This is a genomic window from Mesorhizobium sp. CNPSo 4689, assembly GCF_057784325.1.
Window position 1 is genome coordinate 1 of record NZ_JBWLUZ010000006.1, and the last position, 109,324, is coordinate 109,324.

The 109,324-nt window shown below is 62.8% G+C and carries 119 protein-coding genes, 1 tRNA gene and 1 pseudogene (1 of these 121 cut by a window edge); 47 read left to right on the forward strand and 74 right to left on the reverse strand.

The window, feature by feature from the left end; genetic code table 11:
• Window positions 1-213 precede the first annotated feature (213 nt).
• From AC04SI_RS11755 to AC04SI_RS11780, 6 genes are all read right to left on the reverse strand, one after another.
• Window positions 214-726: an HK97 family phage prohead protease gene (locus tag AC04SI_RS11755; protein ID WP_488474248.1), complete on the reverse strand. Its 513-nt coding sequence runs from the start codon at window positions 724-726 to the stop codon at window positions 214-216.
• Window positions 719-904, reverse strand: a complete 186-nt coding sequence (locus tag AC04SI_RS11760; protein ID WP_488474249.1) for a hypothetical protein — start codon at window positions 902-904, stop codon at window positions 719-721. The genes AC04SI_RS11755 and AC04SI_RS11760 overlap by 8 nt, the downstream gene beginning before the upstream one ends.
• A complete protein-coding gene (locus tag AC04SI_RS11765; protein WP_488474250.1) occupies window positions 897-1,526 on the reverse strand; it encodes a hypothetical protein in 630 nt (209 codons plus the stop codon). Before AC04SI_RS11765 ends, AC04SI_RS11760 begins: the two co-directional genes overlap by 8 nt.
• Window positions 1,527-2,063 carry a hypothetical protein gene (locus tag AC04SI_RS11770; RefSeq protein ID WP_488474251.1) on the reverse strand — a complete coding sequence of 179 codons (537 nt, stop codon included), beginning with the start codon at window positions 2,061-2,063 and terminating at the stop codon, window positions 1,527-1,529. It lies immediately after the preceding gene.
• A gap of 469 nt (window positions 2,064-2,532) precedes the next feature.
• Window positions 2,533-3,003, reverse strand: coding sequence for a cupin domain-containing protein (locus AC04SI_RS11775; protein ID WP_120017534.1), 471 nt, complete (start codon window positions 3,001-3,003; stop codon window positions 2,533-2,535).
• Window positions 3,004-3,211: 208 nt separating this feature from the next.
• On the reverse strand, window positions 3,212-4,426 hold the full coding sequence (locus AC04SI_RS11780; RefSeq protein WP_488474252.1) for a hypothetical protein: 1,215 nt from the start codon (window positions 4,424-4,426) through the stop codon (window positions 3,212-3,214).
• A gap of 489 nt (window positions 4,427-4,915) precedes the next feature.
• Between AC04SI_RS11780 and AC04SI_RS11785 the strand changes: the two genes are divergently transcribed.
• Window positions 4,916-5,368 carry a phasin gene (locus AC04SI_RS11785; RefSeq protein WP_488474253.1) on the forward strand — a complete coding sequence of 151 codons (453 nt, stop codon included), beginning with the start codon at window positions 4,916-4,918 and terminating at the stop codon, window positions 5,366-5,368.
• Between the two features lie 371 nt (window positions 5,369-5,739).
• On the opposite strand, the gene AC04SI_RS11790 is transcribed toward AC04SI_RS11785, so the two are convergent.
• Both AC04SI_RS11790 and AC04SI_RS11795 read right to left on the reverse strand, forming a co-directional pair.
• Window positions 5,740-7,215: an AAA family ATPase gene (locus AC04SI_RS11790; protein WP_488474254.1), complete on the reverse strand. Its 1,476-nt coding sequence runs from the start codon at window positions 7,213-7,215 to the stop codon at window positions 5,740-5,742.
• Window positions 7,196-7,516, reverse strand: coding sequence for a hypothetical protein (locus AC04SI_RS11795; RefSeq protein WP_488474255.1), 321 nt, complete (start codon window positions 7,514-7,516; stop codon window positions 7,196-7,198). Before AC04SI_RS11795 ends, AC04SI_RS11790 begins: the two co-directional genes overlap by 20 nt.
• A 283-nt stretch (window positions 7,517-7,799) precedes the next feature.
• Here AC04SI_RS11795 and AC04SI_RS11800 point away from each other — a divergent pair, with 283 nt between their 5' ends.
• On the forward strand, window positions 7,800-8,372 hold the full coding sequence (locus AC04SI_RS11800; protein WP_404277932.1) for a polysaccharide biosynthesis C-terminal domain-containing protein: 573 nt from the start codon (window positions 7,800-7,802) through the stop codon (window positions 8,370-8,372).
• Window positions 8,373-8,558: 186 nt separating this feature from the next.
• On the opposite strand, the gene AC04SI_RS11805 is transcribed toward AC04SI_RS11800, so the two are convergent.
• Window positions 8,559-8,837, reverse strand: a complete 279-nt coding sequence (locus AC04SI_RS11805; protein WP_404277930.1) for an exopolysaccharide production repressor protein — start codon at window positions 8,835-8,837, stop codon at window positions 8,559-8,561.
• A gap of 311 nt (window positions 8,838-9,148) precedes the next feature.
• Here AC04SI_RS11805 and AC04SI_RS11810 point away from each other — a divergent pair, with 311 nt between their 5' ends.
• Window positions 9,149-9,295, forward strand: coding sequence for a hypothetical protein (locus AC04SI_RS11810; RefSeq protein WP_404277928.1), 147 nt, complete (start codon window positions 9,149-9,151; stop codon window positions 9,293-9,295).
• Between the two features lie 23 nt (window positions 9,296-9,318).
• Here the strand turns inward: AC04SI_RS11810 and rbsK are convergent, their stop codons facing one another.
• Genes rbsK through AC04SI_RS11825 form a run of 3 tightly spaced genes read right to left on the reverse strand, consistent with a single transcriptional unit; the run spans window position 9,319 to window position 11,809 of the window.
• A complete protein-coding gene (rbsK, locus tag AC04SI_RS11815) occupies window positions 9,319-10,263 on the reverse strand; it encodes a ribokinase (RefSeq protein WP_404277926.1) in 945 nt (314 codons plus the stop codon).
• 4 nt (window positions 10,264-10,267) lie between these two features.
• On the reverse strand, window positions 10,268-10,720 hold the full coding sequence (locus AC04SI_RS11820; RefSeq protein WP_006204445.1) for an RbsD/FucU family protein: 453 nt from the start codon (window positions 10,718-10,720) through the stop codon (window positions 10,268-10,270).
• Between the two features lie 30 nt (window positions 10,721-10,750).
• Window positions 10,751-11,809, reverse strand: coding sequence for an ABC transporter ATP-binding protein (locus AC04SI_RS11825; protein ID WP_404277923.1), 1,059 nt, complete (start codon window positions 11,807-11,809; stop codon window positions 10,751-10,753).
• A 316-nt stretch (window positions 11,810-12,125) separates the two neighbouring features.
• Between AC04SI_RS11825 and AC04SI_RS11830 the strand changes: the two genes are divergently transcribed.
• From AC04SI_RS11830 to AC04SI_RS11845, 4 genes are all read left to right on the forward strand, one after another.
• On the forward strand, window positions 12,126-13,802 hold the full coding sequence (locus AC04SI_RS11830; RefSeq protein WP_404277921.1) for an ABC transporter substrate-binding protein: 1,677 nt from the start codon (window positions 12,126-12,128) through the stop codon (window positions 13,800-13,802).
• Window positions 13,803-13,899: 97 nt separating this feature from the next.
• Window positions 13,900-15,021: a carbohydrate ABC transporter permease gene (locus AC04SI_RS11835; protein ID WP_404277919.1), complete on the forward strand. Its 1,122-nt coding sequence runs from the start codon at window positions 13,900-13,902 to the stop codon at window positions 15,019-15,021.
• Between the two features lie 13 nt (window positions 15,022-15,034).
• Window positions 15,035-15,952, forward strand: coding sequence for a carbohydrate ABC transporter permease (locus tag AC04SI_RS11840; protein WP_404277917.1), 918 nt, complete (start codon window positions 15,035-15,037; stop codon window positions 15,950-15,952).
• Between the two features lie 3 nt (window positions 15,953-15,955).
• Complete coding sequence (locus AC04SI_RS11845) at window positions 15,956-16,273, forward strand: hypothetical protein (protein WP_404277915.1); 318 nt, start codon at window positions 15,956-15,958, stop codon at window positions 16,271-16,273.
• A 7-nt stretch (window positions 16,274-16,280) separates the two neighbouring features.
• Here the strand turns inward: AC04SI_RS11845 and AC04SI_RS11850 are convergent, their stop codons facing one another.
• The 3 genes from AC04SI_RS11850 to hxlB form a co-directional block, all read right to left on the reverse strand.
• Window positions 16,281-16,646: a hypothetical protein gene (locus tag AC04SI_RS11850; RefSeq protein ID WP_404277913.1), complete on the reverse strand. Its 366-nt coding sequence runs from the start codon at window positions 16,644-16,646 to the stop codon at window positions 16,281-16,283.
• Between the two features lie 89 nt (window positions 16,647-16,735).
• A complete protein-coding gene (locus AC04SI_RS11855; RefSeq protein ID WP_404277911.1) occupies window positions 16,736-17,479 on the reverse strand; it encodes a creatininase family protein in 744 nt (247 codons plus the stop codon).
• 4 nt (window positions 17,480-17,483) lie between these two features.
• Window positions 17,484-18,050: a 6-phospho-3-hexuloisomerase gene (hxlB, locus tag AC04SI_RS11860; protein WP_404277909.1), complete on the reverse strand. Its 567-nt coding sequence runs from the start codon at window positions 18,048-18,050 to the stop codon at window positions 17,484-17,486.
• Window positions 18,051-18,238: 188 nt separating this feature from the next.
• Between hxlB and AC04SI_RS11865 the strand changes: the two genes are divergently transcribed.
• A complete protein-coding gene (locus tag AC04SI_RS11865; RefSeq protein ID WP_404277962.1) occupies window positions 18,239-19,261 on the forward strand; it encodes an aldo/keto reductase in 1,023 nt (340 codons plus the stop codon).
• A gap of 89 nt (window positions 19,262-19,350) precedes the next feature.
• Here the strand turns inward: AC04SI_RS11865 and AC04SI_RS11870 are convergent, their stop codons facing one another.
• Window positions 19,351-19,623, reverse strand: a complete 273-nt coding sequence (locus tag AC04SI_RS11870; protein WP_015318196.1) for an HU family DNA-binding protein — start codon at window positions 19,621-19,623, stop codon at window positions 19,351-19,353.
• On the opposite strand from AC04SI_RS11870, the gene AC04SI_RS11875 reads away from it, so the two are divergent.
• A complete protein-coding gene (locus tag AC04SI_RS11875; protein ID WP_404277906.1) occupies window positions 19,616-19,816 on the forward strand; it encodes a hypothetical protein in 201 nt (66 codons plus the stop codon). The two genes, AC04SI_RS11870 and AC04SI_RS11875, sit on opposite strands and share 8 nt — an antisense overlap.
• A 6-nt stretch (window positions 19,817-19,822) precedes the next feature.
• Here the strand turns inward: AC04SI_RS11875 and lon are convergent, their stop codons facing one another.
• The 4 genes from lon to clpP form a co-directional block, all read right to left on the reverse strand.
• Window positions 19,823-22,234: an endopeptidase La gene (lon, locus tag AC04SI_RS11880; RefSeq protein WP_404277903.1), complete on the reverse strand. Its 2,412-nt coding sequence runs from the start codon at window positions 22,232-22,234 to the stop codon at window positions 19,823-19,825.
• Window positions 22,235-22,539: 305 nt separating this feature from the next.
• The gene (locus AC04SI_RS11885) at window positions 22,540-23,334 is read right to left on the reverse strand and encodes a hypothetical protein (RefSeq protein WP_404277901.1); all 795 of its coding nucleotides are present in this window, start codon (window positions 23,332-23,334) and stop codon (window positions 22,540-22,542) included.
• A gap of 167 nt (window positions 23,335-23,501) precedes the next feature.
• Window positions 23,502-24,776 (reverse strand): ATP-dependent Clp protease ATP-binding subunit ClpX, encoded by a 1,275-nt coding sequence (clpX, locus tag AC04SI_RS11890; RefSeq protein WP_120015555.1) that lies wholly within the window; start codon window positions 24,774-24,776, stop codon window positions 23,502-23,504.
• 297 nt (window positions 24,777-25,073) lie between these two features.
• A complete protein-coding gene (gene clpP, locus AC04SI_RS11895; RefSeq protein ID WP_192179015.1) occupies window positions 25,074-25,703 on the reverse strand; it encodes an ATP-dependent Clp endopeptidase proteolytic subunit ClpP in 630 nt (209 codons plus the stop codon).
• 297 nt (window positions 25,704-26,000) lie between these two features.
• Here clpP and AC04SI_RS11900 point away from each other — a divergent pair, with 297 nt between their 5' ends.
• Together AC04SI_RS11900 and AC04SI_RS11905 are read left to right on the forward strand one after the other, a co-directional pair.
• Window positions 26,001-26,594 (forward strand): hypothetical protein, encoded by a 594-nt coding sequence (locus tag AC04SI_RS11900; protein ID WP_488474256.1) that lies wholly within the window; start codon window positions 26,001-26,003, stop codon window positions 26,592-26,594.
• Between the two features lie 75 nt (window positions 26,595-26,669).
• Window positions 26,670-28,076 (forward strand): pyridoxal phosphate-dependent decarboxylase family protein, encoded by a 1,407-nt coding sequence (locus AC04SI_RS11905; RefSeq protein WP_488474257.1) that lies wholly within the window; start codon window positions 26,670-26,672, stop codon window positions 28,074-28,076.
• 29 nt (window positions 28,077-28,105) lie between these two features.
• Here AC04SI_RS11905 and AC04SI_RS11910 read toward each other — a convergent pair whose 3' ends face one another.
• On the reverse strand, window positions 28,106-29,209 hold the full coding sequence (locus AC04SI_RS11910) for an NAD(P)/FAD-dependent oxidoreductase (RefSeq protein ID WP_404277892.1): 1,104 nt from the start codon (window positions 29,207-29,209) through the stop codon (window positions 28,106-28,108).
• 105 nt (window positions 29,210-29,314) lie between these two features.
• Here AC04SI_RS11910 and AC04SI_RS11915 point away from each other — a divergent pair, with 105 nt between their 5' ends.
• Window positions 29,315-30,562, forward strand: coding sequence for a cytochrome P450 (locus AC04SI_RS11915; RefSeq protein WP_404277890.1), 1,248 nt, complete (start codon window positions 29,315-29,317; stop codon window positions 30,560-30,562).
• Window positions 30,563-30,590: 28 nt separating this feature from the next.
• Window positions 30,591-31,298: a transporter substrate-binding domain-containing protein gene (locus tag AC04SI_RS11920; protein ID WP_488474258.1), complete on the forward strand. Its 708-nt coding sequence runs from the start codon at window positions 30,591-30,593 to the stop codon at window positions 31,296-31,298.
• Between the two features lie 15 nt (window positions 31,299-31,313).
• Here the strand turns inward: AC04SI_RS11920 and AC04SI_RS11925 are convergent, their stop codons facing one another.
• From AC04SI_RS11925 to AC04SI_RS11955, 7 genes are all read right to left on the reverse strand, one after another.
• Window positions 31,314-31,664 carry a cupin domain-containing protein gene (locus AC04SI_RS11925; protein ID WP_404277886.1) on the reverse strand — a complete coding sequence of 117 codons (351 nt, stop codon included), beginning with the start codon at window positions 31,662-31,664 and terminating at the stop codon, window positions 31,314-31,316.
• Window positions 31,665-31,668: 4 nt separating this feature from the next.
• A complete protein-coding gene (locus AC04SI_RS11930; protein WP_404277884.1) occupies window positions 31,669-32,949 on the reverse strand; it encodes an O-acetylhomoserine aminocarboxypropyltransferase in 1,281 nt (426 codons plus the stop codon).
• A gap of 141 nt (window positions 32,950-33,090) precedes the next feature.
• On the reverse strand, window positions 33,091-33,612 hold the full coding sequence (locus tag AC04SI_RS11935) for a CoA-binding protein (RefSeq protein WP_404277882.1): 522 nt from the start codon (window positions 33,610-33,612) through the stop codon (window positions 33,091-33,093).
• Window positions 33,609-34,385 (reverse strand): AAA family ATPase, encoded by a 777-nt coding sequence (locus AC04SI_RS11940; RefSeq protein WP_404277880.1) that lies wholly within the window; start codon window positions 34,383-34,385, stop codon window positions 33,609-33,611. The genes AC04SI_RS11935 and AC04SI_RS11940 overlap by 4 nt, the downstream gene beginning before the upstream one ends.
• A gap of 10 nt (window positions 34,386-34,395) precedes the next feature.
• Entirely contained in the window at window positions 34,396-34,818 is a 423-nt protein-coding gene (locus AC04SI_RS11945; RefSeq protein WP_404277878.1) for a VOC family protein, read from the reverse strand.
• Window positions 34,819-35,052 carry a hypothetical protein gene (locus AC04SI_RS11950; RefSeq protein ID WP_404277876.1) on the reverse strand — a complete coding sequence of 78 codons (234 nt, stop codon included), beginning with the start codon at window positions 35,050-35,052 and terminating at the stop codon, window positions 34,819-34,821.
• A gap of 1 nt (window position 35,053) precedes the next feature.
• Window positions 35,054-35,875, reverse strand: a complete 822-nt coding sequence (locus tag AC04SI_RS11955; protein ID WP_404277874.1) for an enoyl-CoA hydratase — start codon at window positions 35,873-35,875, stop codon at window positions 35,054-35,056.
• Window positions 35,876-36,049: 174 nt separating this feature from the next.
• Here AC04SI_RS11955 and AC04SI_RS11960 point away from each other — a divergent pair, with 174 nt between their 5' ends.
• The 5 genes from AC04SI_RS11960 to rpsI all read left to right on the forward strand — a co-directional run bounded on the left by AC04SI_RS11960 (window position 36,050) and on the right by rpsI (window position 38,360).
• Window positions 36,050-36,505 carry a PaaI family thioesterase gene (locus AC04SI_RS11960; RefSeq protein ID WP_488474259.1) on the forward strand — a complete coding sequence of 152 codons (456 nt, stop codon included), beginning with the start codon at window positions 36,050-36,052 and terminating at the stop codon, window positions 36,503-36,505.
• 50 nt (window positions 36,506-36,555) lie between these two features.
• Window positions 36,556-36,741: a type II toxin-antitoxin system HicA family toxin gene (locus tag AC04SI_RS11965; RefSeq protein WP_192179067.1), complete on the forward strand. Its 186-nt coding sequence runs from the start codon at window positions 36,556-36,558 to the stop codon at window positions 36,739-36,741.
• 19 nt (window positions 36,742-36,760) lie between these two features.
• Entirely contained in the window at window positions 36,761-37,159 is a 399-nt protein-coding gene (locus AC04SI_RS11970) for a type II toxin-antitoxin system HicB family antitoxin (RefSeq protein ID WP_192179027.1), read from the forward strand.
• 252 nt (window positions 37,160-37,411) lie between these two features.
• Complete coding sequence (gene rplM / locus AC04SI_RS11975) at window positions 37,412-37,876, forward strand: 50S ribosomal protein L13 (RefSeq protein WP_006201860.1); 465 nt, start codon at window positions 37,412-37,414, stop codon at window positions 37,874-37,876.
• Window position 37,877: 1 nt separating this feature from the next.
• The gene (rpsI, locus tag AC04SI_RS11980; protein ID WP_404277867.1) at window positions 37,878-38,360 is read left to right on the forward strand and encodes a 30S ribosomal protein S9; all 483 of its coding nucleotides are present in this window, start codon (window positions 37,878-37,880) and stop codon (window positions 38,358-38,360) included.
• A gap of 61 nt (window positions 38,361-38,421) precedes the next feature.
• On the opposite strand, the gene AC04SI_RS11985 is transcribed toward rpsI, so the two are convergent.
• Window positions 38,422-39,324, reverse strand: coding sequence for a LysR family transcriptional regulator (locus AC04SI_RS11985; RefSeq protein ID WP_404277865.1), 903 nt, complete (start codon window positions 39,322-39,324; stop codon window positions 38,422-38,424).
• A gap of 94 nt (window positions 39,325-39,418) precedes the next feature.
• On the opposite strand from AC04SI_RS11985, the gene AC04SI_RS11990 reads away from it, so the two are divergent.
• On the forward strand, window positions 39,419-40,291 hold the full coding sequence (locus AC04SI_RS11990; RefSeq protein ID WP_404277863.1) for an aldo/keto reductase family oxidoreductase: 873 nt from the start codon (window positions 39,419-39,421) through the stop codon (window positions 40,289-40,291).
• Window positions 40,292-40,509: 218 nt separating this feature from the next.
• Here AC04SI_RS11990 and AC04SI_RS11995 read toward each other — a convergent pair whose 3' ends face one another.
• Entirely contained in the window at window positions 40,510-41,568 is a 1,059-nt protein-coding gene (locus tag AC04SI_RS11995; protein WP_404277861.1) for a glycerophosphodiester phosphodiesterase family protein, read from the reverse strand.
• A 95-nt stretch (window positions 41,569-41,663) separates the two neighbouring features.
• A complete protein-coding gene (locus AC04SI_RS12000) occupies window positions 41,664-42,878 on the reverse strand; it encodes an acyltransferase family protein (protein ID WP_404277859.1) in 1,215 nt (404 codons plus the stop codon).
• A 122-nt stretch (window positions 42,879-43,000) separates the two neighbouring features.
• Between AC04SI_RS12000 and speB the strand changes: the two genes are divergently transcribed.
• The 4 genes from speB (at window position 43,001) to AC04SI_RS12020 (ending at window position 46,200) form a co-directional block, all read left to right on the forward strand.
• The gene (gene speB, locus AC04SI_RS12005; protein ID WP_488474260.1) at window positions 43,001-44,002 is read left to right on the forward strand and encodes an agmatinase; all 1,002 of its coding nucleotides are present in this window, start codon (window positions 43,001-43,003) and stop codon (window positions 44,000-44,002) included.
• Window positions 44,003-44,033: 31 nt separating this feature from the next.
• Window positions 44,034-44,966: an N-acetyl-gamma-glutamyl-phosphate reductase gene (gene argC, locus AC04SI_RS12010; RefSeq protein WP_404277855.1), complete on the forward strand. Its 933-nt coding sequence runs from the start codon at window positions 44,034-44,036 to the stop codon at window positions 44,964-44,966.
• Entirely contained in the window at window positions 44,967-45,806 is an 840-nt protein-coding gene (locus tag AC04SI_RS12015) for an aminoglycoside phosphotransferase family protein (RefSeq protein ID WP_404277853.1), read from the forward strand.
• 82 nt (window positions 45,807-45,888) lie between these two features.
• Window positions 45,889-46,200, forward strand: coding sequence for a hypothetical protein (locus tag AC04SI_RS12020; RefSeq protein ID WP_404277851.1), 312 nt, complete (start codon window positions 45,889-45,891; stop codon window positions 46,198-46,200).
• 24 nt (window positions 46,201-46,224) lie between these two features.
• Here AC04SI_RS12020 and AC04SI_RS12025 read toward each other — a convergent pair whose 3' ends face one another.
• Window positions 46,225-47,316, reverse strand: coding sequence for a COX15/CtaA family protein (locus tag AC04SI_RS12025; RefSeq protein ID WP_404277849.1), 1,092 nt, complete (start codon window positions 47,314-47,316; stop codon window positions 46,225-46,227).
• Window positions 47,317-47,464: 148 nt separating this feature from the next.
• Between AC04SI_RS12025 and AC04SI_RS12030 the strand changes: the two genes are divergently transcribed.
• Window positions 47,465-47,680, forward strand: a complete 216-nt coding sequence (locus AC04SI_RS12030) for a DUF2842 domain-containing protein (protein WP_006201870.1) — start codon at window positions 47,465-47,467, stop codon at window positions 47,678-47,680.
• 72 nt (window positions 47,681-47,752) lie between these two features.
• Here AC04SI_RS12030 and AC04SI_RS12035 read toward each other — a convergent pair whose 3' ends face one another.
• Window positions 47,753-48,811, reverse strand: coding sequence for a polysaccharide deacetylase family protein (locus AC04SI_RS12035; RefSeq protein ID WP_404277846.1), 1,059 nt, complete (start codon window positions 48,809-48,811; stop codon window positions 47,753-47,755).
• Window positions 48,812-48,901: 90 nt separating this feature from the next.
• On the opposite strand from AC04SI_RS12035, the gene AC04SI_RS12040 reads away from it, so the two are divergent.
• A complete protein-coding gene (locus AC04SI_RS12040; protein WP_488474261.1) occupies window positions 48,902-50,134 on the forward strand; it encodes a GNAT family N-acetyltransferase in 1,233 nt (410 codons plus the stop codon).
• Between the two features lie 82 nt (window positions 50,135-50,216).
• On the opposite strand, the gene AC04SI_RS12045 is transcribed toward AC04SI_RS12040, so the two are convergent.
• Window positions 50,217-52,391 carry a GumC family protein gene (locus AC04SI_RS12045; RefSeq protein WP_404277842.1) on the reverse strand — a complete coding sequence of 725 codons (2,175 nt, stop codon included), beginning with the start codon at window positions 52,389-52,391 and terminating at the stop codon, window positions 50,217-50,219.
• Between the two features lie 271 nt (window positions 52,392-52,662).
• Between AC04SI_RS12045 and AC04SI_RS12050 the strand changes: the two genes are divergently transcribed.
• The 5 genes from AC04SI_RS12050 to AC04SI_RS12070 all read left to right on the forward strand — a co-directional run bounded on the left by AC04SI_RS12050 (window position 52,663) and on the right by AC04SI_RS12070 (window position 57,408).
• A complete protein-coding gene (locus AC04SI_RS12050) occupies window positions 52,663-53,226 on the forward strand; it encodes a polysaccharide biosynthesis/export family protein (protein WP_006201875.1) in 564 nt (187 codons plus the stop codon).
• A gap of 8 nt (window positions 53,227-53,234) precedes the next feature.
• The gene (locus tag AC04SI_RS12055) at window positions 53,235-54,365 is read left to right on the forward strand and encodes a glycosyltransferase (protein ID WP_404277839.1); all 1,131 of its coding nucleotides are present in this window, start codon (window positions 53,235-53,237) and stop codon (window positions 54,363-54,365) included.
• Between the two features lie 108 nt (window positions 54,366-54,473).
• A complete protein-coding gene (locus AC04SI_RS12060; protein WP_404277837.1) occupies window positions 54,474-56,009 on the forward strand; it encodes an undecaprenyl-phosphate glucose phosphotransferase in 1,536 nt (511 codons plus the stop codon).
• Window positions 56,006-57,277: an O-antigen ligase family protein gene (locus AC04SI_RS12065; protein ID WP_488474262.1), complete on the forward strand. Its 1,272-nt coding sequence runs from the start codon at window positions 56,006-56,008 to the stop codon at window positions 57,275-57,277. Before AC04SI_RS12060 ends, AC04SI_RS12065 begins: the two co-directional genes overlap by 4 nt.
• Window positions 57,278-57,331: 54 nt before the next feature.
• Window positions 57,332-57,408, forward strand: a tRNA-Pro gene (locus AC04SI_RS12070).
• Between the two features lie 728 nt (window positions 57,409-58,136).
• Here the strand turns inward: AC04SI_RS12070 and AC04SI_RS12075 are convergent.
• Window positions 58,137-58,400 carry a helix-turn-helix domain-containing protein gene (locus AC04SI_RS12075; protein WP_404277732.1) on the reverse strand — a complete coding sequence of 88 codons (264 nt, stop codon included), beginning with the start codon at window positions 58,398-58,400 and terminating at the stop codon, window positions 58,137-58,139.
• 308 nt (window positions 58,401-58,708) lie between these two features.
• Here AC04SI_RS12075 and AC04SI_RS12080 point away from each other — a divergent pair, with 308 nt between their 5' ends.
• The 3 genes from AC04SI_RS12080 (at window position 58,709) to AC04SI_RS12090 (ending at window position 60,484) form a co-directional block, all read left to right on the forward strand.
• A complete protein-coding gene (locus tag AC04SI_RS12080) occupies window positions 58,709-59,317 on the forward strand; it encodes a hypothetical protein (protein WP_404277956.1) in 609 nt (202 codons plus the stop codon).
• A gap of 172 nt (window positions 59,318-59,489) precedes the next feature.
• Window positions 59,490-59,681, forward strand: a complete 192-nt coding sequence (locus AC04SI_RS12085) for a hypothetical protein (RefSeq protein WP_488474263.1) — start codon at window positions 59,490-59,492, stop codon at window positions 59,679-59,681.
• A gap of 527 nt (window positions 59,682-60,208) precedes the next feature.
• Window positions 60,209-60,484, forward strand: coding sequence for a hypothetical protein (locus AC04SI_RS12090; RefSeq protein ID WP_006201888.1), 276 nt, complete (start codon window positions 60,209-60,211; stop codon window positions 60,482-60,484).
• A gap of 72 nt (window positions 60,485-60,556) precedes the next feature.
• On the opposite strand, the gene AC04SI_RS12095 is transcribed toward AC04SI_RS12090, so the two are convergent.
• The 7 genes from AC04SI_RS12095 to AC04SI_RS12125 all read right to left on the reverse strand — a co-directional run bounded on the left by AC04SI_RS12095 (window position 60,557) and on the right by AC04SI_RS12125 (window position 65,580).
• Window positions 60,557-60,859, reverse strand: a complete 303-nt coding sequence (locus AC04SI_RS12095; RefSeq protein ID WP_120015908.1) for a hypothetical protein — start codon at window positions 60,857-60,859, stop codon at window positions 60,557-60,559.
• Between the two features lie 200 nt (window positions 60,860-61,059).
• Window positions 61,060-61,602, reverse strand: coding sequence for a MerR family transcriptional regulator (locus AC04SI_RS12100; RefSeq protein WP_120015907.1), 543 nt, complete (start codon window positions 61,600-61,602; stop codon window positions 61,060-61,062).
• A gap of 265 nt (window positions 61,603-61,867) precedes the next feature.
• Window positions 61,868-62,191 carry an integration host factor subunit alpha gene (locus AC04SI_RS12105; RefSeq protein ID WP_006201891.1) on the reverse strand — a complete coding sequence of 108 codons (324 nt, stop codon included), beginning with the start codon at window positions 62,189-62,191 and terminating at the stop codon, window positions 61,868-61,870.
• A gap of 102 nt (window positions 62,192-62,293) precedes the next feature.
• Window positions 62,294-63,265 carry a beta-ketoacyl-ACP synthase III gene (locus AC04SI_RS12110; protein WP_404277728.1) on the reverse strand — a complete coding sequence of 324 codons (972 nt, stop codon included), beginning with the start codon at window positions 63,263-63,265 and terminating at the stop codon, window positions 62,294-62,296.
• 9 nt (window positions 63,266-63,274) lie between these two features.
• On the reverse strand, window positions 63,275-64,345 hold the full coding sequence (gene plsX / locus AC04SI_RS12115; protein WP_404277726.1) for a phosphate acyltransferase PlsX: 1,071 nt from the start codon (window positions 64,343-64,345) through the stop codon (window positions 63,275-63,277).
• Window positions 64,346-64,477: 132 nt separating this feature from the next.
• On the reverse strand, window positions 64,478-65,026 hold the full coding sequence (locus tag AC04SI_RS12120; RefSeq protein WP_404277723.1) for a YceD family protein: 549 nt from the start codon (window positions 65,024-65,026) through the stop codon (window positions 64,478-64,480).
• A gap of 11 nt (window positions 65,027-65,037) precedes the next feature.
• Window positions 65,038-65,580 carry a ubiquinol-cytochrome C chaperone family protein gene (locus AC04SI_RS12125; RefSeq protein WP_488474264.1) on the reverse strand — a complete coding sequence of 181 codons (543 nt, stop codon included), beginning with the start codon at window positions 65,578-65,580 and terminating at the stop codon, window positions 65,038-65,040.
• 115 nt (window positions 65,581-65,695) lie between these two features.
• Between AC04SI_RS12125 and AC04SI_RS12130 the strand changes: the two genes are divergently transcribed.
• Window positions 65,696-66,211 carry an outer membrane protein assembly factor BamE gene (locus AC04SI_RS12130; protein ID WP_404277719.1) on the forward strand — a complete coding sequence of 172 codons (516 nt, stop codon included), beginning with the start codon at window positions 65,696-65,698 and terminating at the stop codon, window positions 66,209-66,211.
• Window positions 66,212-66,383: 172 nt separating this feature from the next.
• Here AC04SI_RS12130 and AC04SI_RS12135 read toward each other — a convergent pair whose 3' ends face one another.
• From AC04SI_RS12135 to AC04SI_RS12235, 21 genes are all read right to left on the reverse strand, one after another.
• Entirely contained in the window at window positions 66,384-68,525 is a 2,142-nt protein-coding gene (locus tag AC04SI_RS12135; protein WP_404277717.1) for a sodium-translocating pyrophosphatase, read from the reverse strand.
• Between the two features lie 275 nt (window positions 68,526-68,800).
• Window positions 68,801-69,550, reverse strand: coding sequence for an ABC transporter permease (locus AC04SI_RS12140; RefSeq protein WP_488474265.1), 750 nt, complete (start codon window positions 69,548-69,550; stop codon window positions 68,801-68,803).
• The gene (locus tag AC04SI_RS12145) at window positions 69,547-70,485 is read right to left on the reverse strand and encodes an ABC transporter ATP-binding protein (RefSeq protein WP_404277713.1); all 939 of its coding nucleotides are present in this window, start codon (window positions 70,483-70,485) and stop codon (window positions 69,547-69,549) included. The genes AC04SI_RS12140 and AC04SI_RS12145 overlap by 4 nt, the downstream gene beginning before the upstream one ends.
• Window positions 70,482-71,657 (reverse strand): ABC transporter permease, encoded by a 1,176-nt coding sequence (locus tag AC04SI_RS12150; RefSeq protein WP_404277711.1) that lies wholly within the window; start codon window positions 71,655-71,657, stop codon window positions 70,482-70,484. The genes AC04SI_RS12145 and AC04SI_RS12150 overlap by 4 nt, the downstream gene beginning before the upstream one ends.
• A 43-nt stretch (window positions 71,658-71,700) precedes the next feature.
• Window positions 71,701-72,612: a glycine betaine ABC transporter substrate-binding protein OsmF gene (osmF, locus tag AC04SI_RS12155; RefSeq protein ID WP_404277709.1), complete on the reverse strand. Its 912-nt coding sequence runs from the start codon at window positions 72,610-72,612 to the stop codon at window positions 71,701-71,703.
• A gap of 157 nt (window positions 72,613-72,769) precedes the next feature.
• Window positions 72,770-73,990, reverse strand: coding sequence for an MFS transporter (locus AC04SI_RS12160; protein ID WP_404277707.1), 1,221 nt, complete (start codon window positions 73,988-73,990; stop codon window positions 72,770-72,772).
• On the reverse strand, window positions 73,987-74,487 hold the full coding sequence (nusB, locus tag AC04SI_RS12165; RefSeq protein WP_404277706.1) for a transcription antitermination factor NusB: 501 nt from the start codon (window positions 74,485-74,487) through the stop codon (window positions 73,987-73,989). Before nusB ends, AC04SI_RS12160 begins: the two co-directional genes overlap by 4 nt.
• Window positions 74,484-74,978, reverse strand: coding sequence for a 6,7-dimethyl-8-ribityllumazine synthase (ribH, locus tag AC04SI_RS12170; protein WP_006201904.1), 495 nt, complete (start codon window positions 74,976-74,978; stop codon window positions 74,484-74,486). Before ribH ends, nusB begins: the two co-directional genes overlap by 4 nt.
• Window positions 74,979-75,073: 95 nt before the next feature.
• Window positions 75,074-75,691, reverse strand: coding sequence for a riboflavin synthase (locus tag AC04SI_RS12175; RefSeq protein WP_404277703.1), 618 nt, complete (start codon window positions 75,689-75,691; stop codon window positions 75,074-75,076).
• Complete coding sequence (gene ribD, locus AC04SI_RS12180) at window positions 75,691-76,821, reverse strand: bifunctional diaminohydroxyphosphoribosylaminopyrimidine deaminase/5-amino-6-(5-phosphoribosylamino)uracil reductase RibD (RefSeq protein ID WP_404277701.1); 1,131 nt, start codon at window positions 76,819-76,821, stop codon at window positions 75,691-75,693. Before ribD ends, AC04SI_RS12175 begins: the two co-directional genes overlap by 1 nt.
• Window positions 76,822-76,823: 2 nt before the next feature.
• Window positions 76,824-77,303 (reverse strand): transcriptional regulator NrdR, encoded by a 480-nt coding sequence (nrdR, locus tag AC04SI_RS12185; RefSeq protein ID WP_006201907.1) that lies wholly within the window; start codon window positions 77,301-77,303, stop codon window positions 76,824-76,826.
• Between the two features lie 86 nt (window positions 77,304-77,389).
• On the reverse strand, window positions 77,390-77,719 hold the full coding sequence (locus tag AC04SI_RS12190) for a GlpM family protein (protein WP_404277699.1): 330 nt from the start codon (window positions 77,717-77,719) through the stop codon (window positions 77,390-77,392).
• A 27-nt stretch (window positions 77,720-77,746) separates the two neighbouring features.
• Window positions 77,747-78,355: an invasion associated locus B family protein gene (locus AC04SI_RS12195; RefSeq protein WP_488474282.1), complete on the reverse strand. Its 609-nt coding sequence runs from the start codon at window positions 78,353-78,355 to the stop codon at window positions 77,747-77,749.
• Window positions 78,356-78,439: 84 nt separating this feature from the next.
• Window positions 78,440-79,753 (reverse strand): serine hydroxymethyltransferase, encoded by a 1,314-nt coding sequence (gene glyA, locus AC04SI_RS12200; protein WP_006201910.1) that lies wholly within the window; start codon window positions 79,751-79,753, stop codon window positions 78,440-78,442.
• Window positions 79,754-79,928: 175 nt separating this feature from the next.
• On the reverse strand, window positions 79,929-81,569 hold the full coding sequence (locus AC04SI_RS12205; RefSeq protein ID WP_404277697.1) for a Na+/H+ antiporter: 1,641 nt from the start codon (window positions 81,567-81,569) through the stop codon (window positions 79,929-79,931).
• A 140-nt stretch (window positions 81,570-81,709) separates the two neighbouring features.
• Window positions 81,710-82,963: a L,D-transpeptidase family protein gene (locus tag AC04SI_RS12210; RefSeq protein ID WP_404277693.1), complete on the reverse strand. Its 1,254-nt coding sequence runs from the start codon at window positions 82,961-82,963 to the stop codon at window positions 81,710-81,712.
• A gap of 383 nt (window positions 82,964-83,346) precedes the next feature.
• Window positions 83,347-83,733, reverse strand: a complete 387-nt coding sequence (locus AC04SI_RS12215; RefSeq protein ID WP_404277691.1) for a hypothetical protein — start codon at window positions 83,731-83,733, stop codon at window positions 83,347-83,349.
• 199 nt (window positions 83,734-83,932) lie between these two features.
• Window positions 83,933-84,448, reverse strand: a complete 516-nt coding sequence (gene ldtR, locus AC04SI_RS12220) for a transcriptional regulator LdtR (RefSeq protein WP_006201915.1) — start codon at window positions 84,446-84,448, stop codon at window positions 83,933-83,935.
• A 237-nt stretch (window positions 84,449-84,685) separates the two neighbouring features.
• Window positions 84,686-85,108: a DUF6163 family protein gene (locus AC04SI_RS12225; protein WP_404277689.1), complete on the reverse strand. Its 423-nt coding sequence runs from the start codon at window positions 85,106-85,108 to the stop codon at window positions 84,686-84,688.
• Window positions 85,105-86,148, reverse strand: a complete 1,044-nt coding sequence (locus AC04SI_RS12230) for an enoyl-CoA hydratase/isomerase family protein (protein ID WP_404277687.1) — start codon at window positions 86,146-86,148, stop codon at window positions 85,105-85,107. The genes AC04SI_RS12225 and AC04SI_RS12230 overlap by 4 nt, the downstream gene beginning before the upstream one ends.
• Before the next feature lie 131 nt (window positions 86,149-86,279).
• Window positions 86,280-86,837, reverse strand: coding sequence for a methyltransferase family protein (locus AC04SI_RS12235; RefSeq protein ID WP_404277686.1), 558 nt, complete (start codon window positions 86,835-86,837; stop codon window positions 86,280-86,282).
• A gap of 184 nt (window positions 86,838-87,021) precedes the next feature.
• Here AC04SI_RS12235 and AC04SI_RS12240 point away from each other — a divergent pair, with 184 nt between their 5' ends.
• The 3 genes from AC04SI_RS12240 (at window position 87,022) to AC04SI_RS12250 (ending at window position 89,785) form a co-directional block, all read left to right on the forward strand.
• Window positions 87,022-87,846 carry a DUF2066 domain-containing protein gene (locus AC04SI_RS12240; protein WP_404277684.1) on the forward strand — a complete coding sequence of 275 codons (825 nt, stop codon included), beginning with the start codon at window positions 87,022-87,024 and terminating at the stop codon, window positions 87,844-87,846.
• A 76-nt stretch (window positions 87,847-87,922) separates the two neighbouring features.
• Complete coding sequence (gene hemB, locus AC04SI_RS12245; RefSeq protein WP_404277682.1) at window positions 87,923-88,954, forward strand: porphobilinogen synthase; 1,032 nt, start codon at window positions 87,923-87,925, stop codon at window positions 88,952-88,954.
• Between the two features lie 186 nt (window positions 88,955-89,140).
• Window positions 89,141-89,785: a dihydrofolate reductase family protein gene (locus AC04SI_RS12250; RefSeq protein ID WP_404277680.1), complete on the forward strand. Its 645-nt coding sequence runs from the start codon at window positions 89,141-89,143 to the stop codon at window positions 89,783-89,785.
• A gap of 213 nt (window positions 89,786-89,998) precedes the next feature.
• Here AC04SI_RS12250 and AC04SI_RS12255 read toward each other — a convergent pair.
• Window positions 89,999-90,361: pseudogene (locus AC04SI_RS12255) on the reverse strand (polyphosphate kinase 2 family protein); the annotation flags it as partial.
• Window positions 90,362-90,439: 78 nt separating this feature from the next.
• Window positions 90,440-91,411 (reverse strand): glycosyl transferase family 90, encoded by a 972-nt coding sequence (locus AC04SI_RS12260; protein WP_404277674.1) that lies wholly within the window; start codon window positions 91,409-91,411, stop codon window positions 90,440-90,442.
• A gap of 202 nt (window positions 91,412-91,613) precedes the next feature.
• Between AC04SI_RS12260 and AC04SI_RS12265 the strand changes: the two genes are divergently transcribed.
• Window positions 91,614-91,772 carry a hypothetical protein gene (locus AC04SI_RS12265; RefSeq protein WP_006201924.1) on the forward strand — a complete coding sequence of 53 codons (159 nt, stop codon included), beginning with the start codon at window positions 91,614-91,616 and terminating at the stop codon, window positions 91,770-91,772.
• 42 nt (window positions 91,773-91,814) lie between these two features.
• On the opposite strand, the gene AC04SI_RS12270 is transcribed toward AC04SI_RS12265, so the two are convergent.
• On the reverse strand, window positions 91,815-92,075 hold the full coding sequence (locus AC04SI_RS12270) for a DUF982 domain-containing protein (RefSeq protein ID WP_404277672.1): 261 nt from the start codon (window positions 92,073-92,075) through the stop codon (window positions 91,815-91,817).
• Window positions 92,076-92,145: 70 nt separating this feature from the next.
• Window positions 92,146-92,811 carry a GntR family transcriptional regulator gene (locus tag AC04SI_RS12275; protein WP_404277670.1) on the reverse strand — a complete coding sequence of 222 codons (666 nt, stop codon included), beginning with the start codon at window positions 92,809-92,811 and terminating at the stop codon, window positions 92,146-92,148.
• Between the two features lie 116 nt (window positions 92,812-92,927).
• On the opposite strand from AC04SI_RS12275, the gene AC04SI_RS12280 reads away from it, so the two are divergent.
• The 3 genes from AC04SI_RS12280 to AC04SI_RS12290 all read left to right on the forward strand — a co-directional run bounded on the left by AC04SI_RS12280 (window position 92,928) and on the right by AC04SI_RS12290 (window position 95,058).
• Entirely contained in the window at window positions 92,928-94,175 is a 1,248-nt protein-coding gene (locus AC04SI_RS12280; RefSeq protein WP_404277668.1) for an MFS transporter, read from the forward strand.
• A 60-nt stretch (window positions 94,176-94,235) separates the two neighbouring features.
• Window positions 94,236-94,616 (forward strand): YkvA family protein, encoded by a 381-nt coding sequence (locus tag AC04SI_RS12285; RefSeq protein ID WP_404277666.1) that lies wholly within the window; start codon window positions 94,236-94,238, stop codon window positions 94,614-94,616.
• Window positions 94,617-94,686: 70 nt separating this feature from the next.
• The gene (locus AC04SI_RS12290; RefSeq protein ID WP_488474266.1) at window positions 94,687-95,058 is read left to right on the forward strand and encodes a DUF423 domain-containing protein; all 372 of its coding nucleotides are present in this window, start codon (window positions 94,687-94,689) and stop codon (window positions 95,056-95,058) included.
• Window positions 95,059-95,080: 22 nt separating this feature from the next.
• Here AC04SI_RS12290 and AC04SI_RS12295 read toward each other — a convergent pair whose 3' ends face one another.
• Together AC04SI_RS12295 and AC04SI_RS12300 are read right to left on the reverse strand one after the other, a co-directional pair.
• Window positions 95,081-95,230 (reverse strand): hypothetical protein, encoded by a 150-nt coding sequence (locus tag AC04SI_RS12295; RefSeq protein WP_006201930.1) that lies wholly within the window; start codon window positions 95,228-95,230, stop codon window positions 95,081-95,083.
• 62 nt (window positions 95,231-95,292) lie between these two features.
• A complete protein-coding gene (locus AC04SI_RS12300; protein WP_404277662.1) occupies window positions 95,293-95,436 on the reverse strand; it encodes a hypothetical protein in 144 nt (47 codons plus the stop codon).
• Window positions 95,437-95,567: 131 nt separating this feature from the next.
• On the opposite strand from AC04SI_RS12300, the gene AC04SI_RS12305 reads away from it, so the two are divergent.
• Complete coding sequence (locus AC04SI_RS12305; RefSeq protein ID WP_488474267.1) at window positions 95,568-96,650, forward strand: LacI family DNA-binding transcriptional regulator; 1,083 nt, start codon at window positions 95,568-95,570, stop codon at window positions 96,648-96,650.
• Window positions 96,651-96,665: 15 nt separating this feature from the next.
• Here the strand turns inward: AC04SI_RS12305 and AC04SI_RS12310 are convergent, their stop codons facing one another.
• Window positions 96,666-97,862, reverse strand: a complete 1,197-nt coding sequence (locus AC04SI_RS12310; protein WP_404277659.1) for an OpgC family protein — start codon at window positions 97,860-97,862, stop codon at window positions 96,666-96,668.
• Between the two features lie 218 nt (window positions 97,863-98,080).
• Between AC04SI_RS12310 and AC04SI_RS12315 the strand changes: the two genes are divergently transcribed.
• Complete coding sequence (locus AC04SI_RS12315) at window positions 98,081-98,752, forward strand: alpha/beta hydrolase (RefSeq protein ID WP_404277657.1); 672 nt, start codon at window positions 98,081-98,083, stop codon at window positions 98,750-98,752.
• 11 nt (window positions 98,753-98,763) lie between these two features.
• Here AC04SI_RS12315 and sthA read toward each other — a convergent pair whose 3' ends face one another.
• A complete protein-coding gene (sthA, locus tag AC04SI_RS12320; RefSeq protein WP_488474268.1) occupies window positions 98,764-100,152 on the reverse strand; it encodes a Si-specific NAD(P)(+) transhydrogenase in 1,389 nt (462 codons plus the stop codon).
• 200 nt (window positions 100,153-100,352) lie between these two features.
• Here sthA and AC04SI_RS12325 point away from each other — a divergent pair, with 200 nt between their 5' ends.
• The 3 genes from AC04SI_RS12325 (at window position 100,353) to AC04SI_RS12335 (ending at window position 102,751) form a co-directional block, all read left to right on the forward strand.
• Window positions 100,353-100,823 (forward strand): RDD family protein, encoded by a 471-nt coding sequence (locus AC04SI_RS12325; RefSeq protein WP_192182643.1) that lies wholly within the window; start codon window positions 100,353-100,355, stop codon window positions 100,821-100,823.
• Window positions 100,824-100,962: 139 nt separating this feature from the next.
• Entirely contained in the window at window positions 100,963-101,727 is a 765-nt protein-coding gene (locus AC04SI_RS12330; RefSeq protein WP_404277652.1) for an arginyltransferase, read from the forward strand.
• A 127-nt stretch (window positions 101,728-101,854) separates the two neighbouring features.
• Window positions 101,855-102,751: a DMT family transporter gene (locus AC04SI_RS12335; protein WP_404277650.1), complete on the forward strand. Its 897-nt coding sequence runs from the start codon at window positions 101,855-101,857 to the stop codon at window positions 102,749-102,751.
• On the opposite strand, the gene AC04SI_RS12340 is transcribed toward AC04SI_RS12335, so the two are convergent.
• Both AC04SI_RS12340 and parC read right to left on the reverse strand, forming a co-directional pair.
• The gene (locus tag AC04SI_RS12340; RefSeq protein WP_404277648.1) at window positions 102,739-103,959 is read right to left on the reverse strand and encodes an AI-2E family transporter; all 1,221 of its coding nucleotides are present in this window, start codon (window positions 103,957-103,959) and stop codon (window positions 102,739-102,741) included. The genes AC04SI_RS12335 and AC04SI_RS12340 overlap by 13 nt on opposite strands.
• A gap of 268 nt (window positions 103,960-104,227) precedes the next feature.
• Window positions 104,228-106,480 (reverse strand): DNA topoisomerase IV subunit A, encoded by a 2,253-nt coding sequence (gene parC, locus AC04SI_RS12345; protein ID WP_404277646.1) that lies wholly within the window; start codon window positions 106,478-106,480, stop codon window positions 104,228-104,230.
• A gap of 435 nt (window positions 106,481-106,915) precedes the next feature.
• Here parC and AC04SI_RS12350 point away from each other — a divergent pair, with 435 nt between their 5' ends.
• Window positions 106,916-108,103 (forward strand): hypothetical protein, encoded by a 1,188-nt coding sequence (locus tag AC04SI_RS12350; RefSeq protein ID WP_404277644.1) that lies wholly within the window; start codon window positions 106,916-106,918, stop codon window positions 108,101-108,103.
• 116 nt (window positions 108,104-108,219) lie between these two features.
• Here AC04SI_RS12350 and aspS read toward each other — a convergent pair whose 3' ends face one another.
• Window positions 108,220-109,324, reverse strand: partial view of an aspartate--tRNA ligase gene (gene aspS / locus AC04SI_RS12355; protein WP_404277952.1) — the 3' portion only. The gene runs 686 nt beyond the window's last position; the window shows 1,105 of its 1,791 coding nt (coding positions 687-1,791); its start codon lies beyond the right edge, outside the window — the gene reads right to left on this strand; it ends in the stop codon at window positions 108,220-108,222.

The following is a 109,324-nucleotide window of genomic DNA, read 5'->3' on the forward strand; positions in this document are numbered from 1 at the left end:
CCCAAGGGGCTGGGTCAGCCTTTCCGCGAACCACCCCGCTGACCGCTCGCAACCGGTTTGTACGCAGCGCCGCGATTGAAATGTTGACCCACAGGCAGCCAGCGGTAGGGGCGGGTCATATCTCTAAGCAAGATACCCAGACTGACCGGCTGCATCAAACAGCGTTAGCCTTAATACAGATTTTCCTCGCGCGTGCGCGCAAGCGCGCGAGGGCTATCGAATACCGCGCAGCCGCTGTGCCGCTTCAGCCTTTCGGCGAAGTGCTGCAGCGGCGTTCTCGGAAGCGCGGGTTGACAGCGAGGCGGACGTGGTGTCGCCATATGCACCCCACAGCACAAGGCTTATCTCGTACAGCCTGGCTTCTGTGATCAGCCGACGCGGCAGGTCGGCAGTGTCGTCCCACTCCTCGATCCATGGACTGAATGAGACGCTGACTTGGCCAACTAAGGCGCTGCCGACTGTAGCCAAAGCCTCTTGCCCATTGGGCGATTCAGCGTTCGGCTCGATAGAGTACCAAAGCCCAGCCGGTGTAGACTTCAAGGTTAGCGTGCCGTTGCTGACACGGGCCAATGGCCTGCTTGGGTCATGAGCCCAAAGCGCCGCAACGTCAGGATACTCGCGCAAAGACTTATCGAAGGCGCCGCGAGCGAACCGCTCTTCAAAGGCGCTCGCGATAACTGCAGGCTGATTCCATTGAATAGCAAAGCCGGTAATCAGATCAGCCATCAATCACCTTCCGCATACGACGCTCGCGCTTGTCGAGATCGAGCTTGCGGGCGATGTACACGGCGGATTCCGATCGCTCGACGTATCCCTTTTCTCCCGGCAACTTGACCATGCGGCGACCAGGCTTACGCCGACCTTTCTCATCTGCCGAGGCATGTTCCACTCGTTCGTTATGCATGATAGCCAGCCTCCTTCGCCTCCTTCAGGTAATTCGCAATGCGGCCCGATCCGTCCCTGGCATCACCCAGAAAGTAGGGCTTCACCTGGCCGAGCTGTCCGTAGCGAATGTCTTCGGCCTCTAGGTCGCGACATAGTTCATCAAACGACAGATGTGCCACGTCGAGCGCCTTCATGGCTTCCACCATCGCGCCCACGCGCTTTGCGAACTCTGGTCTGACCGCAGCGCAAGCGGCGCGGCTGGCCTCGGTGTGGGCGTCTGTAAGGCGCTGGTCGACAATGCGCAGCGCCACCGCAATGTCGGCCTCGCGCTGCTTCAGTTCGGCAACGCGACGTCGTGACAGAGCCTTGCCAGATGGCGCATCTCCAAGCAGCTCAGAAATAGCGGTGGGCACCTCGCGGCTAGTGTCTGCGGCAATGGCTTTTTCCAGTGCGCGTCGCTCAATGGCAATTGCCGAGACCTCAGTGTTGAGGTCGGTTTTCTTGGTTTTCAGGGCCGCGTAAACGTCGCTGGACTCCTCGAGCGTTGGAACTCGGTAAGCGCCAGCCTCTTTGACGATAATGTCAATGCGCGGCGGGCGCGGGTCATTGACTGGCTGCGGCTTTGGTCGGTTGATGATCATCTAGTTGGCTCCGAAAAGGCTGCGAAGGGTATCAACAAGCGCCGAGACATTGACCGTGGTCGAGCGACGGTGGCCAGCCGTCTGCCAATGCGAGGCGTCCGCGCCGGGCGCTACGAAACGGGTCGATCGACCTGTCGTGCCATTGTGAAATTCAATTTCGGGCCATGTCGATACGAGCGAAACCATGTCGCCGCGCAGCAAGTCAGCGGCAGCACCGCGAATGGCTACTTCCGCCATGATATCCAGCGCGCGTCCTGCAGTGTCGATGCTGTCGGGCGCGCCAGTTAGGTCAACGCCGCCAGGCGTGAGTGAGCGATAGCGTTCGACTGCGTCTGGCGCCTCATGCAGAGCCGTGTCGGCGGCCAGCGCGACGACCAGCGAGACGACGTCATCCGGCTCGAGTTCGGGTGCGATGCCGGGGCCACCAAGCGGCAATACCCCGGCCTCTTGAAGGCGGCGCGCGACTTGTCTCGCGCGAGATTTCGGAAAGCCGATGTGCCGCTCAATCGCGGACATGGCTGCATTCAGAGTGGGCACGTAGCCACCTCCCTTAGTTGGTTGTTGGAAATGTGATGAGCAAATAAAAAGCCGCGCTCCCGAAGGAGACGCGGCTGGATTGGTCCCGCCTCTGGTACTTCCAGAAAGACGGGATTGCCGGCGCGCTGGCGACGCCACCGGCTACGTCGGTGATGAACTCCGCAGAACCTCTACCGACGTTAAAGAAAAAGCCCCCGTTGTCGGCGGGCCTAGTGCCGGCCAGCGTTCAACTGCTACCAACGGCCGGCTGCGCTAGCGGCGGGGTTAGCGACCGCAAGCGAAACTGTTAGGATTACTACCCCTTCAATAAGATACGGCGCGGCGGGCCGTTTTAGTGGATACTGGTGGTGAAAATCCAACGCTTGGTACCCACGGCCTGAGTCCCGCTTTGGGTACCCACTTCAACCTGCCTCGGCAATGGCACCCCGCCGCCGAGCACGGCGGGGCAGTTCGATTTAAGCCGTCGTAGCTATTGCGTCTTTCGAGGATCGTCCGCCGGATTGATGTACTTGATGCTCCACGGGCCTTTGTTGGTGAGTTGGAGCACCGTCTCCTCGTCGAAGTAAGCAAAATGCGCCATGCCGGGCGGCAAAGCGAAGAAGCCGCCCGCAGGAATTGCTTTGGCGGCGCTCCGATCGGCGGTCTCGCCCATGCCAAGATTAATGGTCCCCGATATTACTGTGTCAACCTCAAGCCCTGGATGCGTGTGCGGCGGGATCGCATATCCAGCCGGCAATTTGAGCCGAAGGGCAAACGGACCTTCCTTGGTCGGATCGCCGAACAAGACAGCCGCCTCTGCTCCGGCAGGCAGCGTTTTTGGGCCCGGGCCCCACTTAACCTCGTTGGGAGTGATCACAGTGTGCGCATCCTCTGCCGAAGCAAAGGAGGCGATTCCGCAGGATACGATCCAGCCGATTGCAAGTAGCGATGCCACTTTCATGGTAACCTCCCGTCTAGCCGGCTACCCATTCCGACCGCGTGCCGGGGTGGGCTCGCCAAACATTCAGATTAGGTCCGCGAGCCACGTCTAGGCAAGCGAATTGTCGGCTCAATATCGCCGCTGCCTTTGGCGAAAGCGCATGCGCCAGACTCGCATGCTCTTTCGCCAAAGGAATCCTGAGCCGGACTCTTGTGTTAGGCCGATACCACTAGGCGGCAATTTTTTTGATGTTTTCTTCGTTATTGTTGTCGGCCTGCGGTTTTTTCGCTAGCGTCGGCTCGACTTCCATTAGTTTCTTTATTGCGCCGTCAACCAATGCTGCGCCGTATTTCTTAGCACTGCTTGACGCGTAGCCGGCCACGAAGCCGATATCCTCGGCAGTCGAGTCCGTCACGGCCATGTCGAGAACACCTGCATGTTCTCCCAGCAATTTACGCAAGCTGGCGATGTCAGCGGACCGCGCCAGTCCAGATTCGGTCTGACTCTGGCCACGGTCCGGCGCTTTGGTGAATCCATCGCCACCTGTCCCCTTGACTGCCGTAATGCCGCCTTTCCACTGCGGGCCAGGTACGGTGTAATCCGGGCACATGGTCGCCGAAAATGGCAGTTCGGCAAACCTCACACTGCCGTCGACGCCAAGCGCAACCAGTTCTGCGCGGGCATTCTCTACGCCGTAGCGCCCGGCCTCATTCGCTGAAGGTTCTTCGCGTTTGAGCGGATCATACATTCCCGCACCGCGCTCGCCGTGCATGGTGCGCGCGTACGGTTGAGCCGTCATCGGGCTTGGTATCGCCGCAGGCATCTTCAGGTAGGCAGCAACGGCCGCCTCCGTGCGCTTCGGGCTCGGCGCGCCCTTCGGTGCCCGCGTCCGATCAATCGGCTTCAGCGGCTTGCCTTTGGCCGTTGTGCCCCATTCGGTCATCAGGCCCGGTTGACGGCGCCGTGCTGGATCGAAGTTGAAGACGAGTTCGCCCAGCAGCACTATGTGCTTATATTCGCCGCGGCCGAATTCCATGTCTGCATTTCCAGCCGCAGTAAACACGGCCGGTATGGACGGTCGGATTTCTCGGCGCAAATCCTCGGCAAGCGGATCCGCCTCGTCGTCGTCGCCGGTCACAGTGTTCTGCGGCTCAGTCATATCGCGCCACCAGAGCAGCGCGCGAACCTTCTCCGGGTCATTGATGTGGACCAGCCGCTCAATCGTCGGCCAGGCAAGGACCATTTTAGTTTTGCGGATCGACGCCACAAAGGCGCGTCGGGCGGCCATATCGGGCTTGCCGTCCGGAGTTGTAAAATCCCAAGCATGGACGTGGTTGTCGTTCGCCGCAATGCGGCGTTCCGCCTGGCCGGCGGCAACTTTCCCATTCTTCAAGTGCGGAGTTCCTTTGGACTGCGGTCGCCAGACCGCGTTGATGCCGGTCATTGCCGGCGCGTCTCCCATTCGGGTCGACGTATGAAATTACTGTTTCACACTATATGGGCGGATTTATGTCTCGCCGCACTAAATATGGTGGTTAGGCGCTGCCCGCGCGGTTCCGGCGAGGCCGGTCGTCATCATCGCCAACGCGGCGAAGGTCGTTCTTGTCTACATATATTCGCGCCTCTATTTCTGCCGGTCGTTCGCATTATCTAGCGTCGAACCCGCCTGCAAACACTAAACATAGTGTTGGGCGGTGATTTTCTCCAGCCCGAGATGCAGTTCCGTGATCCATAAGAGGCGGCTGGTTTGCGTGCGTCAAGGATTCAGTTCGGCGGAAAATGTGTCCACCGTCGTATGTGTGTCACGTCGTTCAGTAACATTCCTTGGTGCAGCGCAACAATTATGTTGCATTGCACACAAACTTCCGTTAGGTAATGCTAATACAAATGCGAAGGCTTCCTAAAAGCTGCCCCCGAACCAAGGATGGAAACGATGTCCAAGACCACCGAAAAGACCGCTGAATTTATCGACCCCGCTTTTGATGCATCCAAGGCTATTGAGCAGGTCAGTGCTTTCACGGAAAAGAGCGTCGAACAGTCAAAAGAAGTTCTTGCCAAATTCAAGGCGGGCTCTGAAGACACCCAGAAGGCTCTCGAGTCGAGCTTCCAAACCGCCAAGTCCGTTTCCAGTGACCTGTCGCTTAAGACCATCGCCGCTATGCGCGCCAATGCCGACTCCGCCTTCTCGCACTTTGAAGCCCTGCTTGCCGTCAAGTCGCCCTCCGAATTCGTTGAACTGCAGACCGCCTTCGTCCGCAAGCAGGTTGAAAGTGCCGCCGCTCAGGCGAAGGACTTCCAGGCCGCCACGACCAAGGCTTTCGAAGATGTCTCAAAGCCGATCAAGACCGCTTTCGAGAAGAGCCTGAAGGACATCAGGGTCGCCTAGCTTTTTCTTGGGGTAGAGCCATGGTCGCTAGCCGCACGGGGCGTCGCGGCCATGGCAACCCTATTATCATTCGCCGGACGCAGGTCTGGCCGCAGCGCGTAGAACTCCGCCCAACTGAGGCGCCTGCCGCGGTACGGCCTGGCACTTTCTGAGGTTGCGGTGATGCTGGTAGAGCGTTGCGTGATGTTCATGGGCGCTATCCTCCATTCGTGGTGTCCTTGTTCCTTGCGCCAACGCCTGCGCCGATAGGCCAATTGCGCCAACACTATTTTTTACCTCACTCATGCGCGCGACGACCAATCCACAAGGGATACGGTCGTCGGCGCACCGTGATTTGCGACGATGCGCCGACGGTTTTGCGCCAACACATTTTACGTTGGCGCACTTGCCGGTTTTATAAAGTTTCGGGGCTTTCGGGCGCTTGCGTCGTACCGCTCTACAACCTCCAATTCGCCCATCTCAACCCATGCGTCGAGCATCATCTTGGCCTCTTTCCGGTCGGTAGCTCCGGTTAGTTCCATGACGACGTCGCCTGCCCATGGCCGACCCTTCGGGTCGGCTTTGTAGTTGCCGTTCTCAAGGCGGACTTTCAGGCCGGCAAGCGTTTCGGTCGGCACGTCGGCCACGACAGCCTTTTTGGCTTCGGCTTGCCGCTCCGCCAACACATCCGATGAAGGCCAGCGCCACGGCTCAACCACGCCGATCTCGTCGCCCAAGCCGAAGACGCCGCCGTTGCCGAGTGGCACCGAGATGAACCGTCGCCATTGGCTGCGGCCAGACGCCACCATGTTGACCTTGCCGAAGTCGAGACGGAAATATGAGCGCGGGTCGTCAACGCCGGTCTTTTCGGCTTCCTGTTGGGTCATCGCGTTGAACACGCGCATAGAGCGGACCTTGTCTTTGAAGGCGCCGCCGCCTCGAGCGCTGTCGGCCGTAACTTCGCCCTGGTTCTTCGCAACGTGGTGGACCAGTTCAACACCGCAATTCGCTTCGTCGGCGACGCGTACCCAAGCCGCTGTGACGCGCTGCATGGCGGAGTTATCGTTTTCCGGCGCCTCGTGGGTCGAGACAAACGGGTCCACGATGACGACGTCGATCGCCAGCCTTTTGATTTCCGCCACCATCTCAGCAACGAAAGGCTCGACAATCTTCAGATCTCGCCCTTCGGTGCGAGCAATGACAAACTCCTGGTCACGGCCGGAGTCGGTGAACAGGCGGTCGCCTATCTGTTCCGCGGTCACCTTGAAGTGCTTTACGGCAGCATGAAAGCGACGATCGATCTCATCTTGCGGGTCTTCGCAGTTCACCCACCAGACCCGAAGCGGCTTCGTGAGAGGACCGTCCGGCTCCAGCAAAGGACGTCCCGTCACCATCGCCAGAGTCTCGCTTATAGAGTGCGCGGTCTTGCCACCACCGCCAGGGCCAACAGACGCTGTGGCGTATTTGCGAATGTAATGGCGCCCGAACAGCCAGTCGCGCTCCGGCAAACTGGCGGGGTCGCGCAGTTCGAACGCTGTGGCGTGGATTGGTTTCATAGGTTTCGTCTTAGCGGGTGCCTTTGGGGCTGCCGCAACCGCTTGTGCAGCCTCGGCTTCGGCCTCCGCGGCGTATCGCTCGCGACGCTCCAGAACCTTCTCAGAAATTTGAGGCTTCGCAGCCCACCGCTTTGCTGCGACATCGAGTTCGACGTCGATAAGCGGTAGGCGTTTCGTAAGGGCTTTGAACCTCTGCGCGGCGGGTGTGTCAGGCCATGTCACTTCTGCGGCGCGACTACCGGCCGCAGTGATGCGCTTCAAATTCTGCCAGGAAAAGTCGTAGGGATCTGCTTCAGGCTGCGCTGTGGTCACGAGGATTCTCTCCCAATGCGTCGCTAGCAGCGCGCACGATCTGTTCGGCAATTTCAACGGTAAAGGTGGCAGCGGGGCCGCCGAAGGCGTTTGGCGCAAAAACACGCCGCGAGCCGTCTGGCTTTTCCGCGAGCTTCAAATTGTATATGCGCACGCCGTCGACCAGTTGAAGATCGAATCGCGCAAGGGTTCGTCCGCCCGCTTCCGGCCGGATAGCAATAATTTGCACTGTCGGGATTCCCTGTTCTATGAGTTTCTTGGGTACAAAAGTAGTGCCAGTTTGCCCGGTCTTTTTCTGCAAGGCCGGTTTCAACTTCTGCCGTTTTTGCCGCTCGTTAATGCAGCCGGAAAGTTGAAACTTTTAACGGCAAAATAGAGCAATCCCCCGGCCTGTCACGCCGGAGGTCGCGGGTTCGAGCCCCGTCACTCGCGCCATTTCTTCCCAACGTATCGGTTTCGCACCTGGCACGAGTTCAACCGGACTCGTTCGCAGGCGCGGCATCGTCTGTGCCGTATTTACAAAACCCGTGCCGGCTGTGAGAAGCTGAACCGAACCCATGTTGTTCGGGTCAGGAGGACTTGCGATGAGCGACCACGGGGATAGCGGGACGTGTCCGAACATTCTTGAGACCACCCTCGCCGCTGCCTTGCAGGACCAGCGAACGGTGGACGAGCAGCGTCAAAGCATTGCGCCTCTGCTCGACGGCATGTCCTTCTACGACAGCATTCGACACAATGACGACCGCGGCAGCGTCACCGAGATCTACGACCCTCGCTGGGGCTGGCATCCCGACCCGCTGGTCTTCTCCTATGTTTTCACAGTTCGGCCCGGCATGGTGAAGGGTTGGGGGCTGCACAAGCTGCACGAGGACCGCTATTTCGTGGTCAGCGGCGAACTGGAGCTGGTTGTTTACGATCCAAGGCCGGACTCCAGCACATACGGCAAGATTTCCAAGGTCTACCTTTCCGGCAGCCGTCCCCGGCTCGTCAATATCCCGAAATTCGTCTGGCACGCCGACCACAACATCGGCATGTCCGATGCGGTCGTCATCAACTTTCCGACCATCCAGTACGATCACTCGAATCCCGACAAGTATCGCCTGCCGATCGACAGCGATCTCATTCCCTACGATTTCGGAAGCGCGAAGGGATGGTGAGCAAACCGCGCTTTTCCATCCTGATGCCGACCCACTCGCGCGTCGACGTCATCGGCCTGGCCATTCAAATCCGTCCTGGATCAGACCGTGGACGATTTTGAATTGCTGGTCGTGGGCGACGGCTGCGCGCCCGGCACGGAGCCGCGTTTCGCCATGGTGTCTCTGCCCGGCGCACCTTCGAACCAATTACCGCGGACGCGCTCGATTCCATCGCTGCAGAATTTTACCCAGCTCCCCACGGAGCGCGGGCATGGAATTTGCCGATGAGAGGTCTGCCTCGGCGCCCTTCGACCCCCGTCCATAGGTCAGGCCGAGGACCAGACCGATGTATCCGACCTGAAGAATGATCAGAGCAACAACAGCCCAGCCGAACGCCTTCCAGATGGAGCCGGTTTCCAACACTGCCCAGATCGCCACGATGAACGACGTTGCGAACATGCCAACCAGAAACTGCGGAAAATACATAACACCCAGCTCCCATTTTTTGGCGGTTCAGCGCCTTTCAGCCGCTAAAGACCCGCCGCTCCATTAGCGGAGCGGCGGGGCCCCCAATTGCCCCCCGATTGCCGGGCTGATGAGTGACCCCGGCATTGCTGACAATGCAATTACGGCGCCAAACTCAGTGGCCCATTACGGGACACCTATGCCAATGGCGCAAGACCGGATTGGCGATTAACATTACCTGTGGCTAATATGCCACCCTGGTCGGAAGGGACCAAGGTGGCAAGGGTTTATGGCAGGCTTGTTGGCCGCGATGCTGTAGCGTCGGCAGGCAGATGCTGGTCCATCATGCCAAGCGCGACAGAGAACAAAGCACCTGGATTCTTTCAGAGATGGCATTTGACGCCAAACGGCGGCTCGGCATTCCGCGCCAATTCGGCCGCCTTGGTGCATACTGGCTCGACGGCAATCCGGACTGGTGAGCCCGCCTGGGACGCTGTCGAACTCAACCTCTCGCCAGCAGCGTCTCGACCTCCTGCAGCGTCGGCATCGACGGCGCCGTGCCCGGCCGCGTCACCGAAATACCGGCAACGGCGCAGGCGAAACGCACCGCTTGCAGCGGCTCGACGCCTTTGGCAAGCGCCGCAGCCAGGCCGCCATTGAAGGCGTCGCCGGCGCCTGTGGTTTCGACCACCGGGCCGGCATTGACCGCGCCGACATGGTCGGAACCGCTGGCCGTGTGCAGCAGCGCGCCCTTCTCGCCAAGCGTGATGATCACCGCACCGACTCCCTTTTTGAGCAAGCTGTCGGCGGCGCGGCGGGCATCGTCGACCGACGCGACCTTGATGCCGGTCAGTTCCTCGGCCTCGGTCTCGTTGGGCGTGACATAATCGCAGAGCGTGTAGATGCGGTCGGGCAGGCTTGCCGCCGGCGCCGGGTTGAGGATCGTGATCACCCCTGCCCCGCGCGCGATCTCGAGCGCCTTGAGCGCCGCCTCGATCGGCTGTTCGAGCTGGGTGACGAAAACGCCGGCCGAGCGGATCAGATCGGTATGAGCCTCGATGTCATCGGGCGAGATCAGCATCGCAGCACCTGGGCTGACGATGATGGCGTTGTTGCCGGTCGTTTCCTCGACGAAGATATAGGCCGCACCGGTGTAGCTGTCTGGTGTGTCGATCACTGCAGCCTTCACACCGGCCTCTTGCCAGGTGTGCTTGGCCATGTCGGCGAAGGCATCGACGCCGAGGCGCGTCAGGAAGGTGATGTCGGCGCCGAGCTTGCCGGCCGCGACCGCCTGGTTCGAGCCCTTGCCGCCGGGGCCGAGCTTGAACGAGTTGCCGAGGATCGTCTCGCCCATGCGCGGCTGGCGATCGGCGCGATAGGCGGTGTCGGCGACAAAGACACCCAAGATGACAACGGGCTTCATGACGACAGGCTTGCCGGCCGCCATGATGCTACTCCGCATCCGGCGGAACGACGCCCTTGCGGAAGGCAAAGCAGCCATAGAAGCGGCGCTCGCCGGTCTGGATGACGCAATAGGCTTTCTTGGCGCGTTCGTAGAAGGCATAGCGCTCGACCGAAATCATCGGCCACGCCTTGCCCTCGGCGGCATCGATTTCTTTCTGGACTTCCTTCTGCACAGGCGGAATTTCGTCCGGCTTGCCGACGATCTCCATGCGCGCGGCCGCGTCGTCGACGAATGTGTCCAACGGATAAAGCGACAGCACCGCCCTGGCCACATCGGCCGCCGGCGCGTCGATACGCAACAGCTTACCGAGCACGGTCTGGCGGGCCACGGAATCGGCCGGAAAATTGGTGTCGCAGACAATCAGGTCGTCGCCGTGGCCCATCGCCCGCAGCGCCTGGAGCACATCGGCATTGAGCAGCGGATTGATCCCTTTGAGCATGGCATTCCTCGTGGAAAAGTCGGTTGGAAATCAGAGCCGCTTGCCGGTCTCTGCGTCGAAGAGGTGGACCTGGTCGAGCCGCGGCTTGAGGTGCAGCGTGTCGCCCGGCTTGAAGTCATGGCGCTCGCGAAACAGCGCCACCATCTCGCCCTCGCCGAAGCGCAGGAATACCAGCGTTTCGGAACCTGTCGGCTCGACCACGGAAATCCTTGCTGCAACGCCGTCGGGGTGGATTTCCAGATGCTCGGGCCGCACGCCGTAGACGACGGCCTGGCCGTCCTGCGCGGCGCTGTTCGCGGCGATCGGGAACGGCGTGCCCGAAATGTCGACGACCGGCTTGTCGCCCTTCTTCACGATGCCCTTCAGAAGGTTCATCGAGGGCGAGCCGATGAAGCCGGCAACGAACAGATTGGCCGGCCGGTCGAACAGTTCCAGCGGCGCGCCGACCTGCTCGATGCGGCCATCGCGCATCACCACGATCTTGTCGGCCATAGTCATGGCTTCGATCTGGTCGTGGGTGACGTAGATGGTGGTGGTCTTCAGCCGCTGGTGCAGTTCCTTGATCTCGGTGCGCATCTGGACGCGCAGCTTGGCGTCGAGGTTGGAGAGCGGTTCATCGAACAGGAACACCTGCGGGTTGCGCACGATGGCGCGCCCCATCGCCACGCGCTGGCGCTGGCCGCCGGAGAGCTGTCGCGGATAGCGCTTGAGATAGGGGGCGAGGTCGAGAATATCGGCCGCCCGCTTGACCCTTTCGGCAACCACGGCCGGATCGGTCTTGCGCAGCTTGAGCGCAAAGGCCATGTTCTGCTCCACCGTCTTGTGCGGGTAGAGCGCGTAGTTCTGGAACACCATGGCGATGTCGCGCTTGGCCGGCGGCAAATGGTTGACGACGCGGTCACCGATGGCGATCGTGCCGCCGGAAACGGTCTCCAATCCCGCCACCATCCTGAGCAGCGTGGACTTGCCGCAACCCGAGGGCCCGACCAGCACAACGAATTGGCCGTCGGGGATATCGACGCTGACGTCGTGCAGGACCTTGACGGTTCCGAACGCCTTGGCCACATTGCTGATCGCGACTTGAGCCATCATCCCCCCTGGGGTTTTGGACCTGCGGGTCCTTCGTTTGCCGTGAAGCTAACCAACGCTGATGGCAAGGGCAAGTCAGTCTCTTATAGATAAAAAACCTATTGTCGTTGACACGGCATTCGGTTGTGCGAATAGTGAAGGTGTCAGGGTTCTTGGCCCTCTTCCGCGCGCGTCGGCACGCTTGTCCGGACATCGGAAGTCGACGCGTTGCGGGAGGAAGCTGGGGCCGTAATTTTCCGGGAGTCGCGTCGTTGGGGAACACCGTTAGCGCTCCACTATCCGAAACTGTCACCATTGATCTTCTGGGAGGAACGAGATGAGAGTCAGCCTTTTCAACCAACTCATGCGCGCGGGTGCTACTCGCCGCGATGTCCTGAAGGGAGCGGCCAGCATGGCCGCGCTCTCGGCGGCATCCGGCGCGGGTCTTGGCGCATTGACGCGCCCAGCGTCCGCTGCCGATGATCTGCGCGCGCAGATTCTGCAGATCCCCGGCGTCGGCAAGGGTCAGCCGACCGACGCCGACTTCCAGAAGGTCGGCGAGCTTTGCCTCGAAGCGACCAAGGCCAACGTCAAGGAAGGCGAATTCGCCGGCGTCGAGCTCTCCTTCATGGGCCTCAACAACCAGAACCTGCACAATGTGCTGTTCCGCGGCTTCCTGAAGCCGTGGGAGGCCTATACCGGCGCCAAGATCAGCTGGATCGATCTGGCGCAAGCCGACTACAATCCGCGCCTGCAGCAGGCGATCGCCACCGGCACCGTCGATTTCGACATCATCGAAATGGGTGCGCCCTTCGAAGGCGACGTCTGCGGCAAGGGCCTCACCTCTGAAATGCCGGACTGGGTCAAGGACCAGATCGACATGAAGGACGTTGTGGCCTATCTGCAGCCGCCGGTCGGCACCTGGGATGGGAAGCAGTACCGCATCACCGTCGACGGCGACGCGCACAACTTCAACTACCGCACCGACGTGTTCTCCGACTCTGATCTGGCAGCAGCCTGGAAAGCCGATAGCGGCGACAAGGCAGGCCTGACGGAATGGGGCGTGCCGAAGACCTGGCAACAGGTGCAGGCCGTGACCAAGTTCCTCAAGGGCAAGCAGATGAAGGGCCAAGACGTCTTCGGTTATCTCGACGCGCCCAAGGCCTGGGGCGGTTTCGGCTTCTACTTCCTTGGCAGCCGTGCCAGTGCTTATGCCAAGCACCCTGATGACAAGGCGTGGCTGTTCGATCCGGATACGATGAAACCGCGCATAAACAACCCGGCTTGGGTGCGCGCAATCCAGGACGTGATCGACGCGCTGCCTTTCGAACCGCAAGATCAAATCAATGCCGACCCGAACCAGACCTGTTTCTCCCAATTCCTGGGCGGCACTGGTTCGATGCTGGCTTGGTGGGGAGACGCGGGCTCGAATGCGAAGACTAACGACTCGTCGGTCGTCGGCGATGTCACAGGATTCTCGATCCTGCCAGGCTCCGACGATGTCTACAATTCCAAGACCGGCGCCTGGGACAAACTGGCCAGCGGCCCGAATTATGCTCCGAACTGCGCCTATCTCGGCTGGGGTGTCTATGTCATGGCCCGCGTCGACAGCGACGAAAAGAAGAAGAAGGCGGCCTGGTCTGCCGCTGCTCATCTCGGCGGCAAGGACCTGTCGCTCTGGTGCGCGGCGTATCCGTCGGGCTTCCAGCCCTACCGCAACAGCCATTTCAACATTCCGGAATGGGTGGCGGCGGGTTACGACGAGGCCTTCATCACCTCGTATCTCAAGTCGGAAGCCGACAGTTACAACCATCCGAACGCGGCGATCGAGCCACGCATCCCCGGCATCTTCCAATACTACAGCGCCGCCGAGGATATTCTGGCCAACACCTTCGCCGGCAAGATGAAGGCGCAGGAAGGCGCCGACGCCATCGCCGCCGCCTGGGAGAAGCTGACCGACCAGATCGGCCGCGAAAACCAGATCAAGCTCTACAAGGCCTCGCTTGGCGTGTAGGCTGATCGTATAGTGAACAAGGGTCCGGCGGTGAAAAGCCGCCGGACCTGACCGGCCAGGCCGGTCGTAGGGGCCTTCTTATGAATGGACGAGACGCGTGGCTGACCAGACCTTGCCTACCAATGCATGGCCGGCAAACGGCGTTCCAGCCGATCTGATCGCACCGGGCCGCAAGCGGCTCGGTTTCGCCTTGATGACCGTGGCGACGCTCGGCCTGCTCGCTGTCATCGCACTGCAGATCCTCTACAAGACGGAAGTTACCACGCTCGGCTTCGACACCTGGCGGCCGGTCATCTATGCCTATGTGCTGTGGGGCGTGGCGCTCGGCGCCGGCCAGGTGCTGACGCGTGGCGAGGACGGCCAGCGCGCGCTGTTTCTTCTCCCCGCGCTCCTGTTCACCATCGCCATGGTGGTCTTCCCTACGCTGTTCGGCTTCTACATCGCGCTGACCGACTGGAACCTCAGTTCCTTCTCCGGCCGGAAATTCAATGGGCTCGACAATTTCTGGCAGATGCTGGCCGACCCCTATTACCGCAACGCGCTGTTCAACATGGTGCTCTACGTGCTCGCCGTGCTGGTCGAATATGCCATCGCGTTCGGGCTGGCGCTGCTGCTCAACGCGCAGATCCGCGCCAGAAAATTCTTCCGCGTTGTCTTCCTCCTGCCCTTGATGCTGTCGCCGGTGGCGGTGTCGTGGATGATCGGCAAATCGCTGATGGAGTACCGCTTCGGGCCGGCGGCAACACTGGCGCGCACTCTCGGCTGGGAAAACCCGGCCTTCTTCTCGGATCCAATCATCGCCCGCATCTCGATCATGGTGCTCGATGCATGGACCTTCATTCCGTTCATGATGATCATGCTGCTCGCCGGCCTGCAGGCGATGTCGCGCGAGGTGCTCGAGGCGGCGCGCGTCGACGGCGCCACCCCCTGGCAGACCTTCTGGCAAGTCACCTTCCCGCTGATGCTGCCGGTGTCGGTGACGGCGGTGATCCTGCGCATCATCTTCAAGCTGAAGCTGGCCGACATCATCATCACCGTGACCTCGGGCGGGCCCGGCGGCGCCACCGATTCAGTGTCGAGCTTCATTTACCGCGAATACCGCGACCGCTCGAATGTCGGCTACGGCACGATGCTGGCGATGGCCTACCTCGTTATCATTGTCGTGTTCGTGACGTGGCTGTTGAAATTCGCCAACCGCTTCGTGCGCAATGTAAACTGAGCCGGCAGATATCATGAGCGTCCAGACCACCGACTATACCGCCTCAGAAATCCGCTCGCCGGCGAGCTTTCTCGCCAATCGCGTCTTCATCTACGGCGCGCTGGTGTTCTGGGCCTTCATCTGCCTGTTCCCGATCTATTGGACGATAACCACCTCGTTCAAGACCGCGGTCGACGTCACCCAGGGCCATCTCATCCCCTTCGTCGACTTCCAGCCGGACTGGAAAGGCTGGCGCTCGCTCGGCCTGTCGCCGGACTCGATCTTCCAGACCTCGACAGTGCGCGAGGAATTCCTCAAGCGCTTCATGAACTCGGCCATCACCTCGGTCGGCGCGTCGAGCCTGGCCATCGTCATCGGCAGCCTCGCCGCCTACGGCCTGACCCGCTATCGCTATCACTTCGCCTGGTTCAAGAACGAGGACATCTCCTTCTTCTTCCTGTCGCAACTGATCCTGCCGCCGGTGGTGTTGGCGCTCCCCTTCCTCGTGCTCTACCGCGAAGTCGGCCTGCTCGACACGCGCATCGGGCTGATCCTGCTCTACACGCTGATGGTGCTGCCGATCGTCATCTGGATCATGCGTGACCAGTTCAACTCGATCCCGGTCGAACTGGAGGAAGCTGCACTCGTCGACGGCCTGTCGATCTGGGGCGCCTTCTTCCGCATCGTCATGCCGATCGCGCTGCCGGGCATGGTCGCCGCCTTCATCCTGGCGATGGTGCTGTGCTGGAACGAATATTTCTTTGCCGCGCTTCTGACCTCGACCGACGCCAAGACCATCCCTGTCATGGTGGCGAGCCAGACAGGCTCACAAGGCATCAACTGGTGGTCGATGGCAGCACTCGCCACCGCAGCCATCGCACCGCTTGCCGTCATCGGCATCGCGCTGGAACGCTACCTGATCATGGGCATGACGGCGGGAGCCGTGAAGTAGGCGATGGCCACCCAATACTGGTTTGCGCGCAATTTCCGCGTTGGCTACAACGGGTACCACCGCTACCGCAAAGGCGTGATGCCGATCAGCTGGCAAGGTCGCGCGGTGATTGCCGGCTTTGTCGTGGCGATGGTGGCTGGCGGCCTGTCGATGCTACTGATCGTGCTCTACGCCAAGACGTTTGCGCTCGGTGTCACGCTCTTTGCCATCCTTGCTGTTGCCGGCGGCGGTACCTTCATCTGGGCTGTGGCGACCAAGAGCGATCCGGACAAATCGACCGCCCAATACAGAGCCGAGAGGCGTGGCATCCGCACCCCCTAGTTTGCGCCTACATCGCCTCTGCCGGAGCAAAGAAGCAGTTTTCGTGCTCCTCGTTCGGATGCAGGCAGATGTGAAAGTTGCCGTCGCCGGAAGGACTGACACTGGCGTAGGGGACGAAATAGCGGTTCTTGTGAGTGACTTTGCGATGATCTCCCGGCCGCAAGATGATCACATAGCCATCGGGCTGCGGTGTTACGGTCACGCTGGGAATGCTGCCACATTCGCCTGTCGACGGATCGCCGTCACAGCAGGCTGGCGGATAAGTCCAGCCGCTATTGGCGCTGTGCGCAAAAACAGAGACATCCTCAAGCGCCGCAGCCGTGGCGATCACGCCTGCCAAGCTCGCCATGCGTCGTTTTTCGACCGCGCCCACCGAACGGCTCCAAGCGCCCAACGGCGTAATTTGGAGCCATTGTACTTTATTCGCGTATGCTAATATAGCGAGAGGAGAGCGTCGCTGGTCTAGCGCGAAAGCTTCGTGCGCAGGTGATCGAGGATCATGGCTACGCCCTTCTGCCCCATCTCCGCCGAGGCGTCGGGCGCGGTTGCCGTGTACCAGCCCGTGTTGTCGATGAAATGGCTGGCGTCCACCGCTTCCGGGCACAGCGCCAGCATCAGCGATGTCTCGCCGATGCCAGCATGGTCGAACGGATAGTGGCCGTTCATTGCCGCCGGCATCAGCGGATGCACCTGCACCCAGTTGAAGAAATTGCCGCCCTCGGCGTGCTCGGCATAGTAGCCGGCCATTGCCTGCGAGCCCCACCAACCCTCGCCACGTTCCTTTTCGAGGAAGCGGAAGATCGCCTGCCGGCCGGCGGCCTTGAAGGCGAGATCGGTCGGCATGCCGGCAGCGAAATTCTCGGTCTGATGGTGGATGATGGCGTGGATGTTGCGAAAGCCGATGCGCAGCAGGCTGTGGAACAGCTCTTCCGCGAATGGCGCCAGCGCGTTGCCGCCGACCTGCACCGAACCGCTGCCTTCCGGCGGCACTACGGCATAGCTGGCCGCGCCGTAGTAAAAGGGCGGCAGGATGACGATGTCGGCTTCCTTCTCGAACAGCTCCAGCGTCTTGACGACGGCCAGCGTGTCCATGCCGACCGCCATGTGCTCGCCATGGTATTCGAGCACGCCGAGCGGCAGCACTACCGGCCAGTTCTCCGCGATCGCTCTGCGGATCTGGTGCGGCAGCATCAATTCATAGCGCATGCCCCTACTCCAAATTGGTGTGGCGAGCACGCATCGCTTCGGGCGAGAAGCCGGTGAGATCCTTGAGCTTCAGCACCATCACTTCGAAGAGCAGGAACAGCGCGCCTTCGAACAGCGAACCCATCGGAAGCACCGAGGTCTTCGCCGGTCCTTGGTCGCTGGCCATGGTCTGCGCCGGGATGAGCAAGGTGAAGTCGGCGCGCCTGGCTGCGCTGCTTTCGGCCTCGGCGGTGAGCAGCAACACCTTGGCACCTGCATCGCGGGCAACCTGCATCAGGGTCAGCACGGTGGTGGTCTCGCCCGGCCCGGAGCTGACCAGGAAGACATCGCCCTCGCCCAGCGGCGGCGTGGTCATGTCGCCGACCACCGACACCGGCAGACCGAGATGGTAGAGCCGCATGGCAAAGCCCTTAACCTGCAGCGCCTCGCGGCCGCAGCCATAGACGGCGATTTTGCCGGCGCCGGCCAGCATGGCGCAGGCGGCGTCGGTCCGGCTCTCGTCGACCCGGGCAAGCACCGTGCCGAGTTCACCCAGCGCGGTGTCGAACAGGCTCGTGCCGATGCCGGTCATACGCGTTCCACCCGCTTGCGGGACCCGAAAAACGATCGCGATCTTTTCTTCACGCTTCCCCCGAACAGCTTGTTTTTGTTCATGCTATCACCGCGAAAATGCGTGTCCAACGGCGCTCTGTGCTTTTGCTGTGCCACCGGCATGATAGTGTCATGTCAGACAAATCAATCCCGGGAAAATGGCAGGACATGAAGACACGGCATTTCGACCGCATCGGCAATGGCGGCATAGACTTCACCGAGCTCGGCTTCGGCACGGCGCCGCTCGGCAATCTCTACCGCGCCGTCTCCGACGAGGATGCCAGCGCCACGCTGGAAGCGGCATGGCGGACCGGCTGCCGCTACTTCGACACCGCCCCGCTCTATGGGCTCGGCCTGTCGGAAACCCGGCTCAATCCTTTCCTGCGCGGCAAGAAGCGGGACGACTATGTGCTGTCGAGCAAGGTCGGGCGCATCATGCGTGCCTGTCCGCCCGAACAGCGCACCGGCATCGGCAAGTTCTTCGACACGCCGTCGCGCCGCGAAGTCTACGACTACAGCTATGACGGCGTCATGCGCTCCTTCGAGGCTTCGCTGGAGCGGCTCGGCGTCGACCGCATCGACATCCTCTTTGTGCACGATGTCGACATATTCACCCATGGCAGCAAGGCAGCTGCGGACCAGCGCATCGAGGAGTTCATGACCTCCGGCTATTACGGGCTGCTGTCGCTGCGCGACCAGGGCGCGATCAAAGCATTCGGCGGCGGCATCAACGAATGGCAGGTCTGCCAGACGTTGGCCGAGCGCGGCGACTTCGATCTTTTCCTGCTGGCCGGGCGCTACACGCTGCTGGAACAGGAGGCGCTGGCCTCCTTCCTGCCGCTTTGCCAGGAACGCGGCATCGGCATCGTTCTCGGCGGCCCCTACAATTCCGGCATACTGGCAACGGGCCCGAAGCCCGGCGCCTACTACAACTACTCAGAGGCGCCGCAGGATATCCTGGACCGCGTCGCCCGCATCGAAACCGTGTGCACGCGCCACGGCGTGCGCCTGATCGAAGCGGCGCTGCAATTCCCTCTGCTGCATCCCTGCGTCGTCTCGGTGATCCCGGGCGGCCAACGGCCGAGCGAGGTAGAAAGCAACCGCTCGCTGCTCGATGCCACGCTACCGCCAGCGCTGTGGGCCGACCTCAAGCAGGAAGGCCTGATGCGCGATGATGCGCCAACCGCATAAGGCGGCCTTCCTCTCGGCCGGCGACCCCAATCGGAGGCAAAAGAAAAGCCGGGCAAGCCCGGCTTTTCTGATCTCTAAAGAAAAAGGTCTTAGTTGACCGCGTCCTTGAGGCCCTTGCCGGCCGAAAACTTCGGCACGGTGCGCGCCGGAATCTTCACTTCAGCGCCGGTCTGCGGGTTGCGGCCGGTCGATGCAGCGCGTTTTGACACGGTGAAATTTCCGAAGCCGACAAGCCGGACATCGCCGCCCTTCTTCAGTTCGCCACTGATCACGGAAAACACCGCATCGACGGCAGACTGTGCGTCACCCTTCGAAATGCTCGCAGCGTCGGCGACAGCGGACACCAGTTCGTTCTTGTTCATCAAAATTTCCTTCCATGAGAAAACCGGAAGAACACTCGACTCATCCGGCAGGAAAGGGACTTTAGAAAGAAGCGTTCCTGCAACCAAGTCGAAAAAGCAGCAAGCGGTCGAAAAAAGCCCGGAATTCCGGGGTTTTTCACATGAAAAAGCCGGGCGCGAGGCCCGGCTTTCGTTTTGTGCGCTGCAACTTTAGCTAAAACTAATGTGCAAGCGACTTTCCGGCATCGTCCGTCGTATCGGCGGCGGCCGGCGGGTTGACCGGTTCGACCCACTCGATCGGCTCCGGCATGCGCACCAGCGCATGACGCAGCACCTCGCCGACGCGTGAGACCGGAATGATTTCCATGCCGTTCTTCACATTGTCCGGAATCTCCGCCAGGTCCTTGGCGTTGTCTTCCGGGATCAGCACCTTCTTGATGCCGCCGCGCAGCGCGGCCAGCAGCTTCTCCTTCAGACCACCGATCGGCAGCACCCTGCCGCGCAGCGTGATCTCGCCGGTCATCGCGACATCGGCCTTGATCGGAATGCCGGTCAGGACAGATATGATCGCGGTCGCCATCGCCACGCCGGCCGACGGCCCGTCCTTCGGGGTTGCGCCCTCCGGCACGTGGACGTGGATGTCGCGCTTGTCGAACAGCGGCGGCTCAATGCCGAAATCGATGGCCCGCGAGCGGACATAGGAGGCCGCCGCCGAGATCGATTCCTTCATCACGTCGCGTAAATTGCCGGTCACCGTCATGCGGCCCTTGCCGGGCATCATGACGCCTTCGACAGTCAGCAGCTCGCCGCCGACTTCCGTCCAGGCAAGACCGGTGACGACACCAACCTGATCGTCGGCCTCAACCTGGCCGAAGCGGAAGCGGGGAACACCGAGATAGTCGGCGAGATTGTCCGCCGTGATCTTCACCGTCTTCTTCTTCGTCTTCAGGATCTCGGTCACCGCCTTGCGTCCGAGCTTCATCAGCTCGCGCTCCAGGCTCCTGACGCCCGCTTCGCGGGTGTAGGTCTGGATGATGCCGCGGATCGCGTCCTCGCCGACGGAGAATTCCTTCGGCTGCAGCGCGTGATCGCGGATCACCTTCGGCATCAGGTGCCGCTTGGCGATCTCGATCTTCTCGTCCTCGGTATAGCCGGCGATACGGATGATCTCCATGCGGTCCATCAAGGGCGCAGGGATGTTCAGCGTATTCGCCGTCGTCACGAACATCACGCTCGACAGGTCGTATTCGACCTCGAGGTAATGGTCCATGAACGTCGAGTTCTGCTCGGGATCGAGCACTTCGAGCAAGGCCGACGACGGATCGCCGCGGAAATCCTGGCCCATCTTGTCGATCTCATCGAGCAGGAAGAGCGGGTTGGACTTCTTGGCCTTCTTCATCGACTGGATGACCTTGCCGGGCATCGAGCCGATATAGGTGCGCCGGTGACCACGGATCTCGGCCTCGTCGCGCACGCCGCCCAGCGCCATGCGGATGAACTCGCGGCCGGTCGCCTTGGCGATCGACTTGCCGAGCGAGGTCTTGCCGACGCCGGGAGGGCCGACGAGGCATAGGATCGGCCCCTTCAGCTTCTTCTGGCGGCTCTGCACGGCGAGATACTCGACGATGCGGTCCTTGACCTTGTCGAGGCCGAAATGGTCGGTGTCGAGCACGTTCTGCGCGAAAGCCAGGTCATGCCTGACCTTGGAGTTCTTGCCCCACGGGATCGACAGGATCCAGTCGAGATAGTTGCGCACGACGGTCGATTCAGCCGACATCGGCGACATCGTCCTCAGCTTCTTCAGTTCAGCTTCCGCCTTCTCGCGGGCCTCCTTGGAGAGCTTGGTCTTCTTGATGCGCGCCTCGATCTCGGCGGCCTCGTCGCGGCCGTCCTCGCCTTCGCCGAGCTCCTTCTGGATCGCCTTCATCTGCTCGTTGAGGTAGTACTCGCGCTGGGTCTTCTCCATCTGGCGCTTGACGCGCGAGCGGATGCGCTTCTCCACCTGCAGGACGGAGATCTCGGCTTCCATGAAGCCCATCGCCTTTTCCAGCCGCTCCTTGACGGAAAGCGTGGCCAGCATCTCCTGCTTCTCGGGGATCTTGATGGCGAGATGCGAGGCGACCGTGTCGGCGAGCTTGGAATAATCGTCGATCTGGCTGGCGGCGCCAACCACTTCGGGCGAGATCTTCTTGTTCAGCTTGACGTAATTCTCGAAGTCGGTGACGACCGAACGCGCCAGCGCCTCGATCTCGACCTCTTCCTCTTCCGGCTCGACCAGCGCCGAAGCACGGGCCTCATGGAAGTCGGGACGGTCTGTGAACGACACGATCTTTGCGCGCGAAGCGCCCTCGACCAGCACCTTCACGGTACCATCGGGAAGTTTCAGCAGTTGCAGCACGTTGGCGAGCGTGCCGATATCGAAGATGGCATCGGGCTCGGGATCGTCGTCTGCGGCATTCATCTGGGTCGCCAGCAGGATCTGCTTTTCCTGACCCATCACCTCTTCCAGCGCCTTGATCGACTTTTCGCGCCCGACGAAGAGCGGAACGATCATGTGCGGGAACACCACGATGTCGCGCAGCGGGAGGACTGCGAAGACGCCGTCGCTGGGAGCCTTTGATAATTTGGCCATTGTCCAACCTTTCATGTCGCGGCCACCAAACGGCCAACCGCGAATCTCATATTAGCGACCGGCGGTCGTTCCGCCTACCACCGTTTGTGACGGGAGTTTTACAGCACAGAATTTGGCACCGCGGCCTTCTGTTGTTAGTTGGATGCACAAGGGACAAAGATCAAGGGTTAACACCGCCGGTTCCTCCGTATTGCGATCCGTTCGTTCGTTGCAAGGCGGCCCATCCGCAACAAAAAGGGCGCAACATCAAGGCGGCGTTGCGGCGCGGTCAGAAAAATCCAGTCCAGACGGGCAACCTCGCGTCATCAATCAACCACTGGTACCTGCACGGGCCCCGGAAAGAGCGGATTGCGCAGGAGATTGGACTCGATCTTTCCCCAGCCCTTGCGCGCTGCCCAATCGAATGCCGCAAGACCCTTTTGCGTGCGTTCTTCCGCATCCGTAAAATCCCGGAATACCAGCGCCTTGCCAACCCGGAAATAAGAGAACCATACCCAGGGACGGCGGCAGAACCATCTCGCCAATTCCCAATGAAATTCATCGACTGCAGCCTGAACCATTGGCCCCACGACAACGACCTGCTCCCACCTGAAATAGTCTTCAAAGAGGCGGCGCTTGTCTTCATCATTCGGCTCGCGACCCAGGTTCTGCGCATCGGCGATTGCATGCCGGAGCGGCTCCGGCATGCGATCGACCAGATGCGGATGGTCTCGATCAAGCCGCAACAAATGCAACGCAACCCAGGTCTCTATGAACACTACGCGATTGATTTCACGAAACTTGTCGACGAACCTGTCGTAGGAGGCGACACGTTCCGCATGGGACAAAATCGAGGTGACATCAATCACCGCAAGGACTCTCGCCGCGACATCGGCCAGCTTGAGATACCAGTACGCCCATAAGGCTCCATGCGAAGCGATTATCGCAAAGGGGAAGCTGCGACCGGCGCTTCTGTAGAGTTCGTAATAGGATGCCGCGCGCAGGGCCATATCATCGGGCGAGCCACCCCGCGCTTCAGCCTGGGCCCTGACCTGCGCTGCGGTCGTCGACGACGCGTCGTCGTCCGTAACCGGCCTAACGTCAAGGATTCCCGACACCATCCGCAAGCCCCCCTGCCGCCGAGAGCTTAGCGACGCCGGGATAATATCTCGCAAATTTCCGGCTTCAAATGCGACCCAACGTTGCACGCGCCAGCCCTTGCAATTTTCAATAAGAAACGGCGCCCACAGGCGCCGTCCAAATCAAAAACAGTTGGTCGTCGAAGAGGCTACGCGCTGACGTTGCCCTTCTTTTCCTTCTGCTCGGAATAGATGTAGAGCGGCCGGGCGTTGCCGGACACCACCTCTTCCGAAATAACCACTTCGCGCACGCCTTCCAGAGCCGGCAGCTCGAACATGGTGTCGAGCAGGATCGCTTCCATGATCGAGCGCAGGCCGCGCGCGCCGGTCTTGCGCTCGATGGCGCGCTTGGCGATCGCCGACAGCGCGTTCTCGTGGAAGGTCAGGTCGACATTCTCCATCTCGAACAGGCGCTGATACTGCTTGACCAGCGCATTCTTCGGCTCGGTCAGGATCTGGATCAGTGCCGGCTCGTCGAGGTCTTCCAGCGTCGCCAGGACCGGCAGACGGCCGACAAACTCGGGAATGAGACCGAACTTCAGCAGATCCTCGGGCTCGACCAGGCGGAAAACGTCGCCGGTGCGGCGATCCTCGGGCGAAGCGACGATGGCGCCGAAGCCGATCGAGGTTTTTCTGCCGCGATCCGAAATGATCTTGTCCAGCCCGGCGAAGGCGCCGCCGCAGATGAACAGGATGTTGGCGGTGTCGACCTGCAGGAATTCCTGCTGCGGATGCTTCCGGCCGCCCTGCGGCGGCACCGAAGCGACGGTGCCTTCCATGATCTTCAGCAGCGCCTGCTGCACGCCCTCGCCCGACACGTCGCGGGTGATCGAGGGGTTGTCGGACTTGCGCGAGATCTTGTCGATCTCGTCGATGTAGACGATGCCGCGCTGGGCGCGCTCGACATTGTAGTCGGCCGACTGCAGCAGCTTCAGGATGATGTTCTCGACGTCCTCACCGACGTAACCGGCCTCGGTCAGCGTCGTGGCGTCGGCCATGGTGAAGGGAACGTCGATAATGCGGGCGAGCGTCTGCGCCAGCAGCGTCTTGCCGCAACCGGTCGGGCCGATCAAAAGGATGTTGGACTTGGCCAGCTCGACGTCGTTGTTCTTGCCGGCATGCGCGAGGCGCTTGTAATGGTTGTGGACGGCCACCGACAGCACGCGCTTGGCGTAGGGCTGGCCGATGACGTAGTCGTCGAGGACCTTGAGTATCTCCTGCGGTGTCGGCACGCCTTCGCGCGACTTCACCATCGAGGTCTTGTTCTCCTCGCGGATGATGTCCATGCAGAGTTCGACGCACTCGTCGCAGATGAAGACCGTCGGACCGGCGATCAGCTTGCGCACTTCGTGCTGGCTTTTGCCGCAAAACGAGCAATAGAGCGTGTTCTTGGAATCGCCGCCGTTGCTGCCGACCTTGCTCATTTTCCAGTCCTTTCATGGCCGCCCGCCGATGGTCTGGCTGAAAGGGCGCATAATTCAATCTATCGCGGGAATTCGCCGCCGCCAGTGTCCCAACTCACACAACGTATTCCGAACGAAACACAAATCAGAAAACGTCGCAATGATTCGCACAAACCCCACGCAAAGCTAAGCCGTCGAAAATCAACATAGCCTTAACGTAGGCAATCCCAACCGTCGAGGGAACAGCCAATTGTGGCCGAAATGCCGCAAAGCGTACCAAAAGCGCGTTATCCCCGCCATCCAGCTGCCATTGCGGGCTTATGCGGCAACACCTTCGACCGGTTCGCGCGTCGAAATCACCTTGTCGATGAGGCCGAAATCCTTGGCCTCGTCGGCGGTCATGAAATGGTCGCGGTCGAGCGTCTTTTCGATCTCATCGTAGCTCTTGCCGGTGTGCTTGACATAGACCTCGTTGAGACGGCGCTTCAGCTTGATGATGTCCTGGGCATGGCGCTCGATGTCGGACGCCTGGCCCTGGAAGCCGCCGGAAGGCTGGTGAACCATGATGCGGGCGTTCGGCGTGGCAAAGCGCATGTCCTTTTGGCCGGCGCAAAGCAGCAGCGAGCCCATCGAGGCGGCCTGACCGATGCACAGCGTCGACACCGCCGGCTTGATGAATTGCATGGTGTCGTAGATCGCCATGCCCGAGGTGACGACACCGCCCGGCGAATTGATGTAGAGGTTGATTTCCTTCTTCGGGTTCTCGGCCTCGAGGAACAAAAGCTGTGCACAAACCAGCGTCGCCATGCCGTCCTCCACCGGACCGGTGATGAAGATGATGCGCTCTTTCAGCAGGCGCGAGAAAATGTCGTAGGCCCGCTCGCCGCGATTGGTCTGTTCGACCACCATCGGAACGAGGTTCATGTAGGTTTCGACGGGGTTCTTCATGACTATCCCTTTTTGGAGATGGGATTCCGGCGCCGGGAGATGAGCAAGTCGGGCAGAATCGGTTCTTGACGGTTACGTTGTAAATAGGATGCCGGCTCACCCTAGCGCAAGGCCGCCCCTCCTAGCCATCTGGTTAAGTCGAATCAAGCGTTGAGCGCAAGGAATTGCGGCCGGCCGCCGGTAGCAATTCCTTAACCGCGCCGCTTAACGAAACGCGGCAAAAACACTTCCTCGCGATGCGCCTTGCGCTACACTTCTGCGTTGAACTGTACCAAGAGTTCGCGAAGGGGGAGTGTCATGATCCGGAAAAGTCTTGCATCGCTCGCCGTTGCCAGCCTTGCAATCCTTGCCACCGCGTCCGAAACCGCGGCCGGCGGCCGCGCGCTTGAATGTTATGAACCAGAGCACAGGCCGGCCCTCTACGACACCGTCTATGAGGACGTGATGGTGAGCCCTGGCGGGCAGCTGGTCGACTACGATCCGCCAATCTACGGCACGCGCGAGAGTGTGGAGCTGATCGCGCCGCCTCGCGTCACCTATGAAGTCGTGCCGGCCCTCACGCGTACCATCTACCACACGGTCAAGGTCGACGATGGCGGCTATGCCTGGGAGTGGCGCGTCATCCACGGCCGCAAGGTGCTGTGCAAGGTCTGGCGCAAGGCGCGATATGCGCGCGTTGCCGAAACGGTGGTCGTCGAGCCCGAGCGCACGCGGCGCGTGGTCCTTCCGGCTGAATATGAAAGTGTCGCCCGAGAAGTACTGGTGCGACCGGAACGACGCCGCATCACCGAGGTTGCACCTTCATACCAGAAGGTAGCGCGCCGGGTGCTGGTGCGAGAAGGCTCCACCAAGTGGCGGCGCGTGCATATTGCAAAGCACTGCCTGGATTAGATTGTGACCTCGCATGCATCACGGTAGGCATTCGAGAATCCGGATTGCTGGACTTCAACCAGGAGGATAGCCTGCATGGCAGCGGAACTTCGGTTGAGCTGCATGCGCGAACTGGAAATTTCCAATCAAGAACTATCAGACTTGGCGGAAGAAGCGCTGGGGCTTGCCAAAAGCTATTGGAGTTCCCTTGAGGGACTCCCGGCATATCCATCAACCAGCGGAAAACAAACCGCCGAACTCTTCTCGCAGTCATGGCCGGAGGAAGGGCGGGGCCGCGACGTCCTGCGGGATTTCAAGATGATCGCCTCGCATGCGCGACCTTCCACTGGCAGGTTCTTCGGCTACGTGGTCGGGTCAGGCGAACCTGTTGGGGCGCTGGGAGAATTGTTCGCTGCGGTACTCAATCAGAATGTCACGTCATGGCGGTCAGCGCCGGCTGCGACATCGATAGAGCGCGCCGTCATCGGATGGTTGGCACAAGCGGTCGGCTGCGACGGATTCGCAGGCAGCCTGTGCGGCGGCGGGTCGGCGGCCAACCTCATGGCACTGGCGATGGCGCGTGAAGCCAAGCTTCCAGCCAACGAAACGGGTATGCGGCCCTGCGTGATCTATGCGTCCGCGCAAGTGCACATGTCCATTCCGAAGGCTGTCGCGCTGCTGGGCATCGGCAGAAAGAACCTTCGGCTGATTCCTGTCGACGGCGAACTCAGGATGCGGATGGACGCGCTCGAGGCCGCCATTGCCGACGACCGGAAGTCGGGAAACACCCCCATCGCCATCGTGGCCACTGTCGGTGCGGTCGCCACCGGCGCGATCGATCCGCTCAGCGAAATTGCGGACATCGCCCACAAGGAAGACCTGTGGCTACATGTCGATGGCGCCTATGGAGGACTGGCAGCCTTGGCGGTGCCGGAAAAATTCCAGGGATTGTCCTTGGCGGATTCGCTGTCGCTCGATGCGCATAAATGGCTGTATCAGCCACTCGATTGCGGCTGTCTCCTCTATCGAGATCGGAACATTGCGCGCGAAGCCTTTTCGCACAGTGGGGACTATGTGAAGATTTTCAGCCAAGCTCCTGAGGAGGCATTTGCTTTTTTCGAGGAGTCGATCGAGCTTTCGCGACGGTTCCGCGCATTGAAGCTCTGGATGTCGCTGCAGTATCACGGGCGCCGTGCTTTCCGCGAAGCCATCGCGCGCGATCTCCATCATGCTCAGATGCTTGCGCAGACAATCGCGTCGCATCCGGAGCTGGAATTGCTTGCGCCCGTGCCACTCAGCGCGGTCTGTTTCCGTCACCTTTCGAAAGATAACGAAGCGATCTTGCGACGTGTCAACGCACGCGGCCGGGTGTATCTGTCGAATGCGACGATCAATGGCCATTTCGCGCTGCGGGCGTGTTTCGTCAATCACCGGACGAAATCAGAAGACGTGCGGGCGATTGTGTCCGAAGTCGTTGCCGCCGCCGACGAACTCAATCGCTGAGCCGCTATGCGTTTTCGACCTGGTGCGGTTCAAGCCACCTCAGCCCGCAGCCAATTCTTCAGGCCGGCAATGTCGCCGTCGCCGACTGCCGCCGCCACGCGCCGGCCGACCGCCGCACCGAATTTGTAGCCATGGCCGGAGCAGGCCGAGACGATCAGGCATTTGCCCTTCTCATGCGCCAGAAACTTCTCGTCGGCGGTGAAGGTGTAAGCGCAGGTGACGACCTCGGTCACCTTGTACTCTTCGATGCGGGCGATGGGCGGCGAGAACAGGTTGCGGATCGCCTCCCCCTCGCCCGGCACCGGCTCGCGGTTCCAGTCGGCGTCGCTGGTCGGCACCCTATGCAGGCCGGAGCCGAATTTCATGCCGGCGCCACGCGAGATCGGGATAATATAGCCGTCGGTGGTGCCGCCAACGTCGAGGACGACGGGGGCCGCCTCCCAGGTCGCTTTCAGATCCGCCGGCGGTTCGACATAGGCGAGCGCGGTGCGAAAAGTCTTCAGTTCGCCGCCGAGTTCCGGAAACAGTTTCAACACCCAGGCGCCGGCCGCGACAACGATGCGGTCGGCCTGCATGGTCTCGCCAGAGGCCAGCACGATGCGGCCGGCCTCGGCGTCGACCTCCGTCACCTTGCTGTGTTCATAGATGTTGGCGCCGTTGGCGCGCAGCCATGCCGCGAGACCCGAGGCGATCCTGCGGCAATGCAGGGCGCCGCCTTCCGTCGAGAAATAGGCGTAGCGGAACGATTTGGGCTCGAGGAACGGCCAGCGCTCGACCGCAGCGTCAGGCTCGAACAATGCGAACGGAAAACTCCCCTCCTCCAGACCTTCGCGGTATTCCGCGGCCTCGTCGCCCGGCTCGCGCGAGATGCAGAGGAAACCCCTGGGATCGAGATGGATTTCGCCGAGATCGGCCCACATCTCGTCCCAGGCCTCATAGGCTTCGGTGATCAATCGGCCATAGCCGGTTCCGGCACGGTAGGCGCGACGTATGACGCGGTGATGGTCGCCTGACGCGGCGAGCGGATTGGGGATCGGCCCCTGCTCGACGATCGAGACGCTGTGGCCGGCCTTGACCAGCGACCATGCCGTCGAAAGCCCGGCAATGCCCGCACCGACCACAATCACGTTCATCGAAACCATCCTTCCGCAGCCGCTTCTTCTGGCGCAATACATTGGGTTGCCAGGCGCCAACATACGGTCTGGCAGCGGGCAGGCAAGGCGCGCTAATCATCTGGCATGACCGAATTGATGCCTTCCTATCTCGCGTTTGATCCAGCCAGCCGCCGCCTGCAGCTCGATCCGCATGAACCGGCGTTCTTCCAGAACCCATACGAGACCTATGCCTTCCTGCATGGCGCATCGAGTGCCTTCTTCTGGGAGGATTACGGCTTCTGGTGCTTTGGCGGCTTCGACGACGTCAACCGCCTGCTGCGCGACCGCCTCTTCGGCCGCCAGAACCCGGCCGGCATTCCCGACAGCCGCGGCGTCGGTGCTGACCGCTCGCATCTCCGCGCCTTCGACGGCATCGAGGCGAATTCGATGCTGGAGCTCGAGCCGCCGGTGCACACCAGGCTCAGGACGCTGGTCAACCGCGCCTTCGTCTCGCGCCAGGTCGAGCGGCTCCGGCCGCGCGTCGAGGCTTTAGCCAACGAGTTGATCGACCGGTTCGAGCCTGATGGAGTCGACCTGCTGCCGTCCTTCGCTTCGCCCCTGCCGATCACCATCATTGCCGAAATGCTCGGCGTGCCGGTCGAGATGGGGCCGCAGCTGCTCGACTGGTCGCACCAGATGGTTGCCATGTACATGCATGGCCGCACGCGTGAGACCGAGGAGACAGCCAATCGCGCCGCGCGCGACTTTTCCGACTTTTTGCGCGGCTATGTCGCCGAGCGACGTAAGCAGCCGGGCGACGACCTGTTGTCGCTGCTGATCGCGGCGCAGGAGGACGGCCAAAAACTGTCGGAGGACGAACTGGTGTCCTCGGCCATCCTGCTGCTCAATGCCGGCCATGAGGCGACCGTGCACCAGACCGGCAATGCCGTGCGTTCGATCCTGGCGCAAGGCGGTGACCCCAGCCGCTTCTTCACCACGCCGGACGCGACTGCGGCAACGGTGGAGGAATGCCTGCGCTTCGACGCGCCGCTGCATATGTTCCTGCGCTATGCCTATGAGGAGATCGAGGCCGGGCCCGGGATCTTGCTCAAGCCTGGCGACAAGATCGCGCTGCTGCTCGGCATGGCCAATCACGATCCCCTGGCCTTTGCCGAACCTGGCGCTTTCCGGCCCGGACGCGGGGACCAGAAGAACGTCTCGTTCGGCGCCGGCATCCATTTCTGCATCGGCGCGCCTCTGGCGAGGCTGGAATTGCAGGTGTCGCTGAAGACCTTGTTCGAACGACAGCCCCGGCTCCACCTTGCGGATGAGCCGCGCTTCCGCGACACCTTTCATTTCCATGGGCTGGAAAGGCTCGCGGTGGCTTTCTGACCAGCGACAGGACCAGATGATTGAGACAATGAGATTCGCGTTCCTGCAGGAGCCGCCCTTCTGCTTCACCGACGCATCGGCGGTTCTGGGGGGCTGCGACGCCATGCTCGCCGACAAGGTTTGCCAGCTGTTGGAACTGGAGAGCTTTTCACCTATCGAGACAGAGTTCGCCGAGCTGCTTCCCGGGCTCGCCTCGGGCCGGTGGGACATGACCACGGGACTGTTCATTTCGGACGAACGCAAAAAACTCGTCGATTTCTCGCGGCCGATCTGGGTCCTGCAGGACGGGCTGCTGGTGGCGAAAAGCAATCCGCACGCGTTCGACGGTTACAGGTCTGTCGCCCGGGACCCGTCGGCCCTGATTGGCGTCATCTCAGGCCAGGTCCAGCATCAGACAGCCCTGCAAAACAATGTTCCGTCCGAGCGCATCAGGATCTTCGCCACGCAGGCCGAAGCGGCTGACGCCGTTGCGGCCGGTGCGGTGCATGCCTATGCCAGCGTCGCCATGGCGCATCGCGGCTATCTGGGCAGGCACCCCGAGGCAGATCTCGCGGTCATCAACGTTCCGGCAGAGGAAAAGCAACCGGCGGCCGGCGCTTTCGCGCTGGCCAAGGGCAATGCGGCGCGGCTTCAACGCATCGATTCCTGTCTTGGCCACCTGCTGGGAAGCACATGGCATCGGGAGATGATGGGCGAATACGGATTTTCCGGCAGCGATATCGACCGCCTGCTCTGATCCGCCGACAGGCCGTCAAAGCTTGATCACATACTCCTTGCGGGTGGTTTCGAGCACTTCCCAGCTACCCTTGAAACCGGGCCGGAGCACGAAGCTGTCGCCGGCCCTGACAGTGCGCTCTTCGCCACCCTCCTCGGCGATGACGGAAATGCCCGACAGGATGTGGCAGAACTCCCACTCGTCATAGACGATGCGCCATTTGCCCGGCGTCGATTCCCAGATGCCGGCATAGAGATCGCCGTCGCGCTCCTCGACGTTCCAGGTGCGGAATTTCGGATCGCCCGAGATCAGACGATCCGGCGCCGGCGCACCGGCTTCCGGCTCGACGCTGTCGATATCGACGGACAGAAAGTTCGGCGTGGTCATGATCTCAGACCTTGTCCAGCGCCTGTTCCAAATCGGCGACGATGTCGTTGACATCCTCGATGCCGATAGAAAGCCTGACCGTGTCGGGCCCGGCGCCCGCCTTGACCTTCTGCTCGTCGGAAAGCTGGCGATGCGTGGTCGAGGCCGGGTGGATGACCAGCGATTTGGTGTCGCCGACGTTGGCAAGGTGCGAGAACAGTTCGAGCGCCTCGACGAATTTGACGCCCGCCGCATAGCCGCCCTTGAGACCGAAGGTGAAGACGGCACCGGCGCCGAGCGGCGAGTACTTCTTCTGCAGGGCGTTGTTCTTGTCGCTGGGCAGGCCAGGATAGTTCACCCAGGCGACCTTGGGGTGGTTGGAGAGCCAGCCGGCAACCGTCACGGCGTTGTCGCAGTGGCGCTGCATGCGCAGCGGCAGGGTTTCCAGCCCGGTCAGGATCAGGAAGGCGTTGAAAGGCGAGATCGCCGGACCGATGTCGCGCAGGCCGAGCACGCGCGCGGCGATGGCGAAGGCGAAATTGCCGAAGGTCTCGTGCAGGATGATGCCGCCATATTCGGGGCGTGGCTCCGACAGCATCGGATATTTGCCCGACTTCGACCAGTCGAAGGTGCCGCCGTCGACGATGGCGCCGCCGATCGAATTGCCGTGGCCGCCGATGAACTTGGTCAGCGAATGGACGATGATGTCGGCGCCATGCTCGATCGGCCGCACCAGATAGGGCGACGCCAGCGTGTTGTCGACGATCAGCGGCAGGCCGTGCTTGCGGGCGATGTCGCCGATCTTCTCGATGTCGACGAAGACGCCGCCCGGATTGGCCAGGCTCTCGATGAAGATCGCCTTGGTCCTGTCGTCGATCTGGCTCTCGAAGGTCGAGACGTCGTCCGTGTCGGCCCAACGCACCTGCCAGCCGTAATTCTTGAAAGCATGACCGAACTGGTTGATCGAGCCGCCGTAAAGCCTTGTCGCGGCGACGAAATTGTCGCCCGGCTGCATGAGGTTGTGAAACACCAGGATCTGCGCGGCATGACCCGATGCGACCGCAAGCCCCGCTGTGCCGCCCTCGAGTGCTGCGACGCGTTCCTCGAGCACCGCCTGCGTCGGGTTCATGATGCGGGTGTAGATATTGCCGAACGCCTTCAGCCCGAACAGCGAGGCGGCATGATCGGCATCGTCGAAGACATAGGAGGTGGTCTGGTAGATCGGGGTCGCCCGTGCCCCCGTCGCCGGATCAGGCTTGGCGCCGGCATGAACGGCGAGCGTGTTGAAACCGGGCGTACGGGTCATCTAAAACCTCCCTTTGAAATCTCTCAAAATCGCCGGGCATTCTTGGCGAAGCGCGCTTGCGAATGCAAAGAAGAAAATGCCTTTCGGCGAGCGATCGGCGCCCGGTGAGCGAGAAAATGTGCCTACGGAATAATTTTGCTTCTACTTCTGGCGAACGCCAAAACTCTGGAATCCCTGGCGCATCAGCGGCTTCTTCGACGACAGCACGCCCGAGTTGACGCCGGTCCAGCCGATCTCGCCGGACAGCTTGCCGTATTCGATCTTGGGGCAGCGGTTCATCACCACTTTCATGCCGGCGGCCTCGGCGCGCGCGGCGGCCTCGTCATGGCGCACGCCAAGCTGCATCCAGAGGACTTTCGGCAAGGGGTCGAGCCGCAACACCTCTTCGATAACGCCAGGCACGGCCGCTGAACCGCGAAAGATGTCGACCATGTCGATGGGTTCAGGGAGATCGGCGAGCCTTGCATAGACCGTCCGGCCGAGGATCTCCTTGCCGGCATGTCCCGGATTGATCGGGAACACCGAGAACCCCTTGGCTAAAAGGTATTTCAGCACGAAAAAGCTTGGCCGCACGTCGTTGGGCGACGCGCCGACCATGGCGATGGTCTTCACCGAATTGAGGATGCCGCCGATGTAGGCATTGTCGTAGCTGTCGTGGTTCATGCCTCGTCCTCATACAACGCCTCGGTGAGAAAACCATCCGGATCGTTGCAGAAATTGCGCATCATGCGGAAATGGTCGGTATCCTGAAAATCGACCGGATCGAGCCCGAAGCGGCTAATGCGGAAGAGACGCGCGCCGGGACAGGCCATCAGCAGCGGCGAATGCGTCGCCATGAGCACCTGCGCCGTGCCTGATCGGTCCATCCGCCTGAGCAGCTTGAGCAGTTCGATCTGCCGCGTCGGCGAAAGCGCGCTTTCGGGCTCGTCGAGGATGTAGATGCCTTGCCGGCGGCAGCGCTCCTCGAAGAAGCGGATAAAGCCCTCGCCATGCGACCACGACAGGAAATCCGGTGGCGCCCCACCAGAGTCCAGCGCCGCCTGGTCGAGGTAGCGGGCCACGGAGTAAAAGGATTCGGCGCGAAAGAACCAGCCGGCGGTGACCTTGGGCAGCCAGTGGCCGCGTAGCGTGTCGGCAAGCGCCGCGCCACTCTTGTCGATAGCGGCGGTATGATCGACCGGCCTGTAGCCCTTGCCGCCGCCGGCCTCGTCGTAACCGGCCAGCGCGCCGATTGCCTCCAGCAGCGTCGATTTGCCAGTGCCGTTCTCGCCGACGATGATGGTGATCGGCGTGGTGAATTCGAGCTGGAATTCGCGCTCACGGAAGATCGGTAGGTTCCACGGGTATTTTTCCCAGTCCGCTACCCGTGCCGGTTCGAGCACGGTGCGCTTGAGGTAGGGCGCCTTCAGCCGCGTCAGTTGCTTGCGAGGCGCCATGCGGATGCGGTCAGGCCGGCAGGGAAATCGAGCCGTCTTCCGCGATCGGAAAGGCCGGATTGTGTGCCACTTCCCAGACATGCCCGTCGGCATCGGCGAAATAGCCGTACCAGCCGCCCCAGAAGGCGCGGCCTGCCGGCTTGACGATACGGCCGCCGGCCTTCTCGACCATGGCAAGCACCTCGTCGACCTCGGCGTCGGAGCGGGTGTTGTAGGCAAGGTAGACCGCCGACGGTGCCCCGGCGAAGGTGACGCCCGAATCCTCCTCGGCGCTGGCGCGTGGGAACAGGCCGAGAATGGCGCCGCCCATCTGGAAGAAGGCGACGCCATCGGTGATTCCGGCATGGCGCTTGAGCCCCATCGCCTCGTAAAAGCGTGCGGCGCGGTCGAGATCGTCGGTGGCGATGGTGATGATGGAGATGCGCGGTTCCATTTATTTGAAGCCAAAGTGACTTTTGAGGATTGAGAAAAGCTGTGCCGCAGAGTCCTGATCAAGCTGCATGGATTGGCTCACTTTGTCGGGAATCTCTCGATCTTTCCGGCCTGACGTATTTATTTGCAGCAGCCGGCGACCGTCCATTTCGTACGCAAAATAAGTTGCGTCGATCGGATCGTGGAGGCTCATGCGCTTAAGCGTCCCGGGAACAAAAATACCAATCCGAGCCATCCTAGTCCTCTTTCCATTCCGGTTTGCGCTTACCGATGAAGGCGCCGATGCCTTCCTCGGCGTCGCGCGCCAGCATGTTCTCCACCATGACGCGGCCGGTATGGGCATAGGCGTCCGCCAATCCCATCTCGGCCTGTGCGTAGAAGGCTTCCTTACCGGTCTTGACCACCAAAGATGATTTGGAAGCAATGGTTTGCGCGTATTTGGTGACAATCTGATACAGATATTCGCGCGGCACGATGCGGTTGACGAGGCCGAACTCCTTGGCCGTCGCCGCATCGATTGTCTCGCCGGTCAGAAGCATTTCCATGGCATGCTTGCGCGAGACGTTGCGCGACAGCGCCACCATCGGCGTCGAGCAGAACAGGCCGATGTTGACGCCGGGCGTGCAGAAGGTCGCCTCATGCGAGGCGATGGCGAGGTCGCAGCTGGCGACCAGCTGCAGGCCGGCAGCGGTGGCCAGGCCGTCTACCTCGGCGATGACGGGCCTCGGGTGGCGCACGATCGTCTGCATCAGCGCCGCGCAAGCGGTGAAGGTCTGTTCGAAGAACGCCTTGCCCTTGTCGGCATCGGCGCGATGCAAGGTCAGTTCCTTGAGATCGTGCCCGGCGCAGAATACCTTTCCGGCCGCGGCCAGGATGATGACGCGGACGGATTTGTCGGCCTTTGCGCGATCGAGTTCGGCCGCCAAAGCCGCCATAACCGCAAGCGACAAGGCATTGGCCGGCGGGCTGGCGAGCGTCAGCCGCAGCACGCCCTTGTCCTGTTGTGAGACAACCGGACCTTCGGCGACGACCGGCTTGATGGCGACGATTTCGGCCATGGGTCCAATCCTCTCTGTGTGCCCGCTCTGTTTGTCCGCTCTGTGGATTCGCGAGCCATGGAACAAAAGAACTAGCACGCTGCCGATTGAAGAAAAGCTGCGAGGCGTGTTTTCTCGACCCCGACTATTGGACCAGTTGCTGAGCCCATACCGGCTCCATGTAGGAAACCGCCAATGCCCGCCCAAGACAATCTCAAACCGGTGCTGACGGCGGCGGAAGTCAACGCGCTGATGGGAACCGTCTACCCGCAACTCAACGACCAGTTTGCCTTCTACCAGGCGCTCGAGGTGTTTCCCGGCGGCTGCACGGTGCGCCTCAATGCCGACGCGCGGCATCTGCGCCCCGGCGGCACCGTGTCGGGCCCGTCGCTGTTCACGCTGGCCGACATTGGCGGCTATGTCTGCGTGCTCTCGCATGCGGGGCCGGATGCCCTTTCGGTGACCACCAACCTCAACATCAATTTTTTCCGCAAGGCCGAGGCCGGGCCGATCGACGGCCACTGCCGCATCCTGAAGCTCGGCAAAAGCCTGATGGTGTTCGACATCGATATCGTCGCCGGACCAGACGGACAGACGGTGGCACATGCCACGGGCACCTATTCGATCCCGCCGAAGCGGGCGTCGTCCTGACAATTGAATTTTTATTTGATGTGTATATATATACGCATAGGTGACCTTTGCTGGAACGTGACAGCCGTAAGATCGTGAAGCGTCTCAAGGATGAAGGTTTCGAGCTGATTTCCGTGCGCGGCTCGCATCACAAATTCCGCAAGGGCGCGATCGTGCTGATTGTCCCCCATCCCGAGAAGGATCTGCCAACTGGCACCGCTCGCGCGATCGCCAAGCAGGCAGGCTGGCTAAGATGAAGCGCTCCGGAGACCCATTATGAAAAACTATTTCGCATTGGTCGATAAAGACCCCGACAGCGCATTCGGCATCCGCTTTCCCGACATTCCTGGCTGCTTTTCGGCTGCGGACGAAGCAGAAGATATCGTTCCGAATGCCGTTGAGGCCCTGCAATTATGGGCGGAAGATATGCCCGTTCCCGAGCCGTCGAGCCACGAAGCGGTCCTTGCACTTCCAGATATCCGCAGTGCGCTCGCTGAAGGCGGCTATCTGGTCTCGGTGCCGCTGATCGACAATGACAGCGCCGTGGTCAGGGCAAACGTCACTTTCGAGCGGGGCGTTCTGCGAGCGATCGATGCCGCGGCGCGCGAACGGGGCATAACCCGATCTGCATTTCTGTCCAGCGCGGCCCGCAAGGAAATTGAGGCAAAGCATTAGCAGGATCGTTTCGATGTGGTAAAATAATACCTTTTTACCAACCGATTGTTTTTGCTACATTTTGCGCGTCGACGCGCTTTTCATGCGCCTTGACGTGCACAGGACCCTCCCCTATAAGCCCACACGAAGCAGCGGCCCGCAAAGGCCGCCGTTTTGTTATTGGCGGCAGGCGAGTGCCTGTCACCAATCCAAGCAACAAGAAACGCCTTTCCTTGTCATTTGGGGAAGGTCAAAACCGAAAGCGATAAATCCATGCCAACCTTTTCGCAGAAGCCTGCGGATGTGGTGAAGAAGTGGGTGCTGATCGACGCCGAAGGTCTCGTCGTCGGCCGCCTCGCCACTGTCATCGCCAACCATCTGCGCGGCAAGCACAAGCCCACCTTCACCCCGCATGTCGACGACGGCGACAACGTCATCGTCATCAATGCCGACAAGGTGGTGTTCACCGGCAAGAAGTTCACCGACAAGGTCTATTACTGGCACACCGGCCACCCCGGCGGCATCAAGGAGCGCACCGCGCGCCAGCTGCTCGAGGGCCGTTTCCCCGAGCGTGTCGTCGAGAAGGCCGTCGAACGCATGATCCCGCGTGGCCCGCTCGGCCGTCGCCAGATGAAGAATCTCCGCGTCTATGCAGGCACGGAACATCCGCATGTCGCCCAGCAGCCCGTCACCCTCGACGTCGGCGCGCTGAACGCCAAGAACAAGAAGGCTTCGTAAGATGGCTGAGCTTTCCTCGCTCGCAGAACTCGGAACGGCTACCGGCAATCTCAATACGCAGCCGGCTGCACCCGTCCATGTCCAGAAGCTCGACAAGTCGGGCCGCGCCTATGCCACCGGCAAGCGCAAGAACGCCATCGCGCGTGTCTGGGTGAAGCCGGGTTCGGGCAAGATCGTCGTCAACGACAAGGAATTCGCGACCTATTTCGCGCGTCCGGTCCTGCAGATGATCCTCAACCAGCCGATCATCGCGGCCAACCGCGCCGGCCAGTACGACATCGTCGCCACCGTTGTCGGCGGCGGTCTGTCCGGCCAGGCCGGCGCCGTGCGCCACGGCATCTCCAAGGCGCTGACCTACTACGAGCCGACGCTGCGCTCCGTGCTCAAGAAGGGCGGCTTCCTGACCCGCGACAGCCGCGTCGTCGAGCGCAAGAAGTACGGCAAGGCGAAAGCCCGCCGCTCGTTCCAGTTCTCGAAGCGCTAAGCGCTACGAAGTCTGGACGATCCAAAGGCCGCCTCCGGGCGGCCTTTTCTTTTGGCGTGCCTTAGGCCCCGCCGTCCTTGACGAAGTCTATGAACGCCCGCAACGGCGCCGGGACAAGGCGCCGGCCGGGATAGTAGAGGAACGGTCCCGAAAAACTCTGCCACCAGGGTTCGAGGACCGGTTCGAGCACGCCGCTGTCGAAGTAAGGGCGAAGCCAGTCCTCGAAGAGGCAGACAATGCCGGTGCCGGCGATGGCTGCATCGACGGCGAGATCGGCAGCCCCGCCCAGGGTCACGAGAAGCGGCCCGGTTGGATCGACCCGCACCATCTCGCCGTCGCGCTCGAACTCCCAAGGCGGCATCGCGCCGCTGGCGAAACGACCGCGCAGGCAAGCATGGCCGAGCAGGTCGCCTGGATGTTCTGGTCTCCCATGGCGGTCGAGATAGGAACGGCTGGCGGCTGCAGCGAAGCGCTGCACGCGCGGTCCGATCGGCACCGCGATCATGTCCTGCTCCAGCCGCTCGTCATAGCGGATGCCGGCGTCGCAGCCGGCGGCCAGCACGTCGACAAAGCCCTCTTCGGCGATCACCTCCAGCCGGATGCCGGGATAGGCGGCGAGAAATTGCGGGACGATTGCGGGCAGCACTAGGCGCGCCGCGCTGACCGGTACGTTGAGGCGCAACGTGCCGGCCGGCCGATCGCGAAATCCGTTCACCACATCGAGTGCCGCCTCGACCTCGTTCAGGGCTGGGCCGAGCCGCGCCAGCAAACCGGCACCGGCGTCGGTCAAGGCGACGCTGCGCGTCGTGCGATTGAACAATCTGACGCCGAGTTGCGCCTCCAGGCGGCGGACCGCCTCGCTCAGGCCCGATGCGCTGCCGCCGCTGGCACGCGCACCCTCGCGAAAACCACCGGCATGCGCGACCGCCAGGAAGGCATGGAGATCACCCAGGTCGACATTCACTGTTCGCATTCCTGCACAAGCCGTGCGGATTGTACCGGATTATCGTGGCACGGACCAACGCCTATCTCTGCTTTGCTTGAAAAGGAGATAGATCATGTCCCGCATCGACCAGTCCGGTAGATTTGCTCTCGGCGACCACTCCGTGAAACGGCTTGGCTATGGCGCCATGCAACTCGCCGGCCCCGGCGTCTTCGGCCCGCCCAGGGATCGCGACGCGGCACTGGCCGTGCTGCGCGAAGCCGTCGCATCCGGCGTCGACCACATCGACACCAGCGACTTCTACGGTCCGCACGTCACCAACCTGCTGATCCGCGAAGCGCTGGCGCCCTACCCCGACGACCTCGTCATCGTCACCAAGATAGGAGCCCGCCGCGGCGCTGACGGATCATGGCTGCCGGCGTTCTCGCCGGAAGCTCTGACCCAGGCGGTGCACGACAATCTCAACAATCTCGGGCTCGACGTGCTGGACGTGGTCAACCTCAGGGTCATGTTCGACAACCACGGCCCCGCCGAAGGTTCGATCGAGGCGCCGCTAACCGTGCTGGCCGAGTTGCAGCGGCAGGGCCTGGTGAGGCACATCGGACTGAGCAACGTGACGTCGGCGCAGATCGCGCAAGGACGCCGGATCGCCGAGATCGTCTGCGTGCAGAACCAGTACAATCTGGCGCATCGCGGCGACGACGCCCTGATCGACAACCTTGGCCGCGAAGGCATCGCCTATGTGCCGTTCTTCCCGCTCGGAGGCTTCAACCCGCTGCAGTCGTCGACCTTGTCGGACGTCGCGGCGCGCCTCGGTGCCACGCCGATGCAGGTTGCGCTCGCCTGGCTGCTGCGCCGCGCACCCAACATCTTGCTGATCCCCGGCACATCGTCCGTCGCGCATTTGCGGGAGAACCTCGCTGCAGCCGAACTCGCACTGCCGGCGGATGCGCTCAGAGAATTGGACGGCGTGGCGATGGCCGCCTGAAAGCAACCTTCGAGGGCTGGGCCGTCACCCCACCCGCGCCTGCGGCGCGACCTCCCATCAAGGGGAGGTAGGAAGTCGCGGCAGTTTCCCCGCCGCTGCATGGCCTTACCAGGCGAGTGGTGATGGAACGATGGGCCGAATGTAAGGTGCGGCGCCCTACCTCCCCTCGAGGGGGAGGTCGGCGCAGCGCCGGGTGGGGTGGCGCCAGCGTCTAGTTTCTAGTTGATGCTCGCCGTGTTGGCGGGCTCAGCCGGCCTTGCGTCATCGGCATAGGGCACGCGAAAACCATTCGCCGCCAGCCAACCGATCGCCGCCTTTGGCTCGTCGGTCTGGATGATGGTGGCGCCGCGCTCGGCCCAGAAGCCGTAGGTCTCGGCTGGCAGGCTGGCCTGCACCGCCAGCTCGTCGCCACGGCCACCGGAGAGAAAACCGCCCGGCTTGTTGACGATGGCGTAGGTGTTGGCCCAGATGTGCCAGCCACCCCGCACCGACACGGCGCGCATGCGGGTGCTGAACAACGGACCGCCAGTCTCGGTCAGAGTCTCGGCCCCTGCCCGCCAGTTGATGAGCTCGATCGCACCGGGCGAAAAAGCCTTGCCGACCTGTTCGGCGAAGGCTGCGTCATGCACGGCGTCGTCGGCGATGATCGGCATGAACTGGAAGCCGCCGCCGGTCCGAGCCAGGGCCGTCTTGACGCTGTCTATCCGTTGCTGGTTCCAAAGGTTCTCCTTGACGATGACCTGATCGGCCATGCCGAGATCGCGGGCGACCGCGATCATGCCCGGCAGAGCCTGAACATCGAGCTTGTTGTCGAGGTTGATCAGGATCTTGTCCCTGGTCACCGTCAGCATTTCGCGCAATGTCGAGACCGTCTCATTGGTGACCGCGCCAGTGCCTTCGATGACGAGCCTGCAGCGCTTGAGTTCCGCGACGGTGTAGTTGGCCGCCTCGCCCTTACAATTCGTCGTGCGGTCGAGCCAGCTGTCATGCATGACGACGAATTCGCCGTCCTTCGAACGCCTTATGTCGACCTCGACGATCTCGGCGCCCATGGCGATCGAGCCTTCCACGGCGGCGATCGAATTTTCCGGGTAAAGCGTCTTGCCGGCCTGCATGCTGCCGGCCCGGTGCGCCGCCACCAGCACATGGTCGCGCCACTGGTTGGCGTGCTCGAAGCGGTCGAGGATCTGCCTGGCGCGGGTTTCGCTGGCCGAGGCGTGGCCAATAGAGGCGGCAAGTCCTGCGGCAAACAGAAGGCTCTGCCAGATCGTTCGCATCGAGAATCGCTCCGTTCCGGATCGGACCCCGGATAGGCGATGCCCATGACAGGCCGGTGAACGAAGCCGGCTAGCGGATCGGCCGCGGCAGCGCCTCAGATACGCTTTGCGAGCCGGCGGAACCAGGCCAGAGCCGGCATTTCCACGAAACGCCATGAAACCCAAGAGGCAACGACGACCGCAACGAGCATCGCCAGGATTGCCGCGAAACCAAACCATGGCGAGGCGGCGCCGAAGCCGGTCGCGGCCTCGCCTCGTACGGTGATATCACCGACCAGCCCAAGACCAAGCTTGCGCTCGACCAGTCCGGCGACATTGATCATGCGCGCCTGCACGAAGATGTGGACCATGTAGATGGAGTAGGAGAACGCGCCCAGCACCAGCATCGGCCGGCTGCGTAGCAAGGCGCTGACCAGCCCACCTTCATGGGCAAAGAGAAAGAGCGCCAGCGCAAACACGAAGGGCGCCGCGATCCCAGCGTCATTGCTTCCCGCCAGCGAGACGAAGAGGCCGATCACCGCAATCATTATGATCTCGGCCAATGTCCAGGCCATCCGGGCACGGCCGCCGGCCAGCGACTGTCGCGCCTCTGCAATGGAATCGTGCTGAAACCATGCCAGCAGCGCGCCAAGCGAAAAGCCGTAAAGGCAGCGGATGAAGCCGAAATCGAAGGATACGTCTATATGCCTGTTGGAGAAGGCAAGCAGGAACAAAGGCGCGGTGAGCGCGGCGGCGACGAACCAGATCCAGGCACGCCGGCCTGCGACGAAGACAACGCCGGCAAACATGAGATAGGTGAAGAACTCGGCCGAGATGCTCCAGCTCGGCGCGTTCCAGGAGAGATGATCCTCGAGGCCCATGCCTTGCAGCAGGAAGAGATTCGTCACCAGGCTTTTGATGTCGAAGCCGCCGGTGAAAGGTGCGGCGCCCGTGCCGCGCAATTGCGGCAGCAGCAGCCGCAGCATCTCGAAAGCGGCGAAGCCCAGGAGCATCACAAGATGCAGCGGATAGAGGCGGCCGAAACGCACCAGCGCAAAGCGCGCGACCTCGTCCGGCTCGTTCAGCCGGTCGGCGTAGGAGCTGGCGATGACGAAGCCCGACAGCACAAAGAAGAAATCGACGAAAAGATAGGAGCCGCCGACGAAGGCGCTTTGCGAAATCATCGAGCTGGTCGGGAAATGGAACAGCGCCACCAGCAGCGCGCAGATGCCGCGCCAGGAATCGAGCACCAGGAAGCGCTCGCCCGCTTTCGTGCCGGCCCGGGTCGCTGCCGGAGCGGGTGCAAGGTTGAGCAAAGCGGCCTGCGTCATGATGATACAAATCCTGTGCTGCCATGGCACTCAGCGAGCGCCATTCCGTCTCCCCAGACTGTGACTGGCATGTTGCGTGCCGGTTCTGTAGTTGTGGCAGCCCGACAAACCGAGGATCCGTAATGGCGAACCAGAACATCGACCACGCCTTCACTGCCCGCTCCAAGACGGGCGCATCCTTCGAGCCGACCTATGCCGGCGCGCTGTCGTTCATGCGACGCAGATACACGAAGGACGTGAAAGGCGCGGACGCGGTGGTGTGGGGCATTCCATTCGACGCCGCCGTCACCAACAGGCCTGGCGCACGCTTCGGGCCGCAGGCGATCCGCCGCGCGTCGGCCATCCTCGACAACGACCCGCAATATCCGTTCTCGCGCGACCTGTTCGAGCACCTGGCGGTGGTCGACTATGGCGATTGCCTGCTCGACAGCGGCAACCACCAGAAGACGCCCGGCACGATCGAGCGCGAAGCGGCGAAGATCCTGAAATCAGGCGCCTTCCTGTTGTCGCTGGGCGGCGACCATTTCGTCACCTGGCCATTGCTCAAGGCGCATGCCGCCATCCACGGCCCACTGGCGCTGGTGCAGTTCGACGCCCATCAGGATACCTGGCCTGATGACGGCAAGCGCATCGACCACGGTTCGTTCGTCGGCCGCGCCGTCAAGGAAGGCATCATCGACCCTGACCGTTCGATCCAGATCGGCATCCGCACGCATGCGCCGGATACATTCGGCATCAAGATCCTCTACGGCCACGAGATCGAGGAAATGCGGGCGTCAGACATCGCCTATGCCATCGTCGATCGCACCGGCGGCAGGAAGACCTACCTCACCTTCGACATAGACTGCCTCGACCCGGCCTTCGCGCCTGGCACCGGAACCCCGGTCGCCGGCGGACCATCCTCGGCCAAAATCCTGTCGACGCTGCGCCAGCTCGGCCAGGTCGATATAGTCGGCGCCGATGTCGTCGAGGTTGCGCCAGCCTACGATCACGCCGATATAACCGCAATCGCCGGTTCGATGGTCGCCATGCACTATCTCGGCCTGGTGGCCGAACGGAAGGCTCGTCAGGAAGAGCTGAACAACGGCAATCATGGCGCAGCGAATCACGGTCACGGCATATAGTTTTGAAATGTCAGGGGAATTTGATCAGGCTATGAAACCGAAAATCTTCATCGATGGTGAGCACGGCACGACCGGACTGCAGATCAGGGCGCTGCTTGCCGAGCGCGGCGATCTCGAGATCATTTCGATCCCCACCGAGCGCCGCAAGGAAACGGCAGCCCGCGCCGAATTCCTCAATGCCGCCGATGTCGCGATCCTGTGCCTGCCGGATGCCGCCGCCAAGGAGAGCGTTTCGCTGATCGAGAACGACACCACAAGGGTGATCGACGCCTCTACCGCGTTTCGCGTCGCCGAGGGCTGGCAATACGGCTTTGCCGAGATGGACAAGGATCAGGCGAAGAAGATCGCTTCGGCGAAGCGCGTCGCCAATCCGGGCTGCTGGCCGCAAGGGCCGATCGCGACGCTGCGGCCACTGGTGTCGGCAGGCCTGCTGCCGCCGGATTTCCCGGTCACCGTCAACGGCATTTCGGGCTATTCGGGCGGCGGCCGGCCCATGATCGAGGACTACGTCGCCAAGGGCGAGGATGCCTCGGAATTCCTGCCCTATGGGCTCACCCTCCAGCACAAGCATGTGCCGGAACTCAGGACCTATGCGAAGCTGTCGCATGACCCGATCATGCAGCCGGCGGTCGGCAATTTCGCGCAAGGCATGATCACGGTGGTGCCGCTGCAACTCGGCGGCCTCGACCGCGTGCCGACAGGTGCGGAGCTTCACGCCGCGATCGCCGACCATTACGCGGCAATCGAGGGCGGCGTAGTTGAAGTCGCACCCTATACGCATCTTGAGCGCATCCCCGAGGTCGATCCGGAAGTCTACAACGGCACGAACCGGATGAAGGTCTACGTGTTCGCCAATGACGAACGGGCGCAGGCGCTGCTGCTCGCCGTCTACGACAATCTCGGCAAGGGCGCCTCGGGTGCGGCCGTGCAGAACATGGACCTGATGCTCGGCATCAAGCGCTGAGTGCAGAAGTCGGAGTTTCCGCAGCGCTGGAAGGTCAGCGCGCCTGAACTCATTGCCGAAACCTTTTCCAGCCGCATCTGGAAGGTTTTGCGCGAGGACGGCCAGCCGGCGATCATCAAGGATCTGAAACCCTTTGACGATGTCGCTGACGAATTGCGCGGCGAGCATTTTCTAGCCTGGCGGCGCGGCGAAGGCGCGGTGCGGCTGCTCGGCCGCGACGGTCACCGCATGCTGCTCGAATATGCCGGCGACACCTTGCTGTCGCAGGCGCTGGACGAGCAGGGCGACAATGCCGCCACCGCGATCGCCGCCGAGGTGATGGCAAGACTGTTCTCGCCGTCAAAGCACCCTGCCCCACCGGACCTTCAGCCGCTGCGGACGCGATACTTCAGCCTGTTCAGGAAGGCCAAGGCAGATCGCGCGGCCGGGCATGCCAGTCTCTATGTCGAGGCGGCCGCCATCGCCGAGCGGCTGCTTGCCGACCCGCATGACATCAGGCCGCTGCATGGCGACCTGCACCATGACAACATCATGTTCGGGCCGCGCGGCTGGCTCGCCTTCGACCCGAAAGGCGTGCTCGGCGACCCCGGCTTCGATGCAGCCAACATGTTCTACAATCCGCTCGAGCGCGACGATCTCTGCCTCGATCCGCACCGTATCGCGCATATGGCCGAAATCTTTGCCAGGACGCTTGGCCAGACCCCGTCCGCCATCCTCGATCATGCCATTGCCTATGGCTGCCTGTCGGCTGCGTGGCACCACGAGAACGACAACGCGGCCGCGGAGAATCGAGAGTTGTCGATTGCCGGGGCGATCCAGACAGTGCGGCGCGATTTCTGACCGGCTGCCCCGCAACACGCTAACTCCCCATTCACGATGATCGCCTACAGACAGATTCGGCAACCACAAAGGGATCCGGGGCATGGTCAGCGCGGTTTCAAGCTCTTCTCAAGCGACGCAGATTTCTTCATCCAGCGCATCCAGCAACGCATCGCAGGAGGCCGCGCTCGAAAAGCAGATCCAGGCCAAGGAAGAAGAGGCCAAGACGGTCGAGGACCAGGTTCAGGCCGCCAAGCTGCAGCAGGAGATCGCCGCCCTGAAGGCCAAGCTCGCCGCGCTCAAGGCCGCCGACAAGGCCGCCCAGCAGGAGCAGTCGGCACCGTCCGACGCTGTCGCCCGTCAGGCCGAATTCGATGGCGATACGAAGACCACATCGAACGAATTCTGGATGTGACCTTCGGGGCCAGAATAACTGGCGTCAGGTTCTGACGGCTACCTGGTGGGGTAGCGGATAGGCGCCCTTGGTGCCGCGCCAGTGCGCGGCGGCAAAACCGAGCAGGACAAGCGCAAATCCCTGATGCGTCAGCGCCATGTGCAGCGGCACCTGCATCAACAGCGTGCCGATGCCGATCGAGGCCTGCACCAGGACAACCAGGAACAGCAGCGTCGCGCGGCGGGCATGCGTCGTGCCGGGCAGGCGGATGCGCGTGGCGATCATGTGCCAGAGCGCGACCGCGAAGATCGTGTAGGCGCCGAGCCGATGGACGAACTGCACTGTCTTCGGGTTCTCGAAGAAATTGCGCCAGGCCGGCTCGAGCAGCAAGAGATCACCGGGGATCACCTTGCCATCCATCAGCGGCCAGGTGTTGTAGCTGAGGCCGGCGTCGAGACCCGCGACCAGCCCACCGAGATAGATCTGCACCAGTGCCAGCAGCACGATGAAACCGGCCAGTCGCTGTGTCGAGCGGTCGGCAGCCGGCTCGGAATGCGGAGCAAGCCCACGCGCGACCACCATAGTTGCCGAGAAGATCAGTGCCGCCAGTGTCAGGTGTGTCGCCAGCCGGTACTGGCTGACCGAGACGCGGTCGACCAGACCGGACGCCACCATCCACCAGCCGATCGCGCCCTGCACGCCGCCAAGCAGCAGAATGCCGACGAGCTTCGGCCCCAGGCCGCTCTCGATGCGGCGCGTCACCCAGAAGAACAGCAGCGGCAAGGCAAAGACCACACCGATGCTGCGCGCCAGGATGCGATGCACCCATTCCCACCAGAAGATCGACTTGAACGCCTCAATGCTCATGCCCTTGTTGAGCTCGGTGTACTGAGGGATCTGCTGGTAGCGCTGGAACTCTTCCTGCCATTCGGCGTCGTTGAGCGGTGGGATGACACCGTGGATCGGCTGCCATTCGGTGATCGACAGGCCGGATTCGGTGAGCCTAGTGGCGCCGCCGACCAGCACCAGCGCGACCAGCACCAGAAGCACGACATAGAGCCAGCCGCGCACCAGCGCCCGGTTGTGCAGGTCACGGTCGCGGGCGGCGTTAGGTGCCGCGGCGGTTATGGCAGCCATGGGCTCGTCCCGGTTGAAGTCGCGGATTGGTGAACCATAGCATGCTCGCTGGCAAGACAGGGCGGCGCGGCACGCCGTCGCGCCATGTCTGCAAGGTTGCGCGCATTCCTCAATCAGCCTAAGCGATACCGATCAAAGAGAGCGCGAAATGCCTATTCGCCTGAAAAAACTGATCGGAACCTTCCTGCTGGTGGCGCTGGTCATCATCTATGCGCTGGTGGCGTCGATCGTGGCGGTCGCCCAATTATCCGAGTCGGGCCCTCTCGTGCATTTCCTGTTCTTCCTGTTCAGCGGCCTGCTCTGGGTGCTGCCGGCGATGGGCATCATCAAATGGCTGATCCTGGAGCCGCGGCCGAAGGGCTGACGCGCGGCGACGCCACCACCATTCGCGTAAACACGAATGTCTTGGGGCTAACGGTCCCGAAGTGCTGACACCTCAGATGGTGACGACCATCTTGCCGGCATTGGCCAGCGGCGTCGTCACGCCCGAGAGCATGGTGCGGATATGGGCGAGGCTCTGGTAGCGGCCGTTGACCGAAATGCGCGGCAGCGCGAGCAGGAAGCCGGAATGCTCGGCACGCAGCACGCCATGGCGCGTCGTCACCGCCGAGACATAGCCGGCATCGCGAGCAAAGCCGACTTCGCGGCAGCCGACGGCGCTGGCATAGCCATAGGGATAAGCGAGATGGCGAGGCTCCTCGCCTAGTCGCGCCTGCAGGATGCGCCTGACGTCGCCGATCTCGCGGCGCGCATCGGCCTCCGAAAGCCGCTTCAGATTGACGTGGTTGACGGTATGGGCGCCGATGGTCACTAGCGGATGAGCGGCCATGGTGCGGATCTCGTCCCAGTTCATCAGCGTGCTCGGTTGCTGGCCGTCCAGCCTGATGCCGTTCATGCGCGCGAATTCGTGCAGCGCCGCGCGCAGGTCCTCCTCGCGGACCTCCAGCGTCAGCCAGCTATGCAGGCGGTTGTTGGCCTGCAGCTTCTTTCCTCGCGTCGAACAGTCGATCGTAACCGGGCCATCCGGCGTCACCAGCGTCAGCCGATCACGCGCATTTACGATATCCTCGACCACGTCCCACCACAGATCGGCGGCGCCGTCGATCAGCCCCGGCGCGACATAGATGGTGATCGGCGCGCCGTGCTTTTCCAGCACCGGCAGCGCCTCGGTCATGTTGTCGCGATAGGCATCGTCGGCGGTGATGGTCGCGAACTGGCCGCCCTTGCCGCCGGCCTTGATGCGCTCGATCGCCTCGTCGAGCGAGACGAAGGCGTAACCGTCGGCCTTCATGTCGGCGATGACGGCGTCGAGGAAGCCGGGGGCGATGTTGAGATGCCGATTGACGCCTTGAGGCTTCTCCGGCGTCGCGGTGACACGGTGCAGCATCAGGATGGCACCGATGCCGCCGACAAACGGCTTCGCCAGCGGTGCCAGGCCGGTGTAGCGGGCGACGTTGAGCGCCAGTTTCCGGATTGCCTCGCCCCCGTCGATCATTCCTTCACCTTTTGCGCCTAGGCTCGTCCAAGCACGGAATGCGCCTACGCGTGCCCCCAATCGGGATGAATACGCCTTAAGGATTGAGGTATGGTTGACGCCACCGCGTCATTTGACGGCAATCGGCTCGCTGCGAGCAAGGCATCGCCGCGCGCACTGCCAGACAATCAGGCCGGCCTGTCGGTCGCGGTGGCCGACGGCAAGGAACTTGCCTCCTATGCGGAATTCTGCGGTTCAGCGCTGTTTGCGCCGGCGCAAAGCGCCACTTGGATCCGCAACTGGGCGAACGAGGTTCGCACCGACATTGTCGTGGCGACGCTGAGCTTCGAAGGCGCGCCGGTGCTTGCGCTGGCCCTCGAAATCGCCCCCCCTGGACCATTTCGTGTTGCCCGCTTCATTGGCGGCCGCCATGCCAACGGCAATTTCGCCGCCGCGGCACCACGCTGGCTGCAAAAGGCCGATGCTTCGGCCATCCGCACGCTGGTGACGGCGATCGCCAAGGCGCGGCCCGACATCGACCTCATTGCGCTCGAGCGGCTGCTGCCAGACCTCGACGGCGTCGCCAACCCGTTCGCGGCGCTGCCCGGTTTTCAGAGTCCGAACCTGTCGCTCGCCGTCGATCTCGACGGTGGCTTCGATGCACTCCTGTCGCGCGCGAGCGGCAAGCGCAAGCGCAAGAAACACCGTTCGCAAACGCGCAAATTCGAGGTCGTCGGCAGCCACCGCCGCATCGAGGCGAAGACGGCAGACGAGGTGAACCGGCTGCTCGACGCCTTCTTCGAAATGAAGGAATTCCGCTTCCGCAAGAGGGGCATCGCCAATGTTTTCGGCGAGCCGGAGGTTCGCGCTTTCTTCCGCGCGTTGTTCAGCGAAGCCCTGGCGGAGGAAAAGCCATCCTTTATGCTGCATGGTCTCGAGGTCGCCGGCAAGCTGCGCGCGGTCACCGGATCGAGCCGGTCGGGCAAGCGGCTGATCTGCGAGTTCGGGGCGATCGCCGAGGACAACCTCGCCCACACCAGCCCCGGCGACTTTCTGTTTTTCGACAACATTCAGGAAGCCTGCGAGACCGGCTTCGGCCTCTATGATTTCTCGGTCGGCGACGAGCCCTACAAAAGGCTGTGGTGCGATATCGAAACCCAGCATTTCGAGGTTCTTCTGCCGCTGACGCTGAACGGCCGCGCGCTGGCGATCGCGATGCGGCAGGGCGCGCGGGCGAAGGCCTTCATCAAGAACAGCCCGCTCATCTGGAAGCTGACCAAAATGGTCCGCCGCAAGGCAGCGGGCCAGGCGGCGCCGGCCGCCAACGGCGACGACGACAGCTGACGAACTGCCCTCACCCAATCTCTGCTTGGCATATTCTGTAGCGGCGAAAATCCTGCACCGTTGCGCGGACTGGTTCCGCCACTCAAGCCGCCGAGCGCCGTCCTGGCAGTGGCGTTCCCGGCGTCTCGTGGCCGATCGGTGTCACCAGTGTCAGTTCGGGATAGCCGTTTTCGATCAGCTTGACCGCCGCCTGTGTCACCTCGTCGTCGGCCTCGAGCATCGAGAGGAAGACCTCGGTGGCCTCGCCAACCAGCCTGCCAATGCCTTGCGCGTCGGCCGGGCCGCATTCGACCACGACGAGGTCGTAGGCGGTGGTCAGCGACTGCATGATGATCGGCAACCGGTCGGCGGCGCGCATGGCGCGGGCCGGATCGGCTGTGCCGACGGGAATGACATGGCAGTCGGAGTAGAGGTCGGCGTGGATGACGTCGCTGAACTGCGCTTCGGAGGCGAGCAGGTCGGTGATGCCCGGGAAAAGCCCGCTGTCCAGCATCGGCCGCGAGGCAGCACCCGAAGCGGTGAGATCGAGCAGCAGCACCCGCAGGCCGGCGTCGGAAACCTCGCGCGCCACCAGCACCGCCGAGGCGGCAGCCTCGTCGCCTTCGGGAGACACGAATATGGCACGCGCCGCACCCGACGCGATCAGTTTCTCCGCGGCCTTGTCGACGTCGACCTCGCCGAGCGTCGAGCGGGCCGGTTCGGCCTCTTGCGCCGGCGCATCCGCTGCCGTCACGACGTCCAATTCCGCCTGCGGTGGTTCGGCCGGAGGCACCTCAGGCGCAATCGCCACGGCAACCACAGGCTCCTGCCGGGCGACCGGCATCGACACCTGTTCGATTCGCCCGAATTGGGCGCCGGTGGCCGGGCGCATGGCGCGGCCCGAAAACAGTTCGCCCAGCAGCGTGGCGATCGCCATCAGCAGCAGCGAGCCGGCGAAGGCAGCGCCGACGATCGGCACGACCTTCGGGAAATAGGGTTCCGACGGCACCACGGCGCGGGAAAAGACACGCGCGTCGACGGGCAGGTAGTTGCGGTCGTTGCGCGAGGAGGCCTCGCGGTAACGAGTCATATAGGATTCAAGCAGTTGGCGCTGGGCGTTCGCGTCGCGCTGCAGCGCGTCCAGTTCGACCTGCTGCTCGCCGGCACGGGCCGATGCGGCCTTCATCGTGTTGACGTCAGCGACGAGCTGGTTTTCGCGCGCCTGCGCCGTCTGCGCCTGCGTCATCAGCCCCTTCATGATCTTTTCCGCTTCGTTGCGGATCTGCCCGTCCATATCCGCAAGCTGTGACTTCAGCGCCCGGATGCGCGGATGGTTGCCGAGCAAGGTGGTGGAGAGGTCGGCGATGTTGGTCCTGAGCTCGACCTGCCGCTCGCGCAGGCGCTGGATCAGATCCGACGACAGCACTTCCGGCACTGCATCGAGCGAGCCGCCATTCTGCAGCGCCTTGCGCACGCCGTCGGCGGTCGCCTCGGCGGCAGCGCGGTTGGCGCGCACTTTCGACAGTTCACTCGACAGTTCGGAAAGCTGCTGGGTGGGCAGGACCGAATTGTTGCCGCCCATCAAAAGGTCGGACTGGGCACGGAAGTCGGCAACCTTGGCCTCAGCATCCTTGACGCGCTTCGACAGGTCGGCGATTTCGGGCGCCAGCCAGTCGGTCGCGGCCGCGTTCGATTCCTGCTTGGCGTTGCCCTGGACGGAGATGTAGGTGTCGGCGATAGCGTTCGGGATATCGGCGGCGAGCCTGGGATCCTCCGACGAGAACTCGATGACGATAACACGTGATTTTTCAACGCTGTAGACGTTGAGCTTCTCGCGCATCTTCTTCAGCACGCGCTCTTCCGGCGGTATCTCGTTGGGATCGCTTTTCAGGCCGACGATGACGAGCAGCCGGCCGAGTGCCGACATGTTGGCCGCTTCGTCGAACTCGGGCAGCCGTGACAGGTTCAGCTTGGAGGCCAGCTGCTTGAGGATGTCGGTCGAGGAAATGACCTCGACCTGGCTGGCGACGCCCTCCTCGTCCAGAATCGGCTTGTCGTTGTCGGCGGTGCCGTCAGGCCTGGTGAAGACCGATTCGCGCGTTTCGATCAGCAGCTTCGTCTGCGCCTTATAGTGCGGCGTGGCGAGCGAGGCGAATGCGAACGCCAAGCCGGTGACGGCAAGGGCTACGACAAGGATGCGCAACCAGTGCTTCGCCAGGCTGGCGAAGAGCTGCCTGAGATCGACATCGACATCTGCGGCCGCGGACTGGACGGACATGCATTTCTGCTCCGGTACTTGAGTCCGCTGCACCGTAAACAACTATGGTAACTCAGCCGTTAAGATCGCAGTAAGCATCCGTTAGGGTTTACTGCGCGGCCGCAAACAGAGGCTGTAAAACCATATAAATGAGTATGGGTTTTGCCATTTGCCGCCGCTTTGGGTTGTAGCCCTTTACCGGCCATTAACCCTAACAGGATGATAACGGGTCCGTTCCCTGAGGTTTGCCGCAGCACCTGGCGGCCAGAGCGATGAAGGTTCGTATCCGGTCATGAAAAGCACTGCTTCCCTCTTTCGTGCTCTGCTTGCCGTATCGATGCTTGCCGGCTGCTCCAGCTACCGGCCAACGCCGGCAGCCTTCCATGAAGTGCTCGACCAGCCCTACCGACTCGGCGCCGGCGACCGCGTCCGCGTCACCGTGTTCGAGCAGGACGGATTGACCAACACCTACAGCGTCGACCAGTCCGGCTACCTCTCCTTCCCGCTGGTCGGCTCGGTACCGGCGCGCGGCCATACAGCCCAGCAGTTGGAGAAGGAAATCGCCGACAAACTGCGGCAAGGTTACCTGCGCGACCCCGACGTATCGGTCGAGATCGACCGCTACCGGCCGATCTTCGTCATGGGCGAAGTGGGCGCCGCCGGCCAATATTCCTATGTGCCGGGCCTCACCGTGCAGAAGGCCATCGCCATTGCCGGCGGCTTCACGCCGCGCGCCAACCAGGAGAGCGTCGACATCACCCGCGACATCAACGGCAAGGTGATGACCGGTCGGGTGGTCACCTCGGACCCGCTGCTGCCCGGCGACACCGTCTACGTCCGCGAACGCCTGTTCTGACAATCAACGTGGCGGACCGACTCAGGATCGTCCACTGCTTTCGCTCACCCGTCGGAGGGATATTCCGGCATGTGCGCGACCTGACCGAGGCACAGCTCGCTGCCGGTCATTCCGTCGGTATTGTTTGCGATTCGACCACCGGCGGCGAATTCGAGGAACGCCTGTTCGGGCAGATGAAGGACTGCCTGGCGCTCGGCATCCATCGCACACCGATGCAGCGCCATGTCGGACCGGGCGATCTCGCCTCGGCCTGGCGCACCTACAGGATCATCAAGGAATTGCGGCCGGACGTGCTGCACGGGCACGGCGCCAAGGGAGGCACCTATGCCCGTCTGTTCGGCTCATTGTTGCGGGTTTCAAGGTCTCGCGTAGCCCGCCTTTATTCGCCGCATGGCGGCTCCCTCCACTATGACGAAACGACGGCCACCGGGAAGCTGTTCTTCGCCCTCGAACGTTTCATGGGCCGCTTCACCGACTGCCTGCTGTTCGTTTCGGACTATGAGAGGAAGACCTACCGCAGGAAAGTCGGCGAACCGCCGATCCCGAACACGCTGGTCTATAACGGCCTGCGCGCCGCCGAGTTCGAGATGGTGCCGACCGTACCGGGAGCGGCCGACCTGCTCTACATCGGCATGATGCGCGACCTCAAGGGTCCCGACATCTTCATCGATGCGCTGGCGCTGGCTGGCGCCAGGCTTGGCCGTCGCTTGAGCGCCGTGATGGTTGGCGACGGCGACGACCTGCCGCGCTACCATGCGCAGGTGAAGCGGCTTGGGCTCGACGGCCATGTCCGCTTCCTGCCGCCCATGCCGGCCAGGGATGCCTTTGCGCTGGCGGACCTGATCGTCGTGCCCTCGCGTGCCGAGGCGATGCCCTACATCGTCCTGGAGACGCTGGCCGCCGGCAAGCCGATGATCGCCACCGCCGTCGGCGGCATACCTGAAATCTTCGGCGAAACCTCGCCTGCCCTGATCCGCCCCGACCCGAACCAGCTCGGCGACAAGGTGAGCGAGGCGCTGGCCGACCCAGGCGCCTACAGAAGCCTGATGCCAGGGACCGCCGATCTGAAGGCGCGCTTCGGCGCCGACGTCATGGCCGCCGAGATCGAGAAGGCCTATTTCGCCGCGCTGCGGCGGTAGAGCCTGTTGCACCAGGTCAAACCGCAGACCGCTTCAAAGCCACCCGTTGTTTCAAGGGTTTCTTAGCTCTCTTTTGCTATTCACCTGAGGGAAGCTGCGGACAATCCCATGAACGAAATTGATCCCGCGCGCCGCTTTTCCCTGGATGCGGTGCGCAATTTCGACGGTCTGGCCGCGAGCGGGGCGGCTGGCGGCATGAATGAGGTCGCGCGCCAGGTCGCCTCGCAGTACCGGCGCGATACGATGTCGCCGATCATGGTCAGTGGCGTGCTGCGCATGGTCGAATTCGCGCTGCTGTTCCTGTCGGGCCTCTGCCTCTATTTCCACCATGTCGGCTTGTTCAACTATCTCCCCTGGCAGTACCCGCTGGCGATCGCCTCTGCCTCGTTCCTCGCGGTGGTGCTGCTCGACGTCTCAGACAGCTACCAGATATCGGCACTGATGCGGCCGATCGCCAATTTCGGCCGCATATTGTTGGTCTGGGCCGGCGCCTTCGCGCTGATGGCGCTGACCGCCTTCGCCATGAAGATGTCGGAGGATTATTCGCGCCTGCTGTTCGGCAACTGGTTCGTCGTCGGCTTCCTGCTGCTGTTCGGCCTGAGGCTGGTGATGTCGAAGCTGATCCGGCGCTGGGCGCGCAACGGACGCATGGAACGCCGCGCCGTCATCGTCGGTGGCGGCAAGGCAGCCGAGGTGCTGATCCGCTCGGTCGAGAAGCAGCCCTACAACGACATCCGCATCTGCGGCATCTTCGACGACCGCGGCGACAAGCGTTCGCCGCCCATCGTTGCCGGCTACCCCAAGCTCGGCACGATTTCCGAGTTGATCGAGTTCGCCCGAATCGCCCGCATCGACATGCTGATCGTGTCGCTGCCGCTGACTGCCGAATCGCGCGTGCTGCAGCTGTTGAAGAAGCTGTGGGTGCTGCCGGTGGACATCCGGCTGTCAGCGCATTCGAACGCGCTGCAGTTTCGCCCACGCGCCTATTCCTACATCGGCTCGGTGCCGATGCTCGACATCTTCGACAAACCGATCAACGACTGGGATTCGGTCGCCAAGCGCGCCTTCGACATCATCTTCTCGTTCATCGGCATCATCGTCTTCTCGCCGGTGATGCTGGTGACGGCGGTCGCCATCAAGCTCGATAGCAAGGGGCCGGTGCTGTTCAAGCAGAAACGGCACGGCTTCAACAACGAGACCATCGAGGTCTACAAGTTCCGTTCGATGTACACCGATCGGTCGGATCCGACGGCCAAGCAGACGGTGACCAAGAACGATCCGCGCGTCACCCGCGTCGGTCGCTTCATCCGCAAGACATCGATCGACGAACTGCCGCAGTTCTTCAACTCGCTGTTTGGCTCGCTGTCGCTGATCGGGCCGCGTCCGCATGCGATTGCCGCCCAGTCGCACAACCTCCTCTACAATGAGGTGGTCGACGGCTATTTCGCCCGCCACAAGGTCAAGCCCGGCGTAACCGGCTGGGCGCAGATCAACGGCTGGCGCGGCGAGATGGACACCAACGAGAAGATCCGCATGCGCACGGAATACGACCTCTATTACATCGAGAACTGGTCGCTGCTGTTCGACTTGCGGATCCTGTTCCTGACGCCGGTGCGCCTGCTCAACACGGAAAACGCCTATTGAGCGCCGTTGCCCATGAGCTGCCGCCGGGCGCGGTCAACGCCAAGCTGATCGCGCTGATTACGTCCAGCGCGGTCTTCTTCGGCATTTTCCTGTCCGGTTTCGTCATCGACGAGCCGGCGCCCTACGATCTCTTCATGGTCGGGCTGATCGCGGTGTGGGCACTGTTCGGCCTGCGCATCTCGCGCGCGGCGACGCCGCTGCTGGTGCTTCTGGTGACGATGAACATCGGCGGCATGATTGCGATGACGCAGATGTCGGACCTGGCAAGCACGCCGCTCTATCTCGCCGTCTCGATGTTCCTCGCCTTCACCGCGGTGTTCTTCGCCTCGGTGACCGCAGTCCAGCCCAGCCTCTACAGGCTGATCTTCATCGCCTATGTCGTGTCGGCGGTGATCACCTCGCTGCTCGGGATCGCCGGCTATTTTCACGCCTTCCCCGGGGCGGAGATCTTCACCAAGTACGACCGCGCCGCCGGCGCCTTCCAGGATCCGAATGTGTTCGGCCCGTTCCTGGTGCTGCCCGGCATCTACCTGCTCTATCTCCTGCTGACGGGATCGATCGCGCGCATGCCGCTGCTGGCCGTTCCGCTGCTGATCATCACCGCCGGCATCTTCTTCTCCTTCTCGCGCGGCGCCTGGGGCATGTTCGCCGTCTCGGCGGTGCTGCTCACCGGCTCACTGTTCCTGCAAAGCGCCAGCGGCATGTTCCGGCTGCGGGTCGTGGTCATGACCATCGCGGCAATCGCGCTGCTGGTCATCGCGATGATCGTCATCCTGCAACTGCCGGGCGTGGCGGAGACGTTCTCCAGCCGCGCTCAGCTGGAACAGAGCTACGATACAGCCCGCCTCGGCCGATTCGCCCGCTATGCAATCGGCTTCCAGATGGCGCTGGAGCATCCGTTCGGCATCGGCCCGCTGGTCTTCGGCACGATCTTCGGCGAGGACACGCACGACATCTGGCTGAAGATGCTGATGGACTATGGCTGGCTGGGCTTCGTCTCGTTCCTGGCGCTGACCTTGTGGACCATCGCCGCCGGCTTCCGTATCCTACTGCGCGACCGTCCCTGGCAGCCCTATCTGCTTTGCGCCTATGTCGCCTTCATCGGCAATATCGGGCTCGGCACCTTCATCGACATCGACCACTGGCGCCACGTCTATCTGCTGCTCGGCCTGATCTGGGGTGCCATCGCGCTGGAATACCGGCATCAGAAGGAGTTGCGGCTGGCGCCGGCACCTGCCGCGGCAGTGCCGTTTTCATCGATACGATAGCCGCCGAATTCGGTTGACCCGCACCGGGTTATCACGATACATCGCGACCCGGTCCGGAGTGTAGCGCAGCCCGGTAGCGCACTTGACTGGGGGTCAAGGGGTCGTCGGTTCGAATCCGGCCACTCCGACCATTTTTCCTTGAAATCCCCGGCTTTTATCGAAGGCGCCCTGCGGCGCCTTTATTGTTTTCGGAACGAAGGCGCTCAATTCGCTGTAATCACAGATGCTGCGAACTGGTGATGTTGGGACGAGACGCGGGCCGATGGAACCAGGCCAACCGCGTTCGCGCCTTGATTTTCCACTTCGGCACAAGGCGCCAGTGGGTCCTGCTCAGGGGCGAATAGGGATCCCGCGAGCCTCCTCTCCTGTCGAAATGCACCGCGAGTGCTTGGTCTAGGGCGCACAAAACGGCGTATCGTTCAATCTGTTCGTCGGATAGCTCGCAGTCGGGAACTTTGTCTCGCACCGACTGAACGGCCGAATAGGTCGAAATGATACGTCCTGGACCAGCGCAGTCGATATATCGCTGCACAGCATCAATGACGTCGTCGGGAACAGGAAAGTTGAATTGGCGCAAACTGGTTGTGGTGGGAGTTACGATCCGCTTTAGCATTTCGCCCTCTGAAAGCCCCGGGCGACGCTGCGCCGGGATGGATGCATCAGCAAGCGCTAATGTTAGGCGCAAGGGCGTAATGCACCGAAATCTGATGCCGGGCGCGCTCTTCGGCGAATCTTGTTCGGGATAAGCGCGTGGGGCGGCCGCTATTCGCAAGCGCCAGCACCCCGCCCCGCCTGCCTGGGATTAAGAAAGCCCGCCAGGGCAAACCATGGCGGGCTCGCTGGGTGGACCCAAGGTCGACTATTGCATGGGCTGATTTTCGGCCGCCGGCATGTCGATCAAAACGCTTTCTGGCACCTGAAGCGCCAAGGCTATTCGTCTGAGCTTCGACGGATCGACATCCTTGCCGTTCTCAATGTCGGCAATCTCATGGACCGAGAGGCCGCATGTCAGGGACAGCTCTTCGACGCTGTATCCCCTGGTTTCGCGGACGGCCTTGAGGGCGCTGTAGCCGGACGTGGCAATCAATTCGGGCGGAACTTCGCGTGTTGCAGTAGCGGGCATTGGCAACTCCGTGGGCTGAAAGGTCTGATCAAATGATGGGTTGCCTGAGACGAGCGGGAGAATGCCCGCTCGCGGGCGATTTGCCAAGCGCGAAAACAAGCGTCACGGCAACGTGAATTGCCGCGAGGGAATGGCTTGCCGGAGCGGAAACCGGGCAAATGCGCCATCTCTCCCGTCATGACTTCCAATCAAGTTCTTTTGAAGAATCGAACGCCGAGTTGATCGACGTTTTCGCGCCCGCGTTCGTTACGCAGATGTCGCCGGCACCGACAGGTCGGGCCGGCCATTTTCCAGAAGGATCGAATCCCATGAACTTAAAGATATTCGCGATCGTGCTCGGCACGATTCCAGGCCTTGCCGCTGCGGCAGAGGCTCAGGCGGCAGACACGATGCGCGTGCGCGGCACGGTCGTCGGCCTTGCCGGATCGACGCTGACAGTGAAGGACCAGGCGGGCAAGACAGATGCGATAGCGTTGGCGCAGGGGTGGAAAATCTCCGGCGTCGCCAAGGCATCGGCCGCCGACATCAAGCAGGGTGATTTCCTCGGCATTGCATCCGTCTCCAAGGCCGATGGTGGCAGCGGCGCGCTGGAAGTCGTGATCTTCCCGGCCGCATTGAAAGGCACGGGAGAAGGCGACCGGCCATGGGACCTGCAACCCAACAGCCGGATGACCAACGGCACAGTCGCCGACGTGACCGATATCGATGGCCGGACGGTGACGCTGACCTATGACAATGGCCAGAAGAAGCAGATCGCGATTCCGCAGTCGACGCCGATCGTGACCTTCGCGACCGCCACGCAGGCGGACCTCACGCCCGGTGCGGCGGTATTCGTCACTGCCGAGCGCAGCAGCGACGGCACACTCACGTCGCGACGGGTCGTCGTCGGCAACCATGGCGTCGTTCCGCCGATGTGAGGCGGCGCCTGCACGGGACGACCAGGGCTTCAGACACAATCCGGAAACAAAATTCTACAGTCGGGAAAAATTGTCGAAAAAATCCAGGACGATAGTCCCGATCGCGGCGCTCGAGTCATCGATATGGTCCGGTGATCTCCAGATTGCGGCCCGCACAAAAGGAAACAATGTCATGAAGAAGTCCCTCCTCTCCGCCCTTGGGCTGGCTTTTGCCCTGGCTGTCTCGATGCCGCTCCTCGGCGCGACCAGCGCTGATGCTGCCCCGGTGCATCACAAGCATCACCGCCATCATCACGGCAAGCATCATCACCACCGTCACCATCACCACCACCACCACAAGAAGGTGGAAGCGAAGAAGGCCTAAGCATACCGGCTTACCCCGACAGGAAGGCCGGTTTTGGTTTTGGCCAAGAGCGGTTTTCCTGACGGGGCCCTGCACCTCGCGGGATGAAGGACGAACCCAAATTCCCGGCCTTCTCGCCCGCCTCGCCACGCGGCTCGGCTATCTGCCCAAAAACGTCGACCACGATCCATTCTTTGCGCCGCCGACCGACAAGCTCGCGGCCAAAGCCTGCCAGTTCCCGAAACGCAGTGGGCCGGGCGCGTCCTGCCGAGATCCCGGCCTGACTGCTCGCTGCCGACGTTGTGGTGCCAACGCGGTGGACGCCAGATAGGTCGTCGACGCTGGCAATCGCTGACCGGCGTCAGCCGTCCCGATACCCTCGAACCGGATCGACGATCGCTGGCGCGGCGCGGCAAAAAAACCGAACCGAGGCATGAACCTTTCCTCTCTGGGCCGCACTAAACCGGCATGGACGCCAAGAAGGCGATCCCCAAACCAGAAGGACGCCATGACGGCGATCCTCAAATCAACGAGAAGGAAATGCTCAAATGACCAACTTCACCAACTTCAAGCGCATCTCGCTCGCCGCTGTCATCGCCGTCTCGGCGTTTGGCTCGGTTTCGGTTCCGAGCTCGGCTTTCGCAGGCACGCACCCCACCGGCGACGGCGGCGCGGTCTGCAAGGGTTCGGGATCCTGTCTGGTGCTGCAGCTCGACTGCAAGGGCACCTACACCGATGCCACCGACAAGAACGGCACCGTTTACGGCAAGTGCAGCCAGGTCATGAAGATCGACCCGAAGACCCGGCTCAAGCTCGCCAACTGATCGCCTGTCGTCGAAGAAAATGGCGGCCGTCCGCGCGACGGCCGCCATTTTCTTGTCTGTTAGCTTTGAGATTCAGCGTCTGCTGAGGACGAGGCTGGCGATGAGCCCAACGACAACCAGCCCCACCGCAGCCGCGGTCGCCGGATGGTCGCGTGCCGTCCTTTCGATCGCCCTGCCCTTGTTCCTGATCGCGGGCAGCGCATCCGTGAGGCGCCCGGCCAGTTCGGAATAGTAGTCGGAAGCAGCGTCGCGACCGTCCTCGTAGTAAGCGCCACCTCGTTTGGCTACGGCTTTCCGCAAGGCCGCGAGCTCCCTGGAAAGGGTCGCGACCTGCTTTTCGAGGTCAAGATCGGAGAGGGTCGAAAGCGATGCCATGATTGTCTGTCCTTCCTTTTTCAGAGAAGGCCAAACGCATGGCCGCAGAAGCGGTTCCGGTTTTGCCGGCGGGATGTCCCGTGGCGGCGGGTCGAGGGTTCAGAACAGCTCAGCAATTGATAGAATTGCTGAGCTGCTCTGTCTCTTTGCCTTTGCGCAATTCCGGACGGAAAACCGTTCACACTTTTCCTGGAATTGCGCTAGCGCACCTGGTCGAGCAGGCGCTTGCATTCCAGAAGGTCGAACAGCGCCTCCTGCAGCAAGGCGCGATTGTCGCGCGACAGTTTCGACGAGCCCGGCTGCACCGGTCCCTCGTCGTCGCTCTTGCCCATGCCGAAAAAGCGGCGGCTCGGCTTCACCTTGGGCTGGCCGACCAGCATCTCGTCATCCGCGCCACGCGGCTGGGCTGCCGGCGTCAGCGGCACCTGATCGGCCTGACGGCGCTGTGCGATCGCCTCGACGGCGGCCATGTCGCCATTGCCGATGGCGACCAGGAAATGATTGCCGTTCTCGCGCAGCAGCTTCTGCACGCCCTTGATCGTATAGCCCTGGTCATAGAGCATGTGGCGGATGCCCTTGATCAGCTCGACATCCTGCGGCCGGTAGTAGCGGCGGCCGCCGCCACGCTTCATCGGCTTGATCTGGTTGAAGCGCGTTTCCCAGAAGCGCAGCACATGCTGCGGCAGATCGAGATCCTCCGCGACCTCGCTGATGGTACGGAATGCATCGGGGCTCTTGTCCATGGGCGAAATCCTCCACGCTGGACGGCGATTGGGCCTGTTGTGCCGAATCGGGTATCATTTCAGCGGTTTATGAAACAACATTCAAGCCCGGCGTCAAAATCGACCGCCGTTTTCAACCGAAGCTTTCTATATATCCTTGTTTTTACGCAATTCTGGAAATCCGAACGGAAAACCGCTTCCCACTTTTCCTGGAATTGCGTCCTTGTTTTTACGCAATTCCGGACGGAAAACCGCGTCACACTTTTCCTGGAATTGCTGTAGCCGGCTATTTGCCGCCCTTGGCCTTGCTGTTCTGATGCGAGCGCAGGATACGGCTCTTCAGCACATTCGACGACTTGAAGGTCATCACCCGGCGCGGCAGGATCGGCACTTCCTCGCCGGTCTTGGGATTGCGGCCGATGCGCTCGTTCTTGGAACGAACATGGAAAGTGGCGAAGGACGACAGCTTCACCGTCTCACCGCGAACGATGGCCTCGCAGATCTCGTCCAGGACCGCTTCGACGAGTTCGGCCGATTCAGTTCTCGACAAGCCAACCTTGCGGTAAACAGCTTCGGCAAGGTCGGCGCGCGTCAGTGTCTTTCCCCCCATGCGACCGTCCCATCAGCTCAAAAACATAAATCGATACAAGCAGCGGCAGAGCCTAAGTAATTGATCCGTCAAGGTCAAGGACCGAACCCATACGTTCGGCACTTACCAGCGAACCAAAACCGCGCCCCAGGTGAAGCCCCCACCCATCGCCTCGAGCAGCACCAGGTCACCCTTCTTGATGCGGCCGTCGGCGACGGCCACCGAGAGCGCCAGCGGCACGGAGGCAGCCGAGGTGTTACCGTGCAAATCGACCGTAACCACCACCTTTTGCTCGGCAATCCCAAGCTTCTTGGCGGAAGCGTCAATAATCCGTTTATTGGCCTGATGCGGCACGAACCAGTCGAGGTCGTCGGCGGTGATGCCGGCCTGCGCGAAGGTCGCCTCGATGACATCGGTGATCATGCCGACGGCGTGCTTGAACACTTCGCGGCCTTCCATCCTGAGATGGCCGACCGTGCCGGTGGTCGAGGGTCCGCCATCGACGAAAAGCTTGTCCTTGTGGACGCCGTCGGAACGCAGGCTGGCCGCAAGCACACCGCGGTCGGCGACGCCGCCAACCCCCTCGCCCACTTCGAGGACCAGCGCGCCGGCGCCGTCACCGAACAGGACGCAGGTCGAGCGGTCGCTCCAGTCGAGGATGCGCGAGAAGGTCTCCGAACCGATCACCAGGACGCGCTTTGCCAGGCCGCCGCGGATGTAGAGGTCGGCGGTCGCCACCGCATAGACGAAGCCGGAGCACACCGCCTGCATGTCGAAGGCAAAGCCGTGATGCATGCCGAGCCGGTTCTGGATCTCGACTGCGGTCGCCGGAAAGGTGTTGTTGGGCGTCGAGGTGGCCAGCACGATGAGGTCGATGTCGGCGGGCGTCAGCCCGGCGCTGTCGAGGGCTGCGCGTGCCGCCGCCTCGCCCAGCGAGGCCGTCGTCTCGTCGTCGGCCGCGACATGGCGCTGCCGGATGCCGGTGCGCTGGACGATCCACTCGTCGGAGGTCTCGACCATGCCTTCGAAATCGGCATTCTTCATGATGCGGCGGGGCAGCGCGGCGCCCGAGCCGCGCACGACTGATCTGATCAAAGCTCTTTCCTATTCCTTTGCGTCGACGGCGACGTCGGATTTCCTGTTTGCCTGGGCATGCGGATTGCGCGCATGGAACAAATCGAGATCGGCCTCGATGCGGTCAAGCAGATTGTTGCGCACCATGTCGTAGCCGAGCTCGATCGCCGCCGCAAAGCCGTCCGAATCGGCGCCGCCATGGCTTTTCACCACGATGCCGTTGAGGCCCAGGAAGACGCCGCCATTGGAGCGGCCGACATCCATCTTCTCACGCAGCCGGTCAAAGGCGCCCTTGGCGAAGACATAGCCGATCCTGGCCATCAGCGTGCGGCTCATGGCGGCACGCAGATAGCCGCCGATCTGCCTTGCGGTGCCTTCCGCCGTCTTCAGGGCGATGTTGCCGGCAAAGCCCTCGGTGACGACCACGTCGACCGTGCCCTTGCCGATGTCGTCGCCCTCGACGAAGCCGCGATAGTTCATCGAGGCCATGTTGGCCTCGCGCAGCATGCGGCCAGCCTCCTTGACCTCTTCCTGGCCCTTGATCTCCTCGACGCCGACATTGAGCAGGCCGACGGTAGGCCGTTCGATGCCGAAAACCGAGCGCGCCATGCCGGTGCCCAGAATGGCGAAATCGATGAGCTGGTGCGCATCGGCGCCGATTGTGGCGCCGACGTCCAGCACCACGCTTTCGCCGCGCGTATTCGGCCAAAGGGCCGCGATCGCCGGGCGATCGATGGTCGCCATGGTGCGCAGGCAGAATTTCGACATCGCCATCAGCGCGCCGGTGTTGCCGGCCGAGATGCAGGCCTGCGCGGTGCCCGATTTGACCGCCTCGACCGCCTTCCACATAGACGACTTCCAGCGGCCGTGGCGCAGCGCCTGGCTCGGCTTGTCGTCCATCCTGACCGCGATCTCGCAATGGACGAAATCGCTGATCTCGGCCAGCTTGGGGAACTTGGCAAGCTCGGGGCGAACCGCTTCCTCACGTCCATAAATGATGAAGCGGATGTCGGGGCGGCGGATGGCGACGGTCATGAGCGCCGGGATGACCACGCTCGGTCCGTGATCGCCGCCCATGGCATCGATGGAAATCCTGATCACGCGGTATTCATCTCACGGTTTGCCTGGCCTGCGACTGAGGGCTTGCCAAGGTACGGGGGGCTCGCGAAGGTTCGGCGAAAATAGCGGTTTTGGGCTGCCGCACAACCAGCTTTTCTAATATCTCGTCCGCTTTCAGGATTTTCCAAGCAGGGACCGCAGCTTTTGCTGGAATTCGCTTTCGGCGGGCTCGGTATCGCCGGCGGCCTCCACCGATGCCCCCGCCTTGCGCGGATAAGGATCGATCGCCAGGCCGAAAAACTGCTCGGCAAGCGCTCCGACGTCGATCGTATCGCCGGAAAAAGTCTCCGGGCTGTCGGGCCCGTCGGCATCCAGCACGATCTCGCCACCGCCTTCGAAACCCTGCCGCCCGAGCTTGGACTGCTCCGGCAGGAACAGCGCCTCGACCAGCTCGTCGATATGTGCCGCCACCGGATCGAGAGTGACGATGCAGGCCTGGGTGATGTCGGCTTCGACACGGCCGCTGACCTTGACGCCGTGCCGCTTCCACGGTGCCACCAGAAGCTCGGCGCGGTAGCGTTCGACCGAAAGCAGTTCGTGCTCGGTGGCGAGTGCGGCGCGCTGCCGGTCGTCGGCATCGATCACTACAGGCAGCCCCTTGTGCGGCAAGCGGGCGACGTTGGCCACAAAGGACACAGGGCTTTGGGCATCGGCATGTTTCATCTTCCCCTCCTTCAAGCTGGCTTGGCCAAGGGAAACACCACCGTGCCGGAAACGATCGATTCGGCCGGCTGCGCCGCGAGCTGTCTGGAAGCGTCGGCGACATAGGCTGCCAGCAGCGGCGCCTGCGGCCAGGCGCCGGCATCGGGCCGGACATTGCGGGCAAGCGCGGCAGCGAGCGCCTCGCGGTCGTCACGCTCCAGCGCATCGTCATAGGCGGCCGTGCGGCCGTAGAACATTTTTGCCAGCTTCTTCATGCGCTTGGGTACACCGACATCGCCTATGCCCAGTTCCCTCAGCGAATGCTCGACATCGAGGAAGAACTCGTCGATCAGCACCTGCGCAAGCTCGGTCGCAGCACCGCTCTCGCCGCGCAGCCGGTGCTGGAACAGGAACATGTGCAGCGACAGCATCTCGAAACGGCCGAGCGGCGTGTCCGGCACATTCCAGTCGGAATAAAATATGGTTTGCCGCGCCGCTGCCACGATTTGTGCGTAGAGCGCCTCGGTGATGGCGCGGTTGGCGTGGCGTTCGCGGCCAAAAAGGCGCTGGAACATTGAGGGTGGTCTCCCGGGGACCGTTTGTTTGAATTGGCCTTGTTGCATCGGCAGGCAAGCTGGTTTACCGGTTTTGCCGCCCAGCGCAAGTTGCGGCCAGCTAATGGAGTTGTTGTTGCGCGCGCTGAAATTCAAGTCGTCTTTTTTGCCCAGGCCCGCCGGCATGGTCTCGCTGCTGGTGGTGGCTGCAGCGCTTTCCGCCTGCAATACGTCCAAGATGGTCGGTGACCTCAATCCCAGCGAGACGCTGACGCAAGGTTATGTGATCGACCAGCAGGCGATCGATTCGGTGCCGGTCGGCTCCAGCCGCGAACAGGTGCTGCTGGCGCTTGGCACACCGTCTACGACGGCCACCTTCGACAACGAGGCCTTCTACTACATCTCGCAGACACGTAAGCGTTACGTCGCCTTCGACAAGCCGCGTCTGGTCGACCAGAAAGTGCTGGCTGTCTATTTCGGCGCCGACGGGCGCGTCACCCAGATCGCCAATTACGGCCTGAAGGACGGCAGGATGTTCGACTTCATCTCGCGCACCACGCCGACAGGCGGCAAGGACCAGAACTTCCTCAGCCAGATCATCAACGGGGCCAGCAAGCTGGCGCCCGGTATTCCCGGCGGCGGCACGCCCTGATCTGTCCTTCATTCCCTTTCTTGCTTCTTCCCTGAAGCAGCAAACATCTCAGGCAGCCAAGAGCCCGCGGGAGCAATCCTGCGGGCTTTTGTTTTGACGAGGCATTGATCGTCGCAAGAAAAACCCGCGGGGTCGCTCCCGCGGGTTTTGTTTTCGAGCGATGGCTCCGTGCTCAGCCGTGCGCGAGCACGGCCAAGAGCAGCAAGGCGACAATGTTGGTGATCTTGATCGCCGGGTTGACCGCCGGGCCGGCGGTGTCCTTGTAGGGATCGCCGACCGTGTCGCCGGTGACCGAGGCCTTGTGCGCCTCGGAGCCCTTCAGGTGCTTGACGCCGTCCTTGTCGACAAAACCGTCCTCGAACGATTTTTTCGCATTGTCCCAGGCGCCACCGCCCGAGGTCATCGAGATGGCAACGAACAGGCCGTTGACGATGACGCCGAGCAGCGAGGCGCCGAGCGCTGCAAAGGCCGACGCCTTCGAACCCGAAATCAGCAGCACGCCGAAATAGACGACGAGCGGCGCCAGCACCGGCAGCAACGAGGGGATGATCATCTCGCGGATCGCCGCCTTGGTCAGCAGGTCGACCGCGCGCGCGTAGTTCGGCTTCGAGGTTCCGGCCATGATGCCCGGATCCTCGCGGAACTGCTTGCGCACCTCCTCGACAATGGCGCCCGCCGCGCGGCCGACGGCCGTCATGGCGATGCCACCGAACAGATACGGGATCAGGCCGCCGAAGATCAGGCCGGCGACGACGTAAGGGTTGGAGAGGTCGAAGGAGATTTCGCCCATACCCTGGAAGTAAGGATATTTGTCGCCATTGGCGGCAAAGAACTTCAGGTCGTTCGAGTAGGCCGCAAACAGCACCAGCGCGCCGAGACCGGCCGAACCGATGGCGTAGCCCTTGGTCACCGCCTTGGTGGTGTTGCCGACCGCGTCGAGCGCATCGGTGGAGTGGCGCACTTCCTTAGGCAGGCCGGCCATTTCGGCGATGCCGCCGGCATTGTCGGTGACCGGGCCGAAGGCGTCGAGCGCGACGATCATGCCGGCAAGGCCGAGCATGGTGGTGACCGCGATCGCCGTGCCGAACAGGCCGGCGAGCTGGTAGGTGGAGATGATGCCGCCGACGATGACGATCGCCGGAAGTGCGGTCGATTCCAGCGATACCGCAAGGCCCTGGATGACGTTGGTGCCGTGGCCGGTCACCGAAGCCTGGGCGATCGAGTTGACCGGGCGCTTGTTGGTGCCGGTGTAGTATTCGGTGATCACCACGATAAGGCCGGTCACCAGAAGGCCGATCAGGCCGCAGATGAACAGGTTCTTGCCGGTAATGGCCATGCCGGCAACCGTGCCGATCTCGCCCCAGCCGAGGGTTGCCGAGGTGGCGACGCCGAGCCCGACGATGGACAGCAGGCCGGTGACGATCAGGCCTTTGTAGAGCGCGCCCATGATCGAGCCGTTGGAACCGAGCTTGACGAAGAAGGTGCCGACGATCGAGGTCAGGATGCAGGCGCCGCAGATGGCCAGCGGATAGAGCATGGCGGCGCCGAGAACGGGAGTGCCGCCGAAGAAGATGGCGGCGAGAACCATGGTGGCAACGACGGTCACCGCATAGGTCTCGAACAGGTCGGCGGCCATGCCGGCGCAGTCGCCGACATTGTCGCCGACATTGTCGGCGATGGTGGCCGGGTTGCGCGGATCGTCTTCGGGAATGCCGGCTTCGACCTTGCCGACGAGATCGCCGCCGACGTCGGCGCCCTTGGTGAAGATACCGCCGCCGAGACGGGCGAAGATCGAGATCAGCGAGGCGCCGAAGCCGAGCGAAACCAGCGAGTCGATGACGATGCGGTCATTGGGCTGAAGGCCCATGAAATGGGTCAGGATGAGGTAGTAGATCGAGACGCCGAGCAGCGCCAGACCCGCCACCAGCATGCCGGTGATGGCGCCCGACTTGAAGGCGATGTCGAGGCCGGCAGCCAAGCTGTTCGACGCCGCCTGCGCGGTGCGCACATTGGCGCGCACCGAGACGTGCATGCCGATGAAGCCGGCGGCGCCCGAAAGCACGGCACCGATCAGGAAGCCGATCGCGGCGGTGATCGACAGCAGCCACCATGCAAGCAGCAGGACGACGACGCCGACGACGGCGATGGTGGTGTACTGGCGCGCCAGATAGGCCTGCGCGCCTTCGCGGATGGCCGCGGAGATTTCCTGCATGCGTGCATTGCCCTGATCGGACGCGAGGACCGATCGGGTCGCCCAGATTGCGTAAAGGACTGAAAGCAGGCCGCAGGCGATGACGGCGGAAATGATGGTCATTGCCGAATTTTCCTCGATTGATGGCCCAAAAGAACCCCTCCCTGGGCCGTTGAGACGGGGAGCGGCATTCCGCCAGGCGGATTCCGTCCCTTCGCAGCGGTGTATGCGAAACAGGGCTCGGAACGTCAAGATATTGTTCGGTTTTTGCCCGGCTTTCGGCCAAAAGGTCTATGTGCCAGCCTAACGGTTGAAGCCCTCGTCGAATTAGATCGATTGAAAAGACGTTACGGAATCAGTCCCGGCTGAGATCGCCGTCGGTCTCATCTCAGGCGGCGCTACGCCGTCTGCTGCCCCATGCGACGCGCGGTGTAACGCTCGATGGCCGAAAGGCCGTCATAGATCAGTACCGCAAGGGCCGCGACGATCAGGCCGCCCTGCAGGACTAAGGCGAGGTTGTTCGACAGCAGGCCGGCAATGATCACCTCGCCCAGCGTCTTTGCCGCCACGGTCGAGCCGATGGTGGCGGTGGCGAGGCTGATGACCACCGACAGCCTTATGCCGCCGAGGATGATCGGGGCGCTCAGCGGCAGCTCGACCTTGGTGAGCCGTTGCCAGCCGGTCATGCCGGCGCCGCGCGCCGCCTCCATGACATTGGCGGGCAGCGTCGTCAGACCAGTCAGCGCGTTCTCGAAGATCGGCAAGAGGCCATAGAGAAACAGCGCAATAAGCGTCGGCTTTTCGCCGAAGCCGACTGCCGGCACGGCCAGCGCCAGCACCGCCACCGGCGGAAAGGTCTGGCCGATATTGACCAGGCTGCGCGACAGCGGCAGGAACTCGGCGCCGGCCGGCCGGGTGACGAGGATGGCGAGCGCCACTGCGACCAGGGTGGCAGCCACCGTGGCAATCAGTACGGTCCTCAGATGCAGCAAGGTCAGCGTCAGCAGGCTGCCCTGATTGTAGATCGCCGGCGCGCCGTTCTCGGTCAGCGGCTTCAAGAGTGGCTCGAACCAGCCGGGATTGGTGACGAAGGCGACGAGCAGCACCACCAGCAAAAGCCTGAGCAGCGAGGGCAGCCAGGCCTTCATGCCGGCCTCGCCGCGCGCTTAACCAGGCCATCAACCGTGACGCGACCGAGCGGCTTGCCGTCTTCGCCCTTGACCGGCAGCGCCGGGCGGCCGGACCAGAGCAGCTCGGCCAGCGCGTCGCGCTGACTGGCGTCGCCAGGGATCGCCTCGCCTTCGGCGGACCCCTTCTCCACGGCGTCGCGCACGCGGCCGAGCGACAGCAGCCTGAACGGTTTTTCGCTGGCGCCGACAAGAGTCTCGACGAAGGCGCTGGCCGGCTTCGCCAGAATCTCGGCCGGCTTGGCATACTGAACAAGCTTGCCGGCATCCATGACGGCGATCTTGTCGCCCATATGCACGGCCTCTTCCATGTCATGGGTGACGAGGATGATGGTGGTGCCGAAGCGTTTTTGGATCGCCAGCAGATCCTCCTGCGCCTTGGTGCGGATGATCGGGTCGAGCGCGCCGAACGGCTCGTCCATCAACAACACGTTGGGCTCGGCGGCGAGCGCGCGGGCGACGCCGACGCGCTGCTGCTGGCCACCGGAGAGTTCGTGCGGATAGCGCGGCCCGTAGGCCTCGGGATCAAGCTGGTAGAGCATCATCAGTTCGTCGACGCGCGCCTTGATACGCGCCTTGTCCCAGCCGAGCAGCACCGGCACGGTGGCAATGTTTTGCGCCACGGTGCGGTGCGGAAACAGGCCGTGGCCCTGAATGGCATAGCCGATGCTACGGCGCAGCTCATAGCCCGGCAACGAGCGGTTGTCGGCGCCATCGAGCCTGATCACGCCCGCGGTCGGCTCAACCAGCCGGTTGATCATGCGCAACAGCGTCGTCTTGCCGGATCCGGAGGTGCCGACGATGACGCAAAGCGTGCGCGGCTCGATCACCATCGAAACGTCGTCGACGACGGTCGTTTCGTCATAGCGCTTGGTAATGCCTTCGATCTCGATCATGCCGTTTCAACCCTGCGCTTGGTGGCGGTCATTTCGATCACTGCGTCGAGGATGATGGCCGCGGCAAAGGCCAGCGCCACGGTCGGCACGGCGCCCAGCAGCACCAGATCCATCGCCGTCTGGCCTACGCCCTGGAAGACGAACACGCCAAAACCGCCGCCGCCGATCAGCGCCGCGATGGTGGCGAGGCCGATATTTTGCACCAGCACGATGCGGATGCCGGTCAGGATGACCGGAAAGGCCAGTGGAAACTCGACACCGAACAGGCGCTGGCGGTCGGTCATGCCCATGCCGCGCGCGGCGTCGTTGGCGGCGCGCGGCACGCCGGCGAGGCCGACCACCGTGTTGGCGACCACCGGCAGCAGCGAATAGAGGAACAGCGCGACGAAGGCGGGGGCTGTGCCGATGCCGCGAATGCCGACCGCGGCAGCACCCGGCACATGGGCGGCGACCCAGCCGAGCGGCGCGATCAAGAGGCCGAACAACGCGATCGAGGGGATGGTCTGGATGATGTTCAGCACGTTGAGCACCCCTGCCCGCAATTTTTCGATGCGGTGGCAGAGAATGCCGAGCGGCAGGCCGACAATCACTGCGGCGGCCAGCGAACCCAGCGCCAGCGTGACGTGCTTGGAGCCTTCGGCCCAGAAACTGTCGGCACGGTTGGCATATTCCTTGAGGATCGACAGGCTGTTCCATTGCCCCGATATCAACAGCAGGCCGATGGCCAGAGCCGCAACGACCAGCACGCCGACGCGCGCCCAGGGTGATAGGTTCAGACGCGTCAGCACGTCGGCCAGCAGAAGTGTGAAGGCGAAGATGAGCAGCCAGAAGCCGGAGGCCGGCGAAATGCGAGCGAAGGTGTTGCCCGCCGGCGTGAGAAAGCTGCCGGCGATGCCGATCAGGATGGCGAGCGCCGCGAGCGCGACTACGCTGGCGGCAAGGCGCAGGACGAGCGGCGTTTTCAGCAAGGCAATGAGCGCGCCGACGATCACGATCGCCAGCAGCAGCGGCCCGACCGCCGTCGGCAACGCCTCGAGGATGGAGCGCGCCTCGCCGGGCACGATGCGGTTGGCGCGGAAGGTGGCGAACGGCGCAACGAGCGCCGCATAGGTTGCGATCGCGGCGATGACCACGCCGAGCTTGTCGAACCGAATGCGCACGCCCTCTCCCATCAGTCGATACGGCGCTCCCCCGATAGGGCGCGCCGCAATCGCCTCACTTGAGGAAGCCGTTCTTCTTCAAAAAGTCCTCCGCCACCCCCTTGACCGGCTCGCCGCCGACCTGGACGCGGCCGTTCAGTTCCTGCAGCGTCACGAGGTCGAGCTTGGTAAAGACCGGCTTCAACAACGTCTCGATCTCGGGATGCTCCTTCAGCACCGCCTCGCGGATGATCGGCGCCGGCTGGTAGACGGGTTGCACGCCCTTGTCGTCGTCGAGCACGACAAGACCGGAGGGCGCGATGCCACCGTCGGTGCCGTAGACCATGGCGGCATTGGCGCCATTGGTCTGGTTGGCCGCCGCCGCAATGGTCGCGGCGGTGTCGCCACCGGAGAGCGTGATCAACTGGTCGGGTTTCAGCGTGAAGCCGTAAGTGGTCTGGAAGGCCGGCAGTGCAGCCGCCGAATTGACGAACTCTGCCGAAGCCGCGAGCACCACCTTGCCGCCGCCGGCGACGTAATTGCCGAAGTCGGAGAGCGACGCCAGCTTGTTCTCGTCGGCGACTTCCTTGCGCAGCGCGATCGCCCAGGTGTTGTTGGCTGGCGACGGCGACAGCCAGACGATCTTGTTGGCGTCATAGTCAAGCTTCTTGGCGGTCTCGTAAGCCTTGGCGGCGTCCTTCCACACCGGATCGTCGGCCTTCTCGAAGAAGAAGGCGGCGTTGCCGGTGTATTCGGGATAGATGTCGATCTCGCCGGCGCTGATCGCCTTGCGCACCACCGGCGTGCCGCCGAGCTGGATGCGGTCGGTGGTCTTGATGTTGTTGGCGTTCAGCACAAGCTGGATGATGTTGCCGAGCACGCCGCCCTCGGTGTCGATCTTCGACGACACGACCACCTGGGCATTTGCCGAGGCCGCGGAAATACCGAGCGCAAGCGCGGCGCCGGCCAGAAGCTTGATTGAAAACATTATGGGAATCCCTTGCTGTGAACCGGATTACGGTCGCCGCATATGAGCATGGCTTCAACGCTCCGTCGGGGCACACGGTTTCATAACAAGAGGGATGCACGCAATAATTTTGTGCGGGCTGGCCCAATCCGACGCCGCCCATCCAGACAAGGTGGTGTCAGGTGGCCGGGCGCAAGCTCGTCATCTTCAGCGCACCCAGCGCCACGAAGCAGAGCGCGGTAACCGGGAAGACGATCCAGTTCAGCATCTCCCAGCCCCAGGCGTTGTAGACCGCGCCCGACATCAGCGAGGCGAAGGCGACGGAGCCGAACAGGACGAAGTCGTGAAAGCCCTGCACCTTGCCCTTTTCCGATGGCCGGTAGCTGTCGGCGACCATGGCTGTGGCGCCGATGAAGCCAAAATTCCAGCCAAGGCCGAGCAGGATCAGCGCCGTCCAGAACTGCCATAGCGCCAGACCCGACAGAGCTACCACGGCGCAAGCAACGAGCAGGATCAGGCCGGCGGCGACGATGCGTTCGGCGCCGAAGCGGTGGATCAGCGAACCGGTGAAGAAGCTCGGCGCGAACATGGCCATGACATGCCAGGAAATGCCGAGCATCGCATCGTCGGTCGACAGGCCGCAGCCGACCATGGCGAGTGGCGCGCCGGTCATGACGAAACTCATCAGCGCGTAGCTGCCGACAGCGCAGAAGAGCGCCGCGACGAAACGCGGCCGGGTGACAATCTCGGAGAGCGGCCGCGCGTCGTTGTCGGCGATCTCCGCCTTGCCGGGAGCCCGGGACGGAATGCGCAGGAACGAGAGGATGATGGCGCCGACAGCCGCCAGCACGAGGATGGACGCGAACGAGCCGGCGAACATCACCGGCGCGAACAATTCGCGGGTGAAGATGACGATCTGCGGCCCGAGTATGGCGGTGACGATGCCGCCGGCCAGCACGAAGGAAATGGCACGCGCCTTGAATTCCGAAGGTGCATTGTCGGCGGCGGCGAAGCGAAACTGCTGGACGAAAGCGCCGCCGATCCCAAGCACCGCCAGGCCGAAGGCGAACAGCCAGAAGTTCGGATGGAAGAGCGCCAGCGTAGCGACCAGCCCGCCGAGCGCGGTGATGATGGTGCCGGTCATGAAACCGCCGCGCTGGCCGAGGCTGCGAATGATTGCGGCAGCCGGCAGTGCGCCGAGCGCCACACCGACATTGAAGCCGGTGATCGGCGCCGTCGCCAGCGACTTGTCGGCGGCGAGCAGGTATTGGCCGGCCAGCCCGCCCACGGAAATGGCGATAGGTGCGGCCGAACCGATGATCGCCTGCGCGGCGGCAAGGATGAATGCCGTGCGGCGTGCTTCCCTGCTTGCCTCGGCGACGACAGCCGCGGCCGTCACGAAGCGTCCTTGCCGCGGCCCTCGCCGCGCACCCGGCGTGACACGCGATCGAGCACGGCGTTGGTAAGCTTCGGCTCATCTTCCTCGTAGAAGGCCTTGGCGATATCGACATATTCCGAAACGATGACGGCGACCGGCACGTCGTCGCGCTTCATCAATTCATAGACGCCGGCGCGCAGGATGGCGCGCAGCGTCGAATCCAGCCTCGACAGCGGCCAGTCGTCGGTCAGCGCCTGGCGGATGACCGGATCGATGGTCTTCTGGTTTTCGACGACGCCGGTGAGGATGGCGCGAAACCACTGCGCGTCGGCCTCGCGATAGAGCGCGCCGTCGACCTCCTTGCCGAGCCTGAAGGCCTCATACTCCGCCGTGATCTCGAAGATGCCGCTGCCGGCCACGTCCATCTGGTAGAGCGCCTGCACGGCGGCGAGACGGGCGGCGCCGCGCTTGTTGGCGTGGCGTATCGCGGGCTGGCCGGGCGCAGCGGGTTCGCTCACGATCGCGCTCCCAACTGCTCTTTGAGAGCGATCATGGTCAGCGCCGCACGCGCGGCAAAGCCGCCCTTGTCGCCTTCCGAACGCTTGGCGCGCGTCCAGGCCTGCGCATCGTTCTCGGTGGTCAGGATGCCGTTGCCGATGCAGACCGAATCCTGGACCGAAATGTCCATCAGCGCACGGCTGGATTCATTGGCGACGATGTCGAAATGATAGGTATCGCCGCGGATGATGGTGCCAAGCGCAACAAAACCGTCATAGCCGGTGCCACCGTCGGCAGCACCATCGAGGGCGAACGTGATCACGGCTGGAATCTCCAGCGAGCCTGGAACGGTGACGACATCATAGGTCGCGCCGGCTTCGTCCAGCGCGCTCGTCGCGCCTTCGAGCAGCGCGTCGGCAAGGTCGTCATGGAACCGCGCCTCGATGACGAGAAGGTGGGCCTTCTTCTTCGGGCGGATAAACGCTTTGCCGTGTTGGGATGTGCCAGCCATAGATGTCTCCGGGGATCGCCGGTGACTTAGGCCGAAGCGGCCGCATTCGCAAGCTTTGTCGGACGTTCAGGCCCGGTCTAATTTCCCATAGTGGCTCAAAGCCCCTCTTTCGCCGCTTCCACCAGGCGCGCCGCGTAGCGGGCCATGGTGTCGATCTCGAGGTTCACGCGGTCGCCTACCTGACGCTCGCCCCAGGTGGTCACGGTCAGCGAATGGTGGATCAGCAGCACATCGAAGCGGGTGCCTTCGACCTTGTTGACAGTGAGCGAGGTCCCGTCGAGGGCGACGGAGCCCTTTGGCGCGATGAACCTGGCCAGCTCGCGCGGCGCTTCGAGCGTAAAGCGTACGGCATCGCCCTCGTCCTTGCGCGCCACGATCTCGGCCGTGCCGTCGACATGGCCGGAGACGATGTGGCCGCCGAGCTCGTCGCCGATCTTCAGCGCCCGTTCGAGATTGATGCGCGTGCCCAATTTCCATCCGGCGGCTGTCGTCAACCGCAATGCTTCTTCCCAGGCCTCGACCTCGAACCAGCGCGCGTTCGAACCACCGTCTGGCAGCGCCGTTACCGTCAGGCAGACACCTCCGCAGGAGATCGACGCACCGATGGCAATGGTCTCGGGATCGTAGGCGGTGTCGATGCGCAGGCCCACCCCTTCCCTGAGCGGCCTGACGGCAGCGACGCTACCGACATCGGTGACAATTCCGGTGAACATCAGATGTCCCTCACCCACTCCAGATAGCTGTCTTCGCCGAACTGCATGTCGCGCAGCTTGCGAAAGCCCGCCGGGATATGGTTGGCGTCGATGGGCGATGCAATGCCGCCCTCGCCGATCGCCTCAGGTCCGTGGAACAGCACGATGCGGTCGACCAGTCCGTCGGCGAGGAACGCCTTGGCCACCTTGGCGCCGCCCTCGACCAGCACGCTGGCCATGCCGAGCGCCGCCAGATCTTCCAGCAGCTCGGGCAAGGCAACGCCACCCTCATGAGTCTCGGTGCCGATGAAGCGGACGCCGGCGCGCTCGAGCGCGGCGCGCCGGTGCGGGTCAGCCTCCAGGCAAGCGGCGACATAGAGCGGGACGCGGTCGACACCGGAGACCAGTTTCGCGGCTTCCGGCAAGCGTATCTGACGGTCGAGCACGATGCGCGCCGGGGAACGGTTCTCCAATCCGGGCAATCGCACGGTGAGCGCCGGATTGTCTTCCAGCGCGGTGCCGATGCCGACCAGGATGCCGTCGGCCTCGGCCCGCATCAGATAGACTTCGCGCCGCGCGATCTCGCCGGTGATCGCAACCTGCCCCTCGCCTTCCACACCGATCTTGCCGTCGCTGGAAAGCGCAAGTTTCAAAATCACTTCCGGGCGTTTCTTGAGCGACCGAATCAGATAGCCGGCCATCTGCTCCGAAGCCTCCGCCGCCAGCACTTTTTCGACCACCTCGATGCCTGCGGCACGCAGGATCGCGTAACCCTGGCCGGAAACGCGCGGATCGGGATCGCTCGCCGCACCAACCACGCGCGCGACGCCTGCGTTAACCAGCGCATTGGCGCAAGGCGGCGTGCGACCGTGATGGGCGCAAGGCTCCAGAGTCACATAGGCGGTGGCGCCGCGAGCCAGTTCACCGGCCTCGGCCAAGGCCTCGGTCTCGGCATGCGGACGCCCGCCGACCGCGGTGACCCCGGTGCCGACGATCATCGGCCCGGTACCGTCATCGAGCACGATCAGCGTGCCGACGGAAGGGTTGGTCGAGGTCCGGCCGGCATTCTTGCGCGATAGCCTGAGTGCTGCCGCCATGAAGCGGCGATCGAGGGCCTGCTGTTCGGCCGGGCTGAGCGTCGGGCTTGCCATGCTCAACCGGCGTCCTCTTCGCTCTTCAGCTCGTCGCCCTTGAGCTCGCCCAGCACCTCATGAAAATCCTTGGCCTCGCGGAAATTGCGGTACACCGAGGCGAAGCGCACATAGGCGACGTCGTCGAGCGACTTCAGCGCCTCCATGACGAGACGGCCGACCTCGCCCGAAGCCACTTCCGTCTCGCCCGAACTTTCGAGCTGGCGCACGATGCCGGTGACGGCGCGGTCGATGCGTTCGGGGTCGACATTGCGCTTGCGCACCGCGATCTCGACCGAGCGCAGCAGCTTGTCGCGGTCGAACGGCACCTTGCGGCCGGATTTCTTGACCACGACGAGATCACGCAGTTGCACGCGCTCGAACGTGGTGAAACGACCGCCGCAATCGGGGCAGACGCGCCGCCTGCGGATCGCCGCGCCATCCTCGGCGGGGCGCGAATCCTTCACCTGCGTATCTTCGGACTGGCAGTAGGGACAGCGCATGGACAGCCTTCGGTTCGCGATTCTCGTGAGACGGAAGGCTTAGAGGGTTTTGCCGCAATGGCAAAGCACGGACGGCCTTCCGTGCCTCAGAGATAGCGAGGCGCGAGGAAGATTGCCAGCGCCGCGACCAGCCACACCGCGATGCCGCCGAGAACGGCGAGCCGGTAGTCGATGCGGTCGATGAACAGCCAGCAGGCGCCGAGGAAGGCGAGATAGGCAGGGATCGTCTTGAAACCGGCAAGGCAGGCTTCGCGAAAACCGGTCGGGTTGCCCTTGGCGCCGACGGCGAGCAGCGCGATCACCGCGAAGGTCGGTGCCAAAGGCAGGATGCCGGGCAAGACATTGCCGCGCTTCGAGGCCCAGACAATCAGCGCGGTGACCAGGCCGCCGACCACACCTTTCCAGAGGATGTCCATGGCGCGGCTCCTTGCCGGCGCGCCGCGTCAGGGCGCGACGTCGGTGGTCGGGAAGCCGCAGGATGCGCCGAGGCTGCGATAGGCCTTGGTGAAGCCGTCCATCGAGATGGTCGCGACCGGCGCGTTGGCGAAAGCGACGTCGAGCGCGCCGGCGCGGCGCATGGCGCGCAGGACTGCCAGCGTCGTCTCGGCCTTGTTGTTCATCATCCATTGGTCGCCAATATCGGCGCTGACCGTCGCCTTGACCTTGCCCTTGTCGTCGCCGAACACCGCGGGAATGTTCTCGCCGGTCGGCAACTCCTTGTTCCTCAAGGCAATGATGAGGCTCGGATAACCGTTGGGCGGCAGCACGTCGCCGTTGGAGATGGCGAGCGTCAGCGTGCCGCTGGTGCCGTTCGCGTCAAGGAAGGCGGTCGAAGCGGCGCAGGTCTTGCGCACATCCTCGCCGGTGTTGACCTCGTCGACGATCGTCGACCATTTGCCGAAGGTTTCCGTCTTGGGTGTGGTGGCTTCCGGTGCCGCGGGCTGGGGTGCCGTGGCCTGGGGCGCAGGCTGGGTGGTCGTCTGCGCCGAGGCGACGCCGGCCAATTGCAGCATGGCCAGTACGCCAAGGCCGGCAAGTCGAAGAAATCGCATCATCAAGGCTCCTGTCCGCAACGCCGCTCCAGCAGGAGCGGCGCTTCTCGTCATCGCCAATAAGGGATGAGGCGGGGCGTCAGGTCAACCGAGATAGGGATAGAGCGGGAAGCGATCGGTCAAAGCCACGACCTTGGCCTTCACCGCCGCCTCGACAGCCGCATTGCCTTCGTCGGAATTCGCCACTTTCAGCCCGTCCAGCACCTCGGCGATCAGCTTGCCGATCTCGCGGAACTCGGCCTGGCCGAAGCCACGCGTGGTGCCGGCTGGCGTGCCGAGGCGCACGCCCGAGGTGACGAAGGGCTTTTCCGGATCGAAGGGGATGCCGTTCTTGTTGCAGGTGATGTTGGCGCGGCCGAGCGCCGCCTCGGCGCGCTTGCCAGTGGCGTTCTTTGGGCGCAGATCGACCAGCATCAGATGGTTGTCGGTGCCGCCGGAGACGATGTCGAGGCCGGTTTCCTTGAGGCTGGAAGCCAGCGCCTTGGCATTGGCCGCGACGCTCTCGGCATAGACCTTGAAGCTCGGCTTCAGCGCCTCGCCGAAGGCCACCGCCTTGGCGGCGATGACATGCATCAGCGGGCCGCCCTGCAGGCCCGGGAAGACGGCCGAGTTCATCTTCTTGGCGATGTCCTCGTCATTGCACAGGATCATGCCGCCGCGCGGGCCGCGCAGCGACTTGTGCGTCGTCGTCGTGACGACATGGGCATGCGGCAGCGGCGACGGATGGACGCCGCCGGCAACGAGGCCGGCGATGTGGGCCATGTCGACCATCAGATAGGCGCCGACCGCATCGGCGATCTCGCGAAAGCGCTTCCAGTCCCAGACGCGCGAATAGGCGGTGCCACCGGCCAGGATCAGCTTCGGCTTGGTCTCATGCGCGGTCTTCTCGATCGCGTCCATGTCGAGCAGATGGTCTTCCTTGCGCACACCGTAGGAGACGACCTTGAACCATTTGCCGCTCATGTTGACCGGCGAGCCGTGGGTCAAATGGCCGCCGGAATTGAGGTCGAGGCCCATGAAGGTGTCGCCGGGCTGCAGCAGTGCCAGGAACACGGCCTGGTTCATCTGGCTGCCGGAGTTCGGCTGGACATTGGCGAAGTTGCAGCCGAACAGTTTTTTGGCGCGCTCGATGGCCAATTCCTCGGCCACGTCGACGAACTGGCAGCCGCCATAGTAGCGCTTGCCCGGGTAGCCCTCGGCATATTTGTTGGTCATGATCGAGCCTTGCGCCTCGAGCACGGCGCGCGAGACGATGTTTTCCGACGCGATCAGCTCGATCTCGTGGCGCTGGCGGCCGAGTTCGTTGCGGATGGCGCCGAAAATCTCCGGATCGGCATCTTCCAGCGTGGTTTCGAAGAAGGATTCGAATTTGTTCGACACTGCCGCTGCTGTAGCCATGGACTGAAATCCTCGGGGTTCGGGGGCAATTTGTTTATGCATATCGTGGCCCCAAAACCGCTGCACACTTTTGGGCGACATGCATTGCCGCGCCATTAACACAGTTGTTTTCGCCTCGCCACGTTTGCGGCGCGAAATTTGCTGGCCGAATTGCGCCAGGAAGGCTGCGCGGCCTCTATTTCCGCTCCTGCCGGCCTTTCAGCAGGGCCTCGGTCAGCGTGATCTCGGCAAACAGCGCCTGCGCCGTATGGTCGTTGATTTTGCTGCTGCGCAACATGGCGCGCACGGCCGTGCGCTCGGCCTCGATGGCGGCGAAGCGGAGTTCCAACTCCAGCCGCCCGGCTTCGCGAGCCTCGGCGCGGGCTTCATCGGCCTCGTCGGAGGCGGCGATGCGGCGACGGTAGCCGGCGACGATGCTGTCGGCGACGGCCAAGCGGGCATCGGCCGCCTCCCCTTCGCTTGCGTCATTGGCGATAATCTCGATGCGGGCGATGGCCGCATTGGCCGCGCCGACGCGTGCCCGGCGCTCCTCGGCGGCACCCGGATCCTCGCCCGGCTCGACCAGCCCGCGCGCGATCTTCGGCAAGGCGAGGCTGGCGATGGAGAGCGAGCAGATGATGACGCCGGCGGCTAGGAAAATGACGATGTCGCGCGCCGGAAAGGGCGAGCCGTCAGGCATGGCCAAAGGCAGCGACAGGATGCCGGCCAAAGTGATCGCGCCGCGTACGCCGGCCACCGAGCCGGCAAGCCGCACGCGCAAACCGAACGGTTCGGCCTTGCGCTTGCCAAACCGCGCGGCAAGGCGCTGCGCAATGTCGCCGACCCAGATCCACAGGAAGCGCAAGCCGATCAGGCACAGGGTGAGGATCAGCACCGTGGCGACCGGCTCGATCAGCCAGTGCCGGCTCGAAAGCTCGGGCGGCACCTTGCGGATGATATCGGGAAGCTGCAGGCCGAGCAGGATGAACAGCGCGCCGTTGAAGACGAAGGACAGCGTCGTCCATAGCGACATGGTCTGCATGCGCGCCGAAACGCCGAGATGGCGGAATATGCCGGAGCCGCTGGTGAGCACACCGGCAGTGACCGCCGCCAGGATGCCGGAAGCGCCGGCATGTTCGGCGCCGAGATAGGCGATGAAGGGGATCAGGATCATCACCAGCACCTGCGCCTCGGCCGGCACGCCACCGATGCGGTTGAGGAGCTGCAGTGTCTTTGCGGCGACGATCAACGCCACCACGCCGGCCAGGATGCCCGCCGCCACGGCGTAGAGGAAGCCGAGCGACGCGGCGCCCAGGGAAAAGCTGCCGGTCAGCGCTGCTGCCACGGCGAAGCGGAACATGACCAGGCCCGATGCGTCGTTGAGCAGCGACTCGCCTTCGAGGATATGCATCAGCCGCGCCGGCACCACATTGCGGTCGACGATCGAGGACACGGCCACCGCGTCGGTCGGCGACAGCACCGCGGCCAGCGCGAAGGCGACGACCAGCGGGATGCTCGGCACCAACCAGTGCAAGGCGTAGCCGAAGCCGACGATGGTGAAGAAGACGAGACCGATGGCAAGGTCGAGAATCGGGCCGCGCAGTGCCAGCAATTCACGCTTCGGCGCGGTGGCGGCGTCGCTGAACAGCAGCGGCGGGATGAACACCAGGAGGAACAGTTCGGGGTCGATCTCGACATGCAGGCCGCTCGCCGGCCAGGCAAGCGCGGCACCGATTGCAATCTGCAGCATGGGCAGCGGCACCCGCACCAGCCGCACCAACGCGCCGGAAAGCGCGACGAAGGCGAGCACGACCAGGATGAAGATGGCGACATGCATGGTGCGATTCCGAGTGTTGGCGGACCATGCGCAATGGAAACCGCGCCGTCCAGCCAGGTCTCTGGCGAAGGCCGTCAGCCTGTGGCGGAAAGCAAAAAGGCCGCCCAGTCGGCGGCCTTTTCGAAAAAGATATCAGCTATTTACAACGAAGACGTGATCTGCAGCTCGTCGTTGCCGTCGAGGCCATAGATGTCGTCGCGGAACTGTACAACGCCAGGCCCCGTCGACCAGGCCGACAGATAGAGGAAGTGGACCGGCACCGGGTTGACGACCTGAACCGGGGTGTTCTCGCCGGTCTTGATCGTGCCCTCGAAATGCTGGCGGTCCCAGCCGGGCGTGTCGCGCAAGATCCAGGTGACGAGGTCGCGCACGTTCTGGACGCGCACGCAGCCCGAGGAATCGAAACGCATCAGCTTGCCGAACAAGCTCTGCTGCGGCGTGTCGTGCATATAGACGCCGTCCGGGCTCGGGAAATTGATCTTCACCGAGGCCATGGCATTGCCGGCGCCCGGATCCTGGCGGAAACGGTATTTTTCCGCATCGTCGGTCGACCAGTCGACTGTCATCGGATCGACCTCGCTGCCATCCGGCGCGAACAGGCGAATATGGCTGTCCTTGAGATAGTTCGGGTCCTTGCGCATCAGCGGAATGATGTCCTTGCGCACGATCGAGACCGGAGCGTTCCAGTAGGGATTGACGATGATCTCGTTGATCTTGGAATTGACGATCGGCGTCTGGCGATCGATCTTGCCGACGACTGCGGTGTGGCGAAGCACGACGCGGTCGTTCTCGACCGCCTCGACCTGGGCAGCCGGGATGTCGACCAGCACGTAACGGTTGCCGAGCGTGCCGGCCTTTTCACGCAGACGCTGCAGGTTGGTCTGCAACTGACCGAGCCGGATCTGTGCCGAGACGTTCATCGCCGTATAGGTGTATTTGCCCATCGCACCGTCGGCGGGTAGGCCGTGGCGCGCCTGGAAACGCTTGACCGCGGCATCGACATAGGAATCGAAGGCGGTCGAGATGCCGGCGCTCTGCGCCAGATCGCCAGACATCATCAGGCGCTTGCGCAGCGGCACCACATCCGGGTCGTCGACGCCGAGCTGCAGCTTCTTGGTCGCGGGAACCTCGCCCCAGCCGCCTTGGGCGACGATGTTCTGATATTGCGCCACCGCCTGCTCGGTGAAGGCGACGGTCTGCAGGCTGAAGATCGGCAGCGTCGAAGCCACCTTGCCGCCCTCGCTGGCACGGGCGTCGAACTGGTCGTCCCAATTGCCGCGGCCCGAGGACTTCAGGATATCCCCGATGACGTCCTGAGCGCTGGCGCTGTTCGCCACAAGAGCGGCGGCGAGCGCGGAGGCTCCGGAAAGGAAGAAACGGCGGCTGGTTCTCATGGACGTTCCAGACATTTTAGCGGTGTTCGATCTCGCTCAGTTCGCTCTAACGGGCGATTACGCCCGCACTCTAGGGCTGGCAATGTTAACAATTAGCCAACCATGACCTGCATCACTTGGGCGTGAAACGCGCTGTCGCGATGCCGGATCGAGTGAGCGCAAGCGCTGGCCCGCAGCATCACCCGCATCCTCGCTTCCACTGGGATTATGGCGGCAACGTGGCCTTGGCCCGCGATTTGCATCGGGCGGCGCCGCGAAAAGAAAGGACCGGTGCTTTTCGGCACCGGTGACAGAAGCGGGTCTTAGACCTGCCCCCCACAGTCGCGCGCCGACGATCGCCGCGCGTAGTTGCAGGCTATCTCATGCCCCCTCAGCGCGAAGTTTCAACCTTTGGGGACCGGACTTGGCTGCGCCTTCAATTCCGAGCATCTTTGCAACACCTCATTTTGAGGATAGCGCAGGACTTTGTTGTCCAGTTTGAGCAGCAGCTCCCGTCTCTTGTCCGTGCTCTCGCCGTCCGTACATCTCATGTCCAGAATGACGACATCCAGGCGGTTGATCTTCTGAACCTTGTCCAGCGTGCAGCGGACCTCCCACATCTCCACTGCCTTGTCGGTAAACGTCACGATCGAGTCATTGTTGTCGCACTGGGTGCTGCCTTCCGTGGCGAAAGAATCCTTCCACCACTCCTCGGCGAAAGCCGTTTGCGAGACCCACAAAAGCATCACGGCAACCGAGCAAATCTTCGAGTGTCTTCCCAGATGCATCATGCGCTTCCCCACCAAGCCGTGACATTAGGCACTGCTGCAGCGAAAGCAAACCTGGCAAAGATCGTGCCGACGGGGCGGTCAGAGTTTTGCAACAGGTTTTCCGCACCACAAAAGGAAGGACCGGTGCTTTTCGGCACCGATCCTCTGCTGTTCCCCGGCCGCGCTTCTGTGGCCCGGCTTCGGTTGTGATGCGGATGACTTACATCCGATAAGCGATCGTATCGTTCCAGAATCGATCCAGCCGCTGCAGCGCGCGGTTCATCTGCTTGAACTCGTCGGTGTTGATGCCGCCGACCTGCTCGATGGAGCCGACATGGCGCTCGTAGAGGCCGGCGACGACGTCAGCCACCTCGTTGCCCTTCGGCGTCAGCGAGACACGGACCGAACGGCGGTCGATGCGCGAGCGCTGGTGGTTGATGAAGCCGAGGTCGACCAGCTTCTTCAGATTGTAGGAGACATTCGAGCCGAGATAATAGCCGCGCGAGCGCAGTTCGCCGGCGGTCAGCTCGGAATTGCCGATGTTGAACAGCAGCAGCGCCTGGATGGCGTTGATGTCGGAACGGCCGTTGCGGTCGAACTCGTCCTTGATCACGTCAAGCAGGCGGCGGTGCAGGCGCTCCACCAGCTGCAGCGATTCCATGTACAGCGAACGGATCGCCTCGCGGCGGTCGTCGGATACGGTGGCGGGCTTCGCCGCCGGACGCGAATTGATCATTGTCTTTGCCTCTCGTTTGTCGCCCGGTGATTTTTTGTTTTTCACCTTGATCGCGACACTATCGAATACTCATAAAATTCGACTTAAACGCCAAGGCTAACAAGAGCTTACCGGTAAGAGGTTTCGAAAGAGGCTTAACGATCGGTCACCCGAGCAAGGATAATTAACCTAAAGATTTAGCCAATGATTTCGGGCGAATCCTGGCAGGTTCAAAATTGGGCGGTCTGCTGGCGGCGGCTACCGACGGGCCCGGCGCTTCTGCAGCCAGATCACCACCCGGAAGACGATGTATAGCAGCGCCACCGCGGCATGCGAGGCAATGATCAGCAACCGGTGGCCGAACAGGTTGGGAAAGCCGGCATACATGACGACCTCAGTCGCCGCGCAGATGAACCAGATCACCGGGCCCCAGGAGGCGAGCATCCAGAGGCCGGCGGCGGCGAAGGGAAAGAAGACGGCGAGCATCACCGCCGCCACCTGCCAGTGCACCGGCATCAGGTCGAAGCGCCACAGCGGGCCAGGATAGAAGCCGATCAGCCGGATCCAGTAGAGGATGCCGAACAGCAGGCAGTAGCCGGCGACGACGCGTTGGAACCAGGCGAAGATGATTTCGGTGGTCGAGGGCTGCAGCACGACGCGCCTGGAGGTGACCTCGCTCACAGGTCGAGCTCCCGGTCGCCGAGCCGCACGAAATAGGCGTCGACGTCCGCTGCCCGTACCGCATCGAGGCTTTCCGGGAGCCATTGCGGTTTCGAGCCCTTGTCGATGATGGCGGCGCGGATGCCCTCGTAAAAATCGTGGCCCGCCAACATCCGATTGAGGATGCGGAATTCCATCTTCATGCACTCGTCCATCGACAGCGTCAGCCCGGCGCCGATCTGTCGCCAGGCGACGTGCAGGCTGGTCGGCGAGCGCGTCCTGATCGTCGCCAGCGTCTTTGCGGCGAACTCGTCGGCAGGCGCCGCCCGCTCCAGGCTGGCGATGATATCCGACAGAGACGGCTGTGCGAAATGGCGGGAGATCGCCTCCAGCACCGGCCGGTCGGTCTCGCGCTTTGCCGGGACGAAAAAGCCGCGCAGCACCGTTTCCGGATCGCCGGTCGCGCAGAGCCGATCGAGAAAACCCGACTGGTCCTCGGCCTTGATGGTGTGGGTGGCCAGGCCCGACCACAGCGCATCGCCATGGCGGATGCGGTTTCCGGTCAGCGCCAGATACATGCCGAAGCTGCCGCCGAGGTCGGGCAAAAGGTGGCTGGCGCCGACATCGGGGAAAAAGCCGATGCCGACTTCCGGCATCGCGAACTGGGCGTTCTCGGTCATCACGCGCTGCGAACCATGGAACGAGATGCCGACGCCGCCGCCCATGACGATGCCGTCGATCAGCGCGACATAGGGCTTTTTGAACCGGTTGATGCGGGCATTCAGCCGGTATTCGTCGGCGAAAAACTCGACCGGGGGCTGTCCGGCCCGGCCCGCTTCGTAGATGTGCAGGATATCGCCGCCGGCGGAGAACGCCCTGCCCTCGGCCTTGACGATGACGACATCGACACCGTCATCGCGCTCCCAGGCGCGCAACGCCTTGTCGAGCGCCTTGACCATGCGATGGGTGACGGCATTGAGCGCCTGCGGCCGCGTCAGCGTGACGACGCCGGCCCTGCCCAACCGTTCGAAGCGAATCTCGTCGCCTCCATCAAAATCCATCGCCAGAGAATCCCTCCCCCGCTTGTGCGGGTCTGAAGTGCTAAGCGGCGACTGGACGAACGTCAATTGTCGGATGCCGCGATAGCTGGCTTCGCATGGTCCGAATCGCGGTGTCGTTTGCGACCAGCGCGCTACCACTCGAACGGGATCAAAGCCTTGGTCCGTCTCGCATAGTCGGGGAATTCTTCGGGAAACTGCCCTGCCAGAAGCCTGTCTTCCGCGCCGACGCGCCAGAGGAAGATCGCGCCCAGCAGGACCAGCAGAAAAACGAAGCCGCCGCCCACCACGATCTCCGAACCAAAGCATGCGACCAGGCCGCCAGTGTACATGGGATGGCGCACGAAGCGGTACGGGCCCGAGGTCACGAGTTCATGTCCTTGCTTGGACGAAACGATCTGGCTCCAATTGCCGCCAAGGCTTTGTCGTGCCCAGACCAGGAAGGCCATCCCGGCAACCGTTACGACGACACCGATGCTGCTCAAGACGGCGTTTACAGGGGCGAAGTTGACGAACCGGAATATCGACAGACGCGGCAGCAGGAAAGCAGCAATCATGGCGACCATCAGGCCCAGGCGCTGCGGCATGTGCTGCTCGGTATCGCGTTTCGCGCCGAACGCCGAGACAGTCAGATAGACGATCAGCAGGATCCAGGCGGCGTATACGAGCCAGATGAAGGCCATAGGGTTCATGGCGTTGCTCCTTCTTCGCCCCCGATTTGACGCCCCAGGGAAGTTGGGGCTGATGCGAAGCCCCAGCGGGCTAGATGTGAGTGCGGCGCTCGGGCGCGTCAATGCCGGCGGCGCAAGCGCGGCGTCTTGGCGGCCGGCCTTGCCCGGTGCTAAAAAGTGGCCGCCTCGAACCGGACGGCAAGCCATGCTTGGGTTTTCGCGCTTTGTGCTTGCGATGATCGGCCTGACGGCCGCGCTGTCGATTGTTCGGCCCGCAGACGCGGCAGGCACGGCAGAGCTCTACCAGACGCAGACCATCGTCACCGGCCAGGGCGAAGTGAACCGCCAGATCGGCTTCAGGGACTGCCTGGACCGGGTGCTGGTCAGGGTTTCCGGCGATCAGCGCCTGCCGCAGAAGCCGGAAATGCTGGCTCTGCGCGACAAGGCCGGCGATTTCGTCGACTCTTTCCGCTACCGCGACCGGCTGGAAGGCATTCCGGTGCATGACGAGCAAGGCACGCATGACCGGCCGCACGACCTCACCTGCCTCTACAAACCGGAGGTGATCGACAAGCTGCTCACTCAGCTGGGTAGCAAGCCTTGGCTTGGCGAGCGGTCGCGGCTCGCCGTATTCCTCGCTACCGAACAAGGTGCCAAGCGTTTCGTGCTGACGGCCGACGATCCGCGTGCGCAGGCGATGCGGGAATCCTTCGTCAATGCCACCGGACCGCTCCTGATGCACATCGTCTTTCCGCCGGCAGTGCTGCTTTCCAGCACAGACGAAAAGGCGCTGCGTGCCGCTGACATCACCATGCTCGACCAACTCGCAAAAAAGGCCGGAGCCGACCGGGCGTTGGCCGGCAGCATCGTGTGGAGCGACAAGGAACTGGGCTGGATCGCCGATTGGCGGCTGGCCATGGAAGGCAAGACCTATGCCTGGCAAGTGCGCGGCGTAAGTTTTGACGAGGCATTCCGCGTTGCCACGCGCGGAGCCGCGCAGGTGCTGTCGGGGAACGGGCAGCCCGATTGAAGCCTGGCACAATCGTGTCGCATTGGTCAGCGGCGGAGGTGCGTGGTAAAAAGCCGGCCAAACGAGAGTTTTGGCGATGAACAGATTCACCCCCGCAAAGCCTGCCGGCGCGCGCAGCGTCGACGAGATCACCGGCAGCCGCCGCTTGCGGCGCATGCGCAAGGCCGACTGGTCGCGCCGGCTGGTGCAGGAGAACCGACTTTCGGTCGACGATCTGATCTGGCCGATCTTCGTCGTCGACGGCAGGAATGTGCGCGAGCCGATCGCCGCCATGCCCGGCGTGTTCCGCCTGTCGCTCGACCATGCGGTCAAGGAGGCCGAACGTGCGGCGAAGCTTGGCATTCCGGCGATCGCCACCTTCCCCAATGTCGAACTTTCCCTGCGCGACCAGACCGGCTCGCACATTCTCGATCCCGAAAACATCGTCAACCGCGCCACTCGCGCCATCAAGCATGCGGTGCCGGAGATCGGCCTCATCACCGACGCCGCGCTCGACCCGTTCACCAGCCACGGCCATGACGGCATCCTGCGCGACGGCATCATCGTCAATGACGAGACGGTGGAACAGGTCACCGCCGCAGCCGTCATCCAGGCTGCCGCCGGCGCCGACATCATCGCGCCTTCCGACATGATGGACGGCCGCATCGGCGCCATCCGCGACGCGCTCGACGCCAACGGTTTCCAGGACGTGGCGATCATGTCCTATGCGACGAAATTCGCCTCCGCCTTCTACGGCCCCTATCGCGAAGCGGTCGGCACCGCCGGACTGCTCAAGGGCGACAAGAAGACCTACTATATCGATCATGCCAATTCCGACGAAGCGGTACGCGAGGCGGTACAGGACCTCGCCGAAGGCGCCGACATGCTGATGGTCAAGCCCGGCCTGCCCTATCTCGACATCATCCGCCGGCTGAAGGACGAGCTTCAGATGCCGACCTTCGCCTATCAGGTGTCTGGCGAATATTCGATGATCAAGGCCGCGGCCGCCAATGGCTGGATCGACGGCGAAAAGGCGATGCTTGAGAGCCTGCTTGCCTTCAAGCGCGCCGGCTGCGACGGCATCCTCACCTATTTCGCGCCGCAAGTGGCGGCGATGCTGAAGGGGTAGTCCCTTCCGGTCGCGCCAACCGGCTGGCCGACCGCGATGTCTCGATCCAAGACCCGATCGTCACTGCACGAGCGACCGCTTCCCGCAGCGGCTGATCGCATCCCATAAAAACCGCTTGCATTTCGCAATCGGTGCGATTAGAAACTAACTGCTTGCAGATCACAACTGGTTATGGAGGAGGCTTTCATGTCCAAGCTTCGTGTCAATGCTTTCACCCTGTCGCTCGACGGCTATGGCGCCGGGCCTGATCAGAACCTGACCAACCCGCTCGGCGTCGGCGGGGAGGCCCTGCACAAATGGATGATCGGCACCCGAACCTTCCGCAAGATGACCGGCAAAGACGGCGGCACCACGGACACGGACGAAGCTTTCACGGTGCGCAGCTTCGAGAATGTCGGCGCCTGGATCCTCGGCCGCAACATGTTCGGGCCGATCCGCGGCGAATGGCCGGATGACAGTTGGAAGGGCTGGTGGGGCGATAACCCACCCTACCATGTGCCGGTTTTCGTGCTGACCCACCACAGGCGCGAACCAATCGTCATGGAGGGTGGCACGACGTTCTATTTCGTCACTGACGGCATCCACGCGGCGCTCGAACAGGCGAAAGCGGCGGCTGACGGCAAGGATGTGCGGGTAGGCGGCGGCGTCTCCACCATCCGGCAATATCTCCAGGAGAAACTCATCGACGAGATGCACCTGGCGGTCTCACCGATGCTGCTCGGTTCCGGCGAGAACCTCTTCGCCGGCCTCGATATGCTCAAGCTGGGCTATGGGTGCACTGAGCAGGTGGCGACGACGCTTGCCACACATGTCATCGTCAAGCGCGCTTAGGTCTTGTAAGGCTCCCCCTTCTCCCCCTGTGGGAGAAGGTGGCCGAGCGAAGCTCGGTCGGATGAGGATGCTCCAGCTTGGCATCACCCATCGTCCAGAGGGGAGGCACAATGACAGGATTGTCAGCGCCGCGTTTCTTCCAACACCCCTCATCCGTCTCGGCGCTGCGCGCCGATCCACCTTCTCCCACAAGGGGAGAAGGGAGCGCGCGCCTCAATACTTCTCCGGCACGTAAAGTTCGCGCGGCAGCGTCTGGCGCTCATATTCGGGATTGAAGACGCGTTCTGGCAGCGTGATCTCCTCGTGCGGCACCTCCTCGTAAGGCACCTGCTGCAAGAGATGGTCGATGCAGTTCAGCCGCGCCCGCTTCTTGTCGTTGCCCTCGACGATGAACCAGGGCGCTTCCGGGATGTTGGTGCGGGCAAAGGTCTCTTCCTTGGCTTTTGTGTACTGTTCCCAGCGCACGCGCGACTGCAGATCCATGGGCGACAGCTTCCACTGCTTCATCGGATCGTGGATGCGCATCAGGAAGCGCATCTGCTGTTCCTCGTCGGTGATGGAGAACCAGTATTTCACGGCCAAGGAGCGCTTCGGCGCGGCCGATCTGGTTCTCGACCGCAGCGGCCTCTGACAAGGCCACGTGGTGAGCCTCGTCTAGCTCGAGATAAAACGCCAAACGTCGGGATCGGGCTCGACCTGGCCGCTGAGCACGAAATATTTGTAGAGCACGAGCAGGGAAATCGCCTGCTCGTCCCGCTCGTTGCAGAACTTGCGGCAATACGCGTTGGCTGCGCCAATGATGCGCTCGGCCTCGGCCGGGTGCCGCTCGAAATGGCGCACCTTGTCGGCAAGGTCGGCAAAGTCCGACTCGAGCGGCACATAGTGGACGTTGGCCTCGATCTGCCCTTCAGTGAACCAGGTCTCGTATGTCGGCGGCGGCATCAGGCACAGCGAGTTCGAACTCATGATCCATTTGAGGTTGGTCGCCACGTCGTTGCCTTCGAGCGAAACGATGTAGCGGTAGTGCCGCTGCTGCTCGATGGTGAGGTAGGGCTTGCGATATTGTTCCGCCGCTGTCCGTTTGGGTGTGCCGACGTCGCAGAAAGACAGGTTGCGCGTGGCCTCGAGAAACACGGTCCGTATCGGATTGTTGAGCTCGCCGCGCCAGACCAGGGCCGGACGCTTGTCCGCGAAATGCATCCTGTCGGCCGGCATGTGGAAGTGACGGAACTTGTCGAGCTTCATCAGGACGGCATTGCTGTTGTCGTGGTTGATCGGTCGATCCTTCACGACCGCCGGCATCCTGGGCACGTTGATGACGTCGCCGAATTCCACATCGATGAGCAATCCGGGATCGAAGTAGCGCGCAAACTCCTTCAGGTCGTAGTAGTACATGCTCGGCGAAAACGGCAGTCGGCTGACAGGCACCGCAGCCGGGCTCGGCACGAAGGCGTGCTGCAGCCTGTTGTAGTACTTCAGCCGCTCGCGGACCGTGGCGTCCGAGAGCCTGACCTGGTCAAGCCAGCCGGTGAGCCTGCGACGGAACAGTGCCTGCGGCACGATATCGCGCGCGGCATTGCGTGCGTAATAGAACACCTTTACCGCGTTGCGCAGAGCTGTGGCCATCGGTCACTTTGATCAAAACAAAAAGGGCGGCTCCCACAAATCTCGGCCCCCCGGTTCTCTCCTACACCATTGTGCCACGCATCTTGCAAGCCCGGAACCGTGCAGGAGCAAACTGCCGGCACCATCGCTTCAGCTGTTGTGTTTGCCGACCAATGCTCCTAGGCAGGGTCAGGAGCCTCCGGGCATACGAAAGGGAACCGATATGGCGCGAGCACCGAATTACGGACAGGAACGCAAGGAGCGTGACCGCCAGAAGGCCGCCAAGAAGGCTGAAAAGCTGGCGGCCAAGGTCGCGGCAAAGGAACGCGATAAGCCTGAGGACCGGACCAGCGTTGAAGCCGAGGCGGAAACCGCAGAGTAGCAAAGCATCCGAGTGGGGATGCCGCTCAAGATTCAGCTGTGTTCAGGCCGGCGCCTTGTCGCTGACGAAGACGTTCACTTCGCGCGCAGCGGCAATGAAGGCGCGCCTTGCGTTCATGGCCGGCTTGTCGCCGGCCAGCGCATCATGACAGGCCTGCAGCGCTTCGCGATGCTTGGGACTGCGCTTGCCCGGCCAGTTGTTGAGCAGATAATCGGAAGCCTCACGCGCCGAACGCAAGAGCTGATTGGGTCCGGCCGCGGCCGACTTGACGGTCACGGGTGTTTCAAATCGGTTGTTTTCCATCGCCGCTCTTACGCCATCGGCGGCGGCGAAGCGAGACCGAAAGTGCGTTTGATCGTCGGGTGCCGGCTTTTCACGCGGCGACGACGGCGAAGCCCCTGGCGCGCAGGCCACGCCGGTCGTTGTGAAGCGATGTCACCAGCCGGTCGCGGCTGCCGATGATGTGAGCCGAGAGCAGCCGCGCCGCCTCATCCGCGTCGCCGGCGCGCACCGCCGCCAGGATAACATGGTGCTCCGTCCAGGCACGGCCGAGGGCGGCCTCGTCGCGAACCTCCAGCCAGCGCGCGCGCGACAGCCGCGTCATGGCATCGCGTACCGCCCGGAATAGGAAGTCGTTGCCCGACAGGCGCGAGAGCTCGATATGGAAATCCATGCCGACACGGTGCCATTCCTCGCGCGGGGTGCCGGCATCGCAGGAGTCCAGCATCGCCTCGATGTCGTCGATGACGCTTTTGTCGCTTAGCGTGCAGGTCAGCCGCACCGCGGCGACCTCGACCGCTTCGCGGTAGACCGCGATCTGCTCCAGCTCGGCCAGATTGATCGGTGAGACCGTCCAGCCGCGCCCATCACGGCAGATCAGGCCCTCGGTCTCGAGCCGCAGCAATGCCGCCCTGACCGGCGTGCGCGAGGCGCCGAAGCGGCTTTCGATCCAGCGCTCGGTCAGGCGCTCGCCGGGACCGATCTCGAGGCCGAGGATCATCTCGCGAAGCTGTTTTTCCACGCTCTGCATCTGCGACATGGTGGTTCCGTTCGTATCGGCCGCATTGACAGCGACAGGGCTGAGGTAGAAGACGAATACCAGCTTGGTATCCCAAAACGGTATCCGCAACAATCCCCGGTATGGGTAGGCAGGGCATGGAACAGGACGGCACCGAACAAAGCACCTACAACGTCCACTGGCGGCGCAATCTCGCCGTCTGCTTTGCAGGTTCGTTCAGCACGCTCATCGCCATGACCCTGCTCTTGCCTTTCCTGCCGCTCTACGTCGAGCAGCTGGGCGCCGAAGGCCATGCAGCGATCGTGCAATGGTCGGGGATCGCCTATGGCGCGACCTTCCTTGCCGCCGCGCTCGTTGCGCCGCTGTGGGGACGGCTCGGCGACCGCTACGGCCGCAAACTGATGCTGGTGCGGGCCAGCTTCGGCATGGCCATCTGCATGTCGCTGACCGGCATGGTCGAGACGGTCTGGCAACTGGTGCTGCTGCGCCTGCTGATCGGCTTTGCCGGCGGCTATTCCTCGGGCTCGACCATCCTGGTTGCCATGCAGACGCCGAAGGATCGCTCCGGCTGGGCGCTCGGCGTGATGTCGTCCGGCATCACCGCAGGCGGCCTGGTCGGCCCGCTGCTCGGTGGCGCGCTGCCGCCGCTGATCGGCATCCGCGCCACCTTCCTGTTGTCGGGCGGCGTCATTTTCCTCGCCTTCCTGGCGACGACCTTTCTCATCAAGGAGAACCCTCGCCCGCCGGCCGCCAAGACGGCAGCGAAACCGCAGAGCGGCTGGTCGCAGATCCCCGACAAGCGTCCCGTCGTCGCCATGCTGGCGACCGGCATGCTGCTCGCCTTCGCCACCATGTCGATCGAGCCGATCATCACCGTCTATGTGCAGCAGCTGATCGAGGATCAGAGCCGGGTGACGATGGTCGCCGGCGTCGTCATGTCTGCAGCAGCACTCGGCGCCATCCTGTCGGCCTCGTGGATGGGCAAGCTTGCCGACCGCATCGGCCATTGGAATGTCGTCGTTGCAGCACTTTCTGTCTCGGCCCTGCTGCTCATTCCGCAGGCCTTCGTCACCGAGGGCTGGCAACTCATCGGCCTGCGCTTCCTGATGGGGCTGGCGCTGGGCGGCCTGCTGCCCTGCATCACCAGCGTCATCCGCCACAATGTTCCCGATGGCGTCGGCGGCAACGTGCTGGGTTTGTCGATCTCGGCGCAATATGTCGGCCAGGTCGCCGGACCGCTGCTCGGCGGCTTCGCCGGCGGCCATTTCGGCATGCGCTCGGTGTTTCTCGGTACGTCGGTGCTGATGGCAGGCGGCGCGGCCTACAACTGGATTGTCCAGTCGCGCCGCACGCGCAACATGCTGGCGCAAGCCGGCAAATCCTGACGCTGTTTCGGTGTCCCGGTTTGACTGGCAGCCGTCACCTATTGCGGATAAACCCGCCCCATGAACGGAAGGCTGAAAGACTGGGCACGCACGATCAAGCGAGACGTGCACGCGATCTACCTCGCAGCCGGCGATCCCCGCACCCCGTGGTATGCGAAGGCGCTGGCGCTGTGTGTCGCCGGATATGCGTTGTCACCAATAGACCTGATTCCCGACTTCATACCGGTGCTGGGATATCTCGATGACGCGATCATTGTGCCGCTCGGCATTCTGGCCGTGCTGAAAATGATCCCGCCAGAAGTCATGGCAGAACATCGAGCCGCCGCCGCGCTTGCAGCACAGCGCCCGGTTAATCGAACCGCCGGCGTCGTGATTGCCTGCATCTGGGGAGCATTCGCCGCATTGGCAGCGTGGCTCGGCTATCGCTACTTCACCGACTGAGTTCAGCGACACTATCAACATCCACGCTTCGCAACACCGCATTCGTCGTTTGACAATTCACGGAGGCATCATGGACACACCTGAACAACCGGCAGGCTACAGCCGCCTCCTTGTGCTGGCCGGTGGCCTTTGCGGCGCGGCGGGGGTGGCGTTGTCAGCCGCTGCCGCGCATTTGGGCGGCGCCTTCGTGAGCACCGCCGCGTCCTTCCTTTTGATGCATGCGCCGGTCTTTCTCGCCGTCGGCCTTGTCGGCGCAGGCCGGGTGCTGCGGATCGCAAGCCTTATCCTGCTTGTCGGGCTGGTGCTTTTCTGCGGTGATCTTCTCGCCCGCGATTTCATGGGTTCGCGGCTGTTTCCGATGTCGGCGCCGATCGGCGGCACCTTGCTCATCGCCGGCTGGCTGGCGATCGCCGGCTCGGCGCTGCTGCGCCCTCGCTCCTGAAATTGCCTGGGGCGCGAAAAGCTCAATCCTGCCGGCGTTCGCGCCTGGCCAGCAATTCGCGGTCACGCGCGGCCGGTCCTGTCAGTCGCCGCCGCTCAGGCCGGTCGGAAGCCGGCGAGATGCCCCAATAATTGCGATAGATGTCCTCGAACAGATGGCTGATCGGGTGCATGGCTTGGTCTCCTTTCTTGACTTGAATCGATCCAATCAACGGTCGCGAAAACGGCAGCCTGTTTAGCCGCGCTTGCGTTCCACGAGGATTCGCAGGTCGCGCTTCCAGGCGCTGGTAGTGCCACGGCGCTTTTCGGTCCTGGCGATCAAGGCGAGGCCCCAATCGTTGCGGTAGATGTCTTCGAACAGGTAATTGACGGGATGCATGGCACCCTCCTCTCGGTTGGCCCAATCAATGCGATTGGATCGATTCAAAAATAGGCCTCGGCACGCCAATGTCAAGCAAAAATTTGAATCGATCCAACGAAAGTGCTAAGTGGGGTCCGGAGGCAGCAAAAATGGCATCACTCGTCACAGGCAACCCAAGACCGGTCCGGCTGGCCGACATAGCCAAGGCCGCGGGCGTATCGCACGGCACGGCGTCCAATGTCTTCAGTCGTCCCGAGATCGTGCGCGAGGAAGTGCGCGAGCGGGTCAAGGCCGTGGCGGAATCGATGGGCTATGCCGGCCCCGATCCCAAGGGCCGGTTGCTGCGCGCCGGCAAGGTCAATGCGATCGGCGTCGCCTCGACCGAGCCCCTCTCCTACTTCTTTGACGACCCGTTCGCGCGCGTCATGATGGCCGGCATCTCCGAGGCCTGCGATGCCACCGGTGCTGGAATTGCACTTGTGTCGGCAGGCAACCAGGAGAAGCTTGCCTGGAATATCCAAAGCGCGCTGGTCGACGGTTTTGTTCTGTTTTGCATCGACGGCGGCACCCGCCTGGTCGAGCTGACGCGCGAGCGCAAGCTGCCTTTCGTCGCGCTCGAGCTCGGCTTCGAGGACGACACGGTTTCGGCGATCGGCGTCGACAATGTCGCCGGCGCCCGCCTTGCGGCGCGCCATCTCTGCGAGCTTGGCCACCACCGTTTCGCCGTGCTGTCGCTGCAGTTCGCCGATGACAGAACCGGTCTTGTTTCGGCCGAGCAAGTCGAGGCCGCGGTCTATACCGGAACCCGCGACCGCCTCACCGGCTATTTCGAGGAACTCTCACGCTTCGGCGTCGATACCGCCAAGGTACCGGTCTACGAGACCGAAAACGAAGAAGCCAGCACCAGGGCTGGCCTCGAAACGATTTTCGCCGGCGCCGAGCCACCCACCGCCATACTGGCGATGTCGGACCGGATCGCCATGGTCGCGATCGAATGGCTGACCGAGCGCGGCATGAAGGTTCCCGGCGATGTCTCCATCGTCGGCTTCGACGGCGTGCCGGATGGCGCGCTGTGCGATCCTCCGCTGACCACCATCGCCCAACCCATCACCGAGATCGGCCGCCGGGCAGCGCGCATGATCCTCGATTTCGACGGCGCGGTGCGGCGCGAGACGCTCGATGTCGAGCTGGTCGTCAGGGCGTCGTCCGGACCTCCGCCCTCAGGCAGCTGAACCTGCTCCCTGCTTTCAACGATTGACCACCGTTGCCGGCTGGGCGCCGAAGGCGGTGCGTGCGGGTGCTGTCTCGCTGCGAACAGGCTTCTTGCCTGACGAGCCGATGCCCGAAAGCCATTCGAGATAGAAGGCAAGCGCGAATTGCATGGCTATGCCGGCCGCGATCAGCAGGGTGTCATAGGCAAGGCCGCCAGGATTGATCAGCTTCATCACCTGCGCCACCATGGCGATCACCGTGCCGGCGATAAAGACCGGCAGCGACCGTTTGCCGAGTATGGCCAGCGGATGGTCGGGCGCGGTGCGGAACAGATTCGAGACGGCCGGAATGGCCACGATCAGGTAGCTAACCGCAAGGATGTGCAGCAGCCGCGGCAGCGACAGGAACGTCTTGTCGAAACCGCTCAGCACCACCGGCAGGTCCAGCCACGACACGTGCCCCCAAAGCGGGCTGTGCACCCAGATGAGCGCCCCGGCGACATAGGTTGCGGCAACGCCGACCAGCCAGCGATTGACCGGAATTGTGCCGCCGCGCCTGACATGCAGCATGACCGCCAGGCCGATATTGAACAGGAACTGCCAGGACAGCGGATTGAGGAACCAGAAGCCGGGCTCGGGATAGTTGGGCGGGGCGATCTGGTAGATGCCTGCAAGCAGCCACAGCGCTCCGGACACGGCGAGCGCCGCCAGCGGCCGGTAGCTGACGAAGAGCAGGAACAGCGGCGCCAGCAACAGCAGCACCGCATAAACCGGCAGGATGTTGTTGTAGCCGAGCTGATGGCCGAGCGTGACGATGCCGACCAGCACTTCCGGCGTGTTCTTCATCAGCGGCTCGATGTTGATCAGCTTCAGCAGATCCGGGCGCTTGGCAAACACCGCCGCCGCGCAGAACATGGCCATCACCACCATCGTCGTAACGATATGGGCGGTATAGAGGACACCTGCACGGCGCCACATCTTGAGCGTCGCGAGCAGCCGGCCTCCCGGCTGGAATTTGCCGCCATAGGCAAGAGCGACGGACATGCCGGAAATCAGCACGAAGGCTTCCGCCGCGTCCGAAAAGCCGAGATTCTTGTAGGTCAGGGTTTCAAAGACGGTGCCCGGCACATGGTCGATGAAAATGGTGAGCAGCGCGAGAGCGCGAAACACATCGATGCGCGTGTCGCGCTCCGGGATACGCACACTGCGATCCGGCGAAATCTGGGTGGTCATCGACAAAAGGCCTCAAAGGGAGAGCAGAGGATGCTCTCGTTGTTCACACCAGCAATGCGACCGCCCGGCGCATCGCTTCGATTCCTCCCGCAGGAGCATATCCGCGAAGAAACGGACTGAAATGCGCCCGGTTCAATCAACTTTCGCGGAGCAAGAAAATATTCCGTTTTGAAGCCGGCAAACCAACAAAACGGCCATGGAATCAATAGGATATAAGCATGCCTGAATATACCGACGAGAACGGCTTCCTGCACCGCGATCTGGCCTTCCCCTACCGCATCTTCAGGCCAGCACACGCAAGCGGCGAATGCCTGTTCCTGCTGCATGGTTCCGGCGTCGACGAGACGACATTGATGCCCTTGGCGAGGCAGATCGCACCCAAGGCTACGCTTGTCGCAGCGCGTGGCCGCATCGCCCAGGAGGACGGTTTCCGCTGGTTCGCTCGGATCACGCCGACCCGCTTCGAACAGGAAAGCATACTGACCGAAACGGCCGCCTTCGCCGCGTTCGTGGCAGAGGCGGCGAAGCGCCATACGTTCGATCTCGCGCGGGCGACTTTCTTCGGCTATTCAAATGGCGCCAATCTGGTTTCGAGCCTGATGCTGCTGCATCCCGGGCTTGTCGAGCGGGCAGCATTGCTCAGGCCGATGCCGGTCCTGGACGAGGTGCCTGCGACCGACCTGACCGGCACGAAGGCACTGATCATCGCCGGCGCCGTAGACCTCACCTACGCGCCTTTCGCGCCGGCGCTGGTCACGCTGCTCAGCCAACACGGCGCTGAGGTCGATGCGCGGATCGTTTCATCAGGTCATGAATTCGGCGATGCGGACGCCGCAATCGTCAGGCAATGGATGGGCGGCAGGACAATCGCGGTCTCGCCGGCAAGCTAGCGGTCCGGGATCTATCCCTGCCCCATCCTGTTCCAGGCATCGAGCCCGGCGATCTTGTAGGCTTCGGCCAGCGTCGGATAGTTAAAGGTGTTGTTGACGAAGAAGTCGACGGTGCCGCCGAGATTGATCACCGCCTGGCCGATATGGATCAGTTCGGTCGCGCCCTCGCCGACGATATGGGCGCCGAGCAGCCGACGCGTTTCGACCGAGAACAGAAGTTTCAGGAAGCCGGTGTTGACGCCCATGATGTGGCCGCGCGAGGTCTCGCGAAAACGCGCCACGCCGACCTCGTAGGCGGCGCCGCTCTCGCGCACCTGCTCCTCGGACTGGCCGACGGTGGAGATCTCCGGCACGGCGTAGATGCCATAGGGAAAGGTTTCGGGCGGCGGCGGCAGCGCCACACCGAAGGCATGGCAGGCGGCCACCCTGCCCTGCTCCATCGAGGTCGAGGCAAGGCTCGGGAAGCCGATGACGTCGCCGGTGGCATAGATGTTCGGCGCACTGGTCTGGAAGGTTTCCGGATCGACCTTGATGCGGCCTCTGGAGTCGGCCTCGATGCCGACCACATCCAGCCCGAGGCTGCCGAGATTGCCGCTGCGGCCGGCGGCATAAAGTACGATCTCTGAGCGGATGGTGCGGCCGTCGGCAAGCGTTACTTCGGCATAGTCGGGCTTCGAGGCGAGTTCCTTGACCGTGCTGCCCAACCGGATGGTCATGCCGCGGTCGCGCATCTGATGGATGAAATCGTCGACGATTTCGCGGTCGACGAAATCGAGGATGGTGTTGCGCGGCTCGACCAGCGTTACCGGAACGTCGAGCGCCGAAAAGATCGTCGCATATTCGACACCGATGACGCCGGCCCCGATCACCGTCAGCGTGCGCGGCAATCGGCCGAGTTCCAGCATTTCGTCACTGTCGAAGATGCGGGTCTGGTCGAAGGGCACGTCGCGCGGCCGGTGCGGCCTCGTGCCGACCGCGATCAGCGCATTGGCGAAGCCGACCTCGCTGTAGTCGCCATTGTCGCTCGTCGGGCTGACCTTGTTGGGGCCGAGGAATTTCGCCGTGGCGCGCACGCTCTTGACCGCGTTGCGCATGAACTGGTGCTGCAGCACCTCGACCTCGTGGTCGAGCGTCTTGTGCAGGCGCTCGACCAGATCGCCGATGGAAATGTCCTGCTTGACCCGGTAGCCGCGGCCGTAGAAGCCGCGTTCGCGCCAGCCGGACAGGTTGAGCACGGTCTCGCGCAGCGTCTTCGACGGGATGGTGCCGGTGTGCACGGAGACGCCGCCGAGGCGCCGGCCCCTGTCGACCACTAGGACCGATTTGCCGAGCTTGGCCGACTGCACGGCAGCACGGCGCCCGGAAGGGCCGCTGCCGATGACCAGCATGTCGTAATCCATATTGCCCCGTCCCTCGTCTCCCCTGCGCTTTGTTGCGCCGCAGCAAGCTAATGCCATCCGCGCGGCAAATTCAACCGATTCGAAGGGCGTTGGCGTAGCCGCCGGGCTAAAGGCGCCGATCTTGATTCCGCAGCAGGCCTTCACCATTTCATCAGCAGTGCGCCCACACCCTATTGTGGGCCAGGTTACGAGGATATGACATGAACGCGCGCGTTCTCGACGGCGAAATCATCACCAGCAGGCTCGACGATGTCAGGGCCTATGACGGCGTGCGCACGCGGCGCATCCTGGCCTTCATCATCGACTATTGCATTGTCGCGCTGCTCACCATCCCCTTCGCGATCCTGGTGCTCCTGCTTGGGCTGCTGACGCTCGGCCTTGGCTGGATGCTGTTTTCCGTCCTCGTGCCGGCGGTCGCCATCCTCTACATCTGGAACACGCTGGGCAGCCGCGATCAGGCCACGACCGGCATGAAGATGATGGGCATCCGGCTCGATCGCCTCGACGGCACCCGCATCGACGGGCTGACCGCCGTCGTGCATTCGGTGCTGTTCTGGGCCGCCAACGTCATCCTGACACCGCTGGTTCTTCTGGTGACGCTGTTTTCCGACCGCAAGCGCACGCTGCACGACCTGCTGCTCGGCACCGTGGTCAGCCGCAGGGATCGTTGAAACAGCATTTCGAGAGGCTGCGCGGGCGCTTATGAGCAAATATGACGGCCTTCGGTCGGCCGCTGCTTCACAATCCTGTTGAATTTTTCGCCGACCGGGCCAAAGGTAAGGCGATTCGCAGGAGTGTTTTCTAGACTCGATGACGCAGCACCCGACCCAGTCGCCGCAGTTCTTCCTGACCGCGCCGTCGCCGTGCCCGTATCTCGAGGGCCAGTTCGAGCGCAAGGTGTTCACGCACCTGGTCGGCGACAAGGCGCCGGAGATGAACGATCTGCTGACGCAAGGCGGGTTCCGGCGCTCGCAGAACATCGCCTACAGGCCGGCCTGCGAAACCTGCCGTGCCTGTGTTTCGGTGCGCATCCTGGCGCAAGAATTCACCGCCAGCCGCAACATGAAGCGGGTGATCCAGCACAATTCCGACCTTATCGGCGCCATGCACGACGCGCAGCCCTCCACCGAGCAGTATTCGCTGTTCCGCGGCTATCTCGATGCCCGGCACCGCCGAGGCGGCATGTCCGACATGACGGTGCTCGATTACGCCATGATGGTCGAGGACACGCATGTCGACACCAAGATCATCGAATACCGGCGGCGCGGCCCCGACACCTTCATCACCGGCAAGGGCCAGGGCGAGCTGATCGCTGTGGCGCTCACCGACAAGATGGCCGACGGCCTGTCGATGGTCTATTCCTACTTCAATCCTGATTTCGAGGACCGCTCGCTCGGCACCTTCATGATCCTCGATCATATCGCCCGTGCCAGGGCAATGGGTCTGCCCCACGTCTATCTCGGCTACTGGGTCAACGGCTCGCGCAAGATGAATTATAAGATGCGCTTCATGCCGCAGGAGCATCTCGGCCCGAAGGGCTGGGAACGCTACGACCACGAAGCGGTTTCGCGCTGACTTTTCCTTCCGCCATTCATCTCTAAACTGTTTCAAGGAGGAGGATGCTGGTCTTCCGGCCGCGTGGCTGGAAGACAGGCGACGGGCCGATATTGCGGCCTGCCTCCCCATTCATTGCGAGATCGGCATGTCATCCCACCACGATCATCAGAAGGGTCTCCTCATCACCGCCATCGGCGGACTGACGCTTACCATCGACATCCCGCTGATCCGGCTCGCCGACGGCAGCCCATGGACCATCATGATGTTGCGCAACGCCACGACCTTGATCGCCGCACTCGTGGTCTGGGCTGTCTGGCGCAGGCTGAGCAGGAACGCGCCACAGCTCATCCCAGGCCGGTCAGGCTTGGCGGTGGCCATATGCTATGGCCTGACCGGCATCACCTTCATCACCGCCGTCTTCCACACCTCGACCGCCAATCTGGTCTTCATCCTCGCCTTCAGCACCGTGTTCGCGGCGCTCTTGTCCTGGCTGTTCCTCCGGGAGCGGCCGCGACTGGTGACGCTCGTGACGATGCTGGTCATGATCCTTGGCGTGCTGATCATCGTCGGCGGTTCGGTCGGCACCGGGCACCTGTTCGGCGATTTCATGGCGCTCTGCTCGGCCTTCTTCGTCGCTCTAGCCATCACCATCTCGAGCGCCAGCGGCAAGGACATGGGCTTCACCTCGCTGGTCGGCGTCGTCCTGCCGCTGGCGGTTGCCGCGTTCATGGTCTCGGGCGAAGGCTTTCACGTCAACGCGCCATGGTGGATCATCTTCAACGGCGCCGTGACCATGCCGATATCGTTCTTCTGCCTTGCCAACGGACCGAAATACATTTCCGGACCGGAGGTGGCGATGTTCTATCTGCTGGAAACCGTGCTGGCGCCGGTCTGGGTGTGGATGATCTTTGCGGAAACACCGTCGCGCAACAGCCTGATCGGCGGCGTCATCCTGATCGCCGCGCTGGTCGCCCACTCACTGTGGCAGCTGCATGAAGGACGCAAGCGCCGTGCCGCGCTCGCCGTCAGTCACCCGGCTTGACTCTTTTTCGGCACGCCGTGATCGGCGGCGATCTCGATCTGCGGCGGATGATCGTCCCGTTCCTCAGGTGCTGCAGGAGCGGCCTCGTCCATCAGCTCGACCTCGCGCAGCCATTCGCGCCAGATCGCGACCAGCAGCGCCATCAGCACCGGACCGATGAACAGGCCGAGGAAGCCCATCGTCTTAACGCCGCCGATCAAGCCGAAAAAGGTCGGCAGGAAGGGTAACTTGATCGGCCCGCCGACCAGCTTCGGGCGCAGCGTCTTGTCGACGATGAAGAGTTCGACCGCGCCCCAGATGAACAGCGCGAACCCCGCCACCGGCGAGCCGCTGGCGGCGAGATAGATCGAGACAAGCGTGAAGGACAGCGGTGCGCCGCCTGGGATCAGTGCCATGACGCCGGTCAAGGCGCCGAGCGTCACCGGCGAAGGCACGCCGGCCAGCCAGTAGGCGATGCCCAGCACCAGCCCCTCGCCGATGGCGATGATGGTCATGCCGGTCACGGTCGAGGAGATGGTCGCCGGTACAACCCGCGAAATCCGCTCCCATCTCATCGGCAGGATGCGCTCGCCGAGGCGGTCGACCTGGCCGGCGAAATGCTCGCCATCGCGATAGGCGAAGAACAGCGCGATCATCATGAACAGCAGCGTCAGCAACAGGCCGAAGGCACTGCCGCCGGCCGCCAGCACGCCGCGATAGATGCTGCCGATGTTGGCGCCGCTGACCAGCTGGATCAGTTCGCCGATGCCGCCGGGATGGCCAAAATTGGTCGTCCATTGCTCGTTCAGCCACTCGCCGATGATGGGCATTGTGGCGATCCAGTGCGGCGTCACCGCGCCGTGCCGGTTGGTCTCGATCGCCCAGGCGACCCATTCGCGGACTTCGTTGATGGCATAGGTGCCGGCGAGCGCGATCGGCACCACCAGGAAGGTCAGGATAAACAGGATCGCGAAAGTCGCGGCGATGGTGCGGTTGCCGCCGACGGCGGCAAGCAGCCGGCGGTAGAGCGGCCAGCTGGCGAAGGCGATGACCAGTGCTGCCAGCACCGGAAACAGGAAGCCGTGAAAGAAGTAGACGCCGGCGGCAACGATCAGCACCAAAAGCCAGCGCGCCGCCGACAGCGGCGGGATGACGGCGGATCTCAGCGGCGCCGACAGGCCGAACAGGCGCTGCTGCCGCTCCGGTTTCTGGATCTCAGTCCGCTTCAAACCCTGTGCCTCTCCTGCCCGCAGCAATCATGCAGCATGATAGTGCAGCAATCGTGACGATAGTCCAAATGTTTGGGTGGCGGCTCTTCCCTTCTCCCCTTGTGGGAGAAGGTGGATCGGCGCGAAGCGCCGAGACGGATGAGGGGTGCTGGAAGAAACGAGGCGTTGGTTTCGTGTCCCCTGGCGCACCAAGCTGGAACACCCCTCATCCGACCGAGCTTCGGTCCGGCCACCTTCTCCCACAAGGGGAGAAGGAAGAGGCGCCTTGCTACCCGAACTTGCCCGTCCTCGGAAAACCCTTCGGCACCATCCGTCCGGCCGACGCCCGGGGGCCGATCCACTCCACCAGTTCATCGCGCGACTTGATGAAGGTGCGGTCGGCCGAATCCTGCCAGGACAGGCCGCTTTCGAGTGTGAACGTCTTGAGATCGAGTACGCCGCCGTCCTTGTATTTCTGCAGGCGAACGCCCTTGCCGCGGCCCATTTCCGGGATCTCGGCCAGCGGGAAGATCAGCATCTTGCGGTTCTCGCCGACGATGGCGAGATGGTCGCCGGTGACCGGCAGGCACCGCTTGGCTTCGTCCGGTGCCTTGACGTTCATCACCTGCTTGCCCTTGCGGGTGTTGGCGACGACCTCCTCCTCCGGCACGACAAAGCCGTTGGCGTCGTAGGACACCAGAAGCAGCTTGCGCTTGGGATCGTGGATGAAGGCGGTGACGATGTCCTGGTCGTTGTCCATGTCGACAATGATGCGGATCGGTTCGCCATGGCCGCGCCCGCCCGGCAGCCGGTCGGCGCCGATGGTGTAGAACTTGCCGCCGGTGGTGAAGACCAGGATCTTGTCGGTGGTCTGGGCATGGAAGGCGAGCTTGAGGCTGTCGCCCTCCTTGAAGGTGAGCGTCGAGTGGTCGCTCAGATGACCCTTCATCGCCCGCAGCCAGCCCTTTTCCGAGACGACCACGGTGACCGGCTCGCGCTCGATCATGGCGTGCGCGATGTCGGTCAGGTCATGCTCGGGCGCATCGGCGAACTGGGTCCGGCGTTTGCCGAGTTCGGTCTCCGGTCCGAACTTGTCGCGGATGCTGGTGACTTCCCACTTGATCGTCGCCCATTGCTTGGCGTTGGACGCAAGCAGCGCCTCGATCTGCTTCTTCTCGGCGGTGAGGCCGTCGAACTCCTTGCGGATCTCAATCTCTTCGAGCTTGCGCAAGGCGCGCAGGCGCATGTTGAGGATGGCTTCAGCCTGGGTGTCGGTGAGCGACCAGCGGGCCATCATCACCTGCTTGGGCTCATCCTCCTCGCGGATGATCCTGATCACCTCGTCGATATTGAGATAGGCGATCAAATAGCCGGCGAGGATTTCCAGCCGCCTTTCGATCTCGCCAAGCCGATGCTTCGAGCGGCGAATGAGCACGTCGCGGCGATGCTCCAGCCACTCCTTGAGCACGCCCTTCAGCGACAGCACGTTCGGCACCTTGCCGCGCGACAGCACGTTCATGTTGAGCGGGAAGCGGCTTTCAAGCTCGGTCAGCTTGAACAGGGATTCCATCAAGATGCCCGGATCGACCGAACGGCTCTTCGGCACCAGCACGACGCGGATGTCCTCGGCGCTCTCGTCGCGGATGTCTTCCAGAAGCGGCAATTTGCGCGCCATCAGAAGCTCGGCGATCTTTTCGATCAGCCGGGCCTTCTGGACGCCATAGGGAATCTCGGTGACGACGATGCTCCAGGTGCCCCTGCCCTGGTCCTCCTGGCTCCATTTCGCCCGGACGCGAAAACCGCCGCGGCCGGTTTCATAGGCTTCGAGGATCGAGGCGCGGCTGTCGACGATGATGCCGCCGGTCGGGAAATCCGGCCCCTGGACAAAATCCATCAGCGCCGTCACCGGCGCGTCCGGATGCTCGATCAGGTGCAGTGCCGCATCGCAAAGCTCGGCGGCGTTGTGCGGCGGGATCGAGGTAGCCATGCCGACGGCAATGCCCGACGAACCGTTGGCCAGCAGGTTCGGGAAGGCGCCGGGCAGCACGACCGGCTCCTCGTCCTCCTCATTGTAGGTCGGCCGGTAGTCGACCGCGTCCTCGGTGATGCCGGCAAGCAGCTCCGTCGCCACATCGGTCATGCGCGCTTCGGTGTAGCGCATGGCGGCGGCGTTATCGCCGTCGATATTGCCGAAATTGCCCTGCCCGTCGACCAGCGGGTAGCGCATCGAGAAATCCTGCGCCAGGCGCACCAGCGCGTCGTAGATCGACTGGTCGCCATGCGGGTGGAACTTGCCCATCACCTCGCCGACGATACGGGCGCATTTGGCGAAACCCTGGTCGGGATTGAGCCTGAGCAGCCGCATGGCATGCATGATGCGGCGGTGCACGGGTTTCAGCCCGTCGCGCACGTCCGGCAGCGCCCGGTGCATGATGGTCGAGAGCGCATAGGCGAGGTAGCGCTCTTCCAGCGCCTTCTTCAGATCGACCGGTTCGACGTGGTCACCGCCGCCATCTTGAGGCGGCAAAAGCCTTTTTCCCATGGCGCTGCACTAGCCGAGCGGGTGATTCGCAGCAAGACGCGGGTGTGGGAATCCGCACGTCGTAAGGCCTTGGGGCGGTAATTAAGGGCGAAGCCCGGGCGGCGACGGCACCTCAAATCCACCATAGGGGTGTGATGGACTTCACGGAATTGCCGGCACGGCCACGTCTATGTGCAACAGCATCGGAAGCGGTGCCGGCGCCGGCCAACATCAATCTGTTACAAGCCCTGTCTAAGGCATGACGCGATGACGCATGGAAATCCGATCTTCATGACAAATTCACCGCACCACGCAAAGACCGAGGATCGGGTTTGCCTTTCGCCGTGATTTTCGACCATTCTGTCCGACAACGCCTTTATCCCGTCCAGTTCGTCTCAGAATGGTGATGGCGTAACCGATGAAGACAATTTTTCAGGACATCTCAGGGGACTTGCAATGACAATCCAACACTCATTCCGCAAACTCGCTTTTTCGACCTTTTTGCTGACGCTGCCGCTGAATGCCGCTTTCGCGCAGGACACTGCCGTCGCTGACCGGCTCAAGGCGACGCTTGCCGCTCAGGGCGTCGACATTTCCTGGACCGGAGTGACCGGCGACGCCACCAGCATGGTTCTGCAGGGCGTGTCGGTGAAACCGGCGGCCGAGAAGGAGGCGCTGCCGATCGGCGACGTCAAGCTCGAGGGCGTGACCGAGGCCAATGGCGGTTTTGACATCGCGACCGTGTCGACCGCGGCGTTCCAGCGTACCCAGGACGGCATCACGCTCGATCTCAGCCCCTTCGTCATCCATGACATGACCATTCCAGCTGACGGCGCCACCGGACCGACGGGATCGATGCTGATGTACAAATCGGCCGAACTCGCCAACATGACGGTCAAGGTCGCCGACAAGTCCGCCTTCTCGATGGACGGCCTCGCCATCGAAATCACACCGCCCGCCGACGGCAAGGCGATGGAATTCACCGGCACGACGGAAAAGTTCAATGCCGACCTGACCCTCGTCGAGGATCCGAAGTCGAAGGAGGTCATCGACGCGCTCGGCTACCAGAACATCACCGGCAATATCGACGTGGCCGGCACCTGGCAGCCTTCGGACGGCAAGGTGGAACTGTCGAAATACGACATAGCGGTCGACAATGCCGGCAAGTTCGGCATGACCTTCGACCTCGGCGGCTACACACTCGATTTCGTCAAGTCGGTGCAGGAGATGCAGAAGAAGATGGCGGCGCAGCCCGAAGGCGCCGACAATTCGGCGCAAGGCATGGCCATGCTCGGCCTCATGCAGCAGCTCTCCTTCAACGGCGCCTCGATCCGCTTCGACGACGATTCGCTGACCGGCAAGGTGCTGGAGTATGTCGGCAAGCAGCAGGGCATGTCGGCCAAGGACATCGCCAACCAGGCCAAGGCGATCGTGCCGTTCGGCATGGCGCAGCTCAACAATCCGGAACTGACGGCCGAAGTGACGGCCGCGGTAAGCAAGTATCTGGACGAGCCGAAGAGCCTCGAGATTTCGGCCGAGCCGCCGGCCTCGGTGCCGTTCGCGCTGATCATGGCGGGCGCGATGTCCAACCCGCTCGACCTGCCGAAGACGCTGGGCGTCAAGGTCAAGGCGAACGAAGACTGATCGAGACCGTCTCACGAGATGAAAAAGCCCGGCAGTGATGCCGGGCTTTTTTGTTGGATTGTCGAATCGAAAGAATCGGTTCCGGCCGTTTTTTAAAGTGCCGGCCGAAAACGGGATCAGGCGTCCTTCTTGGTGGGCGCAACGCGCAGCGCCAGTTCGCGAAGCTGCTGCGGGCTGGCTTCGGAGGGCGCGTTCATCAACAGGTCGTAGGCCTGCTGGTTCATCGGGAACATGGTGACTTCGCGCAGGTTCTTGGCCCCGACCAAAAGCATGACGACGCGGTCGATGCCGGCCGCCATGCCGCCATGCGGCGGCGCGCCGTACTGGAAGGCGCGGTAGAGGCCGCCGAAGCGTTCCTCGACCGTCGCGCGGTCGAGCCCGACCGTCTCGAAGGCCTTGACCATGGTTTCCGGCAGATGGTTGCGGATGCCGCCGGAGGCGATCTCGAAGCCGTTGCAGACCATGTCGTACTGGAACGCCTTGATGCCGAGCAGATCCTCGCCGCCCAACGCCTCGATACCGCCCTGCGGCATCGAGAACGGATTGTGGGCGAAGTCGATCTTCTTTTCCTCCTCGTTCCATTCGAAGAACGGGAAGTCGACGATCCAGCACAGTTCGAAGCGCTCGCGGTCGACGAGGTTCAGCTCTTCGCCAGCACGGGTGCGTGCGGCACCGGCGAAGGAGACGAATTTCTTCGGGTCGCCGGCGACGAAGAAGGCGGCGTCGCCATCGGCAAGGCCGAGCTGCAGGCGGATCGCCTCTGTGCGCTCCTCGCCGATGTTCTTGGCCAGCGGTCCGGCGCCTTCGAGTTTCTCGCCCTCCTTGCGCCAGAAGATGTAGCCCAGGCCCGGCTGGCCCTCGCCTTGCGCCCAGGAATTCATGCGGTCGCAGAAAGCGCGTGAGCCGCCGGTCTTGGCTGGAATGGCCCAGATCTCCGCCTTCGCATCGTTGGCGAGGATGTTGGCGAACACCTTGAAGCCGGACTCGCGAAAATGGTCGGAGACGGCCTGCATCTCGATCGGGTTGCGCAGGTCCGGCTTGTCGGTGCCGTATTTGCGCATGGAGACATCATAGGGAATGCGCTGGAATTTCTGCGTCACCGGCTTGCCGTTGGCAAAGGTCTCGAAGACGGCGCGCAGGACGGGCTCCATGGTCGACAACACGTCATCCTGCTCGACGAAGCTCATCTCCAGGTCGAGCTGGTAGAATTCGCCCGGCAGC

Coding starts and splice junctions, on each gene's coding strand:
- ribD (WP_404277701.1), bottom strand. CDS start 76,821: ATGGCAAGCCCGACGCTCAGCCCGGCCGAACAGCAGGCCCTCGATCGC.
- AC04SI_RS12095 (WP_120015908.1), bottom strand. CDS start 60,859: ATGGCATCGCTTTCGACCCTCTCCGATCTTGACCTCGAAAAGCAGGTC.
- AC04SI_RS11775 (WP_120017534.1), bottom strand. CDS start 3,003: ATGAAAGTGGCATCGCTACTTGCAATCGGCTGGATCGTATCCTGCGGA.
- AC04SI_RS11905 (WP_488474257.1), top strand. CDS start 26,670: ATGGCAGCGGAACTTCGGTTGAGCTGCATGCGCGAACTGGAAATTTCC.
- AC04SI_RS12285 (WP_404277666.1), top strand. CDS start 94,236: ATGAACGGAAGGCTGAAAGACTGGGCACGCACGATCAAGCGAGACGTG.
- AC04SI_RS11785 (WP_488474253.1), top strand. CDS start 4,916: ATGTCCAAGACCACCGAAAAGACCGCTGAATTTATCGACCCCGCTTTT.
- AC04SI_RS11810 (WP_404277928.1), top strand. CDS start 9,149: ATGCTGGTCCATCATGCCAAGCGCGACAGAGAACAAAGCACCTGGATT.
- AC04SI_RS11855 (WP_404277911.1), bottom strand. CDS start 17,479: ATGCGCTATGAATTGATGCTGCCGCACCAGATCCGCAGAGCGATCGCG.
- ribH (WP_006201904.1), bottom strand. CDS start 74,978: ATGGCTGGCACATCCCAACACGGCAAAGCGTTTATCCGCCCGAAGAAG.
- AC04SI_RS12035 (WP_404277846.1), bottom strand. CDS start 48,811: ATGATCGACGGGGGCGAGGCAATCCGGAAACTGGCGCTCAACGTCGCC.
- AC04SI_RS11800 (WP_404277932.1), top strand. CDS start 7,800: ATGAGCGACCACGGGGATAGCGGGACGTGTCCGAACATTCTTGAGACC.
- AC04SI_RS12235 (WP_404277686.1), bottom strand. CDS start 86,837: ATGAACCCTATGGCCTTCATCTGGCTCGTATACGCCGCCTGGATCCTG.
- rplM (WP_006201860.1), top strand. CDS start 37,412: ATGCCAACCTTTTCGCAGAAGCCTGCGGATGTGGTGAAGAAGTGGGTG.
- AC04SI_RS12145 (WP_404277713.1), bottom strand. CDS start 70,485: ATGATCGAGATCGAAGGCATTACCAAGCGCTATGACGAAACGACCGTC.
- AC04SI_RS11900 (WP_488474256.1), top strand. CDS start 26,001: ATGATCCGGAAAAGTCTTGCATCGCTCGCCGTTGCCAGCCTTGCAATC.
- AC04SI_RS11840 (WP_404277917.1), top strand. CDS start 15,035: ATGAGCGTCCAGACCACCGACTATACCGCCTCAGAAATCCGCTCGCCG.
- AC04SI_RS11780 (WP_488474252.1), bottom strand. CDS start 4,426: ATGACCGGCATCAACGCGGTCTGGCGACCGCAGTCCAAAGGAACTCCG.
- AC04SI_RS11825 (WP_404277923.1), bottom strand. CDS start 11,809: ATGGCTCAAGTCGCGATCAGCAATGTGGCCAAGGCGTTCGGAACCGTC.
- AC04SI_RS12000 (WP_404277859.1), bottom strand. CDS start 42,878: ATGACGCAGGCCGCTTTGCTCAACCTTGCACCCGCTCCGGCAGCGACC.
- AC04SI_RS12310 (WP_404277659.1), bottom strand. CDS start 97,862: ATGACCACCCAGATTTCGCCGGATCGCAGTGTGCGTATCCCGGAGCGC.
- AC04SI_RS11910 (WP_404277892.1), bottom strand. CDS start 29,209: ATGAACGTGATTGTGGTCGGTGCGGGCATTGCCGGGCTTTCGACGGCA.
- nrdR (WP_006201907.1), bottom strand. CDS start 77,303: ATGCGCTGTCCCTACTGCCAGTCCGAAGATACGCAGGTGAAGGATTCG.
- AC04SI_RS11885 (WP_404277901.1), bottom strand. CDS start 23,334: ATGGTGTCGGGAATCCTTGACGTTAGGCCGGTTACGGACGACGACGCG.
- AC04SI_RS12275 (WP_404277670.1), bottom strand. CDS start 92,811: ATGTCGCAGATGCAGAGCGTGGAAAAACAGCTTCGCGAGATGATCCTC.
- AC04SI_RS12120 (WP_404277723.1), bottom strand. CDS start 65,026: ATGAAACATGCCGATGCCCAAAGCCCTGTGTCCTTTGTGGCCAACGTC.
- AC04SI_RS11995 (WP_404277861.1), bottom strand. CDS start 41,568: ATGCGAACGATCTGGCAGAGCCTTCTGTTTGCCGCAGGACTTGCCGCC.
- AC04SI_RS12140 (WP_488474265.1), bottom strand. CDS start 69,550: ATGAAGGCCTGGCTGCCCTCGCTGCTCAGGCTTTTGCTGGTGGTGCTG.
- AC04SI_RS11765 (WP_488474250.1), bottom strand. CDS start 1,526: ATGATCATCAACCGACCAAAGCCGCAGCCAGTCAATGACCCGCGCCCG.
- rpsI (WP_404277867.1), top strand. CDS start 37,878: ATGGCTGAGCTTTCCTCGCTCGCAGAACTCGGAACGGCTACCGGCAAT.
- AC04SI_RS12080 (WP_404277956.1), top strand. CDS start 58,709: ATGAACTTAAAGATATTCGCGATCGTGCTCGGCACGATTCCAGGCCTT.
- AC04SI_RS12150 (WP_404277711.1), bottom strand. CDS start 71,657: ATGGGAGAGGGCGTGCGCATTCGGTTCGACAAGCTCGGCGTGGTCATC.
- AC04SI_RS11970 (WP_192179027.1), top strand. CDS start 36,761: ATGAAAAACTATTTCGCATTGGTCGATAAAGACCCCGACAGCGCATTC.
- AC04SI_RS12175 (WP_404277703.1), bottom strand. CDS start 75,691: ATGTTCACCGGAATTGTCACCGATGTCGGTAGCGTCGCTGCCGTCAGG.
- AC04SI_RS12075 (WP_404277732.1), bottom strand. CDS start 58,400: ATGCCCGCTACTGCAACACGCGAAGTTCCGCCCGAATTGATTGCCACG.
- AC04SI_RS12135 (WP_404277717.1), bottom strand. CDS start 68,525: ATGACCATCATTTCCGCCGTCATCGCCTGCGGCCTGCTTTCAGTCCTT.
- AC04SI_RS12330 (WP_404277652.1), top strand. CDS start 100,963: ATGACGCAGCACCCGACCCAGTCGCCGCAGTTCTTCCTGACCGCGCCG.
- AC04SI_RS11955 (WP_404277874.1), bottom strand. CDS start 35,875: ATGGCCGAAATCGTCGCCATCAAGCCGGTCGTCGCCGAAGGTCCGGTT.
- hxlB (WP_404277909.1), bottom strand. CDS start 18,050: ATGACCGGCATCGGCACGAGCCTGTTCGACACCGCGCTGGGTGAACTC.
- AC04SI_RS12260 (WP_404277674.1), bottom strand. CDS start 91,411: ATGGCCACAGCTCTGCGCAACGCGGTAAAGGTGTTCTATTACGCACGC.
- AC04SI_RS12305 (WP_488474267.1), top strand. CDS start 95,568: ATGGCATCACTCGTCACAGGCAACCCAAGACCGGTCCGGCTGGCCGAC.
- AC04SI_RS11950 (WP_404277876.1), bottom strand. CDS start 35,052: ATGGCTCGGATTGGTATTTTTGTTCCCGGGACGCTTAAGCGCATGAGC.
- AC04SI_RS12085 (WP_488474263.1), top strand. CDS start 59,490: ATGAAGAAGTCCCTCCTCTCCGCCCTTGGGCTGGCTTTTGCCCTGGCT.
- AC04SI_RS11940 (WP_404277880.1), bottom strand. CDS start 34,385: ATGGCGCCTCGCAAGCAACTGACGCGGCTGAAGGCGCCCTACCTCAAG.
- AC04SI_RS12230 (WP_404277687.1), bottom strand. CDS start 86,148: ATGGATTTTGATGGAGGCGACGAGATTCGCTTCGAACGGTTGGGCAGG.
- osmF (WP_404277709.1), bottom strand. CDS start 72,612: ATGTTTTCAATCAAGCTTCTGGCCGGCGCCGCGCTTGCGCTCGGTATT.
- AC04SI_RS12020 (WP_404277851.1), top strand. CDS start 45,889: ATGGTCAGCGCGGTTTCAAGCTCTTCTCAAGCGACGCAGATTTCTTCA.
- AC04SI_RS11990 (WP_404277863.1), top strand. CDS start 39,419: ATGTCCCGCATCGACCAGTCCGGTAGATTTGCTCTCGGCGACCACTCC.
- AC04SI_RS12350 (WP_404277644.1), top strand. CDS start 106,916: ATGACAATCCAACACTCATTCCGCAAACTCGCTTTTTCGACCTTTTTG.
- AC04SI_RS11945 (WP_404277878.1), bottom strand. CDS start 34,818: ATGGAACCGCGCATCTCCATCATCACCATCGCCACCGACGATCTCGAC.
- rbsK (WP_404277926.1), bottom strand. CDS start 10,263: ATGGCGGCCGGCAAGCCTGTCGTCATGAAGCCCGTTGTCATCTTGGGT.
- AC04SI_RS11915 (WP_404277890.1), top strand. CDS start 29,315: ATGACCGAATTGATGCCTTCCTATCTCGCGTTTGATCCAGCCAGCCGC.
- AC04SI_RS12315 (WP_404277657.1), top strand. CDS start 98,081: ATGCCTGAATATACCGACGAGAACGGCTTCCTGCACCGCGATCTGGCC.
- AC04SI_RS11755 (WP_488474248.1), bottom strand. CDS start 726: ATGGCTGATCTGATTACCGGCTTTGCTATTCAATGGAATCAGCCTGCA.
- AC04SI_RS11760 (WP_488474249.1), bottom strand. CDS start 904: ATGCATAACGAACGAGTGGAACATGCCTCGGCAGATGAGAAAGGTCGG.
- AC04SI_RS12045 (WP_404277842.1), bottom strand. CDS start 52,391: ATGTCCGTCCAGTCCGCGGCCGCAGATGTCGATGTCGATCTCAGGCAG.
- AC04SI_RS12090 (WP_006201888.1), top strand. CDS start 60,209: ATGACCAACTTCACCAACTTCAAGCGCATCTCGCTCGCCGCTGTCATC.
- AC04SI_RS11935 (WP_404277882.1), bottom strand. CDS start 33,612: ATGAACCACGACAGCTACGACAATGCCTACATCGGCGGCATCCTCAAT.
- AC04SI_RS11870 (WP_015318196.1), bottom strand. CDS start 19,623: ATGAACAAGAACGAACTGGTGTCCGCTGTCGCCGACGCTGCGAGCATT.
- AC04SI_RS12335 (WP_404277650.1), top strand. CDS start 101,855: ATGTCATCCCACCACGATCATCAGAAGGGTCTCCTCATCACCGCCATC.
- argC (WP_404277855.1), top strand. CDS start 44,034: ATGAAACCGAAAATCTTCATCGATGGTGAGCACGGCACGACCGGACTG.
- AC04SI_RS11930 (WP_404277884.1), bottom strand. CDS start 32,949: ATGACCCGTACGCCCGGTTTCAACACGCTCGCCGTTCATGCCGGCGCC.
- AC04SI_RS12050 (WP_006201875.1), top strand. CDS start 52,663: ATGAAAAGCACTGCTTCCCTCTTTCGTGCTCTGCTTGCCGTATCGATG.
- clpX (WP_120015555.1), bottom strand. CDS start 24,776: ATGAGCAAGGTCGGCAGCAACGGCGGCGATTCCAAGAACACGCTCTAT.
- parC (WP_404277646.1), bottom strand. CDS start 106,480: ATGGGAAAAAGGCTTTTGCCGCCTCAAGATGGCGGCGGTGACCACGTC.
- AC04SI_RS12205 (WP_404277697.1), bottom strand. CDS start 81,569: ATGCATGTCGCCATCTTCATCCTGGTCGTGCTCGCCTTCGTCGCGCTT.
- AC04SI_RS12125 (WP_488474264.1), bottom strand. CDS start 65,580: ATGTTCCAGCGCCTTTTTGGCCGCGAACGCCACGCCAACCGCGCCATC.
- AC04SI_RS11920 (WP_488474258.1), top strand. CDS start 30,591: ATGAGATTCGCGTTCCTGCAGGAGCCGCCCTTCTGCTTCACCGACGCA.
- AC04SI_RS12025 (WP_404277849.1), bottom strand. CDS start 47,316: ATGGCTGCCATAACCGCCGCGGCACCTAACGCCGCCCGCGACCGTGAC.
- AC04SI_RS12195 (WP_488474282.1), bottom strand. CDS start 78,355: ATGCGATTTCTTCGACTTGCCGGCCTTGGCGTACTGGCCATGCTGCAA.
- AC04SI_RS12040 (WP_488474261.1), top strand. CDS start 48,902: ATGGTTGACGCCACCGCGTCATTTGACGGCAATCGGCTCGCTGCGAGC.
- AC04SI_RS11830 (WP_404277921.1), top strand. CDS start 12,126: ATGAGAGTCAGCCTTTTCAACCAACTCATGCGCGCGGGTGCTACTCGC.
- AC04SI_RS12030 (WP_006201870.1), top strand. CDS start 47,465: ATGCCTATTCGCCTGAAAAAACTGATCGGAACCTTCCTGCTGGTGGCG.
- AC04SI_RS12295 (WP_006201930.1), bottom strand. CDS start 95,230: ATGCACCCGATCAGCCATCTGTTCGAGGACATCTATCGCAATTATTGG.
- AC04SI_RS12240 (WP_404277684.1), top strand. CDS start 87,022: ATGCTTGGGTTTTCGCGCTTTGTGCTTGCGATGATCGGCCTGACGGCC.
- ldtR (WP_006201915.1), bottom strand. CDS start 84,448: ATGATCAATTCGCGTCCGGCGGCGAAGCCCGCCACCGTATCCGACGAC.
- AC04SI_RS12300 (WP_404277662.1), bottom strand. CDS start 95,436: ATGCATCCCGTCAATTACCTGTTCGAAGACATCTACCGCAACGATTGG.
- AC04SI_RS12060 (WP_404277837.1), top strand. CDS start 54,474: ATGAACGAAATTGATCCCGCGCGCCGCTTTTCCCTGGATGCGGTGCGC.
- AC04SI_RS12210 (WP_404277693.1), bottom strand. CDS start 82,963: ATGAGAACCAGCCGCCGTTTCTTCCTTTCCGGAGCCTCCGCGCTCGCC.
- AC04SI_RS12325 (WP_192182643.1), top strand. CDS start 100,353: ATGAACGCGCGCGTTCTCGACGGCGAAATCATCACCAGCAGGCTCGAC.
- sthA (WP_488474268.1), bottom strand. CDS start 100,152: ATGGATTACGACATGCTGGTCATCGGCAGCGGCCCTTCCGGGCGCCGT.
- AC04SI_RS11805 (WP_404277930.1), bottom strand. CDS start 8,837: ATGTATTTTCCGCAGTTTCTGGTTGGCATGTTCGCAACGTCGTTCATC.
- AC04SI_RS11960 (WP_488474259.1), top strand. CDS start 36,050: ATGCCCGCCCAAGACAATCTCAAACCGGTGCTGACGGCGGCGGAAGTC.
- lon (WP_404277903.1), bottom strand. CDS start 22,234: ATGGCCAAATTATCAAAGGCTCCCAGCGACGGCGTCTTCGCAGTCCTC.
- AC04SI_RS12100 (WP_120015907.1), bottom strand. CDS start 61,602: ATGGACAAGAGCCCCGATGCATTCCGTACCATCAGCGAGGTCGCGGAG.
- AC04SI_RS11820 (WP_006204445.1), bottom strand. CDS start 10,720: ATGCTCAAAGGGATCAATCCGCTGCTCAATGCCGATGTGCTCCAGGCG.
- AC04SI_RS11925 (WP_404277886.1), bottom strand. CDS start 31,664: ATGACCACGCCGAACTTTCTGTCCGTCGATATCGACAGCGTCGAGCCG.
- AC04SI_RS12265 (WP_006201924.1), top strand. CDS start 91,614: ATGGCGCGAGCACCGAATTACGGACAGGAACGCAAGGAGCGTGACCGC.
- AC04SI_RS12270 (WP_404277672.1), bottom strand. CDS start 92,075: ATGGAAAACAACCGATTTGAAACACCCGTGACCGTCAAGTCGGCCGCG.
- AC04SI_RS12250 (WP_404277680.1), top strand. CDS start 89,141: ATGTCCAAGCTTCGTGTCAATGCTTTCACCCTGTCGCTCGACGGCTAT.
- AC04SI_RS11865 (WP_404277962.1), top strand. CDS start 18,239: ATGAAGACACGGCATTTCGACCGCATCGGCAATGGCGGCATAGACTTC.
- AC04SI_RS12190 (WP_404277699.1), bottom strand. CDS start 77,719: ATGGACATCCTCTGGAAAGGTGTGGTCGGCGGCCTGGTCACCGCGCTG.
- AC04SI_RS12215 (WP_404277691.1), bottom strand. CDS start 83,733: ATGATGCATCTGGGAAGACACTCGAAGATTTGCTCGGTTGCCGTGATG.
- glyA (WP_006201910.1), bottom strand. CDS start 79,753: ATGGCTACAGCAGCGGCAGTGTCGAACAAATTCGAATCCTTCTTCGAA.
- AC04SI_RS12290 (WP_488474266.1), top strand. CDS start 94,687: ATGGACACACCTGAACAACCGGCAGGCTACAGCCGCCTCCTTGTGCTG.
- hemB (WP_404277682.1), top strand. CDS start 87,923: ATGAACAGATTCACCCCCGCAAAGCCTGCCGGCGCGCGCAGCGTCGAC.
- speB (WP_488474260.1), top strand. CDS start 43,001: ATGGCGAACCAGAACATCGACCACGCCTTCACTGCCCGCTCCAAGACG.
- AC04SI_RS12105 (WP_006201891.1), bottom strand. CDS start 62,191: ATGGGGGGAAAGACACTGACGCGCGCCGACCTTGCCGAAGCTGTTTAC.
- AC04SI_RS11845 (WP_404277915.1), top strand. CDS start 15,956: ATGGCCACCCAATACTGGTTTGCGCGCAATTTCCGCGTTGGCTACAAC.
- AC04SI_RS12280 (WP_404277668.1), top strand. CDS start 92,928: ATGGAACAGGACGGCACCGAACAAAGCACCTACAACGTCCACTGGCGG.
- clpP (WP_192179015.1), bottom strand. CDS start 25,703: ATGAAGAACCCCGTCGAAACCTACATGAACCTCGTTCCGATGGTGGTC.